Below are 113595 nucleotides of genomic sequence, written 5' to 3' on the forward strand. Positions count from 1 at the left end.
CGGGCAAGTCGACCCTGTTCAACCGCCTGACGGGGGCTGAAGTGATGGCCAAGGACATGCTCTTTGCCACGCTGGACCCGACCATGCGGCGGGTGGAGATCCCGGACGGGCCGGAGGTGATCCTGTCCGACACGGTGGGCTTCATCTCAAACCTGCCGACGGAACTGGTCGCCGCCTTCCGCGCCACCCTGGAAGAGGTGCTGGCGGCGGATGTGATCCTGCATGTGCGCGATATCAGTCACGAGGACAGCAAGCAGCAGGCAGAGGACGTGGAGGCGATCCTGGCCTCTCTGGGGGTGGATGAAAACCGCGCCCGGATCGAGGTCTGGAACAAGCTCGACCAGTTGCCGGAGGAAGAGGCCGAAGCCCGCCGCCAGCGGGCCGAACGCGAGGATGGCATCCATGCGATATCGGCTCTGACGGGCGAGGGGCTGGACGGACTTTTGGCCGACATCGCCGAAAAGCTGCAAGGCGTCCGCCACGAGGAAACCCTGACCCTGACCTTTGCCCAGGGCAAGCAGCGTGCCTGGCTGTTCAAGGAGGACCTGGTGCAGCAGGAGGAGCAGACCGAGACCGGATTTGACATCACCGTGCTGTGGACCGACCGGCAGAAGGCCAAGTTCGACAGGCTTTGAAACGGACCTTGATGCACATTAAAAAACGGGCGCCGCAGCGCCCGTTTTTTATTGCCCCGGTCCGGTTACCGCGGGGTGATCCGGGTGATGCCGACCGCAGCGGCGCGGGCCAGATCCTCGTCCAGCGACATCGGGATATACTCGCCGCGGCGCCATAGCTGGGCCATGTCGTCGTAATAGCGCGACAGCGGGTGGCCGGACTGGCCGGTGGACACGATGAAGACTGAGCTGTCCGGGTCAGCGAAATCATAAACCCCGCGGTAGCCGGCGGCGTGGATGTTCTGGAACGGATGCGGATCCTTGCCGGAGCTTTTGCCGCGCTGAAGGGTGTTGTCGCTGCCGCTGGTGGACTGGCGGATGTTCACGAAATAGCGCAAAAGCGGCACCTTGCCCAGAACGGCGTGGTCCTGCGCCGCCTGGTGGGCATCGCCCCAGCGCAGCGATTCCAGCGCACTGCCATAGCGCTCCTCAATCCAGATCAGGGCATCGTCCAGCGCCAGCCGGGCCATGTCGGTGCAGCTTTCCTGCGGCGCGCTTTGGATTACGTCGCACCACGCCGACGCGCCATCGACATTGCGGTAGACCCGCTCGATGAACAGCGGTTCCACATGGCGGAAGGATTTGGCCACTGGTCCCAGCTCATCCGTGATCAGCCGGGCCTGCAGCGCCCGCACCCAAGCGGCATAGATCAGCGGCTCCGGCAGGTGCTCGTTCATCTCGCCGTTCCACTCCGACAGCAGGGTCAGGGCAATCTGGCGCTGGCGCTCGCGGGTGCCGGCAGGTGCGGCTTCACCGGTGAACCACAGGTCGGCGCCGATCAGCGGCAGCAGGGTGCGCGCGGTATAAGACACCGTGTCCAGCTGCGCCTCGATAAAGCTGTCGCGGGTATGCACCTCGCGGTTCTGCATCAGCTTCTGCCAGCGGTGGATGCGCTGCGTGTCGCCCCAGTCAAAGGAGACGTGGGCCGGGAAGGTGCGGTCCAGGATCTTGTTGTTGGTGTTGCCCAGAATGCCGCCGGCGGGGCGCAGGAACTCAGGGTTATCCGCATAGGGCGCACGGCCCAGCCAGCGGTTCTCCGGGTGCCACCCCTGGCTGGGCATCCGGCCTTTGCTCTGGTGCTTGCTGTCGCGTGCCGGGAAGGCGCCGACGGTCTTGAGCGCGATGGTTTCGCCGTCCGCAAGCGTCAGGTTCTGAGACGGCGCGATGAAATCCTCGCCCGCGGCGATGGCTTCCTGCACCGAAGTGCTGCGCATCAGATTGATCGCCGCGCTCATCGAGGTGTCCTTGGGGCTGAGCACAGTCCAGCTGAGCGACACCACGTGGCCGGGCGGGGTGATATCCGCCAGGTTGAACATGGAGCCGGGCAGGACCGGGCCATTGTCGGTCCAGCGCAGGGTCAGGGTGACCGGGGCCTCGTCCTTGATCTTGATGATCGAGGGGCGGGAGATGAAATCCTTGTAGCCGTCAACGCTCAGGTATTCCTGGGGGTTTTCCGGGTTCAGCTTTTCGATGAACAGGTCCTGATCATCCAGGTAGGACGAGGTGACCCCCCAACCCAAGGCGTCGGAGCGCCCGGTGATGACGGCCGGGATGCCGGGGATGGTGCCGCCGATCACGCCGCCTGTGCCCAGCTCCAGCCGCGCCAGGTACCAGACGCCGGGGGCGCTCAGGCCCAGATGCGGGTCATTGGCCAGCAGCGTGCCGCCCGCGGCCGACCGGCTGGGCGCGGCGGCCCAGGCGTTCGAGGCGCCGGCCAGGCCGCGCGGCGCCACCGGGAACAGCAGGCTGTCCTCCTCAGCACTGTCGGCGGAGGCAAAGCGGCGGGTGCCGGGCACAAGCTCGGCGTATTCGGGCAGCGCTGTGATGCCGGTTCCCGGCGCATCCGGCAGGATATCCTTGATCCGGGTTTCGTCATTCAGCGCCAGCGAGGTGCGGGCGCGCAGGATTTCTTCGCGCATGTGGCCCGACAGCTGCAGCGCCATCAGCTTCATGATGGCGATGCTGTCGGCGGGCTGCCAGGGGGCCACAGGCATGTTGAAAAGAAACATCTCCGGCGCGCCGCGGCCAAGCGCGTCTTCGTTGATCTCCAGCAGCCGGGCGTTGACGCCGGCGGCATAAGACTCGAGTGCGGCCAATGTCTCAGGCGATTGCACCTCCACCGACTGCCGCGCCAGATTGTAGATGTCCAGGCGCCGCAGGTAGGTGTCGGTCTCCACTGTGCGGGTGCCGAAGATCTCCGACAGGCGGCCCTGGGCGGTGCGGCGCATCACTGCCATCTGCCATAGCCGGTCCTGGGCGTGGGCATAGCCGAGGCCGAAATAGACATCCTCGTCACTGGCGCCATAGCTGCCGAAGATATGCGGCACGTTGGCGTTGTCGCGGACAATTTCGACCGGTGAGGACAGGCCGGGCAGGGCGAGGTCCTTGTCATATTCGGGCAGCGATTGCGAGGCGAGGTAATAGACCAGAAGGGCGGCCAGAACGCTCAGCAGAATCAGCCCCGCAGCAATGCGCAGAAGCCAGCGGAAGAGATGTCCCATCAGCGGTTGTTTCCCATTGGGTTTTTGTCATTTCCACCGGCCGGAAGATTGCGCCTTGCGGCGGCGGTGTTAGGGTTGGCGCCAACATAAGCGAAGACAGATCAAGGGAAAAGCAAATGGCAAAAATCGCGTTTCTGGGGCTCGGCGTCATGGGGTATCCGATGGCCGGCCACCTGCAGGCCGCGGGCCATGAGGTCACCGTCTATAACCGCACCGAGGCCAAGGCCAAAGCCTGGGCCAAAGAGCATGGCGGCCATTTCGCCGCCACCCCGCGCGCCGCGGCTGCGGGCGCGGAGTTCGTCATGGCCTGTGTCGGCAACGACGATGACCTGCGGTCGGTGTGCCTGGGGGCGGATGGCGCTTTTGCGGGCATGGCCAAGGGCACGGTGTTTGTCGACCACACCACAGTATCGGCCAAGGTAACGCGAGAGCTGTATGCGGCGGCGCAGGACCACGGCGCCGCCCTTGTGGATGCGCCGATTTCCGGCGGTCAGGCCGGGGCGGAGAACGGCGCGCTGTCAGTCATGTGCGGCGGTGATGAGGATGCCTATGCGCGGGCGGAGCCGGTGATCGGCGCCTATGCCCGCATCTGCCGCCGCATCGGCGAGAGCGGCGCCGGGCAAATGACCAAGATGTGCAACCAGATCGCCATCGCCGGGCTGGTTCAGGGCTTGAGCGAGGCGCTGCATTTCGCTGAGAAAGCTGGGCTGGACGGGCGCGCGGTGGTCGAGGTGATCAGCCAGGGCGCGGCGGGAAGCTGGCAGATGGCCAACCGTTACGAGACCATGCTGGACGATCACTTCGAGCACGGCTTTGCGGTGGATTGGATGCGCAAGGATCTGGGCATCTGCCTGGATGCCGCCGATGAAACCGGCGCCAGCCTGCCGGTGACGGCTCTGGTCGATCAGTTCTACAAGGACGTGCAGAAGATGGGCGGCGGGCGCTGGGATACCTCGTCGCTGTTCAAACGCCTGCGCCAGTTGGGCTGAGCGGAAATGAAAGTGGCCTTTCCGGTTGGAAAGGCCATGCCTCCGGCGGAGATATTTCGGGCTAGATGAAGGAGCGGATCCTTGCCGGCCGGTTCCCGTTCAGGGGATGATGCGGGTGTATTTGGTGCCTTCCAGGGTGGCGCCCACACGCAGGCCGGCCTGCCCGAAGACGGCGGCAAGCACCGGCGAGGTCAGGGTATTGGTGTCAGCGGTCAGCGAGTTGCCCTCGTCCTTGATCACATATTCCACGTCGGCGCCTGCGGCCCAGCCGGAGGAGCGGCGGAAGCCGGCCAGCGCGTCCTGGGTCATGAAGAACAGCACATGGGCATATTGCTGGGCGCCGATCTGCAGCCCTGCGTTGCCTTTGACGGTGGAATAGTAGTCGACAGTCACGCCGTTGATCCGCAGCGCACCGCGCCCGTAGGCGCCGCCGAACACAAAGCCGGCCTCTGTCACCAGCGGCATCACCAGCATGCCGGTTGCCTTTTCGGCCAGGGTGCGGGTGTTGGGGTACTGGCTGTACATCTGGTTCAGCGTCGCATCAACACGGGCGTCGATGGTGGCGGCGTTGCTGTTGCCGACGCCGTTGCCGCAGGCGGCGGTAACCCCGGCACCGGCCAGGGCGGCCAGGGCAAAGCCGCGGCGGGTCATGCGGGAAGAGGAAAAACTGCTCATTTCTCAGGTGCCTGTAATGATTTGCTGCAAGGCCGGTTTGGCCCGGCTCTGGGGTTGTGTATACGCGGAAAACCGCTGCCTGTCATCAATTGCAAAGCGGTTGTTGGCGGCTTCCCGCTGAAGTGATCCGGCGCAGCCGTCAGCCGTTCAGCAGCTTGGCCGCCGCCGGGGCGAAATAGGTCAGGATGCCGTTGCAGCCAGCCCGCTTGAAGGCCATCAGGCTTTCCATCATCACCTTTTCGCCGTCGATCCAGCCGTTTTGCGCCGCCGCCTGGATCATCGCGTATTCGCCGGAGACCTGATAGGCATAGGTCGGGACGCCAAAGGCGGATTTCACGCGGTGGCAGATGTCCAGATAGGCGATGCCGGGCTTGACCATCACCATGTCGGCGCCTTCCATCAGGTCGCGCTCAATCAGCCGCAGCGCCTCGTCGCTGTTGGCCGGGTCCATCTGATATGTCTTCTTGTCGCCCTTCAGCGCGCCGGAGGCCCCAACCGCATCGCGGAACGGCCCGTAGTAGGCAGAGGCGTATTTGGCCGCATAGGACAGGATTGCCACGTTGTGGTGGCCCGCGTTTTCCAGCGCGTTGCGCATGGCGCCGATGCGGCCGTCCATCATGTCGGAGGGGCCGATGATGTCCGCGCCGGCATCCGCCTGCGCGAGTGTCATCTTGACCAGCGCCTCCACCGTGGCGTCATTGACGATCTCGCCGTCCACCACATAGCCGTCGTGGCCGTTGATATTGTAGGGGTCCAGCGCCACGTCGGTCATCACCGCAATTTCCGGCGCCGCGTCCTTAATGGCGCGGATGGCGCGGTTGGTCAGATTGTCCGGATTCCAGGCCTCGGCGCAGTCCTCGGTCTTGAGCGAGGCGTCGGTATAGGGAAACAGGCAGATGGCCGGGATCCCCAGCGCCTGCGCCTCAACCGCGGCTTCGGCGATCTTGTCCACCGAGCGCCGCATCACGCCGGGCATGGAGGCGACCGGTTCCTCAACGCCATCACCGTCGCGGACAAACACCGGCCAGATGAAATCGGACGGGGTCAGGGTGTTTTCCTGCACCAGGTTGCGGATCGCCTGGCTGGCACGGGTGCGGCGCAGGCGGGCGGCGGGAAAGGGCGCGACGGTGGGCTTCATGGCGGTCTCTCGTTTTGGCTGGCCCATGGGTGGCATGGAAGCGGCCCCGGGAACAAGAGGCACATTCGCCGCGCCGGAAAACTTGTGCAACCTGCGGGGCTTGCCTGCGCGCGCTTCCCGGTTGATATAGGTCCGGTTGACGATATTCCGGCCCGGAAACCTGCGGGCGCAAGATGGGGGCTGGCGTGGATCTGCTTCATATTATCTATGAGATGATTGAGCTGCGGTCATTCTCCAACCTGTGGTACTGGATTTCGCTGGCGGTGCTGTGGTCCTCAGCCAGCCATTGGATCCTGGGGGTGCCCTATGACATGGTCTACCGGGCGCAGCGCAAGGGCGGCCAGGCGGAACAGGACCTGGAGGATATCGCCCGGGTCAACGTGAACCGGCTGATGTATATTTCCGAGGTGTCGGGGCCCTGGCTGGTGGCGCTGTCGTGTTTCCTGCTGTCTGGCCTGGCGATGCTGGGCTTTGTCTATCTGCTGGAAATCGCCCAGGCGGTGTTTCTGCTGGCCTTCCCGATGGCGGTGGTCGGGGTGATCAGCTATTTCACCGCCCGCCGCATCGCGCAGGAGGGGGCGACGGGCGAGGCGCTGCGCAAGCGCTTGGCCTTTTGCCGCCTCTATATCCAGTTCGTCGGCGTGATATCCATTGTGGTCACCGCGTTCTGGGGCATGTATCAGAACCTGACGATCGGAGCATTGTGACAGGCGGCGCAACAGGCGGCCGGGCAGGTGCCGGGCCGGCGCGCTTGGCGGATTTCTGGAGAGGATAACGCATGGCACAGCGTGCAATCACCATGGGCGGCGCGCCCGAAGGGTTCGACGCCCGGCTGATCCTGAAAGAGGTCCAATCCTCCGGCGCGCCGGTGCTGCATGTGGCCCGCGACGACAAGCGGATGGAGGCGATGCGGGCCGCGCTGGCCTTCTTTGCGCCGGACATGCCGGTGTTTGTGTTCCCGGGCTGGGACTGCCTGCCGTATGACCGGGTGTCACCCAACGCCGACATTTCGGCGGCGCGGATGGCCACCCTGGCGGCGCTGGTGCACCAAATGCCCAAGCAGTTCGTGCTGCTGACCACGCTCAACGCCGCCAGCCAGCGGGTGCCTGCCCGCGAGGTGCTGCGCGAGGCGGCCTTTACCGCCCGCGTTGACCAGCGGATTGATGAGGGCGCGCTGCGCAGCTTCCTGGTCCGCATGGGGTTCACCCAAAGCCCGACGGTGATGGAGCCGGGCGATTATGCGGTCCGCGGCGGCATCATCGACATCTTCCCGCCGGGCGAAAGCGGCCCGGTGCGGCTGGACCTGTTCGGCGACGTGCTGGACGGCGCGCGGCGGTTTGATCCGGTGTCGCAGCGCACCACGGAAAAGCTGGACGTGGTGGAACTGGCGCCGGTCTCCGAGGTGATCCTGGACGAGGCGGCGATCACGCGGTTCCGGCAGAATTACCGGATCGAATTCGGCGCCGCTGGAACCGACGATCCCCTGTATGAAGCTGTCAGTGCAGGGCGCAAGCACCAGGGGATCGAGCACTGGCTGCCGTTTTTCCATGAGAAGCTGGAAACCCTGTTCGACTACCTGCCGCAGGCGGCGGTGACGCTGGATGACCAGGTGACGCCGGCGCGGCTGGCGCGCTGGGACAGCATCGAGGACCAGTACCAGACCCGCAAGCACGCGATGGAGCAGAAGGGCCGCCTCGACACGGTCTACAAGCCCGCGCCCCCGGGCCTGCTGTATCTGGACGATGCCGCCTGGGAGACGGCGGTGGCGGACATGCGCGTGGTGCAATTCCACCCGCTGCCTCAGGCGTCCGGGCCTGGCACGGTGGACGCGGGCGGGCGGATCGGCCGCAATTTCGCGCCCGAGCGCCAGCAGGAGAACGTCAGCTTGTTCGGGGCGTTGGCCGCACATATTAAAACGCGGATGCAGGAGGGGCCGGTTCTGGTCGCCTCCTACTCCGAGGGCGCGCGGGAGCGTCTGTCCGGGCTGATCGAGGACGAGGGACTGGCGGAAGCGATTCCGGTGATGGACGGCACCCGCATCGGCAAGTCCGGCCTGCATCTGGCGGTCTGGGCGCTGGAGCACGGGTTCGAGGCGCCCGGCCTGACGGTGATCTCGGAACAGGACGTGCTGGGCGACCGGCTGATCCGGGCGCCGAAGAAGCGCCGCAAGGCAGAGAATTTCCTGACCGAAACCCAGTCGCTCAGTCCCGGCGATCTGGTGGTGCATGTGGACCACGGCATCGGCCGCTACAAGGGGCTGGAGGTGGTCACCGCCGCGGGGGCCGCGCATGAATGCATCCTGCTGGAATACGCTGAACAGTCCAAGCTGTACCTGCCAGTCGAGAACATCGAGCTCTTGTCCAAATACGGCCACGAGGAAGGGCTGCTGGACCGTCTGGGCGGCGGCGCCTGGCAGGCCAAGAAAGCCAAGCTCAAGGAACGCATCCGCGAGATGGCGGACAAGCTGATCCGCATCGCGGCAGAGCGCGCCCTGCGCAAGGCCCCGGTGATGGACCCGCCGCCGCACGCCTGGGAGGAATTTTCGGCCCGCTTCCCCTATCAGGAGACCGACGACCAGCTGCGCGCCATCGAGGACGTGATGGAGGATCTTCATTCCGGCCAGCCGATGGACCGGCTGATCTGCGGCGACGTCGGCTTTGGCAAGACCGAGGTGGCGATGCGCGCGGCCTTTGTGGCGGCGATGTCCGGTCTGCAGGTGGCGGTGGTGGCGCCCACCACGCTGCTGGCCCGCCAGCACGCGGCCTCCTTCAAGGAGCGGTTCCGCGGTTTCCCCTTGGAAGTCAGGCAGCTATCGCGCTTTGTTTCCACGAAAGAGGCCAGCAAGACCCGCGAGGGTCTGGGCAAGGGGACCGTCGATATCGTGGTCGGCACCCATGCGGTGCTGGCCAAGAACATCAAGTTCCAGAACCTCGGCCTGCTGATCATCGACGAAGAACAGCACTTTGGCGTCGCCCACAAGGAGCGCCTGAAACAGCTGCGCAGCGATATCCACGTGCTGACCCTGACGGCCACGCCGATCCCGCGCACGCTGCAGCTCAGCCTCACCGGCGTGCGGGATCTGTCGATCATCGGCACGCCCCCGGTGGACCGTCTGGCGATCCGCACCTATGTGAGCGAATTCGACAGCGTCACCATCCGCGAGGCGCTGCTGCGCGAGCATTACCGTGGCGGCCAGAGCTTCTATGTGGTGCCGCGGATCACCGACCTTCCGGAGGTCGAGGAGTTCCTGAAGGCGCAGCTGCCGGAGCTGACTTACGTGGTGGCGCACGGCCAGATGGCGGCTGGGGAGCTCGATGACCGGATGAACGCCTTCTATGACGGCAAATACGATGTGCTGCTGGCCACCACGATTGTGGAAAGCGGCCTGGATATTCCGACCGCCAACACCATGGTGGTGCACCGCGCCGACATGTTCGGCCTGTCGCAGCTCTATCAGATCCGCGGCCGGGTCGGGCGCTCCAAAACCCGCGCCTATGCCTACCTCACCACCAAACCGCGCCAGCGGCTGACGCCCGCGGCAGAGAAACGTCTGCGGGTGCTGGGCTCGCTGGATACGCTGGGCGCGGGCTTTACCCTTGCCTCGCAAGACCTTGATATCCGGGGCGCCGGCAACCTGTTGGGCGAGGAGCAGTCCGGCCAGATGCGCGATGTGGGCTACGAACTCTACCAGTCGATGCTGGAAGAGGCGATTGCCAAGATCAAGGCGGGCGAGATGGAGGGCCTGTCGGAGGCCGATGATCAATGGGCGCCGCAAATCAATCTGGGCGTTCCGGTGCTGATCCCCGAGGATTACGTGCCGGATCTCGATGTGCGCCTCGGCCTCTACCGCCGCCTGTCGTCGCTGTCGACCAAGGTGGAGTTGGAAGGCTTTGCCGCGGAGCTGATCGACCGGTTCGGCAAGCTGCCCAAGGAAGTGAACACGCTGATGCTGGTGGTGCGGATCAAGGCGATGTGCAAGCGCGCAGGCATCGCCAAGATGGACGGCGGCCCCAAGGGGGCGACGATCCAGTTCCACAACGACAAATTCGCCTCGCCGCAGGGGCTGGTGGAGTTCATCCAAGGCCAGAACGGCCTGGCCAAGGTGAAAGACAACAAGATCGTGGTGCGCCGGGACTGGAAGAAGGACGCCGACAAGATCAAAGGCGCCTTTGCCATCGCCCGCGATCTGGCAGAGAAAGTCGTGGCCGAGAAGAAGAAGGCGAAGGCGGGGTAAAATACGCCAAGGAAATTCAAACTTCCTTGGCAAACTTCTTCGCAAGAAATTTTCTCAGCCGCAGCAGGAGCTGGGCGTCATCGCCGCCTGAGCGCAGAAACAGGACGCGGCAACGGCGCGGTCAGCGCGTGCCAGCGCCAGATCCAGTTTCTGTTTTATGTGTTCGATTTCAATATCTTCGCCGCGGGCCTTCAGGCAGTCATGCAGGCCTTTGAGGCTCCAGATATTGTCCGGATGGACCGACGCGCGCGGCAGGCTGCCATCCAGCCCGAGGTCGGCGCGGTAGACCGCTTCGGCCTCTGCCGCGCGGCCCTGCTCAAACAGCAGCGCCCCCAGTGCGTGGCGGGTTGGCTGCATCCAGCCCCAGGGCTCATCATACGGCAGGGTGTCGTCCAGATCCGCCGAGCGGCGCAGATGGGCAAAGGCCGCGTCGTAATTGCCCTTGCGGTATTCGATCTCACCGCGCAGCATTTCTGTCGCGATTTCAAGCAGATCCACCACCCGGTTGTTGTGCAGGAGACGGGTGTCGGGCACCCGGGCCTTGGCCGCCAGGAACTTCTGCTCCTCGGCCTCGGCTTCCGCCACCCGGCCGGTTGCGGCATAGGCGACGGCCCGGGCGTAATGGGTGTTGGCCGTGAGGGTCCGGTACAGCTCCGGGTCCGTGGGCAGCTTCAGCGCCATCGCCTCCTCCCAGCGCCCGAAGCGCACCAGTATATGCGGGTGCATCGCCATGTAGCTTTCGAAATAATCCGCCATCGGCGGGCTTTCGATGCGCAGCATGTCCTCCGGCGTCGTGTCCAATATGCCCTGATTGGCCTCCAGCGCGGGCGCAAGCTGGCCCAGGAACATCGCCCCGAAAATGACGAAGTGGTAATTGTGCTGGCGGTAGCCGGTGTAGATGTTGAAGGCGCCCTCGCGCTGGTAATACTTGAGGTCCGCCTCAATCGCTTTCTGGTTCCAATGCACCACGCTGTGGTAATCGCCGCACAGCACGTCGATATGGGTTGGCATATGCACCAGGTGGCCGGCATCCGGAACCAGCGTGCGCAGCACGTCGGCGGCCTTCAGCGCCTTTTCCGGCACAGGCGACATCTCCATCAGATGCACATAAAGATGCAGCAGGCCCGGGTGCCGCATGGCGCCGGGGGCGTTGTCCATCGCCCATTCCAAGACCTCCTGTGCCTCCAGCGTGGCGGCACCTTCGGCGGGCTGGCCGGACTTCAGATCCCACATCTGCCAAGGTGTCAGATTCAAGAGGCTCTCGGCATAGACCGTGCGCAGGTCCAGGTGATCGGGGCAGGCGGCAAAGGCCGCGCGCATGGCATCGGCAAAGGCATAGTCCCAGGCGTGCATGTCCTCCACTGCCGTGCGCTGGGGGTAGCGGGCCTGCAGGGCACGGATCAGCTGCTGTTCAGGCTCGCTGCAGCCCTCGCTGCAGGCCAGCGCGGATTTGGCGGCGTCAAAGGCTTCGGCCAGCGCCTTGGCGCGGCCCTGATCGTCACGCAAGGCCCAGGGCAGGTTGTAGTTCGGCCCAGCCGCATAGGCCACGCCCCAATGGGCCATGGCGCACCGCGGATCATGCTTCAGCGCGCGCTGGAAGCAGGCGATGGCTTCCTCGTGATTGTAGCCATAGGTCCAGACCAGGCCGCGGTCGAACCAGCGCTGCGCCTCGGGCGAGGTGGTGGTCACCGGGCAGGAATAGCTGCCGAGATCATAATCGTAGCCCATGAAAAAAACCTCCCCAACTGATTGGAGAGGTTAGGGTTTGGCTCCCAAACGGGCAAGACGCTTATTCGGCGGGCAGCCGCGCTTCAGCTCTGGCCATCTGCAGCATCAGCAGGAAACCGAGAGCCGCCATGGTCAGCAGCCCGGCGCCCAGCGGCATCAGGGAGCCGTCGAACAACAGTCCGACCGGGGCGGCAATGGCGGCGGCCAGAACGGTGGAGATCGCCCCGATCACCGAGGCCGCCATGCCGGCGATATGGCCCATCGGCTCCATCGCGATGGCGTTCAGGTTGCCCAGGGTGGTGCCGGCCAGAAAGAAAACACTGGTCTGCCAGGCGATGAACAGGCCGAACAGCAGCCCGTCCGGCAGCGGGCTGCAGCTGAGGAACAGCATAGCGGCAGAGGCGACGATCTGCACGGCAAGCGACCATGTCACGATGCGGCGCATCCCGACCCGGACCACGATAGCGGCGTTCAGCAGGCTGGCCGTTCCCGCCATCAGCGCCACAAAGCCGAACCAGAACGGGAAGCTGTCTGCCCGGCCGAAGATCACATCATAGACCGGCTGCACCATGGTCAGCATGGTGAACAGCATACCCAGGCACAGGGTCTGCACCATGATCGACAGGCGCACGGTGGGATGGCCCAGCATCTCCTTTACTGCGCCCAGCATCAGCGGCAGGCGGAACGGGCGGCGGTTTTCCCGGGCCAGGGTTTCCGGCAGCCGCAGTCCCATCCACATCACGATGATGACGGCGAAGATGGCGAAGGCCAGGAAGATGCCGCGCCACCCGGAAAACGCGATGATGCCCGCGCCCAGCATCGGCGCGAAGGCCGGCACCAGGGTAAAGATCATCATCGCAATCGACATCAGGCGTGCCATTTCCCGGCCCGCATACAGGTCGCGCACGATGGCGATGCCGACAATGCGCGGCCCCGCGGCCCCCAGGCCCATAACCACGCGGGAGGCCAGCAGCAGCTCCAGCGATTGCGCCTGCCAGGCAACCGCAGCGGCAACGATATACAGCACCGCACCGCCGGCAATGACGCGCTTGCGGCCGAAGGCATCGGACAGCGGGCCGGTGAAAAAGGTGCCTACACCCATGCCCAGCACAAAGGACGTCAGCACCAGCTGCGCTTGGTTCACGTCGTCCGGGCTCAGCGCTGCGCCGATCTCGGGCAGGGCGGGCAGCATCGCGTCGATGGAAAAGGCAATGGTGGCAAACATCATCGCGATCAGCGCAATGAACTCAGCCTTGGCCATGCCGTGAGCGGGGGACTGTGACATCTGAAACCTCTAACAGCTCTTCAGAGGATTCCGGGGAAATGACGCCGGTCTGGGAGCCGTTCGGTTCCGCTACCATAAACCGGCCAGCCGTGCCAGCGCCCGGCTGCACAGGGCACTGTGCATAGTTGCGATGCTAAGTAAATTCCCGGCGCGCTATGCGCCGTCTGCTGCTTTCAGCTGCTGCAGAATGTCCTCGATGACCTGCTTCCACAGCTCCGGCGGCTGCGCACCCGGCACCGCGTGCTGGCTGGCAACGATGAAGGTCGGCACCGAGGTCACCCCCATCTTGCGGGAATGGGCGTCGCGGTCGCGGATCTCCTGCACGTCGCTGTCGCCTTCCAGCAGACGGGCGGCGACGTCCGCCTCCATGCCGGCTTCCTGTGCGATTTCCGCGAGGACTGCATGGTCGCCAATGTCCTTGGCATCCACGAAATAGGCTTTGAACAGGGCATCGACGACCTGCGTCTGCTTGCCCTCGATCCCGGCCCAATGGATCAGTCGGTGCGCATCCAGCGTGTTTGGGGTGCGCTTCATCGCTTCGAAATTGATCGTCAGCCCGGCCTTCTCCGCGTGTTCCACCACCGGGGCATAGGCCTTCACCGCGCCCTCCTTGCCGCCGAACTTGCGCTCCAGGTAGTCGCGCCGGTCCATGCCCTCGCGCGGCATGTCCGGGTTCAGCTGGAACGGGTGCCACTCGATGACAAAGGGATGATCCGGCACCTCGGCCAGCGCCTTGTCCAGATGGGTCTTGCCGATATAGCACCAGGGGCAGATCGGGTCCGACAGGATGTCGAGCTTGACGGTGGCCATGTGGGTCATCCTTTGAACAGGGCAGGCAGGGCGCGGCGCAGCAGTTTCCCGTTGGCGCCGGTGGGCAGCGCGTCCAGGCGGACATAGGCGCGGGGCTGCTTGTAGCGGGCCAGGCGCCGGGATGCAAAGGCCTGCAGCTCTTCCGTCTTCAACTCTTCGGGACCGGTATAGAAGGCGGCGATGACATAAGTGTCTTCCTTCACCTCCACCGCGGCGGCCCCGGCCTGGGTGATGCCGGGGTGGGCGGCGAGTGCAGTTTCGACCTCGATTGGCGAAACGCGGTAACCGCCGGCGTTCATCATGTCGTCGCCACGCCCCAGATAGCTTATCTGGCCGTCCGCCGCCATCACGCCCTGGTCGCCGGTCAGGAACCACTCGCCCTGGTAACGGGCGGCGGTTTCTTCCGGCGCGTTCAGATAGCCAAGCATCAGCCCGGGGTCGGTGCGGTGGATGGCGATAGTGCCTTCTTGACCCATCGGGACCGGCCCGTCCGCGCCCAGAATGGCCACCTTCCGGCCCTTTTGCGGCTGGCCCAATGCGTCCTCCTGTGCCGGGTGCGACGGTGACGCGGAAATGAAGGTTGAGCATTCCGACATGCCGAAAGCCTCATAAAGCCCGCGGCCGGCGGCGGCCTCCCAGGCTTCGTGAAGGTGGCGTGAGAGCTTTTCACCAGCGCAAAGCCCGTGCCGCAGGTCCGGCAGATCCAGGGGGGCGCCGCGCAGCATCTTGCGGTAAACGCCCGGGGCCGCGGCGAACAGGGTTGCGCGGTGGTGCCGCAGCAGCTGTGGCAGGTCTTCGGGCGGTGTGCCCGGCGCCGGGATCAGCGCCGTGGCGCCCGCGGCCCAAGGGTCCATCAGGCCGGTGCCCAGCGTGAAGGTCCAGTTGAACGCACCCGCGTGCAGCAGCCGGTCCTGTTCCGTCAGCCCGTACCAGCCGTCAATCATCATCTGCCGCGCCCAGACCGCCCGGTGGGCATGCGCCACGGCGCGCGGATTTCCGCTTGTGCCCGAGGTATAGACCACATAGGCCAGCCGGTCCGGGTCCCCGGAAGCGTAGCCGCAGGAGGGAAGGCTGTGCATCGTCAGCAGGTCTGCGGTGGTGATCTGGTGCGGGTGACTCGCGCAGGCCACTGCCGGATCCCGCAGAACCGCCGCGGGCTTCAGATCCGCGATGATGCGGGCGGTTTCGGCCTCCGTCAGCTGGGCAGAGGTGGGCACCGGCACCAGCCCGGCAGCAATGGCGCCGAGATAGGCGATCGGAAACTCGACCGTGTTGCCAAGCCGCATCAGCACGATGTCACCGGGCTTGAGCCCGGCCGCCAGCAGCCCGGTTCCGGTGCCGCGGACGGCGGCCTCCAGCCGGGCAAAGCTCCAATCTTCGCATGCATCGCCCGTCAGGACCGACAGCGCGGTCTTTTCCGCCAGGCGCCCGGCATGGCGCAGCACGTGGGCGGCCAGGTTGAAGGGAGACGGGCAGGGCGCGAAGGGCCCCTGATCAAAAACAGACAGCATGGCAAATGGCTAGCCCGCGCTGTCCTGCGTTGCAAGGCGCGCAGGTGCGGCTTATAGAGTGCCTATGACTGGCCGTGACCCGAAATCCCTGATCACCATCGCCCGTGCCAATGGCGGCGAAGACGACGCAGAACCGCTGGATCTGGGCGCCCGGGTGCGGGAGCTGCGCAAGGCGCGTGACTGGACGCTGGAGCACGCGGCCAATCAGGCCGGGCTGGCCCGCTCAACGCTTTCCAAAATCGAAAACGGCCAGATGTCACCGACTTACGAGGCGTTGAAAAAGCTGGCCGAAGGCTTGCAGATCACTATTCCGCAGCTGTTCACGCCGCCGCAGCGGGATCAGGTGAACGGGCGCATGACGGTGACCAAATCGGGCGACGGATCCGCCCATGCCACCGCGACCTATGAGCACGAACTGCTGGCAGACGGCCTCACGCGCAAGCAGATGCTGCCGTACCGTGCGCGGGTGCGAGCGCGGTCGATGGAAGAATTCGACGGTTGGGTGCGCCATGACGGCGAGGAGTTCCTGTATGTGCTGACTGGCGTGGTCAAGCTCTACACGGAGTTCTATGAGCCGGTCGAGATGCGCCGCGGCGACAGCGCCTATTACGATGCCGCCATGGGGCACAACGTCATCTCCGTCAGCCCCGAAGATGCAATGATCCTCTGGGTGACGTCGCTGGCCTGACGGCAGGGCACTAGTGCTTGCGCCCGTCCAGCTCTCTCAGCAGGCTTTCGATATACAGGAAATCGTCCACCTCCTCCCTGGCTTCATTCAAGGTGAGGTGATGGGTACGGGCCAGATAGGCAACGAATTTGTCCCGGTCATCCAATATGGACGGCGCATTGCTGGCTTTCAGATGCGGAAAGCGCTGTTTGATGCGGGGCATCCTGTCAATCCAGCTGGCAGCTGCTGCTTGTACAGGCATGGGGGGGCACTCCCTGACAAACGGTTTATGTTTTTTTGGACCCCCATGTTATCACTTTTCCGGCAATTTTGTAACGGCCCGCCGCGGGCGTCGGATCAGCCCTGCCGGGCTCGGCGGCTTTCCGCCGTGGCGGGAGGTTCGGCAAACAGGCGGGTCAGCACAACGTGGCCAATGCCGACCGCAATCAGCTGCATCGCGATGAACATCGGAATGTGGCCCGGATAGATCCCTGCGAAGGTATCGGTGAAGCCGCGCGCAATGGTCACCGCCGGATTGGCAAAGCTGGTGGAGGAGGTGAACCAATAGGCGCCGGTGATGTAGAGGCCAACCAGCGGGGGCACTGCGTCGGGACGCGACCGCAGCCCCCCGAAGATCACGAACAGCAGCCCGAAGGTGGCCAGGATCTCGGAAAACCACTGACCGCTGCCGGTGCGGTGCATGGTGGCTGAGCTTTGCAGAATTGCAAGGTCGAACATCGCATGGCAGGCCCAGACGCCAAGGATGCCGCCGGCTGTCTGCGCCAGCATATAGGGGGCCGCGGCGCTCCAGGGATGCTCGCGGCGCAGAGCAAAGGCGAGGGTCACCGCCGGATTGAAATGGGCGCCGGAGACCGGGCCCAGGGTGGTGATGATCACATAGAGCATACAGCCCGTGGCCACGGCATTGGCCAGCAGCGCCAAGGCGACGTTGCCGTCCGCAAGGGTCTCCGCCATGATGCCGGAGCCAACCACCCCAACCAGCAGCATCGCGGTGCCCAGGCCCTCGGCCAGAAGTTTCTGCGCGGTCATGCGATCTCTCCAATCCGCTTGAGCTGCTGCGACAGGTCTGCCGGGCTCATGGTTTCGAACGGCATCTCCAGCAGCGCCTTGGCGCGCTGTTCCAGCGTGGCATAGGCGGCGCGGAAGGCAGCGTCCCAGTCCGGCTGCGCAGCCGCTGCCGGATCTTCGACACCCCAATGGGCGCGCACCGGCGCGCCGGGCCAGACCGGGCAGGTTTCGCCCGCGGCAGAGGCGCAGACTGTGATCACCATATCCATCTCCGGCGCGCCTTCGGCGGCAAATTCATCCCAGCTTTTGGAGCGGGCACCGGAGGTGTCGTGGCCCAGTTCCTCAAGCAGCACCAGCGACTGCGGATGCACTTTGCCGGTTGGGTTGGAGCCTGCCGAATACGCCCGCACGCGGCCTGCGCCCAGAGTGTTGAAGATCGACTCCAGCAGGATCGAGCGTGCGGAGTTGCCGGTGCAGAGGACAAGAATGTTCATGGATGAGGACCGTTCTAAAAGGTTAGTCGGAAGAGTTCACGCGGCCGATATCGTCAACCCGGTGCTGAAGCGACATGCGGTCGAGGGTCTCAAAAGGCAGCGCCACAAAGGCTTTGATGCGGTTGCGCAGCAGACCATAGGCCTGCTGAAAGGCAAGGCGGCGTTCGGCGTCGGTGCCTGTGGCCTTGACCGGGTCGGCCAGGCCCCAGTGGGCGCTCATCGGCTGGCCGGGCCAGGCCGGGCATTCCTCGTTGGCGGCGTGGTCGCAGACAGTGAAGACGAAATCCATTTGCGGCGCCTCCGGGCTGGAAAACGCGCCTAGATCCTTGGCGCGCAGGCTGGCCGTGTCATACCCCTTGGCTTGCAGCAGCGCGGTCACTTCCGGCCGCGGCCCGGGCGACGGGCTGGTGCCCGCGGAATAGGCGCGGAACCTGCCGCCTCCCTCGCGGTTGAGAATGGCTTCGGCCGGCAGCGATCTGGCAGAATTGCCGGTGCAGATGAACAGCACGTTCAAAGGGCGGTCAGCGGTTGGCACCGGCATCGCCCCGGTGCCGGCAGTGGCGCAGATGTCGGGCCGGTTCTGGCAGCAGCCGGACAGCAGGTCATCGAACAGGCCGCGCAGCCCCGGCAGATCGGCAGTATACATCAGCGAGGTGCCGGTGCGGTGCTGGCTGATCAGCCCCGCTTGCTTAAGTACCGACAGGTAGGCAGAGGCTGTATTGGCCTTGAACGCCAGTGCCGCGGCAATCTCTCCGGCGGGCACGGCATCCGGATAGCGGCGCATCAGCAGGCGGAACAGGGCCAGCCGGTTGGGATGCGCAAGGGCGCTGAGCTTGTCTGCGATCTCTATTTCCATAATTCGCGAAATATGGAAATAGAGATCATCTGTCAACACACTCTGCACCGTTGTACCCGGGATTCAGACGGTCAGTCGGCCTCGTACCACCAGACTTCCGGCATGAAACCGGTGCGGTCGCCATAGACCGGTAGCTTGTCCGGATAGCGCATCTCTTTGATATGGGCGATCCGCCCCACATCGAAGCTCCAGAACGGGATCACGTAACGCCCCGCGGTCAGGACCCGGTCCAGCGCCCGCACGGCGGCGGTGAATTCCTCGGGCGCCTTGGCGGTCAGCATCGCGTCGATCATCGCTTCGGCAGCGGGGCTGTCCATCCCCATCAGGTTGCGGCTGCCGGGCTGGGTCACGCCGTCGCTGCCCCAGTAGTAACGCTGCTCGTTGCCGGGGCTCAGCGACAGCTCCCGGCGGTAGCGGGTGAGGTCGAAGTCATAGGCGTTTTCGCGTTCGACATATTGCGCGTTGTCGACGGTTTCGGCGGTCAGGGCAATGCCAAGGCGTTCCAGCGCGCGGGCATAGATTTCCGTCACCGTCTTCATCTCGCCGTCACCCTGGCGGATCAGGACGGTCAGGTCCAGCGCCCGTCCATCCCTGTTGCGCAGCACGCCATCGGTCACAGTCCAGCCCGCATCTTCCAGCAATTTCATGGCTTTGCGCAGGTTACTGCGGTTTCGTTTGCTGCTGTCGCCCTGGGGCAGCGCATAGCCTTCCAGTGTGCCGGGCAGCAGGCTGCCCGCGAACGGCTCCAGCAGCGCCCGGACCTTGCCGCTGGCCGCCCCCGGCTGCATTCCCAGCGCAGAGCCAGAGAAATAGGAGGTGATCCGCGGCTGCACGCCGCCGGTCACGGTGCCGTTGATGTATTCGAAATTAAAAGCCAGCAGCAGCGCCTCGCGCACGCGCCAGTCGTCCAGCGGCGCGCGGCGGGTATTCATCACCAGCCCGGTCATGCCGGAGGGGCGCTGATGCGGGATCTCGCTTTTGACCACATCGCCGCGGGTGACCGCCGGGAAGCTGTAGGCGCTGTCCCATTTGTCGGCATTGAACTCGCGCAGCGCGCTCAACTCGCCGGCCTTGAAGGCTTCGAACAGAACGGTCTGGTCGCCGAAAAAGTCGATGCGCAATTCGTCGAAATTCCGGGTGCCGCGCTGCAGGGGCAAGTCCTTGCCCCAATAGTCCGGGTTGCGGCGCAGGGTGACAAAGCGGCCCGGCTCATAGGCGCTGACCACATAGGCGCCGGTGCCGATGGGCGCGCCGTTGACTTCGTCCGTGCCGAACTCCTTGCCCTCCCACTGCGCCTTTTTCAGGATCGGCCGCATGCCGGCGATCAGGGCTAGCTCGCGGTCCTCAACATTGAAGGTCAGGCGCAGGCTGCGCGGGCCGGTCTGTTCAATGCGGTCCACCTTGGTCCAGAACCCGCGGTAGCGGGGGTGCCCGCGGGTGCCCAGAGTTTCGTAGGACCAGATCACATCCTCGATGGTGACCGGGCTGCCATCGGAGAATCGCGCCTCCTCCCGCAGGGTGAATTCCACCCAGGAGCGGTCTTCAGGTGTCTCCACCGATTCGGCCAGAAGGCCGTAAAGGGTGAACGGCTCGTCCCACGAACGGCCCATCAGGCTTTCGTAACTCCAGAACCTCAGCTGCCACGGAGAGGTGCCTTTCAGGGTGAACGGGTTCAGCGAGTCAAAGCCGCCGGTGTTGCCGAAGACAACCTTGCCGCCCTTGGGGGCGTCGGGGTTGGCATAGGGCAAAGACACAAAATCCGGTGGCAGGGCGGGGTCCCCGTACATAGCTATGCCATGTGCCGATTCTGCGTGGGCGGAATTCGCGGCAAATGCCAAGGTGATTCCAGCCAGCGCCATGCGAAGATTCAGGAAATTTTCTTTTCGCAGTTTCACAACAATCCCGCTCTGCCCTTATTTTCTTGCCTCTGCACGCTACGTGCGCTTTTTCGTCTTTTCAAACTTTTAGCTTGGACGAAAGCCGGAAATTGCTTATAAAGAGATCACTGCTCGATAGGTTTCTTGCCTGTATGAAACCTGCCTCAATAACTAACGCCCGCCTTGTGCGGGCGTTTTTTTCTTGCGGTGTTTTGCTTCTGCGCTGACCTCAATTGCCCCTGCGTTCCGCCGGGCGGCTCCGTAGTCTTACGCGTTCCCTTTGCATCTGCAGCATGGCACAGTGGCGGCAGTTTGATTGAGTCAAAGCGGAGAAACTGATGTCCTTGCAAGGGAAGACTGCCGTCGTCACCGGATCGAATTCAGGCATTGGCCTGGGGGTTGCACGCGAAATGGCGCGGGCAGGGGCCAACGTGGTGCTGAATTCCTTCACCGACCGGGAGGAGGACCACGCGCTGGCAGCAGAGCTGGCCCGTGAATTCAGCGTCAAGGCTCAGTACATTCAGGCCGACATGTCCAAGGGCGCCGACTGCCGGGCGCTGGTTGAAAAGGCCGGCGCCTGCGATATCCTGATCAACAACGCAGGCATCCAGCATGTCTCGCCGATTGATGAGTTCCCGCAGGACAAGTGGGACGCGATCATCGCCATCAACATGACCTCGAACTTCCACACCATGGCCGCAGCCCTGCCCGGGATGCGGGCGGCAGGCTGGGGGCGGATCGTCAATATCGCCTCGGCGCACGGGCTGACCGCCTCTCCCTATAAATCGGCCTATGTGGCGGCCAAGCATGGCGTGGTGGGCATGACCAAGACCGTGGCGCTGGAAACCGCGGAGGAGCCGATCACCTGCAACGCGATCTGTCCGGGTTATGTGCTGACGCCGCTGGTGGAGGCGCAGATCCCCGACACCATGGAGAAATACAACATGGGCCGGGAAGAGGTGATCAAGAAGGTGATGCTGGAGCGCCAGCCGAGCCGCGAGTTTGCCACCGTGGAGCAGTTGGGCGGCACCGCTGTGTTCCTGTGCTCGGACGCGGCGGCGCAGATCACCGGCACCGCGATCAGCGTCGACGGCGGCTGGACCGCGCTGTAACGGCCAAAGCCAGGGCGGGAGGGGGCCAGCCCCCTCTTGCCCCTTGGGGGGCAACGCACCCCCGGGATATTTCCGGCCAGATGAAGAGGCGGATCAGGACATGACTGTTAGAATTAATCTGGCCTTGCAGGGCGGCGGCGCGCATGGGGCGTTTACCTGGGGGGTGCTGGACCGCCTGCTGGAGGATGAGGGGATCGAGGTCGCCGGGATCACCGGCACCTCTGCCGGTGCGCTCAACGGGGCTGCCTTTAAGGCTGGCATGGTGCATGGCGGCCGCCTGGGCGCCAAGGAGGCGCTGGACGGCTTGTGGCGGCGCATGGGGGCCGTGGGGGATATGCGGTTTGCCCATTGGCTGACCCGGTTTGACGCGGTTGCCTGGGCTGGCGCCTGGGAGGCCGCCATGCCGTTTTCCCCGATGGAGACCCTGAGCCAGGCGATTTCCCCCTATCACTATGGGCCGTTCTACCAGAACCCGCTGCGCGAGGTGGTGGAAGCCTTCAACTATTCTGAAGTCTGCGCAAACGACGGTCCGGAGCTGTTTGTTTGCGCGACCTGCGTTCGCACCGGCAAGATCCGCATCTTTGAAGGGCAGGAGATCAGCACGGACGCAATCCTGGCCTCCGCCTGCCTGCCGGATATGTTCCAGGCCGTGGAGATCGAAGATCCGGAAACCGGCCGCATGGAAGCCTATTGGGACGGCGGCTATACCGGCAACCCGGCCCTGTTTCCGTTGTTCCGGGAGCCGCTGCCGGGGGATGTGGTCGTCGTGAACATCAACCCGCTGGAGCGTGAGGACATCCCGAGGACGCCGCAGCAGATCCGCAACCGGGTGAATGAGATCAGCTTCAACTCCTCGCTGCTGCGGGAGCTGCGGGCCATCAGCTTTGTCCAGCGGCTGCTGGCGGACGGCACGCTGCAGCCGGGGCGGATGAAACAGGTGCGGGTTCACATGATCGCGGACGACGCCTTGATGACCCAGCTGTCGGTCACAACCAAGCTGATCCCGGTGCCGCAGATCCTGGCGCGGCTGAAACAGGCGGGGCGGGACGCGGCAGAGGAGTTTTTGGCCCGCGACCGGGAAAACCTCGGGGTGCAGTCTTCTGCCAATTTGCCTGCGATGTTCGGCTAGGCGTTTTCTTTTTCGAGCGCCTTGGTCTTCTTACCGTTGTCCAGCGGTTTCGCGGGATCCTTGGGGTTCGGATAAACCAGGCCCGCCGAGATCACCAGCTTGGCGGAATCTTCCACCGACATGTCGAGCTCGATCACGTCTTCCTCGGGCACGAACAGCAGGAAGCCCGAGGTCGGGTTCGGGGTGGTCGGGAGGAAGACGCTCACCAGCCCGCCGCTGGTTTCGGCCCGTTTGGCAATCTCACCCTTGGCGGTGGTGGAAATAAAACCGATCGCCCAGATGCCCTTGCGCGGGTATTGCACCAGGCAGGCCTTTTCGAAACTGCGTTCCGATTGGGCAAAGACGGTTTCGGAGATTTGCTTGATGCCCGAATAGACGGTGCGCACCACCGGCATCCGGTCCACCAGGCTTTCAGCAAAGCTGATCAGCGAGCGCCCGAGGATGCCCTTGGCGATCCAGCCGACCACGATCGTGAACAGCAGAAAGATAATCAGCCCGACACCGCGCAGGTTGATGCCGATGTACTGCTCGGGCCGGAAAGTGGTTGGCACCAGCGGCAGCACCACGCTGTCGATCCAGCCCATCACCGACCACAAGAGCCAGATGGTCAGCCCCACCGGGGCGATGACGACAATCCCGGTAAAAAAGGAGGCGCGCAGACTGGCAAACAGTCCGCGGCGGCGGTGAGGTTCATCGTCGAAAGGCGTTGTCATAGGTCTGCTTTTTCTGAAATTCCGAATGGAACCTATGCACTGTTCGGGGGCGGAGCAATGGTTTCCGCCCCCGAATTCATCTCATTGCGGCAGTTTGTTGAGTTCCTGTGCGATCTTTGCCGCCAAGCGGGCATTGTTGCGCACCAGGGCGATGTTCGCGGTGAGCGAGCGGCCCTCTGTCAGCTCGAAAATGCGGGCCAGCAGGAAGGGGGTCACATCCTTGCCGGCAATGCCTTCGGCGTCGGCTTCGGATTGGGCCTGAGCGATCACCGGCGCCAGATCTTCGGCAGCGATCTGGTCGTCTGCCGGGATCGGGTTGGCCACCAGCTGGCCGCCCGGCAGGCCCATCGCCTGACGGGTGGCGTGGGCGCGGGCGATCTCCTCCGGCGCATCCATGCGCAGCGGCGCCTTCAGGTCCGATTGGGCAGACCAGAAGGCCGGGAAGCTGTCCTGACCGTAAGCAATCACCGGCACGCCCTGGGTTTCCAGCACTTCCAGCGTCTTGGGCAGGTCCAGGATCGCCTTGGCGCCTGCGGCCACCACTGTCACAGGGGTCTGCGCCAGCTCCATCAGGTCGGCGGAGATGTCAAAAGAGGTTTCGGCGCCTTTATGAACGCCGCCGATGCCGCCGGTGGCAAAAACGGAAATGCCTGCCAGCCGCGCCGCAATCATGGTCGCCGCAACCGTGGTCGCGCCGGTGCCGCCGGTGGCGATACAGGCGGGCATATCCGCGCGGGAGATCTTGGCAACGCCTGTGGCCTGGCCCAGCGATTGCAGCTGATCGGGCTCCAGTCCCACATGCAGCACGCCCCCGATCACCGCCATGGTGGCGGGCACGGCGCCGGCATCGCGGATGTCCTGCTCCACCTGCGCCGCAACCTCGACGTTTTGCGGATAGGGCATGCCGTGAGTGATAATGGTGCTTTCCAGCGCTACAATGGCATGGCCTTCAGCCTTGGCAGCCTGGACCTCGGACGAATACTGAATGTCGATCACAGCGGGGGTTCTCCTGAAACATAGGTTGCCGCAGCCTTGAGGGCTGAGGCCAATGCGGTTTTGCGGTCTTCGCCCCGTGCCTCGGCAACGATATGGGCGGCCATGAAGGTATCGCCTGCGCCGGTCACCCGGGCGACCGTTACGCGGGGCGGGTGCAGGGTGATGGTGCCCTTGGCGTCCGCCACGGTGGCAGAGGAGCCGCCATCGGTGACCAGCACCCGTGCTGCGCCGCGGTCGAGCATTGCCTGTGCCGCGGTTTCGCTGTCCGTGAACTCCGCCTGGCACAGGATGCCGGCCTCTTCCAGGTTCACGTAAAGCGTGCCGCGGGTGCGGGTCAGGAACGGGCGCAGCCGTTCCGCCTTGCCCGGCGAGGCAGGCGCGACGCGCAGGTCGGCCTTGGCAAAGGCCGGGCTGGCAACGATGTCATCCAAGAGCGACAGGGTCAGGTTGCCGTCCAGCGCCACCTGGCCCTGGTAGGGCGCATCGTCGGTGCCGAGCGAGCCGTCCGACAGCGGCCGCAGGATCTTGTCGCCCGCGGCCTCCAGCGAATGCGCGTCGGCAATGGCGGCGATCAGCCCGTTGGCGCCCTCCACCGCCATGTAACGGTCGGTGGGCAGGTCCTCGGAGCGGTAGATATGGTCGGTGATCAGCCCGAAATGGCCGCAGGCGTGGATCAGCTCGTCGCCTTCCGGGTCGCGGCCGACGGCGGTCAGCAGTGCGGGCTGGACGCCGAACCGGGCCAGCGTCATGGCGATGTTCATGGCAACCCCGCCGGGCAGGCGGGTGATGCGGCCGGGCATATCCGAGCCGCGCTGCATTTCCGTGGTGCAGCGGCCGATGATGTCCCAAAGGACCGACCCGATGCACAGAATGGCGGGGGGCTGTGAGGCGGAGGCTTGTGTCATATCGACCTATTGCCGCCTTTGCCGCACCTCTGCAAGCGGCTTCACCGCGCAGGCACCGCAAAGGTCAGGGCGGCCCACAGGCTTTCCCATACGTAATCTTCGCCGTCCGGGGCAGGGCGCAAGACAACGGCGTCCAGCAGATAGCTGTGCCCGGGCGCCACGCTAACAACGGTCTCACCCTTCGCATCCGTCAGCCGGGTTGTGACAGCAACGCTGCCATCCGGGGCCTTGGCAAACACCTCGACCTGGGCCTGGGGCCGCGGCTTTCCCTGATAAAGCACCCGGACCGGCAGCCCCTCGTCCAGGCTGTCGGTATAGGGGTTGGCCAAGGCGATGATCTCAGTCTCAAGCCCGGTGGCGGCATCCGACCCGCGGCCGTCTCCAATCGCCACCAGAGATTTGGCGTAGCGGGTGTATTGCTCGCTGAAGCCCGCATCCGGAAGCCCGCGGTCCTGGTGCCGGGTACGGATATCCCCAAACGCCTTATGGTCGATGAAAGCCTGAAAGTCCTCCCAGGTGTCATAGGTCAGCGTTTGCGGCTGCGTTTGGTGGATCAGCACCGCCAGCCCGTCTTGCGCCATTTCTGCGCTAAAGGCGGGCATGTCTCCCATGCGCCCCTGGTACGGCGCGGCGGCTCCGCCCTGCATCACCTCAAACCGGGCGATCCGGTGATCCAGATAAGGTTGCTCGGCGCCGTTGAAGGCCTGGCCGTTGTGCAGCCTTGCCACCACAGGGGCCCCGGAAACCTCTTGATATTTCTCCGGCTCGATCCAAAACTCGTGGGATAATACCGGCATGGCCCCAAAGACCAGCCCGGAACAGAGAATTGAGCAGAACAGGCGGTATTGCATGAACGGATCCTTGGCTGTCGGTCGCGGCTTTCATTGGCTGCGGATCCTATTTGCGCTGCTGCTCTGCTGGGTTGCAATAGCTGCGGCAAGCGCCCGCGCACATGAGGTCACCCCGGCAATTGCCGATTTCACCATCGAGGACGGGCGGATCACCCTGCAGGTGCGGCTGAACGCCGAGGCCTTCGTCGCGGGCATCAATCTGGACGGGCTGGCGGATACGAACCAGACCGCGCAAGCCGCCGATTACGACGAACTGCGCGCGCTGGGCGCAGAAGAGCTGGAACCGATGGTGCAGCTCTTTGCCGAAGAATGGCTGGAGACCTTTTCCCTGCTTGCCGGCGGCCCGGTGGAACTGAGCGTTACCCGGATCACAATCCCGGAGGTGGGCGACGCCAGCCTGCCGCGCGCCTCAGTTCTGGTGTTCGGCGGTGAAACCCCTCCGCAGGCCCAAAGCCTGCGCATAGCCTGGCCTGCGGGGTCCGGCGGGGTGGTGCTGCGGCAGAACGGGGTGGCGGAACCCTACACCGGCTACCTGCAGGGAGGAGAGACGTCGCCGCCGATCCCGCTGGGGGGCGGTGCAGCCAAGACGCCGGTCGAGGCCTTCATGGAATACATCCCCGTCGGCTTTACCCACATCCTGCCCAAGGGGCTGGACCACATCCTGTTTGTGCTGGGGCTGTTTTTCCTCAGCCCGCGGTTAAAGCCGCTGCTGCTGCAGGTCAGCGTGTTTACCGTTGCCCATACCATCACCCTGGCGCTGGGCGCGCTGGGCATGGTGTCTGTCAGCGCCGCCATCGTCGAACCGCTGATTGCGCTGTCGATTGTCTTTGTCGCGGTTGAGAACATCTTTGCCCGCAAGCTGCACAGCTGGCGCACATTCGTGATCTTCGGCTTCGGCCTGCTGCACGGTCTGGGCTTTGCCTCTGTGCTGGGGGCGTTCGGCCTGCCGGCAAACCAGTTTCTGCCCGCGCTGATCGGGTTCAATGTTGGGGTAGAGCTGGGCCAGCTTGCCGTAATCGCGGCCGCCTATCTGGGCGTGCGCCTGTGGTTCGGGCGGCATCCCAAGTACCGCGGCCGGGTGGCAATCCCGGCCTCTGTCACCATAGCAATGATCGGCGGCTACTGGTTTGTGGAGCGGGTGTTCCTATAACTTAACTGCCCGCCAAGGCGTCAGCCCATCGCCCGCATCAGCGTCTTGAGCGCCGCCAGAGGATCTTCCGCGTGCCAGATCTCATCCCCGATGCCAAAGAAGTCGGTATAGGGGGCGATGCCGCGCACCAGATCCTCGGTCAGCCCGCCCTCGGCCACCACCGGAACCTCGATCATTTTCGACCACCATTCGAACAGATCGGCCTCTGCCCGCGCGCCGTCGCCCAGGCCGGATGTGCCCACGGGGCCAAAGCTCACGTAATCCGCGCCCGCCTCGCCGGCCACCATGCCGTCGTGCTGGGAGGCGCCGCAGAAACAGCCGACAATCGCATCCGGCCCCAGCGCCTTGCGCGCGGCCCGCACAGACTTCGATGCATCGGTCAAATGCACGCCGTCCAGCCCCAGCCGTTCCGCCAAAATCTGATGGTCCGAGATCACCAGCGCCACGTCACGCTCCATGGTGACCTCCCGCAGGGCATCGCCCGCGCGGCTGAGGGTGTCCTGATCACGGCTGGCCAGATCCAGGCGCACGCAGGCGACGTCGACCTCATCCAGAACCCGCGCCAGCAGAACAGGGAATTTGCCCAGCTCGAAACTCGGCGGGGAGATCAGGTAGATCTGCGGCTGCTCCGGTGCGTCAGCAGGGCTTCCCATGGCGGTGCTCCATTGTTCAGGCGATTGGACGGTGTTTAGCCGATTTGCCGCCGGACGCAAGGATTTGCGGCGGTGAAGACCCGGTTATTGCGCCCCAAACCCGCGCTGGACCTTGCCCCGCCGCCGCGCGGGCAGTACAGCAGTGCCGATTTTGCCGGAGAACACGATGCCCACCGATACGCCCCAGCCCGCCTTTGTCCTTGTCCGCCCGCAGATGGGCGAGAATATCGGTGCTGCGGCGCGGGCGATGTGGAACTTCGGGCTGGACCGGATGCGCATCGTGGCGCCGCGCGACGGCTGGCCGAACCCCAAGGCGGTGGCGATGTCCTCCGGCGCGGGCCGTCTGCTGGACGAGGCGCAGCTGTGCGCGGATGTGCCCGAGGCGCTGGGCGACTGCACCTATGTGTTCGCCACCACCGCCCGCCAGCGCGGCCTGACCAAGCCGGTCTACAGCCCCGAGCGCGCCATGCAGATCGCGGCGGAGAAGATCGCGGCGGGCGAGAAGGTCGCGGTGATGTTCGGGCCTGAGCGCGCGGGCCTGGAAAACGAGGATATCGCCAAGGCCAACGCCATCATCTCGGTGCCGGTGAACCCGCTCTATGCCTCCCTGAACCTGGGCCAATGCGTTCTGCTGACCGGCTATGAGTGGATGCGCCAGTCCGGCGATGTGGTGCATGAAACCACCGACCTGGGCCGCAAGGGCGACTGGGCCACCGGCGTCGAGGTCGAGAAACTGGTGGAGCACTACGAGGAGCGTTTGGACGAAGCGGGCTTCTTCTATCCGCCGGAGAAGGCCGAAGGCATGAAGACCAACCTGCGCAACCTGTGGTCCCGGATGCGGATGACCCGCTCCGACGTGCAGATGCTGCACGGGATCATGCGGCAGATGGTCCGCTGGAAAGATCGGGGCGGCGAATAAGCCGCTCTGGACCTTTAGATTTCCCGCCCCTAGCTTGGCACCACAGACAAAGAGGCAAGCATGAGCAAGCGCAGCATTTTCGAAGAGGTCGAGGGCGAAAAGACAGACGCGCCCGCGGCGCAGCCCGGACTGATCGACCGCGGCCGCGGCGGCGCCCGCAAGGCGATCCGCGCCTGGCTGATGGTGCTGTTTGCGCTTGTGGTTGCAATGATCGTGGTGGGCGGGCTGACGCGGCTCACAGACTCTGGCCTGTCGATTACCGAATGGCGCCCCGTGACGGGAGCCATCCCGCCGATGTCCGAAACGGAATGGCAGGCTGAATTCGACAAGTACAAGGAAATCGACCAGTGGCGCATCCAGAATCAGTGGATGGAACTGTCTGATTTCAAAGAGATCTACTGGTGGGAATGGGGCCACCGCCAGCTGGGCCGTTTCATTGGCCTGGTCTGGGCGGTTGGCTTCCTTGGCTTCCTTGCGGCCCGCAAGATCCCGGCGGGCTGGATCGGCCGGCTGCTGCTGCCTGGCCTTCTGGGCGGCTTTCAGGGCGCCATCGGCTGGTGGATGGTGGCCTCTGGCGTCACCCAGGGCGAGGGGATGACTGCGGTGGCCTCCTACCGGCTGGCGGTGCACCTGGGGCTGGCCTTTGTGATCCTCGGTTTCATCGCCTGGTACGTGCTGATGCTGGGCCGCGAGGAGCGCGAGCTGATGCAGGCGCGCCGCGCCAAGGAGGCGAAGCTGTTCGGCCTGTCCACCGGCCTGATGCATTTTGCCTTCCTGCAGATCCTGCTGGGGGCGCTGGTGGCGGGCATTGACGCGGGCCGTTCCTATACCGACTGGCCGCTGATGGGCGGGCAGGTGATCCCGCCGAACCCCTTTATGATCGAGCCCCTGTGGAAGAACTTCTTTGAAAACCCGGGGCTGGTGCAGTTCATCCACCGGGTGGCGGGCTATCTGCTGTTTGCCTTTGCCGTGGTGGCCTGGCTGCGCGGGCGCAGCTCTGCCCATGCGCGCACCCGCTTTGCCTTTAACGCCGTTTTTGCGGCGTTGTCCGTGCAGGTGCTGCTGGGGATCATCACCGTGGTCTATGCCGCGCCGCTGCACGCCGCGATCACGCATCAGCTGGTGGCGATCGGCGTCTGGGTGCTGATCCTGCGCGCCCGCTTCCTGTCGTCCTATCCCATTGCAACCTCGATCAAGGATCACTGACCCATGAGCGCATTTAACGAACTGATGGCCTTCCAGCGCGAAACCCAGGCGCTGGGGCAGATTGCGGGCCGTCTGGGCTGGGATCAGGAAACCGTGATGCCGCGCGGGGCCGCGCCGCAGCGGGGCGAGGAAATGGCCGCGATCGAGGCGGTGCTGCATGCCCGCCGCTCCGACCCGCGGGTGGCGGAGTGGCTGGAGCAGGCGGTTGCCCCGGATGAGGCTGGTGAAGCCCAGCTGCGCGAGATCCGCCGCAGCTATGAACGCACCGTCAAGGTGCCCGCCGATCTGGCCAAGAAGATCGCCCAGGTCACCTCCGAGGCGCAGGGCAAATGGGCTGCTGCGCGCGTGGATGAGGATGTTGCCGCCTTTCTGCCGGTGCTGGAGGAAGTTGTTGCCCTGAAGCGCGAGGAAGGCCAGGCGCTGGCAGCTGGCGGCGACGTCTATGACGCCATGGTCGAGGATTACGAGCCCGGCATGACCGGCGCCGGGATCGCGGAGATATTTGACGCCATGCGCCCCGGCCTGGTGGAGCTGCGTGCCAAGGTGCTGGACAAGCCCGCGCCAAAGGGGCTGGCGGGAACCTTCGACGAAGCCGCGCAGATGAAGCTCACCCGCAAGATTGCCAGGGTCTTCGGCTATGACATGGCGCATGGCCGGGTCGATAAGGCGGTGCACCCGTTCAGCTCCGGCTCCGGGCTGGATGTGCGGATCACCACCCGGACCAGCGGGACCGACCCGTTCAACTGCTTTTATTCGACCATCCATGAGGTCGGCCACGGCGCCTATGAGCAGAATATCAGCCGTGATTATCTGCTGACCCCGCTGGGCAGCGGCGTTTCGATGGGCGTGCATGAAAGCCAAAGCCGGATTTATGAGAACCAGATCGGCCGCAGCCGGGCGTTCACCGGCTGGCTGTTCCAGGAGATGAAAGCGGCCTTTGGCGATTTCGGGATTGCCGATGCGGACGCCTTCTATGCGGCCGTCAACGCGGTGCATAAGGGCTATATCCGGACGGAAGCGGATGAGCTGCAATACAACCTCCATATCATGATGCGGTTCGGCCTGGAGCGCGCGCTGATGAGCGGCGACCTGGCGGTGAAGGATCTGGAAGCCGCCTGGAACGACCGGTTCGAGGCGGATTTCGGCTATGCCGTCGACAAACCTTCGCACGGCTGTTTGCAGGATGTGCACTGGTCGGTGGGTCTGTTCGGCTATTTCCCGACGTACAGCCTGGGCAATGTCTATGCCGGCTGCCTGTACCAGGCGCTGCGCCGGGATGTGCCGGGCCTGGATGCACAGCTGGCCGAGGGCAATACCGAAGGCGCGACCGGATGGCTGAAGGAGAACCTGCAGCAGCACGGCGGCTTGCGCAGTCCGCGCGAGACCATCGTCCATGCTTCCGGCATGGAGCCGGGCCATGCCCCGCTGCTGGCCTACCTCGAAGAAAAGTTCAGCCTGCTCTACGACCTCTGAAGCACGCCGGGTTTCGGCCTAACCCCTATCCGGGGCAGCGGAAATTCAGCTGCCCCGGAAATGCCGCATTCCACGTTTATTCTCAGCGCCACATGGGGATGTGAGTAAGAGAGTAAAGTTATGCATACAGCCGTAGCCTACCTGATCTTTGCCAGCTTCGTGCTGGCACCAAACCTGATCTGAGGCCGCCCTCAGATCAGCGCCATGCGTTCGGCCCGCTCAGGGTCCGGGAAGGGGCGGTAGAGGCCGATCTCCGCACCGGAGATCAGCGCCGTGACATGCGAATAGAGCTTTTCCACTTCCTCGTCGTGTTCGCCGAGAACGCGGAAGGCCTGATCCAGCTGCGTCATGTCCCGGAATTCGATTTCCAGCAGAAAATCCCGGCAATTGTCGCTGGCCAGATTCAGCTTGCGCCGCAGAAGCCGCCAGCCCAGCACGACGCCGCGTTCCTGCAGATAACTCATCCACTGGTCCACCGCACTGGCAAAGCTCAGCGCCTTGGCTTCGTGATGCAGGTCAATAGAGCAGTGATACAAGTTCATGGGGCATCCCCTTGCTGAGAAAACGGAACTTGCCCGCAAGGATGCCAGAAACCCGTTAGGGGGCCGTTAACAAAGCGAACGCCGCCCTGGCAACAGGACGGCGCTCATTGTTTCAAGGCGGACGGGGCTTATTCCTCGCCGCCGTCCTCTTCCTCGCCGTTCTCGGCAATCCAGGCGACAGAGACCACTTCTTCGCCCTTGCCGGTGTTGAACACCCGCACGCCGCCGGCCGAACGCGACCGGAAGGAGATGCCATCGACCGGCACCCGGATCGACTGTCCCTTGGAGGTGGCCAGCATGATCTGGTCGTCCATCTCAACCGGGAAGGAGGCGACGATTTCACCGCCGCGCATGGCCTTGTCCATCGCGGTGACACCCATGCCGCCGCGGCCGCGGACCGGGTAGTCATGCGACGAGGACAGCTTGCCCGAGCCGCCGGTGGTGATGGTCAGGATCAGGTTCTCAGCCGCCGACATCTCTGCATAAAGCTCAGTCGAGAAGTTCGGATCCTCGGGCGCGTCCTCATCGGTGGTTTCCGCATCGTCGGTCAGACCGGCCATCGCCCGGCGCATCTTGAGGTAGGCGGTGCGCTGTTCCGGCGTGTACTTGGAGTGGCGGATCACCGACATGGAGACCACGCTGTCCTCGCCGGTCAGCCTGATGCCGCGGACACCGGTGGATTCACGCGAGTTGAACACCCGCACGTCGGTGGAGCGGAAGCGGATGGCGCGGCCCGAGTTGGTGAACAGCATCACATCGTCATCTTCCGAGCAGATGCGCACGTTCACCAGTTTGACGGAGCCGTCTTCCGGCAGTTTCATTGCGATCTTGCCGTTGCGGCGGACGTTGGTGAAGTCGGACAGCCGGTTGCGGCGCACGTCGCCGCCGGAGGTCGCAAAGACCACCTGCAGGTTTTCCCACTCCTCATCCGGCACATCGACCGGCATGATGGCGGCGATGGACACCCCGGTCGGGATCGGCAGGATGTTGACGATCGCCTTGCCCTTGGAGGTGCGGCCGCCCTGCGGCAGGCGCCAGGTCTTGAGCTTGTAGACCATGCCGTCAGTGGTGAAGAACAGGAGCTGGGTGTGGGTGTTGGCCACAAACAGCGTGGTCACCACGTCCTCTTCCTTGGTCTGCATGCCGCTGAGGCCCTTTCCGCCGCGCTTCTGGGCGCGGAAGTCGGCCAGCGGGGTCCGCTTGATGTAGCCGCCGGAGGTCACGGTCACCACCATGTCCTCGCGCTCGATCAGGTCCTCGTCCTCCATGTCGCCGGACCAGTCGACGATCTGGGTGCGGCGCGGCACGGCGAAGTTGTCGCGCACCTCGCGCAGCTCGTCCGAAATGATGCCCATAATGCGTTCGCGCGACGACAGAATCTCAAGGTATTCCTTGATCTTTGATGCCAGTTCTTCCAGTTCGTCGGTGACTTCCTTGACGCCGATCTGGGTCAGACGCTGCAGGCGCAGTTCCAGGATGGCACGGGCCTGGGTCTCGGACAGGTTATAGGTACCGTCGTCGTTCATCTTGTGGGTCGGGTCGTCGATCAGGCGGATGTAGTCCGCAATCTCGGCGGCCGGCCAGCGCCGGGTCATCAGTTTTTCGCGCGCTTCTGCCGCGTCCGCCGAAGAGCGGATGGTTGCCACGATTTCATCGACATTGGAGACCGCAACAGCCAGGCCGCACAGGATGTGGCTGCGCTCACGCGCTTTGCGCAGCAGGTGCGCGGTGCGGCGGGCGACAACATCCTCCCGGAAATCAATGAAGGAGGTCAGAAACCTGCGCAGCGTCAGCTGCTCCGGCCGGCCGCCGTTCAGCGCCAGCATGTTGCAGCCGAACGAGGTCTGCATCGGGGAGAAACGGTAAAGCTGGTTCAGCACCACTTCGGGCGTCGCGTCGCGCTTCAGCTCGACCACCACCCGCACGCCGTTGCGGTCGGATTCATCCTGAACGTGGGAGACGCCCTCGATCTTTTTCTCGCGGACCTGCTCGGCGATCTTTTCGATCATCGCGGCCTTGTTCACCTGATAGGGAATCTCGTCCACGACAATGGCATAGCGGTCCTTGCGGATCTCCTCCACGCGGGTCTTGGCGCGGATGATCACGCTGCCGCGGCCCTCCAGGTACGCCTTGCGCGCGCCGGAGCGGCCCAGCATCAGCGCGCCGGTCGGGAAGTCGGGGCCGGGGATGTAGTCGATCAGCTGCTCGCTGGTCAGGTCCGGGTCCTCGATCAGCGCCAGGGTTGCATCGACCACTTCGCCCAGGTTGTGCGGCGGGATGTTGGTGGCCATGCCAACCGCGATACCGCCGGCGCCGTTGACCAGCATGTTCGGGAAACGGGCCGGGAGCACGGTCGGCTCGCGGTCCTTGCCGTCGTAGTTGTCCTGGAAATCGACGGTCTCTTTCTCGATGTCCGCCAGGATCGCCGCGGCGGGCTTGTCCATGCGGACCTCGGTGTAGCGCATGGCCGCCGGGTTGTCGCCGTCCATCGAGCCGAAGTTGCCCTGGCCGTCCAGAAGCGGCAGCGACATCGAGAAGTCCTGCGCCATCCGCACCAGCGCGTCATAGATCGCAGAGTCGCCGTGCGGGTGGTATTTACCCATCACGTCGCCCACGGGACGGGCCGACTTGCGGTAGGCCTTGTCATGGGTGTTGCCGGATTCGTGCATCGCATAGAGAATGCGGCGGTGAACCGGTTTCAGGCCGTCCCGCAGGTCCGGGATGGCACGGCTGACAATGACCGACATCGCATAGTCGAGATAGGAGTTGCGCATCTCGGCTTCGATGGAAACGGTCGGCCCATCATATGCCGGGCGTTCCGGCATGTTTTCTTCCATATTTTCAGGAGTTTCCGGCGTATCGCTCACGTTGGCTGCCCGCTCTTTCTTATGGCTCTATATATTGTGTTCGCACCCTATCAGATACCGTATATGCGGCGCAAGCAAACAGCCCGGAAAGCCGCAATCAGTCCGTTCACGCGATGGTAACGCACTGTTTTTGGGGAAATTAACCATTTCCAGCCTAGCATCAACAAGAGGGGGCAAAGATTGGAGGCTGAAAATGGAGACCAGCGAAACCGAGCTGATGCTGAAAGGATACGGGCTGACCACAGCGGAATTCACCTATCATATGCCGGACCATATCCATGTCCTGAACACGTTTGTCTGGCAGCAGTACGACCTTGCGCCGGACCACCCGCGGCTGTTTGAGTTCATCGAATTCTGGCAGCGCGAGATTGAGGGGCCGCTGCATTCGGTGCGGTTCAATCACCGCAAAATGATCAGCCCCGGCGAATGGCGCAACGTGGTCGGGGAATTCCAGATCCACTAGGCCATCCTGTCCGGAAGGCAACAGGCAAGCCCCCGAACCGCCGGGCTGTTCCTTGGCTATTGCGGGAACCAAAGCGCGGCCTTACTCCTATGCGTGTTAAAAAGTCTGGTGCCGCATGGCAGCGCCGGACAGCGCCAGACGGTGGCGGGCAGTCAATAAGCAGGCAATACGGCAGGAATTCATGCGCACATATATTTTGGGAAACCAGTTCGAGAACGCACTGGTGGCCACGTCAACCATCCGCGAGAGCCTGTATGGCCGGGATGGTGACGACACGTTTTCGATCTATCATTATGACAATGGCACCTATGTGTATCCCGATCTGTCGGACCGGTTTTTCGGCGGCGCCGGCGATGATAAGATCAGTTCGCTCAATTTCGACCTGACGGCGGACAGCACGCTGCGCGATTACAGCCAGCTCAGCTTTCATGGCGGGGCCGGGTATGACACCGTTTCTTCGCAGATCGACGTGCAGATTACCGGCGGCTTCACCCTGGATCTGTCGCAGATTGCGACAAGCGTGCGGTCGGTCGAACATTGGGATTACGGCATTGATTTGGGCACCAGCACCGGCGACGGGGATTTCGTTATCCGCTCCGGCCGGCAGGATGACACGCTGGACATCCGCCAGCGGGAAGCGGCGGAGGACGCGCGCGTCACGGTCAAGACCCTGGCCGGGAACGACCATGTTGAATACTCCACCGTCAAGAACGTCAGCGATCTGCGTGTGAACACTGGTGCAGGCAACGACTATTTTGAGTTCAACGGTTTCTGGAACGTCACCGCTAGCGTTCGCGTCTCCACCGGCAAAGGTAATGACACGGTGGTCATCAACGGAACCACCATCTCCTATCCCGACGGCTTGACTGCGAACATCCGTACCGGTGGCGGCGCCGATACGATCGTTCTGGAAGGGATGCACTCAGAGCGTCTGAAATCGGGCGGGGGGGACGATGACATCTACGTTCTGACCGGGAGCTTCAGCAATGCGGCCGACACGATTTCGACCGGGGCGGGCAAGGACGAGCTGTTCATCGAGCTGGACGCCTATTCCACGGTTGCGGTTCTGGATGATTTCTCGGCCCAGGACGATGTGTTCGTGTTTGACGCTGACGAAGCCGGCGGAACCATCTCCCGCAACACTGACGTGACCTTTGACAGGTCGGAGTGGGAGAACGCCAGCGAAGACCGGCTGTACATGAGCAACGCCGAGAACAAGCTGTATTACGGAGATAACGTGCTGGTGGACTTCACCACCGACGTGACGTTGAGCGCCGCCAATTTCACCACCGGCGACTGGGAGTACTGAAGACCCCTCAGGAGGAGCAGCTGGCCCCCCCAAGGACACAGAACTTGGCGCAATGGGGGTGGTTCAGCTGCACCGGATGCTCGGCCTCGGCCAGGGTCGTGCCCAATTCGAACTCAGGCGCGTAGGGCAGCAGCGTGCAGGCCAGAACGGCGGGTGTCTCTGCGCCTTTGCGCTTGACCACCATCCGCGACGAGGCGCACATGACGCTGTCCGGCGACTTGTTAAGGATACCCCAGCAAGCACTTGTGATTTCGGGAACTTCCACGGTTTCGTCCATCTCCGGGAACAGCACTGTCTGGCCCGGATCCTGCGCGTCGATGGCAAAGCCATGCGCGGCAAACAGTGCGGCATACCCGGCGCGGGCCTGCGCTTCGCTTTCCGACCAGACGGTGCGGCCGGCCACGGCCATCCGGAAGCCATTGTCGCGCAGCCATTCCATGCCTTCGATGGTCTTGGCAAAGCTGCCGCTGCCGCGTTCCTTGTCGTGCAGTTCGGCGCTGTGGTGGTCGACGGAGATCCGCAGGGTCAGCTTGCCGGCAAATTGCTCATGCAGGTCCAACAGTCCGGCTTTCACTGTCTTGCGCATCATCGGGCGCATGGCGTTGGTCAGGATGAGCACCTCAAAACCGCGCTCCAGCGCGGCGCGGGCCATGCCGGTCATCTCGGGGTTCATGAAGGGTTCGCCGCCGGTGAACCCGATTTCCCGGACCGGCCAGCTGCGCTCCGCAATCTGATCCAGATAGCCTTGCACCTCGGCCTCGGTCAGATAGACCAGCGCATCGTTGGTGGGGGAGCTCAGGATATAGCAGTTGCTGCATTCGATATTGCACAGCGTGCCGGTGTTGAACCACAGGGTTTCCGGGCGGCTGAGCGGCACAGAGGCGCGTTGCTGACCATCTGCCGTCACGTAAGCGTCTTGAAACTTGCCTAGGTTCGCGACGGGTTTTTGCAGGTCTTTCATGCAGATGTCCTCTGGGGCAGTTCCTTTCGCCGGAAGCTACCTTATACTGGGCCCGAAATGAAAGCAGCCGGGCGGGCACATGACAGGGATGTGAGCGGCAGTGTGCCGCGCCTGCACCGGCTTAGACAGGAAGAACAATAATGGTTTCGCGTGTCATACCGGTCGACCCGTTTGACCTGGTGGTTTTTGGCGGCACTGGCGATCTGGCGCAGCGCAAGATCCTGCCGGCGCTGTTCCGCCGCCACTGCGCCGGGCAGCTGCCCGGCGGCGAGCGGATAATCGGCGCCGCGCGGACCGCCATGAGCAGCGCGGATTACCGCACCGTCGTGGCAGAATCGATCCGCGAGCACGCGGGCCCCAAGGCCTGCGGCGGCGGTGCGCTGGAGTCGTTCCTGGAACGGGTCAGTTACGTCGCGCTGGATGCCTTGGGCGAGGCGGGCTGGCAGCAGCTTTGCCGCGCGCTGGAGGGGGCGGGGGATGAGCGGGTCCGCATGTTCTATTTCTCCGTCGGGCCGGGCCTGTTCGGGCCGCTGGCGGAACGGCTGCACCGGTATGGCCTGGCTACGGCGCACACCCGGATCGTGGTGGAGAAACCCTTTGGCCGCGATCTGGCCTCCGCGCGGGAGCTGAACCGGACGCTCGCCAGCCATTTCGACGAAGGCCAGATCTACCGGATCGACCATTACCTGGGCAAAGAGACCGTGCAGAACCTGATGGCGGTCCGGTTCGGCAACATGCTGTTCGAACCGCTGTGGAACAGCCAGTATGTCGACCACATTCAGATCACTGTGGCCGAAACCGTCGGTGTTGAAGGGCGCGAGGAGTATTATGAGCGCGCCGGCGCCATGCGGGACATGATGCAGAACCATCTGATGCAGCTGTTGTGCCTGATCGCGATGGAGCCGCCGGCCAAATTCGACCCGGACGCGGTGCGCGACGAAAAGCTCAAGGTGATCCGGGCGCTGGACCCGGTTGAACCGCACCATATTGTGCGCGGCCAGTACCAGGCCAGCCTGGACCCGGAGGCGCCGCATCCGTCCTACCGCGGGCTGGTCAACAACCCGCGCAGCACGACCGAAAGCTATGTGGCGCTGAAGGCGCATATCAGCAACTGGCGGTGGGCGGGCACGCCGTTCTACCTGCGCACCGGCAAGCGGCTGGTGAACCGGTCCTCGGTGATCAACGTGATGTTCAAGGACGCGCCGCATTCGATTTTCGGCGCCGAGGCAGGCCGCCATGCCAACCATCTGAAGATCCGCCTGCAGCCGAATGAAGGCATTACCCTGAGCGTGACCATCAAGGAGCCGGGGCAGGGCGGGATGCGGCTGATTGATGTGCCTCTGGACATGAGCTTTGCCGAGGCGCTGGGGCCGGAAGGCGGCGATCCGCCAGATGCCTACGAACGGCTGATCATGGATGTTGTGCGCGGCAACCAGACGTTGTTCATGAGAGGCGACGAGGTGGAGGCCGCCTGGGCCTGGACCGATCCGCTGATTGCGGGCTGGAAGTCCCGGGGAGATGTGCCTAAACCTTATGAAAGCGGCAGTACCGGACCGGGGGATGCCGATTTGCTTATGCGCCGCGACGGGCGTGAATGGAGGGGGATAAACCCATGAAATTCAACGAATACCCTGACCAGGACATGCTGGCGATTGAAGTCGCGAATGAAATTGCCGGAGACCTGAAAACACATCTTCTGCACCATGACACAGCCTCCTTTGCGGTCGCCGGCGGCACCACGCCCGGGCTCATCTTTGACGATCTTTGTGCGGCGGATATCGAATGGGACCGGGTGCATGTGATGGCGACCGATGAACGCTGGGTGCCGCAGGAGCATGCGCGCTCAAACGCGGCGATGATCCGCAGCCGGCTGCTGCAGGACCGGGCATCTGTGGCCCAATTCATGCCGTTCCACATCCCGGAACGCGAACCGGAGGATGTGCTGGCGGAACTCGAAAGCCGGGTGGTTCCGGAGCTGCCGCTGTCGGTGCTGCTGCTGGGTATGGGCGAGGATATGCACACCGCGTCCCTGTTTCCCGGCGCCGCAGGAATTGTGGCAGCGCTGGAGCCGGATGCGCCTGCACTCACCGTCATGCGTCCGGACAGCCAGCCGGAAGCCCGGGTCAGTCTGACCGCCCGTGTGCTGGATGGCGCGATCGCGAAACACCTGGTGATTTTTGGCGATGCCAAACGGCGGGCGCTTGAACGGGCCGTGTCGCTGCCGCCGGAAACTGCGCCAGTCCAGGCTGTGTTGTCCGAGGTCTCCGTTCATTGGGCACCTTGATTTCAGGAAAGTTAACTATGTTCGATGCCTTGAAGACGCTGCATGCCGAGAAATGCGGCGGGAAAATTCCTGAGCTGTTTGAAAACGACCCGCAGCGTGCCAGCGCCTTCAGCGTGCGGTTCGAAACGCTGCTGTTCGATTATTCCAAGACCCGGATCACTGCGAAGGTGCGCGAGGGCCTGGTCGCACTGTGCGAGGCGCAGGACGTCGCCGGGCGGCGCGCGGCGATGTTCGGCGGCGGTCTGATCAACGAGACCGAACAGCGCGCTGTGCTGCATACCGCTTTGCGCGATCCGGACGGGCCGGAGATGCTGGTCGATGGAGAGGACGTGCGCGCGCCCTTGCGGAAAACGCTGGAGCGGATGGAGGACCTGGCGCGCCGGGTGCGCTCCGGCGCCTTGGCCGGACCGGGCGGCACCTTCACCGATGTGGTCAACATCGGCATTGGCGGATCCGACCTGGGGCCGGTGATGGCAACGCTGGCGCTGGCGCCCTATCATGACGGCCCGCGCTGCCATTTTGTGTCCAACGTCGACGGCGCCCACATTCATGACATCCTGCAACGGATTGATCCCAAAACAACTTTGGTGATCGTCGCCTCCAAGACATTTACTACCGTTGAAACCATGACCAATGCCGCCACGGCGCGGCGCTGGGTAGAGGACGGCGGCGGCGACCCGGCGCGCCAGTTTCTGGCGCTGTCGACCTCCGAGGAAGAGACAGCCGCCTTCGGCATTCCGCGCAAGCATGTGTTTGGCTTTGAGGATTGGGTTGGCGGCCGCTATTCGGTCTGGGGGCCGATCGGGCTGAGCCTGATGCTGGCGGTCGGGCCGGAGCATTTCCGGGATTTTCTGGCGGGCGGCAAGTCGATGGATGACCACTTCCGCGCGGCGCCCTGGGAACAGAACATGCCGGTGATGCTGGCGCTGACCGGGATCTGGCACCATCAGGTCTGCGGTTACCCGACCCGCGCCGTGCTGCCCTATGACCAGCGGCTGCGGCGGCTGCCGGCGTACCTGCAGCAGCTGGAGATGGAATCAAACGGCAAATCCGTTGCTATGGACGGCACGCCGCTGCCTTACAATTCCGGCCCGGTTGTCTGGGGGGAGCCCGGAACCAACGGCCAGCACGCCTTTTACCAGCTGCTGCATCAGGGCACCACGGTGGTGCCGGCGGAATTTCTGGTCGCGGCCAAGGGGCATGAGCCGGAACTGGACCAGCATCACCAGCTGCTTGTGGTGAACTGCCTGGCGCAATCCGAGGCGCTGATGCGCGGCCGCAGCCTGGAAGAAGCCTGCGCGCTGATGAAGGCTGAAGGCTATGAAGGCGCTGAGCTGGAGCGGCAGGCGCGGCACCGGGTGTTCCCGGGCAACCGGCCCTCCACCACGCTGGTGTACCCGCAGCTGACGCCCCATGTGCTGGGCCAGATCATCGCGCTTTATGAACACCGGGTGTTCGTCGAGGGCGTGATTTTGGGCATCAACTCCTTTGATCAATGGGGCGTGGAGCTGGGCAAGGAACTGGCCGATTCCCTGCTGCCGCTGCTGCGCGGCCAGGGGTCTGCGGACGGGAAGGACGGGTCAACCCGTGCCCTTCTCAAATTTGTTCAGGACGCGCAATAAGGCGCTGCCCGGGAAGCCGCCCCGGTCAGCGCTGGCAGGTACACCCCGCGCAGCCCCTCAGGGCATCGTCACGTTGCTGGTGATGGTGTTCACGAACTTGCCTGTTTCCGGGTCGGTCAGGGACGAAAACGAGCCGCCGCCCTTTGCATCAGCCCACGGGCCGCTGCCGCCGCTCAGGGTCCAGCTGCCTGTCAGCGCGCCTGATTGGTCCATGCCTTCGGCGTCCCAGTGCAGCACGACCTTTTCACCTGCACCGTCAGTAAAGGCGCAGATGCCGCCGCCCTCGACCTCGCCAGAGGCGACCTCAACCGCTCCGAAGCAGGGGCCCGCGGCGCCGTTCATCGGATGCTCAGCCTCTTCCATTTTCACATTCTCATAGGAACTGCTGATCTGCATCACCATATGGCCTTCGGCAATCTGGTTGACGGAACTGGTGGAGATGCCGGTGCCTTCGCCCGGCTGATCCCAGGTCGTGCCGGCCAGTGCGGCTCCTGCGCCGAATGCACATAGCAATGCCGCGGTCAAACAATAACGTGTCATACTGATACCCTCCAAACCATGCCGCCTGCACCTTGCTGGCGTGCGATATCAGTTTAGCACACTTCGGCCTGCGCCGCGCGGCGAGCATCCCGCGGCCGGGCGAGGACTGGCGCACGGTCAGGTAGGCTGTGGTTAAGCTGTTGATATGTTGGAAGATTTTGGAGCGGGTAGCGGGAATCGAACCCGCGCGTTCAGCTTGGGAAGCTGACAGGCTACCATTACATCATACCCGCCTGTGAAGAGCAGGATTATGCTGCAGCGCCAAAGAGGTCAAGGGCGCTGCAGCGGAAATTTCCGGGCCTTTTCGGATCAGCCGCGGCGGCGGCGGCGGCGGCCTCCGCCAGCGCCTTCGCTGTCTCCGCCGCCGGTGTTGAAGTTCACCTGCGGCAGGGTCACCACGGTTTCCAGGATCGGGAAGGGTTCTGCCGAGTTCGGGATCGCCGAGGCGTTCACGAAATGCTCCTGGAAGCGGGGCTCGACGGCAGTTTCGATCTTCTCAATCCGCCGAACGGTTTCCTCGATCTCGCTGCGCGCTTCGGTGTTCAAGAGCGCGATGCGGGCGCCGGTGCCTGCGGCGTTGCCAGCCGATGTGACTTTCTCCAGCACGCAGTCGGGGATCATGCCCAGCACCATCGCGTGCTTGGCAGAGATGTGCGCCCCGAAGGCCCCGGCCAGCACGACGCGGTCCACGGTGTCGACGCCGAACTTGTCCATCAGCAGGCGCGCGCCGGAGTAGAGCGCCGCCTTGGCCATCTGGATCGCCCGGATGTCGGGGTTGGTGACGGTGATGGTCGGCCCGCCCTCAGCAGAGCCATCCCACAGCAAATAGGCGTTGGTGCGCCCGTCCTGAATGCAGCGTGAAGAACCGGTCTGTTCCGCCGAGCCGATCAGGCCGGAGGCATCCAGCACACCGGCCAGGCGCATTTCGGCAATCGCCTCGATGATGCCGGAGCCGCAGATGCCGGTAATGCCGGTGGTGGCGATGGATTCGGCAAAGCCGTCCTCGTCCGACCAGACATCAGAGCCGATCACCCGGAAGCGCGGTTCCTTGGTTTCCGGGTTGATCTCGACCCGCTCAATCGCGCCGGGCGCGGCGCGCTGGCCGCTGGAGATCTGCGCGCCCTCGAACGCGGGGCCGGTGGGGGAGGAGCAGGCCAGCACCTTTTCCTTGTTGCCCAGCAGGATCTCGGCGTTGGTGCCGACGTCGACGACCAGCACCAGATCCTCGGATTTGTCGGGCGCCTCCGACAGCGCCACCGCGGCGGCATCTGCGCCGACGTGGCCCGCGATACAGGGCAGCAAGTAGACACGGGCGGCGGGGTGGATGTTCAGATCCAGCTCCGCTGCGCGCAGTGCCAGCGAATTGGACGTCGCCAGGGCAAAGGGCGCCTGGCCCAGCTCAAACGGGTCGATGCCCAGGAACAGGTGGTGCATCACCGGGTTGCAGACAAAGACCGCATCCACGATCAGCGCCTTGTCGATCTCCGCCTCAGCCGCGATCTGGGTGAACAGCGCGTTCATGCCCTCGCGCACCGCGCGGGTCATTTCCTGGTCGCCGCCCTTGTTCATCATCGAATAGGACACCCGGCTCATCAGGTCTTCGCCAAAGCGGATCTGCGGGTTCATGATGCCGGAGGAGGCCACGACCTCGCCGGTTTGCAGATCGCAGAGATGCGCGGCGATGGTGGTGGAGCCGAGGTCGACCGCCAGGCCGTAGATCGAGCCTTCGTAGAAGCCGGGCCAGATGTGCATGATCTTGGGCGGGTGGTTTGCATCGCCCAGGTGCACGGCGACGGTCACCTTCCAGCCGCCTTTGCGCAGGGCAGGCTGCAGCACGCTCAGGATGTGCAGGTCGGTCTTAACCCCCTTTAAGTTCCACTGCGCTTCCAGGGCCTCAATCAGCCGCTCCATATCGCCGGTGGGCTTGTGCATGTCGGGTTCTTCCACCTCGACATAATACAGCCGGGTGGAGGGGTTCATGGTGATGTCGCGGGCCTCGGCGCGCTTGCGCACCACCTGGCGGTGGACCTGGCTTTCCGGCGGCACGTCGATCACGACGTCGCCCTGCACGGTGGCCTGGCAGCCCAAGCGGCGTCCGTCGATAAGGCCGCGCTTGTCCTTATAGCGCTGCTCGACCTTGTTCCATTCGCTCAGCGCGCCCTCCTGCACGGTGACGCCGTGCTTGGGAAACTCGCCATAGGAGGGCGTGATCTGGCACTTGGAACAGATGCCGCGGCCGCCGCAGACCGAGTCGAGGTCGACCCCCAGCTGCCGGGCGGCGGTCAGGATCGGCGTGCCGGCGGGGAAACGCCCGCGCTTTCCGGAGGGGGTAAACACAACGAGGGGTTCGTCAGTCATGCCTGTGGCCTTCTCATTCCGCAATTTAGGCGGAGCATATGGGCTTTTGCGGCAAGCGAAAGGCAATGGGCGGCATTTTCCCGTCTGCTGGCGCCATTTTTGGATATTTGATGACTTTAGGATGCGGGTTTGGGAGCGCCCGTCAGGTGGCCTGCTGCCGCTCAACCTTCTCCAGCCACGCCAGAATCTGCGCCCGGCTGCCGTCGAGTTGAGGCGCAGGGGGGCGGGTTGCGGGGTCCGGCAGGCCGCTCATCTTAATCGGATTGCCAGCTGACAAATATTCGGGGCGGCCATCATTGCCCAGAACATCCACGACCATGTTGCGGGCCAGGATCTGGGGATCCTGAAGCACCTGATCGACGGTCTGGATCGGCCCGGTGGGAATGCCGGCCTCTGTCAGCAGCGCGATCCAATGAGCCTTTGACTGCTCAAGGGTTACCGCCTCGATCAACCGTTTCAAAAGGCGGGCGTTGTCGCAGCGGGCGGGGTTGGTGGCAAAGCGGGCGTCCCCGGCCAGCGGCAGCTGCAGCACATCGCACAGCCGGGTGAACAGCGCGTCATTACCAGCCGCAATCACAAACAGCCCGTCGGAGGCGTGAAAGGTCTCAAACGGGGTGATCGAGGGATGCCGCGCGCCGGAAGGCTGCGGCGCTTCGCCGGTCACCGAGGTGATGGCGATGGCGTGTTCCAGCAGCGCCAGCTGGCTGTCGAGCATGGCCACGTCGACGAATTTGCCTTCACCGGTTTTCTGCACGTCAAGAAGTGCCGCCAGGATGCCGTGCCCCAGGAACATGCCCGCCACGATGTCGCCGATCGAGGCGCCGACCCGCACCGGCTCCCGGTTCTTTTCGCCGGTGATCGACATCACCCCGCCGCGGGCCTGGACCACCATGTCATAGGCTGGTTTCAGGGCATCCGGCCCGCTGTGGCCGAAACCGGAGACGGCACCGTAGATCAGCCGCGGAAACTGCGCGTGCAGCGCATCCCAGCCGTAACCCAGCCGCTGCATCACCCCGGGTCGGAAGTTTTCCAGCAGCACGTCAGCCTGGGCCAGCAGCCGCTCGAATATGGCGCGGTCCTGCGGCGCCTTAAGGTCCAGCGCGATGCTTTCCTTGCCGTGGTTGATGGTGGCGAAGTACGCGCTTTCGCCGTCTTTGAACGGCGGGAAGGCGCGGGTGTCGTCACCGCCTCCGGGGCGCTCCACCTTGATGACCCGGGCGCCCAGGTCCGACAGGATCATGGAGCAGTAGGGGCCGGCCAGCACATGGGTGAGGTCCAGGATGGTAGTGTTTTCCAACGGTCGGGTCATGAGCAGTCCTGTTCGCGGTCCGGTGCGGCACAGTCCTAACGTTCCTGTGAAACAGGTCCTTGATGCAAGTCAGGAAAAGCCGGGTTTTCTGCACTGCAGGAATTCTTGCCCTCTGCCTCTTTTCCCCCGGCCGGTTCTGTGCCATAGGGTCACCGCCAAACGGGGTTATGCATGGGGATGACAAATGCAGATTCGTGAGGCTCTCACCTTTGATGATGTTCTTTTGGTGCCGGGCGCGTCCAGCGTTCTGCCCAACACCGCCGACACCCGCACGCGGGTGACGCAGTCGGTGTCTCTGAACATCCCGCTGCTCAGCTCGGCGATGGACACTGTGACCGAATCCCGCATGGCGATCGCCATGGCGCAGGCCGGCGGCATGGGGGTGATCCACAAGAACCTGAACACCGAAGAGCAGGCCCGCGAAGTGCGCCGGGTGAAACGCTTTGTCTCCGGCATTGTTTACAACCCGATTACCCTGACCGCCGATCAAACCCTGGCCGACGCCAAGGCGCTGCAAGAGCGCTACCGGGTCACCGGCTTTCCGGTGGTGGACGGCTCCGGCCGCGTTGTCGGCATCGTCACCAACCGCGACATGCGGTTTGCCTCTGATGACAGCACGCCGGTTTCGGTCATGATGACCTCTGACAATCTGGCGATGCTGCAGGAGCCTGCGGATCTGGAAGAAGCCAAATCACTGATGAAGGCGCGCCGGATCGAAAAGCTGCTGGTCTCCGACAAGGATGGCAAGCTGACCGGTCTTCTGACCCTGAAGGACACCGAACAGGCGGTGCTGAACCCCACCGCGTGCAAGGATGAACTGGGCCGCCTGCGCGTGGCTGCTGCCAGCTCGGTCGGCGACAGCGGCTTTGCCCGCTCCGAGGCGCTGATTGACGCGGGTGTTGATATCGTTGTGGTCGATACTGCCCATGGCCATTCGGCGGGTGTGATCGACGCGGTGAAGCGGATCAAGGCGCAATACAGCGGCGTGCAGGTGATCGCTGGCAATGTTGCCACCGCAGAAGCCACCCGCGCGCTGATCGACGCGGGCGCGGACGCGGTCAAGGTCGGCATCGGCCCGGGCTCGATCTGCACCACCCGCATGGTGGCAGGTGTCGGGGTGCCGCAGCTGACCGCGATCATGGATTGTGCAGGTGCTGCAGGAGACATCCCGGTTATTGCCGATGGCGGCATCAAGTTCTCCGGCGACTTTGCCAAGGCCATCGCGGCGGGTGCTTCCTGTGCCATGGTCGGCTCGATGATTGCCGGCACGGATGAGTCCCCTGGCGAGGTGATCCTGTATCAAGGCCGCTCGTTCAAATCCTACCGCGGCATGGGGTCGATGGGCGCGATGGCGCGCGGCTCTGCCGACCGCTATTTCCAGAAAGACGCCGCCAGCGACAAGCTGGTGCCGGAAGGGATCGAGGGCCAGGTGCCGTATAAGGGCGGCGCCGGTCCGGTGGTGCACCAGCTGGTTGGCGGCCTGCGTGCCGCGATGGGCTATACCGGTTGTGCCACCGTTGATGAAATGCGCAAGAACTGCAACTTTGTCCGCATCACTGGCGCCGGTCTGAAGGAAAGCCACGTCCACGACGTGCAGATCACCCGCGAAGCGCCGAACTACCGGGCGGGATAAGCTGATGATGGCCGCATGTGAAATTGGGGCAGGGGCATGACCCCCGCCGCCCGCCTGCAGGCGGCCATTGAAATCCTCGACCAGGTGCTGGCGGGGGAGCCTGCGGAAAAGGCGCTGACCTCCTGGGGGCGGCGCAGCCGTTTCGCGGGCTCCAAGGACCGTGCCGCGGTGCGGGATCATGTGTTCACCGCGGTGCGCTGCTTGCGGTCCCATGCCGCCCTGGGCGGCGCTCGCAGCGGGCGGGGGCTGATCCTTGGCGCCCTGCGCGAGGCCGGGGAGGACCCGGATGAAGTGTTCACCGGCCAGGGCCACGCGCCTGCACCGCTGAGCGCGGCGGAACGGCAGCTGCCGCCGCCAGCGGAAGGGGCGGAGGCGCTGGATATCCCCGATTGGCTTTGGCCTAAGTTTCGTGCCAGCCTCGGCCAGGACGCCGAAGCCGCCGCGAGTGCCTTGCGCAGCCGGGCGCCGGTGCATCTGCGGGTGAACACGCCCAAGGGCACCTTGCAGCAGGCGCAGGACGCTTTGGCCGCGGACGGCATTGCCACCCGGCCGCATCCCGCGGCGTCCACCGCGCTGGAAATCACCGAAGGCGCCCGGAAGCTGCGCAATGCCAAGGCCTATTCGGACGGCCTGGTGGAGCTCCAGGACGCCGCTAGCCAGGCAGTGGTTGAGCAGCTGCCGCTGGAGGATGGCATGTCCGTCCTCGATTACTGTGCCGGCGGCGGCGGCAAAAGCCTTGCCATGGCGGCCCGCGCCCGGATCCGCCTGAACGCCCATGACGCCGATCCCAGGCGGATGAAGGACCTGCCGGAGCGGGCTGCGCGGGCAGGCGCCCCGGTGACACTGCTCTCCTCTGCGGATGTTGAGCGCAAAGCCCCCTTTGATCTGGTGCTGTGCGATGTGCCCTGTTCCGGGTCGGGATCCTGGCGGCGGGCACCTGAGGGTAAATGGCGGCTGACGCCGGAGGGCTTGCGCGCGTTGCAGGAAACCCAATCGGAAATTTTGCGCAGGGCGGCCGACCTCACCGCGCCGGGCGGCACGCTGGCCTATGCGACATGCTCTATGCTGCAGGCAGAAAACACTCAGCAGGTTCAAGCCTTTACCGCGAATAACCCTGAGTGGTCGCTGGCGGCAGAACAAAGCTGGAAGGTGCAGGATGGCACCGATGGCTTTTATGTTGCCGTGTTGACGCGCGCAAAAGGCGGTTGATAGGGTCGCGGCCGGGAAACCCTTTGTTTTTCTTAACGTGGTTTTAACCAAAGCCGCCGCGTTATGGCGTCACCAAGCACTGACCATGGAGCCGTAATGTCCGGTCGCCAAGAGACTTCCGTTCCGGAACTGCGCGTTTACGCGCCCGAGCATGCCCGGCTTGCCGCGACGCTGCTGCTGGCCTTGATGCTGATGTCCGGCCCCTGGCTGCTTGCGCTGCCCGACTGGATGAGCCGCGGGTTTATCATGGTGGGGCTGACGCTGGCGGCGGTGGCGGGGCTGATGGTGGTCCAGACCCGGATGCGGCTGAACGCGCGGGCGATGGCGGCAGAGCTGCTGACCGGCTTCATCGAAAAAGATGCCACCCCCAGCTTTGTCACCGATGACGACGGGGTGATCCACGCCTGCAACGGCGCCGCGGCAAAGCGGTTTCAGGATGGCAGCCGGGACACGCTGTCGGGCACGTTGCGCTCGATCCTGGCTAACCCCTCTGCCGTGCTGTACCGGCTGCAAAGCCGCGCCCGCGTCGATGGTGCCGCGCGCGAAGATATCGTGACCCGGCGCGGCCATGTCCGGTTGGCGGTGCACCAGATGACTGGCGGCAGTTTCCTGTGGCGGGTTGAAGATATTCAGGACCGTGGCGGCAATAGCCGCGGCGCGGAGTCGATGCCGGTGCCGATGATTACCGTAGGCCGCACCGGCGCTGTCCTGTTCATGAACGAGGCGGCCCGTAAGCTGATCGGCGAACGGGTGAAATCCACCGACCGCCTGTTCCCTGCGCTGCCGGTTCTGCCGGGGCGGATCAACACGCTCAGCACCAAGAACGGTCCGGTGCAGGTTCTGGTCAGCGAAAACAACCGCACCCAGGGCCGCAGCGAGCTGTTCCTGATGGAAGTGGACGAAGGCGGGCTGGACGCGGCGCAGGCCGGGCTGGAGGCCTTGCCGGTGCCTTTCCTGAAGGTGGCGCCGACCGGCGAGATCCTGACCACCAACCGGATGGCCCTGCGCCTGCTGGGGGTGGAAAGCTGCGCCAATCTGAAACTTGGACAGCTGATGGAGGGCCTTGGCCGCCCGATGTCCGATTGGCTGCGGGATACCGCTGACGGGCTGGCGCCCAACAAATCCGAATTTCTGCGCCTGTCGCGCTCGGACAAGGAGGTTTTTGTCCAGGTCACCCTGACCCGCGTGGTCGAAGAAGGCACCCCGGTGCTGATTGCGGTGCTGAACGACGCGACCGAGCTGAAGACGCTGGAAGCGCAGTTCGTGCAAAGCCAGAAGATGCAGGCGATCGGCCAGCTGGCGGGCGGTGTGGCGCATGACTTCAACAACCTGCTGACGGCGATTTCCGGCCATTGCGACCTGCTGCTGCTGCGCCACGATCAGGGCGATCAGGATTATGGCGATCTGATTCAGATCCATGAGAATGCCAACCGTGCGGCCTCGCTGGTCAGCCAGCTGCTGGCGTTCTCGCGCAAGCAGACGCTGCAGCCGGAAATCCTGGATGTGCGCGACACGCTGTCGGATCTGACCCATCTGCTGAACCGCCTTGTGGGCGAAAAGGTCACGCTGACCCTCAGCCACGATCCGGTGATGAAATCCATCCGCGCCGACAAGCGGCAGCTGGAACAGGTGCTGATGAACCTTGTGGTGAACGCGCGCGATGCGATGCCGCAGGGCGGTGAAATCCGGGTGGAGACCGAGGTGCTGTCGCTGGACAAACCGCTGGAGCGGGACCGCGCCACCGTGCCTGCCGGCGATTGGGTCACTGTGAAGGTTTCGGACGAAGGTGTCGGGATCGCGCCCGACAAGCTGCAGAAGGTGTTTGAACCCTTCTACACCACCAAGCGCACGGGCGAGGGCACCGGCCTGGGCCTGTCCACGGCTTACGGCATCATCAAACAGACCGGCGGCTATATTTTTGTCGACTCGGTCAAGGGGCACGGCACCCAGTTCACGCTGTTCTTCCCGGTCTTCAAGCAGCAGGCGGATGCGCTGGCCGTCGAAAAGCCTGCCGAGGCGGAGGACAAGACCGCTGCCAACCAGCATGGCGAGGGCGTGGTGCTGCTGGTCGAGGACGAGGCGCCGGTGCGGGCCTTTGCCTCCCGCGCGCTGCGGATGCGCGGCTATACTGTGCTGGAGGCAGAGTCGGCCGAGGATGCGCTGCGCACGCTGGAGGATCCCGGCCTGACGGTGGATGTGTTTGTCACCGACGTGGTGATGCCTGGCATGGATGGCCCCAGCTGGGTGCGCGAAGCGCTGAAGGAGCGGCCCGATACCCGTGTGGTCTTTGTGTCCGGTTATGCCGAAGGCGCCTTTGGCGAGGCGCAGCCGGAGGTGCCGAACTCGGTCTTCCTGCCCAAGCCTTTCTCTTTGAACCAGCTGACCGAAACGGTGCACGCCCAGCTGCACTGAGCCGCGGGCAGCAGCTGGAAAAAACAAGCCGCTGGGTCCGGCGGCTTGTGTCTTTCAGCTAACCGGGATCGACTGGTACATCTCGAACTCCGCCGCCCGTTTGCGCCGCAGCCGCGCCTCTGACTCGGGACACACCGGCAGCTCAACCACCGGGCTGACGTTCTTGCGCTCCAGGTGCAGTTCTATGTCCAGCCGCTGTTCCAGGAAAGTTTTCAGCCCGTTCTGGTCCTCATACCGGAACAGATGGCTGACTTTGCAGCCGTTTGGCTGCGCTTCCAGGAACTTTGCCTGGCTGCCGACATTGGCATAGGCGGGGGGCTTGCCCTTGCAGCAGGCGTGCAGGAAGTCGTCGAAAGTTACACCCTTGCTCGAGTTCGGCTTGCCGTCCAGCGCGGGCCGCTGGCGGTAGCGGTACCAGCTGCCCAGCCAGCTGACCGGCTCCCGCATCACAGCTGCAACCTCCAGTTCCGCGCCGCAAACCTTTTCATACATCGGCCGGATCCAGCGGTTGTAACGGTAGAGCGGCGCGTGCTTCAGCTCCGGCGGGCCGGAAATCACCAGATCGGCCCGGTCGCGCAACGCTGCCTGGAAAGCGGTGGTGCCGGTCTTGGGAACGGACAGAAGCGCCAGCCGTTCCTTGAAAAATATCATCATTCCGTTAACTGCCCGGTAAAAATTCTTGCTCGGCCTTATCCATAAACCTCTCTTTAACATCCTGCCCCTGATGTGGGTACATCAGTTTTACTGTTGCAATGTTCCCGGTTTGATCTCATAAGGAACAAGAGGTGAACAAAGCAGTGATTGCCGCACGCCCCGGTGTGTGACAGATAGAAAGGGACAAGGGACTATGGCGGATCTTTTGACCATGAAAAATAAAGTAAGCGGTGACAAGCAAAAGGCGCTCGACAGCGCGCTTGCCCAGATTGAGCGGCAGTTCGGCAAGGGCTCCATCATGAAGCTCGGCGATGGCACAGCCCTGCAGGAGATCGAGGCCAGTTCGACCGGCTCCCTGGGGCTTGACATCGCGCTGGGGATCGGCGGCCTGCCGATGGGCCGGATCATCGAAATTTACGGGCCCGAAAGCTCGGGCAAGACCACGCTGACGCTGCATTGCATTGCGGAACAGCAGAAAAAGGGCGGTGTCTGCGCCTTTGTCGACGCGGAACACGCGCTGGACCCGCAGTATGCGGCCAAGCTGGGCGTCGATCTGGATGAGCTGTTGATCTCGCAGCCAGATACCGGTGAGCAGGCGCTGGAAATCACTGACACGCTGGTGCGTTCCGGCGCGGTCAACATGGTGATTGTCGACTCGGTGGCGGCATTGACCCCCAAGTCGGAGCTTGAGGGCGATATGGGCGACAGCAGCGTCGGCGTGCAGGCCCGCCTGATGAGCCAGGCGATGCGCAAGCTGACCGGCTCCATCAGCCGCTCCAAGTGCATGGTGATCTTCATCAACCAGATCCGCATGAAGATCGGCGTGATGTTCGGCTCCCCCGAAACCACCACCGGCGGCAACGCGCTGAAATTCTACTCCTCCGTCCGCCTGGATATCCGCCGCATCGGCGCGATCAAGGACCGGGACGAGGTGGTCGGCAACTCCACCCGCGTCAAGGTCGTCAAGAACAAGGTGGCGCCGCCGTTCAAGCAGGTGGAATTCGACATCATGTATGGCGAGGGCATCTCCAAGATGGGCGAACTGCTGGACCTGGGCGTGGCGGCCGGTGTCGTCAACAAGTCCGGCGCCTGGTTCTCTTACGGGGATGAGCGGATCGGGCAAGGGCGGGAGAACGCCAAGGTGTTCCTGCGCGAAAACCCTGCCATTGCCTATGATATCGAGGACAAGATCCGCGCGTCGCACGGGCTGGAATTCGAACGCCCGGATCTGGACGGCGCCGACGATATCCTTGAGGCCTAAGCGCCGGATAATCTGATCAAATCTCAAGAACATGAGGGCGTGGCGCAGGCCGCGCCCTTTTTCATGGGCGCCGCCGCTTCCCGCTGTAGACAGTGCCCCGGCAGGCGGGTAAACCTGCCCGGAACGCTTGTTTTTAAGCCCGCAAGAGATCCCGCATATGCCGACGCTCAACGATATCCGCTCTACCTTTCTGAACTACTTTGCCAAACAGGGGCATGAGGTCGTCGACTCCAGCCCGCTGGTGCCGCGCAACGATCCGACGCTGATGTTCACCAACTCCGGCATGGTGCAGTTCAAAAACTGCTTCACCGGGGTGGAAACGCGCGACTACAAACGCGCGACATCGTCGCAGAAATGCGTCCGCGCAGGCGGCAAGCACAACGACCTAGACAACGTGGGCTATACCGCGCGCCACCACACGTTCTTTGAGATGCTCGGCAACTTCTCCTTTGGCGATTACTTCAAGGAAGAGGCGATCCCCTTTGCCTGGGAGCTGATCACCAAGGAATTCGATATTCCGAAGGACCGGCTGTACACCACCGTCTATCACACTGATGACGAGGCCTTTGAAATCTGGAAGAAGATGGGCGTGCCGGAGGACCGGATCATCCGGATCGCAACCTCCGACAACTTCTGGCAGATGGGCGACACCGGCCCCTGCGGACCCTGCACCGAGATCTTCTATGACCACGGCGACCACATCTGGGGCGGCCCTCCGGGCTCGCCCGAGGAAGACGGCGACCGCTTTATCGAGATCTGGAACCTCGTCTTCATGCAGAACGAGCGCTTCGCCGACGGCACCATGGTGGACCTGGACATGCAGTCCATCGACACCGGCATGGGGCTGGAGCGGATTGCGGCACTGCTGCAGGGCACCCACGACAACTACGAAACCGACCTGTTCAAGGCGCTGATCGAAGCCTCGGCGAATGTCACGAACACCGATCCGTTCGGCGACCAGAATGTGCATCACCGGGTGATCGCCGATCACCTGCGGTCCTGCTCGTTCCTGATTGCCGAGGGCGTGCTGCCGTCGAACGAGGGCCGCGGCTACGTTCTGCGCCGGATCATGCGCCGCGCGATGCGCCACGCATCGCTGCTGGGCGCCACCGATCCGGTGATGCACAAGCTGGTGCCGTCGCTGGTTCAGAAGATGGGCGCGGCCTATCCGGAGCTTGGTCAGGGCCAGGCGCTGATCGAAGAGACCTTTGAGCAGGAGGAAACCCGTTTCCTCAAGACCCTGGACCGTGGCTTGAAACTGCTGGACGAAGCCTCTGCCGATCTGGGGCAGGGCGACGTGCTGCCGGGCGAGACCGCTTTCAAACTGTATGACACCTACGGCTTCCCGCTCGACCTGACGCAGGACGCGCTGCGGGTCAAGGAAATTGAAGTCGACACCGACGGCTTTGACGCTGCCATGAAAGCGCAGAAGGAGCAGTCCCGCGCTGGCGGCATCGGGCTGGGTGAAGCCGCGGACGTGAAGGTCTACTTCGACATTCTGGACGCCGTGGGTCCGACTGATTTCCTGGGCTATGAGACCGAGAAGGCCGAAGGCCAGATCGCGGCCATCGTCAAGGACGGTGCACAGCTGCAATCCGCGTCCAAGGGCGAGACGGTTCAGATCATCCTGAACCAGACGCCGTTCTATGGCGAAGCCGGCGGCCAGGTGGGCGACACCGGGGTGCTGACCGTGGAAGGCGGCGCAGCCCGCATCACCGACACCAAGAAGGTGGAGGGGCTGTTCCTGCACATCGCCGAGGTGACCGAGGGCGAGGTAGCCGCCGGGCAGGGCGCGACGATGGAAGTGGACCACGACCGCCGCAGCAAGATCCGTGCCAACCACTCCGCCACGCACCTGCTGCACGAAGCGCTGCGCAACGCATTGGGTGAACATGTGGCGCAGAAGGGCTCGCTGAATGCTGCTGACCGTCTGCGCTTTGACTTCAGCCACAACAAGGCGATGAGTGCTGATGAGCTGGCCAAAGTCGGTGCGGAAGTGAATGATTTCATCCGCCAGAACACGCCGGTCTCCACCCGGATCATGACCCCGGATGATGCGCGCGATCTGGGCGCCCAGGCGCTGTTCGGCGAGAAATACGGCGACGAGGTCCGCGTGGTCTCCATGGGCCGTGCGCCAACCGGCAAGGGCCATGACGGCGACACCTACTCGATTGAGCTGTGCGGCGGCACCCATGTGAAGCAGACCGGCGACATCGGCACCTTCGTGATTCTGGGCGACAGCGCGTCTTCGGCCGGCGTCCGCCGGATTGAGGCGCTGACCGGTGCGGCAGCTGTTGAGCATCTGGAGCGCGAAGCGGGCCGCATGGCTGAGGTTGCTGGCGCGCTGAAGGCGCAGCCTGCAGAAGTTCTGGACCGCCTCAAGGCGATGATGGATGAGCGAAAGGCGCTGCAGAATGAGATTTCCAATCTCAAGCAGCAGATCGCCATGGGCGGTGGTTCCGGCGGCGGTGCCGAGGCTAAGGAGGTGAATGGCAAGAAGTTCCTGGCCCAAGCGCTGCAGGGCGTTTCCGGCAAGGACCTGCGCGGTCTCATCGACAAGCACAAACAGAACATCGGGTCCGGTGTAATCCTGCTGATCGCCGAGGATGATGGAAAGGTGGCCGTGGCCGCCGGCGTGACCGACGATCTGACCGGCGAAGTCTCTGCCGTGGACGTACTGAAAGCCGCGGTTCCGGCTGTTGGCGGCAAGGGCGGCGGCGGCCGTCCGGACATGGCCCAGGGCGGCGGCAAGGACTTCTCCGGCGCTGAGGAAGCCATCAAGGCCGCGGAGGCCGTGCTGGCTGGCTGACCATTTGGTCAAAAAACACTTGGTCTTTCCGGCAAACTGCCTAAGCTGCCGGAAAGATCATAATACTGGGAGGCTCCGATGCCCGCGCTTTGGATTGCACATGTGACCGTCACCGATGCCGATGCCTATGGCAAATACGCTGAACTGGCAGGCCCGGCCATTGCCAAGCATGGCGGCGAGTTCATCGCCCGCGGCGGCCGGTTCGTGCAGCTGGAGGGCACGGAGCGCCCGCGCAACGTGGTGGCCCGGTTCCCGAGCGTCGAGGCGGCTGTCGATTGTTATCACAGCCCGGAATACCAGGAAGCGCTGGACCACGCGCGCGGCGCCTCCGAGCGGGAGCTGATGGTGGTGGAGACCAGCGAGTAAAGGCTGGTGCTCGTGGCGGCTCTGCCGCCTTTTTTGAGTATTTTCGGGAAAGATGAAGGGGCGCCTTGGGTGCCCCTTTTTGCTGTGCGGCAGTGCAGGCCCGCCGCAAGAAAAAGGCGCCCGAAGGCGCCTTTTCCGGTTTGGGTCAGCTTGCGGCCTTGGACATCCGCTTGCGCTCATGCGGGTCCAGATAGCGCTTGCGCAGGCGCACGCTGTTCGGTGTCACCTCAACCAGTTCGTCGTCGTTGATGTAGGCAATCGCTTCTTCCAGAGAGAGCGTCATCGGCGTGGTCAGGCGCACGGCCTCGTCAGTGCCGGAGGCGCGCACGTTGGTCAGCTTCTTGCCCTTCAGCGGGTTCACTTCCAGATCGTTGTCACGGGAGTGTTCCCCGATGATCATGCCGGTGTAGACGTCAGCCTGGGCACCGATCATCATCTTGCCGCGCTCTTCCAGGTTCCACAGCGCGTAAGCAACCGACTGGCCGTTTTCCATCGAGATCAGCACGCCGGCACGGCGGCCCGGGATCGAACCCTTGTGCGGTGCCCAGCCGTGGAACACGCGGTTCAGCACGCCGGTGCCGCGGGTGTCGGTCAGAAACTCGCCGTGATAGCCGATGAGGCCGCGCGACGGCACATGTGCAATGATGCGGGTCTTGCCTGCGCCTGCCGGTTTCATCTCCACCAGCTCACCCTTGCGGGCGCCGGTCAGCTTTTCGATCACCGCGCCGGAGTATTCGTCGTCCACGTCGATGGTGGCTTCTTCGATCGGCTCCATGCGGACGCCGTCGACTTCCTTCATGATCACCTGCGGGCGGGAGATCGACAGCTCGAACCCTTCGCGGCGCATGTTTTCGATCAAAACACCCATCTGCAGTTCGCCACGGCCCGAAACCTCAAACGCCTCGCCGCCGGGGGTATCGGCGATCTTGATGGCGACGTTGGATTCAGCCTCTTTCATCAGACGGTCGCGGATGACGCGGGACTGAACCTTTTTGCCGTCACGGCCGGCCAGGGGGCTGTCATTGATGCCGAAGGTCACGGTGATGGTGGGCGGGTCGATCGGCTGGGCGTCCAGCGGTTCGTCCACGGCCAGAGCACAGATGGTGTCAGCCACAGTGGCCTTGGCCATTCCGGCGATGGACACGATGTCGCCTGCCTGGGCTTCTTCGATGTCCTGCTGGGCCAGGCCGCGGAAAGCCTGAATCCGGGTGACGCGGAACTGCTCGATTTTCTGGCCCATGCGGGTCAGCGCCTGCACGGTGGCACCTACTTTGAGGGTGCCGGATTCGACGCGGCCGGTCAGAAGGCGGCCCACAAACGGGTCGCTGCCAAGCGTGGTCGCCAGCATCCGGAAGTCGTCGTTCTGACGCTTGATCTGCTTGGGTTCCGGCACGTGGTTCACAATCAGGTTGAACAGCGCGTGCAGATCCTTGCGGGGGCCGTCCAGCTCCGCGTCGGCCCAGCCGTTGCGGCCGGAGGCGTACATGTGCGGGAAGTCCAGCTGGTCCTCATTTGCATCCAGAGACGCAAAGAGGTCAAAGCATTCGTCCAGCGCGCGGTCGGGTTCGGCATCGGGCTTGTCGACCTTGTTCAGCACCACAATCGGGCGCAGGCCCAGGGCCAGCGCCTTGGAGGTCACGAATTTGGTCTGCGGCATCGGGCCTTCGGCAGCGTCCACAAGCAGCACCACGCCGTCGACCATCGACAGGATCCGCTCCACCTCGCCGCCGAAATCGGCGTGGCCGGGGGTGTCAACGATGTTGATCCGGGTGCCGTTCCACTCGACCGAGGTGGGTTTGGCAAAAATAGTGATGCCGCGCTCGCGCTCAAGATCGTTGCTGTCCATGGCGCGTTCCGCCACAGCCTGATTTTCGCGGAAGGCGCCGGATTGTTTCAGCAGCTCGTCAACCAGGGTGGTTTTGCCGTGGTCAACGTGAGCAATGATCGCAATGTTGCGCAAGTCCATGACGTTCGCCTTTGTAAGGAAGTTGGGCCGCGCATAGCCCGAACCCCGCGCAAAGGCCAGAGGAAAACCGCCCTGAGGCGTTTTCTAGCGCGGATCAGTGGCCGGAGGACTTGGAAAACAGATGGATGATGACGATCCCGGACATGATCAGCACCATTCCGATGACCGCGGGCAGGTCCAGCTTTTGCCCGAAGACAAAAAACGCAATCACCGCAATCAGCAGGATGCCGAGACCGGACCAGATGGCATAGACAACCCCCACCGGCATGAATTTGAGCGTCAGCCCCATCATGTAGAAGGAGAAGGCATAGGCCACCAGCACGATCAGCGACGGCCCAAGCCGGGAAAACTGCTGGCTGGCCTGCAGCGCTGTGGTGCCGATGGTCTCTGCTGCTACCGCAATGATCAGGTAGAAATAATGTACCGGCATCCCTGCCTCCGTTCTGCGCGCTGGCTCCCGCGGCGGCGGGCCTGTTTCCCCGGTACCGTATCCGCAGCCTTCAAGGAAGTCCCGATGCGTCACCGGCTGACGCTTTTACGCCTGCTGCGGCGGTGAACAGAGGACTGTGCGCGGATACACTGGACTATCAGCTGGGCAATACTTAGGAGATTATTCCGATTTTCCAGCGAAAGATAAAACGCTGATCCGATTCCCAAATGAGAGCGGAGGGACTGCCACATGTGCCGCTGGGCTGCCTATTCGGGTACCGATGTGTTCCTGGAAGACATCATTTCGATACCCGCGCATTCTCTGATTGCCCAAAGCCAGAAAGCGGCAGAGTGCAAGACGGCAACCAATGGCGACGGGTTCGGCATCGCCTGGTACGGCCAGCGCCCGGAGCCGGGCCTGTACCGCGACGTGTATCCGGCCTGGTCGGACTGCAATCTCCGGGCGCTGGTGCGGCAGGTGAAATCGGGTCTGTTTCTGGCGCATGTGCGGGCCTCGACGGGGTCCGCAACCAGCCGTAACAACTGCCACCCGTTCACCGCAGGCCGGTGGAGTTTCATGCATAACGGACAGGTCGGCGGCTTTGAGAAGTTCCGCCGCCACGCCGACATGTGCATACCGGATGAGCTGTATGAGCACCGCAAAGGGGCGACCGACAGCGAGGTGCTGTTTCTTCTCGCCTTGCAGCAAGGCCTGGATGGAGATCCGAAGGCGGCGCTGGAGCGGGCGGTTGCGCGGATGGAGGCCTTGTCCCGCGCGAGAGGAAGCACGCCGCACATGCGCCTGTCCGTGGCGATGTCGGACGGGCAGAGGCTCTATGCGGCGCGCTATTCCTCAGACAGCATTGCGCCCTCGGTCTATTACCGCTGGAGCAGCAGCATGAACGGCTGGGCCGTGGTGTCGGAGCCGCTGGAGCAGACCGGGGAAGCCTGGAACGAGCTGAAGCCGGGCGCCTTTCTGACGCTGACCGGCGAGGGGGCGGAAATACTGCCTTTTCAGCCGTTTCTGGAGTGATGTTCAGCGCGCGGGCGGCTGCTGTTACAGGCGCCCGGCCTGCCGGAACCAAGGTTCAATCTGTGACCGCACGTGGTTCCAGACCCCGGGCGTGCCGCGGCTGACCTTTGTGCCGACACGGGCCTCAAGCTGCGGCAGGGTCACGTCGTAATCGACCCAGCTGCCGCCGCCGTTCAGCAGGTTGAGCAGCACCGGCTGCACCCGGTCGATGGACTTGGCATAGACAGCATCGGCGCTTTCGGCGGCCTCGAACTCCTCCCAGATGGCGCGCATCGGCCCGCCCTGATCTAAGGGCAGCAGACCAAACAGACGGTCAGCTGCGGCTTGCTCCTCGGCTGCCAGCGCCGCGAGCGCGGCGGGATCCACCACACCGTGGATCGGTGCATCGCCTGCGTCGATTTCCACCAGATCGTGCAGCAGCAGCATTTGCAGTACCCGGTCCACATCGGCCGCATTGGCGCTGTGTTCTGACAGTACCCACGCGTAAAGCATGATGTGCCAGCTGTGTTCTGCCGAGTTTTCATGCCGCGAGCCGTCGCCCAGCTTGGACGCGCGGATTATCAGCTTCAGCTTGTCGGCCTCATTCAGGAACTGCAGGCGTTCCGTCAGGCGGCTGCAGTCATATCCGGTGTCTTCGCCCAGCAGGGCCAGCGCATGATGGAAGGCTTCCGGCAGGTCGTGCTCCAGCGCGGCGGCGCGGCCGCCGTAAAGGTTCTGGCGCACCACATCGACATGCCAGTCCAGAGGCTCAGCACCGTAAAGCGTCTGAAACACCGGCTGGCAGTGATCGACCCGCTTGGCAAACCGCGCATCCGCGGTTTGCGCCGCTTCGAACTCCTGCCACAGCGTCAGGAATTCTGCGCCCTGTTCCGCCGGCAGCATTCCGAACAGCCGGTCCGCCGCGGCCTGTTCCGACCGGGCGACGGCGTCCCAGTCCACCTCATCGGTGATCGGGTGGTCGCCCGCGTCGATTTCCACCAGATCATGCAGCAGAAGCATCCGGATGGCGCGGAAAATGTTCACCTCCGGCTCTGCGAAGGGGGCCAGCACCAGCGCATAAAGCGCCAGATGCCAGCTGTGCTCGGCTGAGTTTTCGCGGCGGCTGCAGTCCAGGATCAGGTTCTGGCGCTCGACCCGGCGCAGCTTGTCAGCTTCCAGCAGGAAGGCAAATTGCGCGTGCAGCCGGTCGCTCATGTCTCAGCCCTTGTTTCCAGCTGCGCTTGCAGCGCGGCGACTTTCTGATTGAGAAACTCGCGCGCCTTGCGTTCCGCCAGGCGCACCCGGATTTCCGTGAGGAAGGCTTCTTCGAGCGACTGGGAGGCGGCGCCAAGCACCTGGCCCACCTCCACATACAGCCGGTCCTCGCCGCTGGCGTCCTGAACTTTGAGTGTATCGACCGCCAGTTTTTGGGCCAGCGTCTCGATTGTGCTCATCAGCGGGAGGTCTCCGTCAGGCGGCGCTTAACGTAATCGGTCACGTTGCCGATCATCGTGTCCATATACGGATCCTGGAAGAAGTGGTCCGCGCCCTCGATCTCGGTGTGGGTGATGGTGATGCCCTTCTGCTCGTGCAGCTTGCTGACCAGGTTGGCGGTATCGGCGGGCGGGGCCACGCGGTCGGCGGTGCCGTTGATGATCAGGCCGGAGGACGGGCAGGGCGCCAGGAACGAGAAGTCGTACATGTTGGCGGGCGGCGCGACCGAGATGAATCCGGTGATCTCCGGGCGGCGCATCAGGAGCTGCATGCCGATCCAGGCGCCAAAGGAGAAGCCCGCAACCCAGCAATGCTTGGAGTTGGAGTTCATCGACTGCAGGTAATCCAGCGCCGAGGCGGCATCGGACAGCTCGCCCACGCCCTGGTCGTATTCGCCCTGGCTGCGGCCGACGCCGCGGAAGTTGAACCGCAGTACGGTGAAGCCCATGTTGTAGAACGCATAGTGGAGGTTGTAGACCACCTTATTGTTCATGGTGCCGCCGAACTGCGGATGCGGGTGCAGCACGATGGCGATCGGGGCGTCTTTTTCTTTTTGCGGGTGATAGCGGCCTTCGAGGCGGCCTTCGGGTCCGGGAAAGATGACCTCGGGCATGGGCGGTTTAAATCCTAATCTCGTTTTCGGGTCTGCCGGCAGAATACTTGACGGGTTCCGTCAGGCATCTTAGAACGGTTCTAATCAAGGGCGCAGGCCGGGGCCGAACACCGTCAGGCTGAGATACGCACAGACGCGGGCAAGGTCAATGTTTTCGCGTGGCTGTCCTGATTTCGAGGAGACATAGATGAAGCTTTCCACCAAGGGGCGCTATGCCATGGTCGCGCTGGCCGACATTGCGCTGCAGACGCAGAGCGATCTGGTGCCATTGGGCGATATCTCCAAGCGTCAGGATATCTCCTTGCCGTATCTTGAGCAGTTATTTGTCAAATTGCGCCGCGCCGGGCTGGTTGAATCCGTGCGCGGCCCCGGCGGCGGCTACCGGCTGGCCAAGCCGGCCTCGGAAATCCGGGTTGTCGATGTGCTGTCCGCCGTAGATGAAACAGTGGATGCCATGCACAAAGGGGCAGGCGCCTCCGGGGCGCTGTCCGGCAGCCGGGCGCAGTCGCTGACCAACCGCCTGTGGGAGGGCCTCAGCGCGCATGTTTATGTGTTCCTGCACCAGACCCGCCTGTCGGATGTGATCAAGAATGATCTGGCGCCGTGCCCGGCGGTGCCAAGCCTGTTCGCGGTTGTCGATGACTGAGGCGGAGCGGAAACCGCTCAGAGTTCTTTCTTCAAAAAGCGTATATTGCGCGCGGAAGCGGCGGGAAGGCTTTGCGAAACGGATCTGCGCAGCGTATGAGACGGCAGCGATCCGCAAAAAGATGCATCCATGAAACGTGTTTATCTCGATCATAACGCCACCGCCATTCTGCGTCCCGAAGCACGGGCTGCGATGATTGCGGCGATGGATGTCTGCGGCAACCCGTCTTCGGTCCATGCCGAGGGCCGGGCTGCCAAGGCGCTGGTGGAAAAGGCGCGGGCGCAGGTGGCGGCCGCTTTTGGCGCGGATGGGGCGGATATCGTGTTCACCTCCGGCTCGACCGAAGGCGCGGCGCTGGCGCTGGCCGGCCGCGGCCTGCATGGTGCGCCGGTGGAGCATGACGCGGTGCGCGCCTGGACGGTCGAGGATCTGACTGTAGGTTCAGACGGTGCGGTGGGCATCACTGATCCCGCCGCGTCAACCTTGCAGTTGGCCAACTCGGAAACGGGGATTGTGCAGCGCCTGCCGGAAGGGTTGGCCGTCACGGATGCGACCCAAGCCTTCGGTAAACTGCCGGTGGCGTTCAACTGGCTGGGTGCCCGGATGGCGCTGATTTCGGCGCATAAACTGGGCGGCCCCAAGGGCATAGGTGCCGTGGTGATGAAGCGCGGCACAGAACTGCCTGCGCAGATCAAGGGCGGCGGCCAGGAAATGGGGCGCCGCTCCGGCACCGAAAATGTCATTGGAATCGCGGGCTTCGGCGCCGCAGCTGAAGCGGCTGGCAAAGATCTGGCCAATGGCGTCTGGGACAGGGTTGCGGAACTTAGAAATATTCTAGAAAAGGCGCTTGTGTCTGGCGCAAGCCATACTATTTTTGTCGGGAAGGATCAGAAGCGGCTGCCGAACACCCTGTGTTTCGCAACGCCGGGCTGGAAGGGCGAGACCCAGGTCATGCAAATGGACCTGGCGGGATTTTCCATCAGCGCCGGCAGCGCCTGTTCCAGCGGCAAGGTGCGCGCCAGCGCGGTTCTGACCGCCATGGGATACGACGAGGCCACGGCACAAGGCGCAGTGCGCGTGTCGCTGGGGCCTCAGACAACGGAAGACGACGTGCTGCGCTTTGCCGATGCGTGGCTGCAAAAAGAAAAGAAACATCGCGCCCGTGCAGCGTGAGTGAGGAGATGACAATGGCCGCTTTGGACCAGACCCAAGTCAAGGAAGGTGTTGACCAGGAAACCGTGGACGCAGTCCGCGAGGTAGGCGGCGCTTACAAATACGGCTGGGAGACCGATATCGAGATGGAATACGCCCCCAAGGGGCTGACCCCGGATATCGTCCGGCTGATCTCGGAGAAAAACGAAGAGCCGGAGTGGATGACCGACTGGCGGCTGGCGGCCTATGAACGCTGGCTGCAAAAGGAAGAGCCCGACTGGGCGATGGTCGATTACCCTGAAATCGACTTTCAGGACCAGTATTACTATGCCCGGCCCAAGTCGATGGAAACCAAGCCCAAATCGCTGGATGAGGTCGATCCCAAGCTGCTGGCGACCTACGAAAAGCTGGGTATCCCGCTGAAAGAACAAATGATTCTGGCCGGCGTCGAGGGCGCAGGCGAGACCCCGGAGGAAGGCCGCAAGGTCGCCGTGGATGCGGTTTTCGACTCCGTCTCCGTTGGCACCACCTTCCAGAAAGAGCTTAAGGAAGCGGGTGTCATTTTCTGCTCGATCTCCGAGGCGATCCGCGAACACCCTGAGCTGGTGAAGAAATACCTGGGCTCGGTGGTTCCGGTTTCCGACAACTTCTATGCGACCCTGAACTCCGCCGTGTTCTCTGACGGTTCGTTTGTCTATGTGCCGCCGGGCGTGCGCTGCCCGATGGAACTGTCGACGTATTTCCGTATCAACGCGGAAAACACCGGCCAGTTCGAACGCACCCTGATCATCGCGGACAAGGGCTCCTACGTCTCCTACCTCGAAGGCTGCACCGCGCCGCAGCGCGACACCGCGCAGCTTCACGCCGCAGTGGTGGAAATCATCATCGAGGAAGACGCCGAGGTAAAATACTCCACCGTCCAGAACTGGTACCCGGGCGATGAGAACGGCAAGGGCGGCATCTACAACTTCGTGACCAAACGCGCCGACTGCCGCGGCGACCGTGCCAAGGTGATGTGGACCCAGGTGGAAACCGGCTCTGCCGTGACTTGGAAATACCCCTCCTGCATCCTGCGCGGCGACGACAGCCAGGGCGAGTTCTACTCGATCGCGATCACCAACAACATGCAGCAGGCCGACACCGGCACCAAGATGGTGCACCTGGGCAAGCGCACCAAGTCGCGCATCGTGTCCAAGGGGATTTCGGCGGGCAAGGCGCAGAACACCTACCGCGGTCTGGTGTCGATGCACCCGAAAGCCAAGGACAGCCGAAACTACACCCAGTGCGACTCGCTGCTGATCGGCGACAAGTGCGGGGCGCACACGGTTCCTTACATCGAGGTCAAGAACAACTCCTCCCGCGTGGAGCATGAGGCGACCACCTCCAAGGTGGACGACGACCAGCTGTTCTACTGCCGCCAGCGCGGCATGGATGAGGAAGAGGCAGTGGCCCTGGTGGTCAACGGCTTCTGCAAGGACGTGCTGCAGGCGCTGCCGATGGAGTTCGCCATGGAAGCGCAGCAACTGGTTGCGATCTCGCTGGAAGGGTCTGTCGGCTGATGGCAGGCCCTTGGGCATCACCGCAAGGAGGCAAGAGCATGATCGTCACCACTACAAACTCCGTCGAAGGCTACCAGATTTCCGAATACAAGGGCATCGTGGTGGGCGAGGCGATTATGGGCGCCAATGTGGTGCGGGATGTTTTTGCCCAGATTACCGACATTGTCGGCGGCCGTTCCGGCGCCTATGAAAGCAAGCTGCAGGACGCGCGCGAAACCGCGCTGGCAGAGCTGGAAGACCGCGCCCGGGCCAAAGGCGCCAACGCCGTGGTCGGAGTTGATCTGGATTACGAAGTGGTCGGGCAATCCATGCTGATGGTTTCGGCCAGCGGCACCGCAGTGGTGCTGGGCTAGGCGGCCGGGAGTTGGACATGGCAAAGGACGAGCAGCTGATTGAGCGCCCGGCGCTTACCCTGCCGCCGGAAGAGGCGGAGTGGGTGTGCAGCCATTACCAGGATGCAAAGGTCATCCTGGAGTATGGCAGCGGCGGATCGACCGTGCTGGCGTCTGAGCTGAGCGGGAAGAAGGTCTTTTCCGTCGAGTCCGACAAGATGTGGTACCGCATGATGAAGCGGTACCTGCGTCAGGCCGGGGCCAAGTCCGAGGTGCATCTGCACCACGCCAATGTCGGCAAAACCGGCAAGTGGGGGCGGCCGCTGAACAATGATATGTGGCGGCGGTTCCACCAGTATCCGAATTCCGTCTGGGATCTCGACACCTTCGAGGCGCCGGATCTGGTTCTGATAGACGGCCGCTTCCGGGCGGCTTGCTTTCTGACCGTCATGCTGCGGACGGAGCAGCCTGTCACTGTGCTGTTTGACGACTACGCGGGGCGGGCGCTGTACAAGCAGGTCGAAAAATGGGTGAAGCCGGTTGAAATCCGCGGCCGCATGGCCCGGTTTGAGCTGCTCCCCGATGAACTTCCGCGCCGGGATCTGACCCAGATCCTGACGCTTTACACCAAAACCTTCTAGGCGCCGACGGCTGCCGGAACAGTACTATGCGAGAGGCAAAAATGCTCGAAATCAAAAACTTGCACGTCAAGCTTGAAGATGAAGACAAGCAAATCCTGAAAGGCGTCGACCTGAAGGTCGAGGCTGGCAAAGTTCATGCCATCATGGGGCCGAACGGTTCGGGAAAATCCACCCTGTCCTATGTCCTGTCGGGCCGCGATGGCTATGAAGTGACCGAAGGCTCTGCCGAGCTGGAGGGCGAGGACATCCTGGAGCTGGAGCCGGAAGAGCGCGCCGCTGCCGGCATGTTCCTGGCGTTCCAGTACCCGGTGGAAATCCCCGGCGTCGGCAACATGACCTTCTTGCGCACCGCCGTGAACGCACAGCGCAAGGCCCGCGGCGAAGAAGAGCTGTCGGCCTCCGAGTTCCTGAAAATCATCCGTGCCAAGGCGAAGACCCTGAAGATCGACGCCGAGATGCTGAAGCGTCCGGTCAACGTCGGCTTCTCCGGCGGTGAGAAGAAGCGCAACGAGATCCTGCAGATGGCGATGCTGGAGCCGAAGCTGTGCATCCTGGACGAGACCGACTCCGGCCTCGACGTCGACGCGATGAAGCTGGTGGCGGAAGGCGTGAACGCCCTGCGTGACGAAGGCCGCGGCTTCCTGGTGATCACCCACTATCAGCGCCTGCTGGACCACATCAAACCCGACGTGGTGCACATCCTGGCAAACGGCCGTATCGTCAAAACCGGCGGCCCCGAGCTGGCGCTGGAAGTGGAAAACAACGGTTACGCCGGCATCCTGGCAGAGGAGGCGTAAATGGCCCTGCCCGAAGTCAAGCAAAGCGCAACCGAGGCGCGGCTGTCGGCGCTGAGCCTGCCGGAAAGCGGCTGCCTCAAGGCGGCCCGCGAGGCAGCTCTGTCGCGGGTCCAGACCATGGGTCTGCCCAGCCGCCGCGACGAGTACTGGAAATACACCAAGCCGGACACGCTGGTGCAGGCCGAGGCGCCCAAGGCGGCTGTGTTCCACGCGGACGAAGCCCCGATGTTCAACGCCTTTGAGCGTCTGAACATCGTGTTTGTCGATGGCGTGTTCGATGCTGAGGCGTCCGATGACCTGTCTTTGGAAGGTATTGCCATTGACCGGATCGAGGATATCTGCTGCAAAGATATCCATTGGGCCAAGGACTTGTACGGTGTTCTTGAAGCCCGCGGCCAGACTCCGGTGGAGCGCCCGCTGGCAGCGCTGAACACTGCCTTTGCCACAGATGGCGTGGCGATCCGGGTGACTGGCAAAGTCTCCAAGCCGATCAACTTCACCTATGTGCATTCGGACGAAAACTCCGACGCGATCCTGCACCATGTGATCCGCGTTGAGACCGGCGCCGAGGTGACGATCCTGGAAAACGGCCCGGCGGCATCGCGCTTCAACAAGTGCATGGAGATCGACATCGCCGACGGCGGCAAGCTGCATCTGGTGCGTGCCCAGGGCCGCGACCATGAGCGCCGCGCCGCGACCCATCTGTTCGCCCGCCTGGGAACGGAGTCGGTGTTCAAATCCTTCACCCTGACCGTGAACGGCGTGCTGACCCGCAATGAAGCGGTGATCGAGCTGACCGGTGATGACGCAGTGGCCCATATCGCCGGCGCCTGCGTGGGCGATGGCGACTTCCACCACGACGACACCGTGTTCATCACCCATGACGCGGTGAACTGCGAAAGCCGCCAGGTGTTCAAGAAGGTGCTGCGCAACGGTGCCACTGGCGTGTTCCAAGGCAAAATCCTGGTGAAGGAAGGCGCGCAAAAGACTGACGGATATCAGATTTCACAGTCTTTGCTGCTGGACGAAAACAGCCAGTTCCTGGCCAAGCCGGAACTGGAGATCTATGCCGACGACGTGGCCTGCTCGCATGGCTCGACCTCTGGTGCGATCGACGAGGAAGGCCTGTTCTACCTGCGCTCCCGCGGTGTTCCGCATGCCGAAGCCACCGACCTGATGACGCTGGCTTTCCTGGCAGAAGCGGTGGATGAGATCGAAGACGCGGAGATCGCGGCCGACATCGTCTCCCGCCTCGAAGGCTGGCTGGCCCGGCGCCGCTGATGTCCGTCACCACGGATATCCCCGCAACCTACAAGGGGCCGCGCAAGGTTTTTGCGCGGCTTCTGAGCATGGGCGCCCGCGAAGACCGGCTGCTGGTGTTTCTGCTCGCCGGCTGCGTGCTGACCTTTGTGGCGCAGATGCCGAAACTGGCCCGCGAGGCGCATCTGACCGGACAGGAGCTCAACATGCTGCTGGGCGGCGCGCTGCTGGGCATCGTGTTCATCGCGCCACTGCTTCTGTATGTTCTGGCGCTGGTGGCGCATTGGATCGCCCGGGCCGCGGGCGGGCAGGGTGATGCCTACCGCGCCCGGCTGGCGCTGTTCTGGGCGTTTCTGGCCTCCAGCCCGCTGATCCTGTTGAATGGCCTCGTGGCAGGCTTCATCGGCGCCGGTGCGGCGCTGAATCTGGTGGGCGCACTGTGGTGCGCGGTGTTCCTGTGGTTTTGGGTATCCGGAATGATCCAAGGGTACTGGACAAAGCCATGAATACGCTGGCCGCATTTGCCCTGCTGACAATCAAGTCGCCGCGCGACGCCGCGATGCAGATCCTGGCGCGCGATTGGCCGCGCGAGGCGCTGTGGACAGCGTTCCTGCTGTCCGTGGTGCTGAACACCTGCGTCTATACTCTGCAGCAGGTCCTGTTCCCGTTGCCGCCGGAAGTTCTGCTGCCGCGGTTTGCGCCGGGCGCTTATTTTGCGGTCATTCTGGTCTTGCAGCTGAGCTTCATTGCGATGCTGGCAACCACCGGCCGCTGGCTGGGCGGGCAGGGTGACCTGCCATCGCTGCTGGCGCTGATCACCTGGCTGCAATTGCTGCAGGCCGCGCTGAACGGTGCCATTGTCGTGGTGTTCCTGGTCCTGCCGGCGCTGGGGGCGCTGCTGAACATTGCCGCCAATATCGTTGTGTTCTTTATTCTCTTGCATTTCGTGAACGCGGCGCACAGGTTCGGCTCCGTCTGGCGCTCGCTTGGGGTGGTATTGATGGCCAGCCTGATCCTGGTGTTTGCCCTTCTCTTCATCGTGGGTCTGATCGGCCCAGCCAATCTGGGACTGCCCGAAAATGTATGACGTCGCAAAAATCCGTGCCGATTTCCCGATCCTCTCGCGTGAGGTGAACGGCAAACCGCTGACTTATCTCGACAACGGTGCCTCAGCCCAGAAGCCGCAGGTTGTGATTGACGCTGTGACCAAAGCGTATGCGGAGGAGTATTCCAACGTTCACCGTGGCTTGCACTTCCTTTCCAATCTCGCGACGGAGAAGTATGAGGCCGTCCGCGGCATCATTGCGCGGTTCCTGAATGCGGGCGACGAAAACACCATCGTGCTGAACTCCGGCACTACCGAGGGCATCAATCTGGTGGCCTATGGCTGGGCGATGCCGCGGCTTGAGGCGGGAGACGAGATCATCCTGTCGGTTATGGAGCACCACGCCAACATCGTGCCCTGGCACTTCCTGCGCGAGCGTCAGGGCGTGGTGCTGAAATGGGTCGACACTGAGGCCGACGGCAGCCTGGACCCGCAGAAGGTGATCGACGCCATCACCCCCAGGACCAAGCTGGTGGCGATCACCCAGTGCTCCAACGTGCTGGGCACCGTCGTGGACGTCAAGGCGATCAGCCAAGGCGCCCATGCCAAGGGCGTGCCGGTGCTGGTCGATGGCTCGCAAGGCGCGGTGCATATGCCGGTCGACGTGCAGGATATCGGCTGCGATTTCTATGCGATCACCGGCCACAAGCTCTATGGCCCGTCCGCGTCCGGCGCGATTTACATCAAGCCCGAACGCATGGCTGAAATGCGCCCGTTCATTGGCGGCGGCGACATGATCAAGGAAGTCTCCAAGGAGCAGGTCATCTACAATGATCCGCCGATGAAGTTCGAAGCCGGCACGCCGGGTATCGTGCAGACCATCGGGCTGGGTGTGGCACTGGAATACATGATGGACCTCGGCATGGAGAACATTGCCAGGCACGAAGGCGGCCTGCGCGACTATGCGATGGAGCGGCTGACAGGGTTGAATTGGATCAATGTCCAGGGGCAAACTCCTGGCAAGGCTGCTATTTTCAGCTTCACCATGGAAGGTGCCGCGCATGCCCACGACATCTCGACCATTCTCGACAAGAAAGGCGTCGCGGTGCGTGCAGGCCATCACTGCGCCGGGCCGCTGATGGATCACCTGGGTGTTTCTGCGACCTGCCGCGCGTCCTTTGGCCTCTACAACACTAAGGAAGAGGTCGACACGTTGATCAATGCGCTGGAGCTGGCGCATGAGCTGTTTGCCTGAACCCAGCCACTGACCAAAGAAAGACGGCGCCCGTTGAGGCGCCGTTTTGTGTTTCTGTCCAGTGCTTTACCCTTGGATCTTGTCCGCCTGCAGCGGGCACGAAAGGTAAACCCGGAACTCCTTGCCGACATCACAGCTGACCCGCGCGTGAACCTTGCCCTGCCGGTCCAGGAAGCGCTGGCTGTTGTCCACCGGGAAAATCCCTTCGTGCCAGATGTTAGGGTGGATATAGAGCCCCCTGGAGCCATCGCACCAGAAAGCCACAACCATTTCCGGTTTCAGGTCATCACCAGGCAGTGCGGCAGGAATGATGAAGGGCTTGTTGTCCAATGGAAAGAATAATTGCCCGCCGTCGGGGTGGTAATTCATGTGCCACAGCAGCACCTGATTTCGTGGCGCGGTCTGCTTGTCTGCCTGCGCCTGCTGCGGATCAGTGGACCAGCCGAGAACATAGCTGCCGTTAACGGCTTCGTTCTCGCCATAAAGCACATCGCCGCGCCAGTCGCCGCGGAAGGTGCCCTCGACCCAGCCGGCCTCATCGCCGGTGCCCTCGTCAACCGGACACCAGCCCTGGGCCGGCCACTTTACAATTTCGATCTCAATGGTTTCGGGATCATCCACCATGCAGCCATAACCCTTGACGCTTTCCTCTGTCGCCCGGATCAGCGGCACCTCATGCCAGGGCAGCGAGGGTTTGGTGCTGGCCTCAAAGATATACTCGGGCGCACTCATTTTGCGGAATCTCAGGCCCCCATGTGTTTGTCGACCATCCGTTGGACCATCGGTGCAAAATGCCAGTAGTCCGGCGTCTCCATATCCGCCCGCTTGCCGGCCTCATCCAGATAACGAACAGCGATGATCTGCTTGAGGTTCGGGTTCTTCTCGAACTCCGCCACTTCTTCGGCATCCATCGGCCCGCCTTGCAGCTTCAGCGAATGGATGGAAGCCTCTGACAACCGGTTGAAATACTCCGGCTTGGTGGCGCAGAGATAGCGTTTGGCCGCCACATGGTAACGCACGCAGTCGGTGATCACCGACGGGAAGAATTGTTCCAGAACCTCGGCGCCGGCCTCCTCGTGATAACGGTCCTCGGTGTCATCCATGGAGAACATTCCGAATTCACTGGTAAAATGGCCGATGTCGTGAAGGAGGGCCCCCACGATAATCTCTTCCGGCTGGCCGTTCTGCTCGGCGATTGTGGCGCCTTGCAGCATGTGTTCGGCCATGGTGACTGGCTCGCCCAGATATTCCTCATCGCCGCGGCGGTCGAAGATACCGCCAATGAATTCAACGATATTGCCGCGGTTCAGCTTGCTGACGTCTGGCTTGCTCATCACTCAGCCCCCAAGTTGCGCATTCAGAACGTTCAAGGTCGAAAACAGCCCGTCCTTGTCGGCGTAACACCCCTGCAGCCAGCGCGAGCCGGAGCCGGAATAGCCAAGCCGTGCGTGCAGCACGCGGGTGTTGTCGACTATAAAGCTTTCCCCTGGCTCCAGCTTGAAGGAAACGCCCATTTCGGGATCATCAATGAATTCACCCAGGCGGCGGTAGGCGGCGTAATAGGCCTCCATCTTCTCAAACGGAATGTCGACAAACGGCGCCGAGGAGCGGTTGTTGAACCGTATCGCAATCATCTCGCCATCGGGGGACAGTTCAATCATCGGCCGGCGTGCGCGCAGATGCACCCCGTCAGAACCCTTGTATTCAAACCGGGCCGGATTTCCAGCCAGCAGGGCAAAGCCCTCCGGGTCTTCGTCGCGGAGGCGTTCGGCGGCGCGGAAACCGTCCACCACGATGCTGTCGCCGCCCTCAGCCGAGTTTTCCAGGCAATAGAGGATCTGCAAGCTGGGCACCGGATCGCGGTAGGGGTTGTCGGTATGCGCCTGCAGGCCCAGGCCGGTATACGCCAAGTTGGTCGGGTTCACTTCGGTCCGGACCTCAAAATACTTGCCGTAATTGGTTTCGCGAACAAAACCGAACATGCTGGCGCACTCAATCAGCGCCCCCTCGCGCACCGGGCCGTTCACCAGCTTGGCAAACCCAAGCCGGGCAATGGCGTCCAGCCAGTCGCGTTTTGCCTTGGGATCCGACTGTACCTCGTTCCAGTCGAACGCGGGGGCAGGCTGGCTGCTGTCCCAGGTCTCAACATCCGGGGAGGTGCGGCCGACTTCTGATGACTGATCAGTGTCATAGGCGTTGGACTTCAACCACTTGCCGGGGAAAGTCACGGTTTTGCCTTCAGGGGCGAAAGTGACAGTCAGGGCCCCGTCGTCCACCAGCGCCGTGCTGATCCTGGTGTCAGCTGGAATGTCGCCGATGGTGATCAGGCGCTGGCCGTTGCCAGGCGAACGGGTCTCGGGATCCAGCGCATTGTCGCGCAGCCAGATCGCGTGGAACCGGCTCTCGCTGCCGTCTTCGAAAGTCAGGGTCAAAAAGCTGCCGGATGCGTCAGCGGTCACGGAACGGGGCATGGGGTTTCTCCGGTTGGCCTTGTTCTCTCTTGTGCTGCTACCGCGGCTGAGCCATCAAGAGAACGACGGAAATCGGGGTTTGAGAGTTAGGTTTTCTAATGGCGAAAAAGGTCACCAAACAGGGGCTGCCGCCGCTTGACTGGCTCAAGGTGTTTGAAGCGGCGGGCCGGCACGGCAGTTTCACCGCCGCGGCGGAGGAATTCGGCGCCACCCAGGCTGCGGTCAGCCAGCGGATCCGTAACCTGGAATCCTGGCTGGGCCGCCAGCTGTTCATCCGGTCGGCGCGCGGTGTATCGTTGACTGTGGACGGCGAAAGCTACCTGCCGCTGGTGCATGATTCCCTGCGTGCGCTGGAGCAGGGAACCGAAAATCTGTTTGGCCAAACGGTTCGCGAGCTGCGGATCGCGGGCTTGCCGTCGCACCTGGAAATGCTTTTGCTGCCGAGGCTTGCGGCCTTTTCTGAAGCCTGCCCGGACCTGCGGCTGGTGACCGAAACCGTGCCCAAGCGGCTGGATTTCGAGGCCGCGGACGGCGCCTTGCAGATCCGCTATGGCCGCGGCGGCTGGGAGGGGCGGCAGGAGGCGCTGCTGGCCAGTGAGGTGCTGCAGCCGATGACCGCGCCGGGCCGGGTCGAGCACTGGCGGCAGTTGCCGGCGATCGAGCTGCGGGGTGAGCGGCCGGGCTGGGCGGAATGGTCGCGGGTGACGGGCGAGGCTCCGCCGGAGGCCGGGCCGGTTTCCGTCGATTCCATGGCGCATGCCCTTCGGGCGGCGCGCCTTGGCCTGGGTGTCGTGCTGGGGTCCAGGGTGCTGGCTGCGAACCTGTTGCAGACCGGTCAACTGGAATGCGCCCCGGCACCGGACCTGGCGACGATTGACGGTTACTGGCTGACTTGGCCGCCCAGCCTGGGCAAGTCGAAACGGCAAAGCGAAGTGCTGGCTGCGTTGACGTCCGCCCTGCAAGCTTGACCTGCCTGCACGCCGCGGGGGCAATTTTTTTGTCTGGATTTGGTAAATGGCGCGCCTGGAGAGAGAAAGTTCAAACTCTCTCTTCGAGGTTTTAGAGGACTGGGAGCGCAATCTCGCATCTTTTGATCGTAACGATCTGAGGTGCGACGATGACGAATTCGCACCATAATTTCAACGATCTAGCGGCAAAGCCCGCCAAGGCTGCTAAAAAGCGTGAAGCGCCGTTTTCACTGCGTTTGACCTTTGAGGAACGCGCAAAGCTCGAAGAAGCGGCCAATGGCGTGCCTCTGGGTGCGTATATCAAGGCCGTGCTGTTCGCACAGGATCTCCAGAAGGTGCGGCGCAGGAATAGGAACCCTGTGGCAGACCATGAGGCTCTGGGGCGCGTTCTGGCGGCTCTGGGGCAATCACACCTCTCCAGCAACCTCAACCAGCTCGCCCGTGCCGTAAACACGGGCACGCTGCCTGTGCATCCGGAAATCGAATCCGAGCTGCGCGAGGCCTGCGCGGACATCGCCAAGATGCGCGCAGCGCTGATCGAAGCGCTTGGCCTGAATGGAGGCGTTTCATGATCCTCAAAGGCAACCAGCGGGCACATGGCAAGGAATTGGCGCGGCATTTGCTGAATGATCGCGACAATGACCATGTAGAGCTGTTCGATCTGCGCGGCTTTGCGGCTGATGACCTGACGGGTGCGATGCAGGAATGTGAAGCGGTGGCGCGCGGCACGCGCTGCAAAAAGCATCTGTTCTCCCTCAGCCTCAACCCGCCGGAGCATGAAGATGTGCCAGTGGAGGCGTTTGAAGCGGCCATTGCCCGCGCCGAATCCCGTCTCGGGCTAGAAAACCAGCCCCGCGCCATTGTCTTCCATGAAAAAGAAGGCCGCAGGCACGCTCACGCTGTTTGGTCGCGGATCGACGGCGAGCAGATGAAAGCGATTGAGCTGCCCTACTACAAGACCCGCCTGAATGAGGTCTCGCGTGAGCTGTATCTGGAACATGGCTGGCGCATGCCGGACGGGTTCAAGGACAAGAAAAACCGCGATCCGCTGAGCTTCACGCTGGCGGAATGGCAGCAGGCCAAACGTACCAAGCAAGACCCGAGAGAGGTCAAATCTCTGATCCGGGAATGCTGGAGCGGATCGGATGATCGTAAGGCCTTTGAAGCGGCGCTCAACGGGAATGGCTATTGGCTTGCCCGTGGTGACAAACGCGGCTTTGTGGCCGTGGATTGGCGCGGTGAGGTGTATTCCCTCAGCCGCATGACGGGAGTAAAGACCAAAGAGCTCAAAACCCGTCTTGGTGATCCGAAAGAATTGCTGTCAACGGATATGGCAAGGGCGCATGTGGCGGCGCAACTTACGCCCAAACTCAAGGCCTGGGCGAAGGAGGAACGCGCCAGAGCTGAGAAAGCCAATCTCGCGGCCAAGTTCCAACGCGACCAGATGGTGCAGCGCCAGCGCAAAATCCGTGATGATCTCAAACGCAAGCAGCAAGAACGCTGGCTTACTGAGGAAAAGGCACGCGCGGCCAGAACGCCCACAGGCATTCGCGGGCTCTGGGGCTGGATCACGGGCAGGAACCGTAAAATCCGCCAAGAGAACGAGGCCGAGATTGCCCGCGCGCAGAGCCGTGACCGTGCTGAAAAGCAAGACATCATCCGCAAGCAACTGGCCGAACGGCGCACATTGCAGCGGCAAGTGAAGCTGGCGCGGGAAAAACAGCAGGCCAAGCTGCAAGAGCTGAACCGCGATGTCGCGCTAGCCGTGAAGCTGCGCAAGGTGCCGGAAACCCGGCCCGAGCCAAAACGCGGGCGGGAGCGCGGTTCTGATCATATACGCAGCCGTGACCGCGCCCGTGGCCGCGATGACGATTATTCACCCAACTAAAGAAAGGAGACTGTCATGAGACATACAATAATGCTGAACCTGAAAGAAAAGCACGCCGCCATGCTCGATGAGATGAGCGGCTTTTACTGCGATACGCACGAAGACATGCTGCGTCTTGCCATCGAATGGGCGTATGTCGTCTTCCGTAAGGACGAGTTGGAAGCATTGCAGGAGTGCTTTGACTTCAACGATGCAGCCCGCAAAAAGCCGGAAGACGACGATCTGATCCCGTTTTAGATTTCCAGGTCTTCGATGGATTTCCCGGCTTCCAGAGCGGCGTGAACCCATGCGGGTTTACGCCCGCGTCCGCTCCAGGTTTGGGAGGCATCTTCGGGATTAGCGTATTTGGCGGCAGCTTTAGCGCCGGATTTACGCCCTTTGCCGCCGTGCAGGGCAATCACGTCCTCGAATGACACGCCGTGTTTTTCGGCAACGACCAGCATTTCAGCATAGGCGTTTTGCTTGGCTTCTTTTTCCACTTCCACCTTGCGGGCTGCAATGTCTTTGGCTAGTGCGTCCAGCTCCGCCGGGCTTAGTCCAGTCAGATCAATTCCCATGTGTTCCTCGCGGTTTTTTTTGTTTGCTCGGTCAAAGCAGATAACAGGTTTTGAGGCAAGCGCTTGCCGCGCCATCGCTATAAATGCGTGCGCTAAATCGCACAGGTGATCTCTCTCCCCTTCCTTCAAATCACGAACAGCCGCCACCATCAGGCCTTTATGAGCCGAGGATGATGGGAACGGGGCCGAAAGGCCCTGATGGTCGGGGCCTCCTTGATCCAAAGGAGGAGAGAATGAAACTCACCACACGATTTGAAGCCGCAAAGTTCAGCAATAACGAACTGCGCGGCCTGCTGCGCAAAACCTTCAATGCTTTGGCCGCTAGCGCCCCAAACACACCAGAACGCCGGAATGCTCTGGCAACACTGGAAGCATTGCAGGCGGAGTTGAATGCGCGAACAGTAAAACCGTGACTCCATGTCATAGAGTGTTTCTCAAGATCATCTGTCTGTGAAAGATACGCCCGCATTTCCCAAATCATTATAAAAGTCACGAACGTTCTCTATCCCTCTAGAGTCACGAGTGACTGAAAAGTGTACTCTCTCTCTTGCTCTCGATAAGGCTACAAAGAACACATTTACGTCGTCGTCGTTTCCCCAAAAAGCGTCATCATTTAGCTCAAGAAAAATTACTGTGTGATACTCGAGACCTTTACTCTTGTGGATGGTCATCAGGCGAACCGTGTTCGCACCTTCAATGTTGTCAATGCACTCCTGCCAGGTCGCAGCATTGCTACGACACTCGTCAAAGAACTGTTCGAATCCTGATACCACGTCGTTCAAGCGATCTTCGCTTGAATATTCTCTGAAAGCCTTTTTGAACTCACTGAGTTCCACATGCTGCAACAATACTTCAGAAACTTCTGCGCCGGAAAGGGTAGACGGTACTCTATCCGACGACAACGCCTTGAGGCTGTCCAGAAGTTCTCGGATGTATCTAAGGGTTTCACTGTGTCCTCGCTCAGTGCTGATGTCCAAGCCGCGCAAATCAGCTATTGTATCCCTACATTCTTGAAATGGCATTCCCTCGCGAACACCTACGGAAAGCTTGAATGCACTCTTGAAGAACTGAAAAGCCCTCTCTTTTGTTAAGTCCTGTACTGCGATTTTCCCAAGCAGTCTTGCATCATTCCTAAGTTTGACTCCCTCAGATTCAAAAAATGGACGAAGGCGCTTTTCAATATCGTCAACGCGAAGGCGAGCGAGAATAACAAAGTCGGATGCGGATAGCTGTTGGTTATCTCGTAGTTCGTTCGAGATGTAAGTAGCCAAATATTTTGCTTCGTCTTCTCGCGTGTTAAAGACCCAGCCTGATACCGCATCATCGGAAACATCTTCGTTCTGTCGAGCGCAGACAGTCTCGACATAGTCGTTCTCTATCCCGGATGCGAGACTGTTTATTACGGACACAATTCGACTGTTGGATCTGAAATTATATAGAAGCCTCTCACTATCTGCATTGAAGTCTTCCTCAAACTTTTGGAATATGTCTTTTCGTGCACCAGCCCACCTCATAATTGCCTGATTTGTGTCCCCCACTGCAGTCAAGAGCGCGTCCGATTGGAAGAAACCAGCTTTCAATAGCTCATACTGAGATGAGGTGAAGTCTTGAAACTCATCAAGAAAAACATGGGAGTAGGTATTTCTGAGCGCCTCTAAGATTGCTGGCCGCGAACTTAAGATATGTGTAGCAAGCAATTTGATCATATCAAACGTTAGGCGAGATTGTGTAGCCTTGACGTTTTCGTGCCACCAAGAAAATTGAATCCCGTGATCCGGCGTGGATATGTCGTCAATGCTGAAGCAAGGCATTGAGCTGTGCACTAATTTATCAAGTTGCCTATTATTTTTGCCGCGGATTGTTGGGTGGTCCTCACTGTTTCGCTGGCCAAAATCTTCCCAAATATCTCTGTTGGGGAAAAAAATTGTATAGTCAGCGGTTGGCCTCCATGGTTCTGGTACAGCTTCTAAGAACTGATCCAGTAATCTCTTGGCGAAAGCATCTAAAGTCAGTGACTCAAAACGTTTTGCCACATCTTGTCCGCATCTATCCGTCACGCGATCTAACAAATTGCGCGCCGCGTCTACTTTAAAGGCAATCGCTATAATCTTGCGAGGTGGAGGGCACGCGCCTGTTTGAAGGAGGTATGCGGCCCGCTGTGCCAGAATCTCGGTCTTGCCTGAACCTGGTCCCGCAAGAACTGTCAGTGAACGATCTGATTGCACTATCTCCAGTGCTTTTCCCTCTAGTCGTATACCTGGTGACGGGGTCCAGTTCTCCTCTGATACATGCGTCATTCGCTTTGCTCCATGACTTCACCATCGTCAAAGAAATTCCGGTCGGGTTCGTCCGCAATTTCCGGCTTCAAAAGTGCTTTGGCTCTTTGAACTAAGGCCTTCAATGGCTCTGGGCATCCAGCAAGAATTTCCTTGTCTTCAAGAGTTGCCAATGCCCGAAGATGTGATGCCGGCTTCGACTTGGACTTGAATAGGTTTTTGTATACGTATAGCTGTTCGTCAGTGAATTCCTTATTTACAATTTTTAGTTCCGCGTTGCCCTTTCCGTTATCCCCAAAAACAGATTTTGCAACGTCAGTCATTTTTACCTTGCTGGGATCAAATGCTTTTGAGGGTGCATATGCTGAAGGGAAATGGCTGATCATCATCATGTCTAGATCCAGTGGGCTGGAGTAGTATACCTCATTCGAGCGCAGCCAATTTACCCAACCTTGAAAGGTCTCAGGCGTAAGTTCCTCGTTCGAGATAACATCAGAGGGTTCGATTGGTACGCCTATGTCTTTAAGCCATTGCGCTCCATTCTTCACCCGCCCCATTCCAGCACTATATCTCCCCAGATCAAGGTCGAGCAACGTTAAATGCGGTATTCCTAGTCCGCTAGCCAGCGTCCACAAATGCTGTGCGTGACGTCCTCCCACTGGCACGAAGGCTACAAAGGAAGGGTCCAGCGGAATATCGAACGCCTCAGCGATACGCGGTATTACAATTCTCTCGCTATCACCTTCACCGACGATGATTAGTCGTGCAAAATATATTTCAGGATTGGCCAAAATAACCTGACTTAAAAATTTATCCTCTTCGGTACCCTCTTCTGGAAGGGGGATGTTTTTTACAGTACTCGTAAGCTTAGATCTGCAATTTCTGAAATACCGAACCCTTCTTGGCGGGATGCGGGTTAGGATGCTAGTTGAATGACTGGTGACTATCGATTGAGCTGATCCGTCTTCGTAAAGCTTTGATAATAGGGACATCAATCTTGGTAGATAGAATGGAGCCAAATGATTCTCTGGCTCCTCAAGAGCAAAAATGGTCAAGGGTGCCGGAGTGAAATCGATCGCCTTAAAGCCCTCGAGGGCCTTCGGGCTCGCGCGCTCCATTTTTCTTTCTAATCCATGTAGAGTCGCTGACAGAGCAAAGTACAGGAGAGATACTTGTCCCTCGCTAAGCTCATCTAACTGCCGTTGTCCGCCCCCTGGGGATTTCTGGAAACGGAGTGTTAGGTCTCGTATTAGTTTCTCAAATTCTGTGGCGACGACGCTAATTAACGGATCAGCATCATAGTGACCATCGTGCAAGGCTCCCCAATACCCTTTCAAGTCTTCAGTAACCTTTTGAATGGCAACAACACCGTTTAAATTATCTTCAAGCTGTTGGGCAAAGTTCTTTGACTGGCTTTTTGTGATATCATCCCACGCAGCCGAACGCTCGATCCTCTTCAGTACATTTTTTAACGCATGTTTGGTAACGCCAAGAGAGTCTCTGTGGGCCGGTATATAGAAAAGCTCTGCAAATTGGCGTGGCCGTCCTCGAAATGGAACCTTTCTTTCATCGTCGGGACCAAACGGTACTTCATCCAGTGTGCGTATAGTGTAAGTCTTGACTTCAATTTCGTCTTCAAACGCTTCATTGCTAACGTATAGTGCTTCTAGGCGCACTCGAACCTTTAGAGCTTCACCTGAGGCGTCAAAGAAAACATCATTGAAAACGGTTGGAACATCGAAGCCTTCGTCGAACCCAAAAACGACATCTATGAAGACCTCTCTCTCTGAAACCGTTTGGCTGTCCTCTTTTGGCCCGAAATGAATATCAGATTTTCGAAGTCGACATTCCTCCGGGTTTGGTGAAAACAGCCTTTTCAACGCTTCAAGCGCAGATGATTTCCCAGACCCGTTGTCTCCTACAAATCCGTTGATGCCTGGCGCTAGTGAAATTGACGTGGCATTGTCGCCAAAGCATCTGAAATTTCTTAGAGTGATCTTTTCAATATGCATTCCGGGGGTGCATCCTTATCTCTGCGCGCTTCAGGCACAGTTCATTGCTGTCAGGTGGTTCAACTTAGAATTTACATTTTTTCAGCGTTAAATCAATAGGTTGTGGACAAAACATTTAGACGGTCCCGGTCGTATCGTCTGGCGACTCGTCGCTACAAAACAAAAAACGTGGCCCTCCATCATCGGCACGCATAGACAAGGGTTTCGCCTGCGATCTCGGTTTCGGTGAAGTCCACGGCCAAATCACGGGCGATGGCCTCATAATCGATATTGAACCGGATCGGCTCGGGGATATCGCCGTACAGCCCTTCATCCACGAACAATTCTGCTAGCTCGCGCGTGGAGGTAACCGGATAGATATCCACGTCAAAACGGCGCGGGTCTGGTTCGAAATCGTATCCACACTCACCAACGGCAATGATAATCACCTGTTTGTCGTGATCGCCCAACTCCTCGACCAGCTCGAAATATTGGGGCAGGTTGGCTTGGTTGATGCCGATGGCTGAGGCCAGTGCGCAATCAATGGCTTCGCCGTCAATGAACTGAATTTCAAACTCCTCGACCTTCTGGCCGTAGTGGTTCCGCAAGGCTGCGGCCTTGGTTTCATAGTCAGCAAAGTCCTCGAAATAGAAGCCAGTGGCGGAGATGTCGTAGGGCTGGGCAAACAGGAGAGTCATAATGTCCTCGCTTTCATAAGGTTGAAGGCGAAGCCGTCCTGATGACCCCGCGCTTGAACCTCTGCCCAGCGGCGAGCGTCCCAACAAAAAAGCCGCGCATGCGCGGCTTCGGGACGTCTCGATCAAACCTTCCGGTGATGGGTCAACGTCTTCTCGGGAGACCGCGATAGCGGCGGCAAGATGATTGACCCACAGCCGCCAGGCGTCACCGGATTTGATGCAAGCTGAAAGAATAGGTTCCAAGCGTGCCAGGGCACGCGTCAGGATAAGAGTGGCGGCACGCCTGCCGCCTCTACTCTCTGCTTAAAGAGGGAAGAAACCATATCTACCGTGTGTTTCGCTCTTCGTAAACTGAGTAACTCTCCCATAGTTCATTATGTTTGGCGTTATCGACTTCTTGTTCTCAAAGATTATTGTTTGCGTGCTGTTCCATTTTTGAAGATCTGCAAAAAATTTTTCATTCAAGTCCGTTTGTGAGACTTCATCATCCTCGTCAGGTTCTTCGTAAGCAATGAGCGGGGAGTCCAAGATCACAAACCCGGGACGAGGCAAAGACTTTCTTTCGAGGAGCCGTGCTAATCCAATGCTCGTTGCCGAATGCGTGATCGACCTATGACCTTTACCATTGCTCGCCCTATGTTTTCCGTTGATGACAATATCCATCTCATCGTCGGAGAAGTGAACATTGTCGGCATTAGGCAGGTTCCATTCCTCAAGAAGTTTTTCTATCTCTTGCGCCAGATCATAAAGCGCAACAGCAGGAACTTTGGTACTGTCAGTGTTCTTATCAGGCGTTTCGCCCTCGTCAGGACTTTGAAATCGTGTTTGCAAATCTTCCAGAGTTTCGAACAAGCCAATCGCCTTGCTGACTTGTGATTTTTTGGAAATCAACTCGGAGTAATCAGTTCGTGACTGAGTGAAGTCAGGTTCAAGGAGGTTCAAAGATTTTTGGCTTTCATCCAATTGCGCGCGCTGCGCCACAATTTGACCGTCCACCTCTTGCTCTTCCATGCTAAGCTGCTCAAGTGTTCGCGAAAGATCCCTGTGCAACAGAAGTACTTTCGACTTCTCGGCCTGGGCTGCTTGCACGATGCTGTCAATATCTCCGTCGCAGGCGTGATCGGGGTCTTGATTCTCTGGTGTAGCACCACAGAGTGGACAAATCTCATCTGATAAGGCGGAAACTAAAGCGCCCGATTCAATAATTCCATCCAGCCGTTCCACGTCAGACAGGTAGTGAGACAGGAGGATATTAAACCGTTTGCGCATACTTTTAACTTCTGAAAGCCGTTCAGTTTTTTCATGAAGCTGCTTTCTGTCAGAGTTTCTCGCCGACAGTGCTTCATAGTATCCCTTCTGGTGAGCTTGAAGAGAAGTGTTTGCCTGCTCAATGGACCCATTCAGCTTGCTTTCTTGATCGCGAAGTTCGTCAATCGTTGTATCCTTGCTCGCAACCGAAAGGATTTTGGTCCTCATGTCTTGAATTAGATCATCCAGCAATCCTGCACGAGCAGACCGAGATATTTTTTCTGCTTCGGATGTTTTTTCGGAGACGAGTGAACTGTCATCAACACCGGTGAGAAGCAGCTTTAACCTTGAAGTTTCCGAAGTCCTCTTAGTGAACTGCCCAGACATGAAAGGGGAGCCTTCAGTTTGAATATTGGTTTCGTCCACCACAAAGATTGGCAGCAATGTTCGAATTGAAAGCTTTTCCTTATCGTTTCGTGCGTTTCTTTTTAGGAGCTTTCCTGCCAGGCCGATTCTTTCCAAAATGAAATCAGATAGGCTTTGCTCCTTCTTTGTTGAATTTTTTTCTCGAAGAGTTTGGAACTCTTGATCTTCCGGCGGCGCGTTGTGCAGCCCAGAGAAAAGTTTGTAGTGTCCGCCGTCGATTGAACGTACGACTGTGAACTTACTTTGATCAGAAAACTCCAAACCGAGTGAAATGTCAGAGTATCCGACATGTTCGGGGATCTCTTTAAGCTTGCGCTCTCGCCCCATCATGAAGTCAATGGCGTCAAGGATGGATGACTTCCCGGTGTTTGATGGACCGAAGACAATATTCAATCCATCCGAAAACTCAATGACAGCTGGCTTTTTTCGCGGACCAGTAAAGCAAAGGTGCCTAAAATTCATTGTAAGGGTATCAGTCATCTGGTCGAAATCGCAATCTGTTCGAAGTGAAAGTCTGCCGACCAACGGTCGAACGCTTTGTTAAACACAATGGGGAAGGCGTTTCCCCCAAACGCGTTGTAATTCTTAATAGTCCAAATGGCTCGTTCTCGGAGCGCAACAATGTATGGTGTGGTGAGGCTGTTTATAAACACCTCTCCGATTTCAGTTGATTTATAGAAAAAGCCGTTAGGTCGCATCGTCTTCAACACCAACCCCTTAGCTTCCATGAGGCTTAACCCGCGCGCAACGAGTTCACGACGTATTACCAGTTCACCATTCCTAGTAGGGTTCTCCGGGTGGAGACTGGATGGGGCAGCTTCAAAGTCTCCAGTATGAACAACTAGGTAGTCAAATGCGGAAAGTTGTTGGAGGTCTAGTTCTATATCCATATCGGAAGCTAAGACGCAGAGAGACCGCACTCCCGTTTCGAAGGGGCTGTTGAAAGGTTGAATTCTAGTCTTGCCTGTTATCGCCATTTCACTTCCTCCAAGTCAGACGATCACCATTCGCAAGCTGATGACAAATCCCACGAAGATCTTTTACCGTTACCACTCCGCTCAACCCGTTGGCCGAATAGTTTAACTTTGAAGCCTCTTTCGTAACTGCTTTGACGCGCTTGTACCCTGTCTCATAATCCTCTTCTTCCGTGTCTTTTACACCGTGAAAGACTTCATCTTGTAGCGCTTCAAATGTTCCCTTCGGAACGCTATCTCTAGCAAAATTTACAAGCGATTCAGCTTCGTAAAAAACCTGCCGAGACCGATTGAAATGGTCCTGGAACTCTTTGTGAGAGGCCAGTTCATCTACCCCTTTGATTTCTTGTCCACAGTCAGAATAGGCTTCCAGGAGCTGCTCGATATATCTATTTTCGTCACTGGAAGGAGCAATCGGCGGTGAAATACTTGCTGGTCTAGGGCACAAACCACCGCCAAATCTAGCTGCGTGGTAGGGGGTGGCCCTGTGCTCGTCAATTACATCTAAGCTAGGCTTGTATTGGAAGATGTTGAAATTGAACTTTGTCACATATGCTTCAAAGGAACCCGATAGTGGAATCGCTTCCTTGGAGGTAATGTTGGGCGCAATTGTTTTGTCCCAACGTGAAGTAACTTCCTGCTTCAATTTTGGCTTATCCAGCAAGAGTTTCTTCAGCTTGGCTCCGCAGTCTTTCGGGGCAAAGAAAAAATAGTTGTCCGGTACGGTTATCTTCTTATTGTACGAGTGCCAGAGGATCTTTCCAATTTCCGGCAAAGCATCACTGGGAGTCAACGGGTCTGCATAGTGTTTACACTGGTAGTTGTCCCAACTCCCTTGAAACCCTTCTGCTGTTCGGAAGGCAGCGACGTCGATGCCGTAATCGTTAGCGCCGCCCAGTCTTGAAACAAGGGTGTACTCTTTCTTTTTCTGGTGCGCCCATTCGAGGATAAATTCTTCCCACTGATCCGGGTCGAAGAGAAGAATTAACTGTTGAGGTTGAAACGTTGGTTTCGCATTGATCGATGCTGAACTCGGTGGCGCAACGGAGGTAACCTCGGGGAGTTCAAGTTCTTTTAGTTCTTCAGAGGTTAGTACGAATTCAGTCACTAGGTTCCTCAACCTTTTTTGCAAATCAACTTAGGATATATGTGAGCATGCTTTCAACCTGATGGCAATCTGTTCAGTATGGGTTTCCCCAAGAAGTTTAGGTGGATTGGGAACAGCCTCTTGACCGCGGTGGAGTCATCTCTTCACAACACGCGCAGGGGGCAGGGTTTCATAGGGGCAGGAACGCTCGTTGGTCTCGATGAAGTCGTCATGGGGGTATCGGGGGTAGCAGGAACGCTCCCCTGATTGGTGATCGAACGGCCAGTCGTTTGTGCATGGTTCGGTGCAGGTGGAGAGGGACATCTCCAAGCCCTGCGAGTGGTTTCAAGGGGCGCGATAGCCCTTGGATCGATGGGATGGTTCCAAGGCAAGGGCAGCAATGAAATGCTCCCTTCCTGGTCTCCATGAAATGGTGGTGTTTGAACGGCCACACGTTCTCCTGGCTCTGAATGGGTTCGTATACCCTGGATGAGCCAGCCGCCGGAGGGATGCAACGGGAGCGCGCAGCGGGCTCCCTTGCCAAGAGGTGGTGGTAGTACCACCAACATCTTGCCGTGGCACTTAGTGGCGATTTGGGGCGTTTAGGTAGATTTAATGCGGCGCAACATGATCAGGTGCTAATGTTCCGCTCTCGCGCATGCTCAAGTGGCTGCGATGGATCAAGGTTCCAATAGTTCAGGGCTTCCATAACTTCATTGCGAGGGTAGTGCCGCCCTGCCTGTGACAGATCTCTGCGGATAGCGTTCCAGCGTCGTTGGGCGGAACTGCGAATATCGGCGTTGATTTGCATGATACCTGGCGGCTGAGGGTCGTCGCTCTTCTTCGGCCAGCTCGCAGGGTAGGAACTCCAGTCCGACCAGCAATCAAGGGCGGAATTTGTGCCGCTCTGACTATCGTGATCGCACTGCCAGCCATAGAGGTTCCGGGCGCAGATCCTCAACATTGCCTTCACTTCTGGGATGGCATCGGTGAAGGCTTTGAGCGGCATTGGTAGGAGAACCATGTTCGCAACACAGGAAAAGAAGCGCCTGTCCTGAACCACAGCGTTTGTTTCTTGATACCGGGCATCATCAACACCCCACAGATGGCAGCATGTCCAATCCTTGCGACCATCTGAACGCAAACCCAAGGCATGGGTCAGGGCTTTGTTCGCGTTTGAATTGCCTTCTTGCTTATGTACCGACTGGCCAGTTTGGCGATTGGTGTTCATCTGCGGTTCAGTCCAGTTGGACTTGTAGAAGTGAACGTTACGCGCGAACTCGGGATACCAGACTGGCAATAGTTCAAACGTCGCCGGATCGACCCAACGCGCCGTGCGCTCAATCAAGCGCATCGCGTCCTGTAGCGAATGCTCCGACATAAGAGCATCAATGCCATTGGGTAGAGATATTCTGCTCATCTTACGCCTATTTGTTTTCCAGCTTTGCTCACAAGGAATTATCCACAGCCACCTGAGTACGCAACCTATAATTAGTATCAAATGCAAAAACACGCGCGTATGATGTGCTTTGTTTGGAGGTTAAATGAAGAAATACACGCTATCCCTATTCTTGCTATTGTTTTTGCTCCCGGGTGCTGCATGCAAAGATGAGTCGCGATACACAGACGAAGTTGTCAAAGGGGTGGTAGGTAAGCGTGATTACTTCATTCCGAAATCTTATTTCAACAAGTCTGTGCCGCCATTTACGGACAATAAAATCCATCTTCGTACTTACTTTCCGAGTTTCTTGCCGCGAGATGAACAAGAGCGAATAAATAAAGAAACCCCTTGGTGGACAAATCTGAGTATACTGGCTTCAGAAGTTCAAAATGGCTCAATTGAATTTAATGCTTCAGCCCTAAAAAGCGTTGAATATCTGGATGCAAGTCACTTTGTTGAAAACTTTTTTGGCCTTGAGCACTATAGACAGCCTAACGGTACAAACCAAGACCGTTACGATGTTTGGTATGAAAAGAGTGAAGATGGTCAAATTATCTCATATTTAACATGCTCCGAGAAGCTGGCTGATATTTCTGTCCCGCAATGTACACACTACTACCGACATCACGACATTCAAATCCAATTAAATTATGATCGCCGTTTATTGCCGAGTTGGCGAGAAATAAAAGCCAATGTTCTTGCTGTGTTTGATAGCTTCTCTTCTCGAGAGGCGGCGACCCAATTTATACAAGATCGAATTTCACTAACAGCCATTAAGAGGGATCAAGAGTAATGACAGCCATTGATACAACGCAACTCGAAGCGCTCGCCAATCTAACTTTCGCGGACTTCAAGGCTCTACATCTGCAAAACCAGAACCGTGCCGAAGTTTACTACACTGAACTAAGAATACAGGGGCAAAACTCTGGAATTACAAGTATCGAGAACTACGCAAATATTGCTTTTGGTGTGGTTCAAAATAGTACAACAAATGGACAGATGGCGAACTATTTTACGGCGGCCTTTGCTGAGGTTGCTACACCGGTGGTGGATTTTTCACCGGGGTCAGACGCTAGACTGTTGATGCAGTATACTCTCATGCAGGAAGATTTGGCGGCAAGGTTAAACAATATAAACAATTTAGGTGGTGATGGTGAACTTGATTTTTCTGTCACAAATACCATTCACGAAAATGCACTTGATGCAATCGGCCTCGGGCCGGAAGCTTTTGCGCTCTACACGCCACTTAGTATCTTGGCTGAACACGATCCGGCCAAGGCACAAAATTATTTCGAAGCTGCAATAGATAGTACGGGTTTTCTAGATACGGTCGGGCAAGGTCTACTTCTCGGCTTCGGTGCGGATATCAGTAGCGCGCAGAGCTTGTCAGACATTCTTAAGGACTATGGCGATCAAGCCGAATGGCTGGCTGCTTCTCTTGAGGCCATGGAAGATTGGATTGATGCGAACTCCGGGAATGCTGATGCGGCGATAGTGGCGGATAAGATTAATGCATTTCAAGCTGTCTTAAATCTTGCAGGCGGGTCCTTCTACGCCGTTGCAGATTGGGTTGACTGGGTTTCAACTACGACCCAAAGTTTAGTTAATGAGATTTCTGATTGGTACGAAACCACGCTTGTGTTCTTTGGCGTTACGCTCACTGGGTGGTGGGATCCCCTTGTCATCGATCTTGATGGAGACGGGGTGAGCGCGGACTACATTAGCGCCTCTGGTGGGAATTACACAACCTACTTCGATCTCGACGGGGATGGCTTTGCGCAGGCAACATCGTGGCATAGCGACGGATTTCTTGTCCGTGATCTCAACGATAATGGCCGGATCGACAATGGGACAGAGATGTTCGGCGATGCAACAACGGACGGTTTTTCCGCGTTGGCCGCGCATGACAGCAACAGTGACGGGGTTATTGATGCCAATGACGCGATTTGGTCAGACCTTGAAATCTGGGAGGATGCGAACCTGGATGGCCAGACGCAAAGCGAAGAGCTGCTGAGCCTGGCTTCGCTCAATATCACTGGTATCAATCTAGCCGCTACAGTGATTGGGAGTGGCACTGGTACAGGCCTGACGCATACGGGCACGGTCACCACCTCCTCCGGCACGCTTGAAGCCGGGAACTACAATTTTGAAATCGAAGCGACCAATACGCGCTACGCACAGGACTATAATTTCGATGTGCGCGCGGCCTTCCTGCCGACTATGCGCGGTTATAACCAGATGCCTGATCTGCACATTGCGCTGAGCCTTGATAACGATGAAACTGCCCCAGATAGCTTAATGTCTCTGATGACAGAGATTGTCTCTTACAGTTTCACCGAGATTTTCGAGAACTGGTCGGATGTAACGGACACTATTGAGGCGATCCTCTTCCGATGGGCGGGTGTAGATGGTGTCAGCCCAACAAGCCGGGGAGACTTTATTGAGGATGCACGCCAGCTCGAATTTGTTGAGGAATACCTCGGCCAAGGCTTCGTTGACAGGAACGAATGGGGCACTGACCCCGGCGCGGTGCAAGCGCGTGAATTTCAGGAGTTCTGGGACGCGACGCTTTTCCCGCGTTTAAGCGCAAGCGTTCTTATGCAATCGGCGGCGAGCAACCTTTTCACTGATACTATCAGCTATGACTTTGCTGGCGATATTCTGGATATTCCTGGAGCTCGTACCTTTGATCAGGACGCGCTGGACAGCTTGGAGGACATCGCCACCAACTTGAGTACAGCCAGTGAACGCCTTGACTTCTGGTTGGATGTTTCTGCGTTTCTGAGGTCTATTACGCAGCACAATGGATCGGGCAATGATTTCGGCCTGGATGCTACCGGGAACTCATTATTTGCCGCTGCGATTTCCAGTAGCGATTCAAGTCTGGTTCTGGATTCTGCTAACCATGACCCCGCCAACGGCATAACGTCCGTTGAGTACCGTATTAATAATCCGCTGGGCGAAACGTATGAAGGAAACAGCTCGAACAATAGTCAGACTGGAACTTTGAATGCTGACACTATGGTTGGGTATGCCGGAGCAGACAACTATGAAGGCGGCGCTGGAAACGACTTTATCTACGGTCATAGTTTGGACAACGCAGGCGACGATTCCGCTAATGATTTTCTGAGTGGTGGGGACGGAAATGACTTCCTCGATGGCGCTGGTGGCAATGATACCCTCATCGGAGGTGAAGGCGCTGATCACAGCGTGGGAGGAGATGGAAACGATCTGATACGCGATGGTTGGGGGAATGCTTCTATTCAAGACCTAGCCGAAGGCGGCACGGGAGATGATACTTACGAATATATTGGTTGGGGCAACGCCAGCGTCTACATTAATGATTCTTCCGGGACTGATGTGCTGAAAATGTTTTCAAACGGGCAATTATACTCCACAGATTTGGTTTATACGCGCGTCATAAACGATCACATTAGAATTACTGGCCTAAACAGTGGCGGCACTGTGGGTATCAATGTAACTATCGCAGATCAACTTCTTGATCTTGGAGACGCTGATGGGCGCGGCGTTGAGACCGTGGAGCTTTATGACACAAACCTCGATCTCAAAAACCTGCTCCTGAACTGGTCGGGATCAATGAATACTATTGGCAGCGAGCAGGATGACGTCATTGATGGCATTACATTTGGCAGCACTGTCGATAACATCAGTACGTACGGTGGCAATGACACAGTAGATGCCGGGGGTGGGGACGATCAAGTATATGGGGGGAATGGAAACGATACAATTTATGGCGGCGCAGGCTCTGACACACTTTCTGGGGAAGATGGCGACGATATCATTAATGGTGAAGACGGTAACGACAGTATATCGGGTGGGAACGGCAATAATAAACTCTATGGCGGAGGCGGAGACGATTTTCTTGCGGGCGGAAGTGGAGATGATGAACTTGACGGCGGAGCCGACGATGATGATTTAAGCGGAGGTGCAGGAGATGATATTTTCTACTTCTCATCAGGCTTGGATACTATCGTTGACTTAAGTGGCACTGATCGCTTGATAGTAGGAAATGCGCTTCGGCCAGAAGACATAGATTTTTCTTACAATGGGAATGATCTGGTGTTGGAAGCAACAGCAGTGCTGTCAGGAACTACAACGATTTCTCAACAATCTCAATCAGATGCAGTCATCGAAAGCATTGAGTTTGAAGATGGCTTCACAATCTATCCCTATCCTCTGATTTTTGAGTTGAGTTCATCAGACACATCGACCGAAACTATCTCCGGTCATGTAGGAGGTAGGGTAATTTTCGCGAATGGTGGCACTGATATTGTAAATGCTGATGGTGGAAATGATACAGTATCAACCGGACGAGGCGATGATGAGCTTTATGGCGAAGACGGTGATGATAAGCTTCACGCAGGAAGCGGCAATGACCTTATTTCCGGCGGTGCGGGGAATGACACGATTTGGGGTGGTGAAGGCAATGACACACTGAGCTTTGCAAGTGTCTCAGCAGCGATCACGGCCAGCCTGATCACTGGTACTGCCACAGGTGAAGGGACTGATACGTTCCAGGGTATCGAGAACCTAATCGGGGGTTCTGGAGACGATGCCCTGACAGGAGACGCGACTGCGAACACGCTTTCCGGCGGTGCGGGCAATGATGTGATTGATGGCGGGGCTGGTGATGATACTGCCTCTTATGCGAATGCGACGGGCAGCATGACGATCAATCTGACGAGTAATTCGGCTTCTGGGGCGGACGGATCAGACACGTTCATTTCTATCGAGAACGCGATTGGTTCAGATTATTACGATACCTTGGTTGGTGGTTCTGGGAACAACACAATGCGCGGGAATGGCGGCATTGACATCATTACAGGCTGGGCCGGGGCGGATATTCTTTACGGCGGCACAGGCAATGACATTCTGTATGGCGATGATACGGCCAGTAGCGCGGCTTACGTTGGTGCAGGTGACGACACCATTTATGGCGATGCCGGAGAAGACACGATTGCTGGCGGGGCTGGCAACGACACCATTTATGGCGGCGATGACGATGACACGATCTACGGTGCAGCCGGAGACGATACGATCCACGGTGATGCTGGCGATGATCTGATCTACGGTGATTACGCGGTCGCTGGTGCGAATGACGGGTCTGATGTCATTTATGGTGGCGCGGGCGAAGATACGATTGTCGGCTCAGGCGGAGACGACCAATTACATGGTGGCGATGATGCCGATACGATCCACGGCGGTGGTGGTCAGGATGAAATCTGGGGTGATGGCGGGAACGACATTATCTACGGCAATGACGATGATGACATTATCCACGGCGGTGATGGGGAAGATATCATGTATGGCGGCGGCGGTCTGGACACTATCTATGGAGATGGTGGAAATGACCAGGTCAACGGACAAGCTGTAACCGATTACATCTATGGCGGCGAAGGCCATGACTGGATTTGGGGTTATGAGGCCGATGATGTCTTATACGGCGGAAACGGCAACGATACTATCTTCGGTGATGACCAATACAACACCACCGGGTTTGTTGGTGCAGGTGATGATGAGATCCACGGTGAGGCCGGGAATGATGTGCTCTCTGGTGGAGATGGGAATGACACCATTCATGGCGGCGCAGATTCCGATACGATCTGGGGCGGTAACGGCGATGATGTCTTAAACGGTGATGCTGGGCTTGATCTGATGTATGGGCAAGCTGGAGCCGATACCATGCGCGGCGGCGATGGAGCGGACACGCTTCTGGGCGGCGATGGTGCTGACACGTTGTATGCGGATGAAGGCATTGATAAACTCTGGGGGCAGGACGGAATTGATACATTTGTCTTCGAAGGTGAAACCGCCTTTGATGGACGTGATCTCGTGGGTGATTTCCAAGCTGGCGAGACAATCAATATCGCAGATGTCTTGAGTGACTACGGCTATGACAGTGCCACACATACACTATCTGATTGGGTGCAAATCACCTATGCAGGTAATCATAGCTTCTTACAGGTTGACCGCGATGGGACAGGCACGAGCTATTCCATGACCGATCTGATGTATACTGAGAATTACAACAACCTGACGATCAGCGATCTGGTGACGGCATAGGCGCTCTTAGCCGCTCTAACAGAAGGCGGCTAAGGCTTGCGCTACCTCACCTTCACCGCCCCTCATTCATCCATTGATCCATGGTGAGTTTTTCCAGGGCGCTGAGGATTTCGCTGCGCGTTCCCGGTTTGCGGATAGAGGTGTAGGCCAGGACGAGGCGAAATAGTTCCTCCGGTGTGACGTCATAAGATGATTGTATCATTGGGGTTTCCTTTCGTTTGATGTGTGATCCTTCATGCCAGCCCCTCGCGCCTTATGGCGCGTTGCAGGGTGATGCGTGATACGCCCAGCAGATGGGCGACATAGCGGCAGGGATAGCCATTCTCCGCAATGTCCTCATGCGCCAGACGCACAGTTTCCTTATCCAGCTTGGGCGGCCTGCCCAGGCGTTTGCCGTTGGCTCTGGCCGCCGCCAGCCCTTCACGGGTGCGGCGTGCCAGAATACGCCGCTCAAACCGCGCAAAGGCGGCGATGAGCGTGTAGAACAGCTCGCCTTCTTCCGTGGCCGTATCAAAGCTCATCTGGGCGATGCGCAGATGAATACCGCGCTCTCGCAACTGATCTGCTGTGATCAGTGCGTCAATCGTGGAGCGGAATGCGCGGTCCAAATCCCAGACCAGAAACGTATCACCGGGTTTGAGGCGGGATATCGCGGCCTCGAACACCGGACGGTGGCGCGCACCTGCGGATAAATGCTCGACATGAAATTCATCGCAAAGATCGCGCAGGCCATAAGCCTGACGGTCAGTGGATTGCTCACGTGTGGAAACGCGCAAGTATGCGATAGTGCGGGGTTCAGGCATGGTTTGTTGCTCAAAAAGGAACCTTTTCGAGCATGGCTGCGCATTCCAGGCTTTGCGGACAACCGTTCCAACGACACGCGGACATGCATTCCGGGGTGCGCGGACAAAATCCGTGCGGGATGCTGAGCGTTTGATTTGACATCTCAGTTGTTGGCTTTTTCGTCAATGGTTTTGGCTGCGGGGGCGTCCCGGGTTTTGCGCATGGAGGGACCATCGAGGCTCAGACGATGTGCATTGTGGATCAGCCGATCGAGTATGGCATCGGCGAAGGTGGGTTCGTCGACGATGTCGTGCCAAGCGTCCACGGGCAGTTGGCTGGTGACCAGGGTCGCGCCCGCGCCGTAGCGATCTTCGACGATTTCCATCAGGTCCCGGCGCTGCGGGGCAGTCATGCGGTCCGGCCCCCAGTCATCGAGGATCAACAGATCGGCTTTGACGAGTTGCCGGAAGATACGCGGAAAGCGTCCGTCATCATGGGCGAGCTGCAATTCAGAGAACAGGCGTGGCAGGCGCTTGTAGATGACGGTGGCATTGTCACGGCAGGCTTTCTGGCCCAGGGCGCAAGCCAGCCAGCTCTTGCCGACACCACAGGGGCCAGTGATCAGCAAGTTCCGTTTCTCCTTGATCCAGCGCCCTGTGGCCAATTCCTGGAACAGGGCCTTGTCCAGGCGGCGCGGTGAGCGGAAGTCCACGTCCTCGATGCTGGCTCCGCTATGGCGCAGTTTGGCGGCGCGCAGCCGGGATTGGAACCGCTTGGTCGTGCGGTTTGCCATCTCACGGTCGATCAGAAGGCCAAGCCATTCGGCATGCCCCATGTCGGCTGCGCTGTCTTGAGATTGCAGATCGGTGAAGGCGTCCGCCATGCCGTCCAGCTTGAGCTGGCGCAGCAGGTCGTGTGTGGGATGGTCAAGCATGTGTATCCTTTCTCAGTGAAAATAATCGGCGCCGCGTATGTTAGGGTGGGTGATCGCCGGTTCCTCTGCGGGCCGATCTGGTGCCCGGCGATATCTCTTGTTCTTCAGGATGGATTGGAGGGAGCTGTAGGAGTGGGCCCCGATGGCCAGCGCGTAGTCTGCCGCCGCTTCAAACTCAGGAGCCGCATACCCCTTGGACAAACGCAGTATGCCAAGGCAGGCCCGGAATCCCTGGGCGGGATGCTTGCGTGAACGCAGGATCACTTCGACCAGTGCGGCAGTGTTGGGGCCGACCTTGGCGGCCCACCGGTGCAGGCGCTCGGGTGTCCAGTCGGCGTAAGCCCTGTGGTTGGGCGGCATGTGGTCCAGCACCGTGGAATGCTTGCGGTTACCTGATGTCCGGGCATGTGAGGCAACGCGCTGATCTGCATGGAATATCTCGATGGTGCGGCTGGTGATACGTACCCAGACCTGCGCCTTCAGCAGGGTGTGGGGCACCGAGTAATAGTGCCGGTCGATCTCGACGTGGTAGTCGAGCCCGACCTTCCGGCAGCGCCATTCGGCGAAGACATAAGGCTCCAGAGGAAGCGGTTGCAGCGCATGGCGTTCAAGCTGTTCGAACAGCTCCCGGCGGCTCGCCCCGAGATGGCGCGTGCGCCGGTTGTTGAATGTCTCCAGCAGCTCCCGGATCGCCGCGTTCAACTCGGTCAGGGAAGTAAGGCGCCGGTCCCGCAGCCGCGCATGTATCCACCGCTGAGCAAGCTGGACGGCCACCTCGACCTTCGCCTTGTCTTGCGGTTTGCGCGGGCGCGCCGGGATGATGGCGGTGTCGTAATGCGCGGCCATGTCCGCGTAGCTGCGATTGATCTGGGGGTCGTGAAAACAGGCCTTGGTGACCCCGGATTTGAGGTTGTCCGAGACCACCGTGGCAGGCACGCCGCCGAAGAAGGCAAAGGCCCGGACGTGAGAGCCGATCCAGTCGGACAGGCCTTGTGTCCAGGTCGCCTCGGCATAGGTCAGGTTCGAGGCCCCAAGGGCTGCGACAAAAAACTGGGCCTGGCGTAGCTCGCCGGTCTCGGGGTCCATGATCTCGAAGGTTGCGCCCGCATAGTCCACGTAAAGGGCTTCGCCCGCGACGTGCTGCTGGCGCATCACAGGCGCCAGCTTGCCCTCCCAGCGGCGGTACAGCTCGCAAAACCGGCTGTAGCCATAACCTTTGGGGTGGGCTTCACGGTATTCCTCCCATAGGAGCGACAAGGTCACCCCTGGTCGGCGCAACTCGCGATGGACCAGCGCCCACTCCGGTTTGGGATAGCTGGTCGCCGCATCCGGCGGCGGGGCCGGGAACAACAGCGCTTCAAGAGCGGCGTCCGTCAGGTCGTCCGGCAATGGCCAGGACAGGCCCGCCCGAGTGGCGCGGCTGACATACTCGCTGACCGACGTGCGGCCGACACCAATGCTGCGGCCAACCTCCCGGGTCGTCAGACCGCTTGCCCGCAGCCTCAAGGCTTCTCTGATCTTCCTCATCGGCAATCTCGCCATTGGGTCCCTCCCGCTCCTCAAAAGAGCGAAAGGTTACCCGCCACGTGATTGCTCAACACCCCCGGCACAGGGCCATAAAGGCTTGTCCGCGAGCCCCGGAATCTTGTCCGCGCTACATCGGAATGCATGTCCGCGTCAGATTGGAATCCTTGTCCGCGCTACCCCGGTACGCGCAAGCATGGCCTGATATTCGGCGCTGAGTGGCGTTTTCCGGCTGTTTTTGCCCGTATCACCGGGCTCTCCCTTAATACCAAATTCATTGAATCCCGTAAATCTGTGTTGGTCAAAATCCTTCGATTATGATCGCTCGCAAGAGATTGTTTGAAAAAGGAATTCTAACCGCGCTTGCGCTCTGTCCACAGCTTTCTGCCGCGAACGGGTTCACCAGCACCGATGTTCTGAAATGGGAGCAAAGCGCACAGGACAGCATGTTTCAGACCTCCGTGGGTATGATGGCCATTGTCGCTACGCAGTTGGAAAATCATGCTCAGCTCGCCGAGTGCATTGACCAATGGTATTTTGCATCAGACGCCGTGACGCAGGCTCGGAACGGAGAAATCCGTGAAGTCATGCAGCGCTACGGGGATTACCACCCGCAAGCGATGATTATGGCTGTTGTTGAGAAGGCGTGCGGAGAGTTCTAGGCATTAAAGTTTTGGCACTGTCACGTCCAATTCAGGACGCATGGCCACTTCATTCTCGGTTCCTGACAGCTCCCTGCCAGAAAGCAATTTGAGGCGTTCGTCCACAGTATCTGTCAGTTCCTCCACGCGGTTCTGGAAGCCTGTCATGCTGTCTTTGGCGGTTGGGTCGTCCTGATCGGCCATACGTTCCTGCATATCGCCAATCTCGGCCTGTCCGGCGTGAATGTCATTTTCCAGTTCTGACAGACCGTTCACGCGCTCCGCAGCGGCGCGCATATCATCGTATGTTGGTTCGTCACCGCGCCAGACGATGCTTTCCGCAAGATCCGCATCCACGGCTGTGCCGTCCTCGTAGCGGATTTTACCGTCCTGATCCTGAAACACGGCAGCGCCATCCGGCAGGCGGGCGGCGCGGGTTATGATGTCCAGCATGGCCGCGTCAGCCTCGGCCTTGAGTTGCTGTACCTTTTCCAGCGCGCCATCCAAACGGGTTTGCGCATCGCGCAGCTTTTCTTCGGTCTCGCGGTAGAGCGCAGCGTATTCCGGGTCGTTCTGCATGAGGAGCTGGAGATTGGTGAGCATGGCGGCGCGTTCTTCACGCTGCTTGGCAACTTTTTTGGGATCGCGGTCGCCTCCGGGGAGGAAGCGCCCCATGCGGCCAACATCGCGCCCGGCCATTTCATTGTTGAAATCGTCCATGTCCTGAACGCGGCGTTTGTCCCGCTCAGCTTGCCTTATATCCTCATCACCTTTGCCAAATTTCATAGCCATATCATAAAGATATAAGGTTAATTCGGCGTTAAGATAAGTTAATGGACTGCCGCTCCCAGGTGGGAGTGAAGAGTTTCAAGCAGAAAATCATTGCCGCCTTCAAGAAAGTCGGGTGTTTTTCCTGATTTTCATTTGATCGCATTGATTGCGAGCGGAATGTTCACATATTAGTTCCGAGGGGAGGCATTCAGGAAGAAATATAAATAAACTCAAGCACTTATGCTGAGACGACGTTTTCGGCAGCGAGAAATCTATGGCTATAGAAAGGAGGGAAAACGTTTCTACGCACCCCAATCACTGCGCAAGGGACGGCGATGATCCGCGTCGAAATATTGTCGACCCGGTTCCGGCAAAGAAAAAGCAAAAACTTTCCCCATGCTATCAGTGGGTTGAGGAGAAAATTCATCGCGTGCCTTGCGGCCCAGCTTGTTCTAACCAAACTCAATACATAACAGAGCCTGATATGGTTCAGGCAAAAACCGAAAGCTGCGCTCCGACCGCATCCTAATATCCTAATTTTTTGCGTTCTGTAACCCGAACCGTTCGTGTTCGGCAATGGCGGAGCTTTGTCCGAAGACATGAAAGGAGAAGATCATGATGATGCATCCCCAGAACGGCAAAGGCGGCGGTGATGATGAACGCCGTGATTTCGTTGCCGTTCTTTGCGCAACCGGCGCGTCATTCCTGTGGGCTGATCCTGCCTATGAATGGTCGATCAATTGGTTCCAGAACGTCGCCATTCAGAATTACGGCCACCAGTTCCTCGAAGCTTTTCAGTGGGCGTACTGGGGGACTCTGCACCTGGCGATTTTCGGAGTCACACGTGTCGCGGTGAATTGGGCGCTGATCATGATCATCACCAATATCGGCTACCGCTTCCTGATGTCCAGCTACGGCTAACCATCCACCAACTGAAAAGGAGAGAAATATGCCTCGTTATATCAAAGATAAAATAGGTGAAATCCACCAGATCCGAAAAGTCGAAACCTTCGGCGATAAGATCATTAAGGTCCTGAAAGTGGTTGCCAAATCCATTTTGGGATTCATCTGGATCATGTTCCTGATCGGTCTGCTGACTGGCTAATGACCATAGGCGCTCCCGGTTTTATCGGGAAGCGCCAGGCCCTCCATCCCTTCAAGGACTGACGTGTGATGAACCACTATCAGGAAAACCCTTTCGGCTCAGCCCGCTTTGCAACGCCGCTGGAGGTGCGGGGAGCGTTTCGCGGCAAGGGCGGCTTGCCGATGGGGTTCCATCATGGCCGCCAGCTCTTTCATGATCAGCAAGCAGGCGCGCTTCTGATCGGCGGCGCTGGCTCGGGCAAGTTCACTACTGTGCTCTCTCACTTGTTGGCCGCACCTGGGCGCAAGGGAGAGCCGCAGCGTGTGCTGGCGGTTGACCCCAAGGGGGAGATGGCAGCGGTGATCGGCCCCGGCCTCGTACACATGGGGGCGCATGTCTACTACGTGAATCCGTATCATCTGCACGGCCTGCCGAACCATAGTTTGAACATCTACAGCCATTTGAAACCGGACGCTCCGGCGCTGGTGGCTGATACGCGGCGCGCGGCGCGGACATTGCTGCCGGAAAGCGGCGGCGGTGATGCCAGGTTCTTTGAGCAAAAGGCGCAGAACTGGGCTGATCCCTTGATCCGGGGGCTCGTGCATCGGGATGGCAGCGTGTCACCGCGCAGCCTTCATGATCTGATCAGCATGATCCGGGCCGAACCCGAAGGCTGGGCGCAGATGGCCGAAACCATGGCCGCGCTGGGTGAGCCTGATTTGGACACGGCCTTCCGCGAAATGCTCGACATGGCGAAGCATAGCCGCAAGACTTATGACTCCGTTCTCAGCGAGATTACCAACGCCGTAGCCTTCATGAACGATCCGGCGTTGCAGCAAAGCTTTGTCGGTGAGGATGAGGCGGATTTCACGCTGGATGTACTGACCGAAGACAGCCAGCGCCCGGTGTTTGTTTTCCTGATGATGCCTGCCGAACTCATCGAACAGAACGCGCCGCTCATCCGGCAGTGTTTTTCGACCTTGCGCACCTTGAAGCAGCGCAAGCCCGGCGCGCCAACGGTCAATCTTGTGATCGATGAGGCGGCGCAGCTTGGCCGTTTCCCGGAACTGTCCGAGTTCTATGCCATTGGCCGGGGCTTTGGTTTGTGTCCGCTCTGTGTCTATCAGGATTTGGGACAAATCCGCCAAAACCTCGGCCCGACGGGTGCCATGACCCTGCAAGCCAATGCGGATGTTGAAATCTATCTTGGCGGCGGGCTGTCTGACCTTGAGACCGCGCAGCATCTCAGCCGAAAGCTGGGGCAGCAGACGCTAGCCGTTGATGATCCTCTCACGCAGGCCCGCGCAGCCAAGGCCAGGCGCGAGGCGTTGCACGGCATTTTGTTCGAGGGGCGGGACGCGCTCAAGACGGGCATCGCCTTGCGGCATCTGGATATGGAGATGGCGCATAAGCGCAAGCAAGCCCGCGCCCTGATGAGCCCCGATGAAATCCTGACCATGCCCGCAAACAAGGCGCTCATCTGGGCGTCCGGCTACGGCATCCGCCCGTTTCTGGCAGACAAGGTGCCGTATTACACGATCCGCCGTTATGCGGGGCGATATTTCCCGAACCCGTATTTTGATCGGGACATGGAGCGCGTGAAGGTGCGCGGTTTCTGGGGTGCGCGCTATCGTCGCGTGATCTGCGAGGCTGTGCCAACGCGCTACCGGGACTTCCCGCAATACCGCTCCGGTGAATGGCGCTTCATCAAGGGCTATCGCCCCAAAACGTAACGCTGGCGCAGGCTCCACGCCTTACGAGACAGCAACAAGTGAACGCGAGGTTTATTTGCATAATGCAACCCATGGATGTTATTATGAAAATATACAAAAGGCGTAACTCCCGCGCTGAGCGCTGGATAGACGCCAAGAGGCTCACATCGGGGTCTGATCCGCCGATGTGAGAAGCCAGAGCGCAATCCTCACTGGGGTGAGGTGCGCCAACAGACAAGCACCAGATCAAGACACGTCCTGGCCGCGCGGGGTTCCTGCGTGAACCGTTTGCTGCGGCCTGATGAAACGCTGAAAGGGAATTTCGATGGACGGAAATGCAGGCGAGAACATTACCCGGAAGTTCAACGAGTTGATGGCTTCTGGAACTCACGAGAAGACCGTAACGGTTGATTTGGAGAAGTACCGCCACCACGTCGAAGGGATGGGTTTGACGGAAGATCAGGAGCGCGAAGCTCTGGAAGCCGTCTGGATGTTGTTGGTTGGGTTGATGGATTGCGGCTACCAAATTGTTTTTCCTGAAGAAAGCTGTGGAAAAGCCGCTGATACTGACTCGGCACCTCCACAGGCCGATTCGGCTGCGCTAAACTCCTTTCATCAGGAAAGAGAGTGAGCATGAAGTTAGGTGAATTCGCATCAGAAACACACACCAAGGCTTTGATTTACTGCCGGGTTTCTTCATCCAAGCAAAAGAAGCAGGGTGATGGACTTGCGAGCCAGGAAACAAGGTGCCGCGAGTTTGCGCGGTACAAGGGGCTGGAAGTTGTTGATGTGTTTCAGGACGATGCATCAGGCGGCTTGATTGATCGCCCCGGTATTCAGGCCATGCTGCGTTTCATCCGCAAGCGCCGCAAAGACGGATATGTCGTGATTATCGATGACGTGTCCCGTCTCGCGCGGGGGCTTGATGCGCACCTTGCACTGCGTACCGCGATTGCTGAGGCGGGCGGGGTGCTCCAGAGCCCATCTATCGAGTTTGGGGAAGACTCGGACTCGATCCTTGTAGAAAACATGCTCGCCTCGGTCTCCCAGCACCAGCGCCAGAAGAATGCTGAACAGACGCGTAACCGCATGCGGGCGCGGGTTCTCAATGGGTATTGCGTTACATCCGTGCCGCCGAAAGGGTTCGTCTATAAGAGTGTGCCAGGGCACAACAAGCTGCTTGTACGTGATGAACCTCTTGCCTCAATTTTGCAGGAGGCTTTGGAAGGGTATGCTTGCGGTCGCTTCCAAACTCAGGTTGAGGTGAAGCGCTTCCTGGAAAGCCAGCCCGATTATCCCAAAGACCTGCCTGATGGCACAATCCGCAATCAGCGCATTCATGATATTCTAACCCAGCCGCTCTACGCCGGGTACATCGAAATGCCCAGTTGGGGCATATCTTTGCGGAAAGCCCAGCACGAAGGCTTGATCAGCTTTGAGACTTTTGAGCGTATTCAGGCTCGCTTGAAAGGCACAGCCAAGGCTCCGGCTCGAAAAGACATCAGTGAAGATTTCCCGGTGCGCGGAGCTGTGGTTTGTTCTGACTGCGACAAGCCGCTGACGTCCTGCTGGTCGAAAAGCAAGACCGGAAAGAAGCACCCTTATTATATGTGTAAGACGAAAGGGTGCGTTAGTTACCGAAAGTCCATTCGCCGTGACCAGCTCGAAGGCGATGTCGAAGACTTTCTCAAAAAAATGCAGCCTGGCAAGGCCTTGTTCGCCGTTGCTAAGGCGATGTTCCACGATCTGTGGGATGCGCGGCTTGCGAAGGCTGAGGAGAACGCCAAGGCCTATGACAGTAAGGTCAAGGACGCTGAGAAGAAGATCGCCGCACTTCTGGACCGCATCGTGGAGACAGACAATCTGAGCGTTGTGAGTGCCTACGAATCCAAGATTGCGACGTTGGAGCGGGAGAAAATGTTGCTGGCTGAGAAGGCCTCTACGGTGACGAAGCCAAGATACACCCGAGAGGAGTTGTTCGAACTCGCCTTTGAGTTCCTGTCAAGCCCTTGGAATATTTATAAAAATGGCAGTTTGGCGCTCAAGAGAACGGTGCTCAGATTGGCTTTTGTGGAGCCGATTTCGTACTGTCGGAATGAAGGTGTTCGAACCCCAAAAATCACCTTTCCGTTCAAGGTGTTAGGGGATGTAAACATGGGAAGATGTGAGATGGCGCACCTGAGAGGATTCGAACCTCTGGCCTCTGCCTTCGGAGGGCAGCGCTCTATCCAGCTGAGCTACAGGTGCGTCGTTACGGCGGGGTATACCCGTGCTTTGCCACCTCTGCAACGGGAAAAACTGCCTGTTTCCAATTTCATGAGGATAAGCCGCAGCGGCGGGCGCTGAAAACAAAAAAGCCTGCCCCGGGACGGGCAGGCTTGCATTCTTGCAATGCGAGCTACGGTCAGCCGCGCCAGGTGCGGACAACACCGCAATCCATATGCACAAAATTCGAACGCTGATACTTGCCGACACCACCGGCACGGCAGGCTTCGGCGGCTTTGGCCATCTGCGACACCGAGCGCGACGCCAGCCGCAGGTCAGCAGCCTGGCCGCGCATGTGCAGCGAGTTCTTGGCCACCCCGCGGGAGCGGCTGCGCAGCATCGCATTGGTCTTGGGGCTGCGGTAACCGGACAGCAGCATGTAGGGCTCGTTCACATCCAGAAGATTGTGCGAGGCTGCCATGATGTCGATGGTGCGCAGGTCGATTTCCTTCACATCATCGGTGCGCCAGTCGCGCATGAAGTGGTTGATCTCCTTGACGGCGTCTTTGATGTACTGGCCGTCGATCCAATACACCATGTCCACACGCTCGCCGGTGCGGCCAGAATACATGCGGATGCGCCGGATATCGCCGCCGCCGCGCAAAAAGCCTGCTGCATTTGAGAAAGTTGGGGCTGCTGCCACTGCGGTTGCAGCAAATACACCCAAAAGAGAACGCCGGGAGATCCCCGTGCCCGTGGTTTCTGCCATTGATACTGCGCCGTCCCGTACGCTGTTAGTCCTGCCTAATTGCCCGATGTTACGGGCTCGTCAACGCTCGTAGTTAACGTGCGGCATGTATGGCACAGTGAGAATCCTGTTCCAACATTTCTTTGCCGCACTGTAACGTATGACCGGGTTTTCGGCGATTTCTTGCGCAAAAGGGGAGGGGCATGGAACTTTTCCCCGCGACTGTTGCAGGCGGGTTTCATAGACGCGGCAACGGTGCATCAGGGTTAACTTTTCGCGATTGTGAGTGGACAACGCAGGCTGGCATTTACCAGAATTTCAGATAGGCACTGCCAAAATTGGAAAAACGGCACAAGGACCGGAAATTTATGACGCGCGCATCCGCTGGATATTTTTTGCCGGGGCTCAAGGCAGGGCTTTTCGCCCTGGCGCTGGGAGGCCTGGCCGCCGGAACCATTGCCGGCGCCGCGCAGGCAGACATACCGGCGGCATTCCGTCAGGCTGTGGCAGAGGCGGCCTCCACCGATGACGCGGTTGCCAGATTCTACCGGGAGAGCGGCTACCAGGCGATCTGGACCGGCCCGGATGAGGCATCGCGCCAGCGCCGCAGCGCGCTGCTGGCCGCATTGAACGAAACCCGCGCCCACGGGCTGCCGGACCGCTCCGCAGAAGTCAGCAGGCTGGTGCAGCTGATGCGGCAGGCCCGCACCACCCGCGATTTCGGCATGGCCGAGGCGGCGCTGAGCAAGGCGCTGGTGGACTATGCCACCGATCTGCAAACCGGGCTGCTGGTGCCCTCGCGGATTGATGACGGCTTGGTGCGCAAGAAACATACCGTGGATGGCGCCAGTTTCCTGGCCGGGATCCGTGACACCCAGCCCTATGCCTTTATGCGCAGCCTGGTTCCGGCGTCTCCGCAATACCGTGGTTTGATGCGCGAAAAACTGCGTCTAGAACAGGTTCTGGCTGCCGGCGGCTGGGGACCTGCGGTGCAGGCCAAGAAGCTGGAACCGGGCGATCAGGGCCCGGCAGTCATCGCCCTGCGCAACAGGCTGATGGCGATGGGCTATCTGCAGCGCAGCGCCGCGCGCAGCTATGACGCCGCGCTGGAGCAGGCGGTGCAGCGCTTCCAGGCCGATCACGGGCTGGAAACCGACGGTGTGGCTGGCGCCGGCACCCTGGCAGAAGTCAACAAGCCGGTCAGCAGCCGCCTTAAATCGGTGATCGTCGCGATGGAGCGGGAGCGCTGGCTGACCCCGGACCGGGGCGAGCGCCATATCCTGGTCAATCAGACCGATTTCACCGCCAAGATCGTCGACAATGGCGACGTGACCTTTGAAACCCGCTCGGTGATCGGCAAGAACACCCACGACCGCCGCAGCCCAGAATTCTCCGACGAGATGGAGCATATGGTGATCAATCCGAGCTGGTACGTGCCGCGCTCGATCATCACCAAGGAATACCTGCCCAAGCTGCGGAACAACCCCAACGCTGTCGGCCATATCCAGATCACCGACCGCCGCGGCCGGGTGGTGAACCGCGGCTCGGCCGACTTCTCGCAGTATACCGCGCGGAACTTCCCCTATTCCATGCGCCAGCCTCCCAGCCGCAGCAATGCGCTGGGTCTGGTCAAGTTCATGTTCCCGAACAAATACAACATCTATCTGCACGACACCCCGCAAAAGAGCCTGTTTGCACGCGAAGTGCGCGCCTTCTCGCATGGCTGTATCCGTCTGGCGCAGCCGTTTGAGTTTGCCTATGCGCTGCTGGCGCGCCAGACTGAGGATCCAAAGGCCTTCTTCCACCGCATCCTGAACAGCGGCCGGGAAACCAAGGTCGATCTGGAGCAGAAGGTGCCGGTGCACATCATCTACCGGACAGCGGTCGTGTCGAGCAAAGGCCGTGCGGAATTCCGCCGCGATGTCTATGGCCGCGACGCCAAGATCTGGGCGGCACTGGAACGGGCAGGGGTGGTGCTGCCCAGCGTTCAAGGGTAAATACCGGGCCCATACAGGATTATTCTGAAAGGGCCTGCCATGTTCACAATCCGCCAGATCGCCGAGTCCCTGGGCGCTGAAGCCCAGGGCGACCTGGACCTGCAGATCGCAGGCGCGGCTGAACCGCAGGATGCCGAAGCCGGCCAGATTGCCATGGCGATGGCGCCGAAATACGCGGACGGCCTGCAGGCAGGCAATGCGCAGGCCGCCGTGCTGTGGGAAGGCGCGGACTGGCAGTCCTACGGTCTCAAGGCTGCGATCTTTGCCCCGCGCCCGCGGATGACCATGGCCGGTGTGACCGCCATGCTGGATCGCGGGCAGGGGTTCCCTTCCGGCATCCACCCCTCCGCCGTCGTCGATCCCAGCGCCGAGCTGGGCGAGGGCGTCTCTGTGGGGCCGCTGACGGTTGTTGCAGCCGGAGCGAAGATCGGCGCGCGTTCGGTCATCGGCCCGCACTGCTATATCGGTGCGGATGCGGTGATTGGCGCGGATGCCCAGCTGCGCGAGATGGTCTCCATCGGCGCCCGCGCCACCATCGGCGAACGCTTCCGCGCCCAGCCAGGCGCGCGGGTCGGCGGTGACGGGTTCTCCTATGTGACACCGGAAGTGTCGGGCGCCGAAAACGTCCGCAAGACACTGGGGGATCAGGGCGAGGCCAAAGCGCAATCCTGGGCACGCATTCATTCGCTGGGCGCTGTCACCATCGGCGATGATGTGGAGCTCGGCTCCAACTGCACCATCGACAACGGCACCATTCGCGACACCGTGATCGGCAACGGCACCAAGCTCGACAACCTGGTTCACGTCGGCCACAACACCCGCGTCGGCAACGACTGCCTGTTGTGCGGCCAGACCGGGATCTCCGGTTCGGTGGACATTGGCAACAATGTTGTGCTGGGCGGCCAGGCCGGTGTGGTCGACAATATCTTTATCGGCGACGGCGTGATCGCCGGCGGCGGCACCAAGATTCTGTCGAATGTGCCCGCAGGCCGGGTGATCATGGGCTACCCCGGCGTCAAGATGGAGACCCACACCGAGATGTATAAGGCACAGCGCCGCCTGCCGCGGCTGATGCGTGACATCGAATTGTTAAAAAAGGCTGTTTTCAAGTAACGGCCGAATACCTACATCAGCCTCAGGCAGAATATCAGGGATCCCTACATGAGCACGCAGGACAAGGTCATTGCAATCATTGCCGAACAGGCGGTTCTGGAGCCTTCGGATGTGACCCTCGACAGCACCCTGGAGGATCTTGGCATCGACAGCCTGGGGCTGGTTGAAAGCATCTTCGCGATCGAGGAGGAGTTCGACATTTCGATTCCCTTCAACGCCAACGAGCCTGGGAAAAGCGATTTCGACATCTCCAATGTGGCGGCCATCGTCGCGGGCATCGACAAGCTGATACTGGAAAAGGCGTAAGCCCTCTTATGAAGCGCGTAGTCATTACCGGGGCCGGGACCATCAATGCATTGGGCCACTCGGTGCCCGCCACGCTGGAGGCCATGCGCGAAGGCCGCTGCGGCATCGGGGAGCTGGAATTCCGCGATGTGGAGCGGCTGGCGATCCGGATAGGCGGCCAGGTTCGCGGGTTCGAGGCCGAAGGCCGGTTCAACCGCCAGCAGATGAGCCTTTATGACCGCTTTACCCAATTTACTCTGACCGCGGCCAAGGAAGCGATTGAGCAGTCCGGGCTGGAGTTTCATGGCGAGCTGTCTGCCAAGGCCGGCGTTGTTCTGGGCAACTCCGGCGGCGGCATGCAGACGCTGGATGAGAACTACCGCAGCGTTTACGAGGACGGCAAGAACCGGGTGCATCCCTTTGTGGTGCCCAAGCTGATGAACAATGCTGCGGCCGGCCATGTGTCGATGCAGTTCAACCTCAAGGGGCCCAGCTTTACCGTCTCCACCGCCTGCGCGTCCTCTAACCACGCGATGGCGCAGGCGTTTCAGATGGTGCGTTCGGGTATGAGCCCGGTGATGATCACCGGCGGCTCGGAATCGATGCTGTGTTTTGGCGGTGTTAAGGCCTGGGAGGGGTTGCGGGTGATGTCCAAGGACGCCTGCCGCCCGTTCAGCGCCAACCGCAACGGCATGGTGCAGGGCGAAGGCGCCGGTGTTTTCGTGTTCGAGGAATATGACCACGCCAAAGCGCGCGGAGCGGAGATCCTGTGCGAGGTTATCGGTTTCGCAATGTCCTCTGACGCTGCCGACATTGTCATGCCCAGCAAGCAGGGCGCCGCGCGGGCCATTTCGGGGGCGCTGCAGGATGCCCGCGTCAGCGCGTCCGAGGTTGGCTATATCAACGCGCATGGCACCGGAACGGCGGCCAATGACAAAACCGAATGCGCCGCGGTGGCGGATGTGTTCGGCCCCCAGGCGGACAATCTGATGATCTCCTCCACCAAATCCATGCACGGCCACCTGATCGGCGGCACCGGCGCGGTGGAACTGCTGGCCTGCATCATGGCACTGCGCGACGGGGTGATTGCCCCGACCATCGGCTATGAGGAACCGGATCCTGAATGCAATCTGGATGTGGTCCCGAACGAGGCGCGCGAGGCACGGGTTGAGGTGGCTCTGTCGAATGCCTTTGCGTTTGGCGGGCTGAACGCGGTGCTGGCCCTGCGCAGGGTCTGAGGCCCGCAAACGAAAACGCCGCGGCCCTGGGGGCACGCGGCGTTTCCGTTTTTCAGGCGGGTGTCAGGCGTTACTGCTTGACCACGTCCACCACGTCATAACCGGCGGTGAAGCCGCTCAGCGACAGCTTCATTTCCACCACCTGATCCGGGGCCGGCGCCGGGCGCAGCGACAGGGTCGCTGCCTTACCCTTTTTAAAGGCGTCGATATCGCCTTGGGTCAGGCCGATTTGCGCCACGCAGCCCAGCTGGTTGCAGAAGGAATAATTGTAGCGCTTGGCCGGTGCGCCGTCGATCGAGATGGTCAGCGCCGCCGGCAGCAGGGTTTCCAGCGGCACGATCACGGTGGCGCCGGCAACAGCCTGGCCGCCCTGCTGATCAATCCGGAACAGTGACACCTCGGCAATCGGGTTGCCCTGCGGGCCGGACAGAATTTGCAGCAGCGAGCAAGGGTCGGTCTCGCCTTCGGTCTTAATGCAGGCCAGATCCCAATCGCCGTGCTTCTCTTTGGAATAGCGCTGGCCCAGCTGCGGGTCTGTGTTGACCGGTTCGCCAAGATCAAGAATATCGTCCGCGGTCGATTCCGCCTTCTCGCCTTGCTCAGCCTGTTCTGCGGTTTCCGCCCCGGCGGTCTCCTCTTCCGCCGCCGTTTCCTGCGCTGCCAGCGGTGCGGTCATGGCCAGCAGTGCGGCCAGCGTGATCGGGGTCAGGGACTTCAACATGAATGCCTCATTTTTCTACAGACGCTGCTTTCGCGTGTAACACGCTGCCCGGGCAGTGTCAGGTCAATATCAAACGATCAGCGGGGAATTCCGCCCAGACCGTTTCAACCGTGGAAGTTGCTGAATAAGAACAAAAAAGGGAACCCGCTGGTTCCCTTTTTCGTATTTGCGTCTCCCCGTCGGACTGGCCGACTTAGTTATTGCGTAGGACGTTACGAAAGGGCTGGCCATCGGTCAACATGCAAGTTCAAAAAAATGCAGTTCGGCCCTGGTTTGACGGAAATAGCCCGGAATTGCGGGACCTTGCGGAGCCGGCTGCCTGATTTCCAGGCAGTTACGCCAAAAAGAAGGCCGTGCACAAGGCACGGCCAGTCTGACAGGGAGGAAATGTCCGCCACGGCAACCGCAAGTGCAGGGGCGGGCAAGATTGACTATCGCACCGAAAAGTTAAGTTTGTATTGTTATCCACAGGCAAAAAAGCGGACAGGGGACAGGTATGACTGAACAGGTGTTTCTGGGCGGCGGCGGCGAGGATTACGGCACGCCGCAGGGGCTGGCCTTAAAATATGCCAACCGCCACGGGCTGATCGCCGGCGCGACCGGCACCGGCAAGACGGTGACACTGCAAATCCTTGCGGAAGGGTTTTCCAATGCCGGCGTGCCGGTGATCCTCTCGGATGTGAAAGGGGACCTGTCAGGTCTGGCCAAACCAGGTTCGGACAGCCACAAACTGCACGGCGCCTTCACCGCCCGTGCGGACAAGATCGGCTTTGCTGATTACGGCTATCACGCCTGTCCGGTTGCCTTTTGGGACCTTTATGGCGAGCAGGGCCACCCGGTGCGCACGACGGTGGCCGAAATGGGCCCGTTGCTGCTGGCGCGCCTGCTGGAGCTGAGCGAGGCGCAGGAGGGCATCCTGAACATTGCGTTCCGGCTGGCCGACGAAGAAGGGCTGCCGCTGTTGGATCTAAAGGACCTGCAGGCGCTGCTGGTCTGGATCGGGGAAAACCGCAGCGAGCTGTCCCTGCGTTACGGCAACGTCTCCACGGCGTCGATCGGGGCGATTCAGCGCCGCCTGCTGGTGCTGGAGAACCAGGGCGGCGCGGGCCTGTTCGGGGAGCCAGCCCTGGCGCTGAGCGACCTGATGCGCTGCGATGCATCCGGTAAGGGCATGGTCAACATCCTGGCCGCGGATAAGCTGATGGCGGCGCCGGGGCTTTATTCGACGTTTCTGCTCTGGCTCCTCAGCGAGCTGTTCGAAGAACTGCCGGAGGTCGGCGACCCGGACAAGCCGCGGCTGGTCTTCTTCTTTGACGAGGCGCATTTGCTGTTCGATGACGCCCCCAAGGCATTGATCGACAAGGTGGAGCAGGTGGCCCGGCTGATCCGCTCCAAAGGCGTGGGGGTCTATTTCATCACCCAGAACCCGGCTGACGTGCCGGAGGATATCCTGGGCCAGCTTGGCAACCGCATACAGCACGCCTTGCGTGCCTTTACCGCCAAGGACCGCAAGAACCTTCGGCTGGCCGCCGAAACCTACCGCGAGAACCCGCGCTTCCCGACCGAGGAGGCCATCCGCGAGGTGGGCGTGGGCGAGGCAGTCACCTCGATGCTGCAAAAGAAGGGGGTGCCCGGCGTGGTGGAGCGGACGCTGATCCGGCCGCCCAGTTCCCAGCTGGGCCCGATCACGCAACAAGAGCGGGCGGCCATTCTGAAAGCGTCCGATATGGCGGGTAAATACGACACGCCCCTGGACCGCCGCTCGGCCTATGAGATCCTGGCCCAGCGGGCGCAAACAGCCGCGCAGGAGGCCGAAACCTCAGAAGCCGAGGCCGAAGAGTCGCCGCAACCGATGGCACGGGAATTCAACGCCGCCCGCCGTTATTCAGGGTCCCGGGTCAGCCGCTCCACGTCGCGCACGTCCCGCCAGAAAGACACCTTTACCTCGGCGATGTCCGAAGTGGTGATCAAGGAGCTGAAGGGCACCACCGGCCGCCGCATTGTTCGCGGCATCCTTGGCAGCTTGTTCAGGGGGCGCTAGGGCGCCGTCTCAGCATAAGCTCCAGCAGCAACAGCCAGGGCAGGTAAAAGCCTGCATTCATAAAGAGATCAAACCCGCCGGTGAACTGCGGGTTTGATGCCGCGCCGCCGGTGGCCAGCACCCACAGGCCGTATTGAACACGGTACAGCCAGGACCCCATCGCAAGGACCAGCAGCCGCAGCGCCCACCGCCGGTGGCGGACGGTTTGCCCCTGCCGCGCCAGCCGTGCGGTTTGAATGGCCGCGGCCAGCAGCAACAGGCCATAGACCGCAAACCCTGCGTCCATCGGCCAGCCGCCAATCGTGCCCTGCCAGGCTGTGAACGCAAGCCCGCCCGCCGCCGTCACGCAGGCGGCCAGGACAAGCAGGCGGCCAAGCCATCTGTGCAGCCCGGGCAGGCGCCCGCTGAGGCCCAACCCCAGCTGCAGCGGCACCAGGACAGGCAGCACGGCCCCGATCAGCATGTGCACAGAGATGGCCGCATTGGACCAAACCGCGCCCGGAATGAACAGGTAGGTATCTCTCTTCGCACTGCCGCCCAGGCCCTCGATCCCGAACACAGCGGCATAATAGCTGAAAGGCGCAGCCAGCAGCGCCAATACAACAAGGGCCGCAGCTTTCGCCGCGGCCCCTTTTGCTGTTTTCTTTTGCAGGCTGTGTTGCACGAGAGCTATCCCAAAGCCGTTGCCTATTTCTCCGGGATCAGGCCCCGCGGGCTGAACCTCAGCACCAGAAGCAGGATCAGGCCCATTGTGAACAGCCGCATGTGCGAAGCGCTTTCCATCAGGTGCGCCTTCAGCGCGCTGCCCTCGGCCATGCCAGAGGTCACCAGCTCCATCAGCAGGATACCCATCGGCTCCACCTTGATCCAGAAGAACCAGATCAGCATGCCGCCCAGAACCGCGCCAAAGTTGTTGCCGGAGCCGCCGACGATCACCATCACCCAGATTAGGAAGGTGAACCGCAGCGGGTTGTAGGTGCCCGGCGTCAGCTGGCTGTCCAGGGTGGTCATCATGGCACCGGCGATGCCGCAGATGGCGGAGCCCAGCACGAAGATCTGCAGGTGGCGGCGGGTCACATCCTTGCCCATCGCCTCGGCCGCGGTTTCATTGTCGCGGATCGCGCGCATCATCCGGCCCCAGGGGCTTTTGAGCGCCATCTGCGCCATCCACAGCAGCGCCAGCAGCACCACGGTGAACATCAGCGCATAGCCTGCCTTGACGTAAACGGTCGACGCGGTGACCGGGTCCATGCCCCAGCTGGCGGCCCGTTCAACAAAGGACGGATCGTTCTGCAGATCCACCTCATAGGGCAGCGGGCGGGGCAGGCCGACCACGTTCTTGACGCCCCGCGACAGCCAGTCTTCGTTCTTGAGCACCGCGATGATGATCTCGGCAATGCCCAGTGTGGCAATCGCCAGATAATCCGAGCGCAGGCCCAGGGCCGTCTTGCCGATCAGCCAGGCAGCCCCGGCCGCCAGCAGCCCGCCCGCGGGCCAGGCCAGCAGCACAGGCAGGCCAAGGCCGCCGATGTTGCCCTGCAGCGCCGGGTTGATCGCCTCGACCGAGCTCACCGCCGGATCGAAGATGGCCCGGTAAACGAAGAAGCCGGCGACCAGGACAGCCAGCAGCACCAGCGTTCTGAATTTGCCCGCTGGCATATTCTTGGTGATCATCACTGCGGCCACGATTGTCATCGCACCCATGACCAAGGCCATTACGATGCTGACGCCGCCCGACGACCAGGCCGCCGGGATCACCGGCGTCGAGGTCAGCACCACCGCCAGCCCGCCAAGCGCGGTAAAGCCCATGATGCCGACGTTGAACAACCCGGCAAAGCCCCACTGGATGTTCACCCCGATGGCCATGATGGCCGAGATCAGGCCCATGTTCAGGATCACCAGCGCCGAGTTCCAGGAGCCGGAGAAGAACAGGAAGTCGGTCATGCCTTCAGCCAGGATCATCACGCCGACAAAGACGAAAAGAAGGGTATGTTTCATGGTGTCGGTCATACCGCTTTCCCTTTGAAAAGGCCGGTGGGCTTGAACAGGAGGACGACAATCAGGATCGCGAAGGAAACCGCGAACTTGTAGTCTGTGCTGAGGAGCTGAACCAGCCCGTCAGGCGCCAGGCTGTCCGGCAGGCCGTAGGTCAGGACCTTTTTCCAGGCATAGGTGATCGTCACCTCGGAGAAGGCGATGATGAACCCGCCCGCAATCGCGCCGATCGGGTTGCCGAGGCCGCCCACGATGGCAGAGGCAAAGATCGGCAGCAGCAGCTGGAAATAGGTGAACGGCTTGAACGATTTGTCGAGGCCGTAGAGCACGCCCGCAATGGTCGCCAGAGCCGCCACGATCATCCAAGTGTACATCACCACGCGTTCCGGGTTGATGCCCGACAGCAGCGCCAGATCCTCGTTATCCGAATAGGCGCGCATGGATTTGCCGGTTCGGGTCTTGTTCAGGAACCAGAACAGCACCGCCACCACGATGATCGCGGTGATCACGGTGATGCCTTGGGTGGTCTTGATCGCCAGGCCTTCGTTCAGGCCGGTCATCTGCTTGAAAGTGCGCGCCTTGATGATGAAGCGTTCGCCGTCGGAAAACCGCTGGTCGCCAGGGCCGATGATGAAACGCACGATGCCGTTCATCATGAACATCACACCCAGAGAGACCATCACGAAGATCACCGGCTTCGCCTTTTGCTGGCGGTAGAACCGGTAGACGGTCTTATCGGTCAGCAGCGCCAGGCCGATAGTTCCCAGAATGCCAAAGGGCAAGGCCAGCAGCGCCGTCGGCAGCGGGCCTGCACCGATCCCCATCGACTGGAACAGCCAGGTAATCAGGATCGTGACCATCGCGCCGAACGCCATGGTGTCTCCATGGGCAAAGTTCGAGAACCGCAGGATCCCGTAAATCAGCGTCACCCCCAGCGCGCCAAGCGCCAGCTGGCTGCCATAGGCAAGCCCGGGGACAATAACAAAGTTGGTAAGCGCCACGAGGGCGTTGAGAAGATCCATTACCCAAGCTCTCCGCAAGATAGTTCGATTACTTCGGTTTCTGTATTTCCGCTTGAATGAGGAAACCGCACCAAAGTAACGTCCGCGTTTTTGCCGTTAAAGATGATGTGGCTTTGGATCCCTTCGAACTCCCAGTATGCCGTTTTTGTTTCTTGGGAAATCGTTAGTTCTATCAACTTCGATCCGTAAACAACGTACTTCGGAATATCGTCCAAAACGACTAACTGAAGCCTTGTTTGCGCTTCCAAGCAACCTGAGGTTAATCTGCAAACTTCTGAGGATCTGCAAAAGCCAATT

The 113595-nt window shown here is 60.6% G+C and carries 100 protein-coding genes, 2 tRNA genes and 1 pseudogene (1 of these 103 cut by a window edge); 51 read left to right on the forward strand and 52 right to left on the reverse strand.

What is annotated here, in order from left to right:
* Positions 1-635, forward strand: the 3' end of a protein-coding gene (gene hflX, locus CAER_RS0122660; RefSeq protein ID WP_027237511.1) for a GTPase HflX. The gene continues 637 nt to the left of window position 1, outside the view; the window shows 635 of its 1272 coding nt (coding positions 638-1272); the start codon falls outside the window, past its left edge; its stop codon occupies positions 633-635.
* Positions 636-700: 65 nt separating this feature from the next.
* Here hflX and CAER_RS0122665 read toward each other — a convergent pair whose 3' ends face one another.
* On the reverse strand, positions 701-3175 hold the full coding sequence (locus CAER_RS0122665) for a penicillin acylase family protein (protein WP_027237512.1): 2475 nt from the start codon (positions 3173-3175) through the stop codon (positions 701-703).
* A 116-nt stretch (positions 3176-3291) separates the two neighbouring features.
* Between CAER_RS0122665 and CAER_RS0122670 the strand changes: the two genes are divergently transcribed.
* Positions 3292-4164 carry an NAD(P)-dependent oxidoreductase gene (locus tag CAER_RS0122670; protein ID WP_027237513.1) on the forward strand — a complete coding sequence of 291 codons (873 nt, stop codon included), beginning with the start codon at positions 3292-3294 and terminating at the stop codon, positions 4162-4164.
* Positions 4165-4263: 99 nt separating this feature from the next.
* Here the strand turns inward: CAER_RS0122670 and CAER_RS0122675 are convergent, their stop codons facing one another.
* Both CAER_RS0122675 and hemB read right to left on the reverse strand, forming a co-directional pair.
* Positions 4264-4839, reverse strand: coding sequence for a lipid-binding SYLF domain-containing protein (locus tag CAER_RS0122675; protein ID WP_027237514.1), 576 nt, complete (start codon positions 4837-4839; stop codon positions 4264-4266).
* Between the two features lie 139 nt (positions 4840-4978).
* Positions 4979-5977: a porphobilinogen synthase gene (gene hemB, locus CAER_RS0122680; protein ID WP_027237515.1), complete on the reverse strand. Its 999-nt coding sequence runs from the start codon at positions 5975-5977 to the stop codon at positions 4979-4981.
* Positions 5978-6162: 185 nt separating this feature from the next.
* Here hemB and CAER_RS0122685 point away from each other — a divergent pair, with 185 nt between their 5' ends.
* Together CAER_RS0122685 and mfd are read left to right on the forward strand one after the other, a co-directional pair.
* On the forward strand, positions 6163-6684 hold the full coding sequence (locus CAER_RS0122685; protein ID WP_027237516.1) for a hypothetical protein: 522 nt from the start codon (positions 6163-6165) through the stop codon (positions 6682-6684).
* 71 nt (positions 6685-6755) lie between these two features.
* Positions 6756-10211 carry a transcription-repair coupling factor gene (gene mfd / locus CAER_RS0122690; protein WP_027237517.1) on the forward strand — a complete coding sequence of 1152 codons (3456 nt, stop codon included), beginning with the start codon at positions 6756-6758 and terminating at the stop codon, positions 10209-10211.
* 54 nt (positions 10212-10265) lie between these two features.
* On the opposite strand, the gene CAER_RS0122695 is transcribed toward mfd, so the two are convergent.
* The 4 genes from CAER_RS0122695 to CAER_RS0122710 all read right to left on the reverse strand — a co-directional run bounded on the left by CAER_RS0122695 (position 10266) and on the right by CAER_RS0122710 (position 15545).
* Positions 10266-11939 (reverse strand): tetratricopeptide repeat protein, encoded by a 1674-nt coding sequence (locus CAER_RS0122695; RefSeq protein WP_027237518.1) that lies wholly within the window; start codon positions 11937-11939, stop codon positions 10266-10268.
* Between the two features lie 61 nt (positions 11940-12000).
* Positions 12001-13224, reverse strand: coding sequence for an MFS transporter (locus CAER_RS0122700; protein ID WP_027237519.1), 1224 nt, complete (start codon positions 13222-13224; stop codon positions 12001-12003).
* Positions 13225-13377: 153 nt separating this feature from the next.
* Positions 13378-14034 (reverse strand): DsbA family oxidoreductase, encoded by a 657-nt coding sequence (locus CAER_RS0122705; RefSeq protein WP_154667821.1) that lies wholly within the window; start codon positions 14032-14034, stop codon positions 13378-13380.
* 5 nt (positions 14035-14039) lie between these two features.
* Positions 14040-15545 carry a class I adenylate-forming enzyme family protein gene (locus CAER_RS0122710; protein WP_027237521.1) on the reverse strand — a complete coding sequence of 502 codons (1506 nt, stop codon included), beginning with the start codon at positions 15543-15545 and terminating at the stop codon, positions 14040-14042.
* Between the two features lie 64 nt (positions 15546-15609).
* On the opposite strand from CAER_RS0122710, the gene CAER_RS0122715 reads away from it, so the two are divergent.
* On the forward strand, positions 15610-16233 hold the full coding sequence (locus CAER_RS0122715) for a helix-turn-helix domain-containing protein (RefSeq protein ID WP_027237522.1): 624 nt from the start codon (positions 15610-15612) through the stop codon (positions 16231-16233).
* A 10-nt stretch (positions 16234-16243) separates the two neighbouring features.
* On the opposite strand, the gene CAER_RS0122720 is transcribed toward CAER_RS0122715, so the two are convergent.
* The 5 genes from CAER_RS0122720 to CAER_RS0122740 all read right to left on the reverse strand — a co-directional run bounded on the left by CAER_RS0122720 (position 16244) and on the right by CAER_RS0122740 (position 20450).
* Positions 16244-16474 (reverse strand): hypothetical protein, encoded by a 231-nt coding sequence (locus tag CAER_RS0122720; protein ID WP_008556657.1) that lies wholly within the window; start codon positions 16472-16474, stop codon positions 16244-16246.
* A gap of 95 nt (positions 16475-16569) precedes the next feature.
* Entirely contained in the window at positions 16570-17262 is a 693-nt protein-coding gene (locus CAER_RS0122725; protein WP_027237523.1) for an aquaporin, read from the reverse strand.
* Positions 17259-17735 (reverse strand): arsenate reductase ArsC, encoded by a 477-nt coding sequence (locus tag CAER_RS0122730; RefSeq protein WP_027237524.1) that lies wholly within the window; start codon positions 17733-17735, stop codon positions 17259-17261. The genes CAER_RS0122725 and CAER_RS0122730 overlap by 4 nt, the downstream gene beginning before the upstream one ends.
* A gap of 22 nt (positions 17736-17757) precedes the next feature.
* The gene (locus CAER_RS0122735; protein ID WP_027237525.1) at positions 17758-18591 is read right to left on the reverse strand and encodes an arsenate reductase/protein-tyrosine-phosphatase family protein; all 834 of its coding nucleotides are present in this window, start codon (positions 18589-18591) and stop codon (positions 17758-17760) included.
* 71 nt (positions 18592-18662) lie between these two features.
* Positions 18663-20450 (reverse strand): extracellular solute-binding protein, encoded by a 1788-nt coding sequence (locus CAER_RS0122740; RefSeq protein WP_245597396.1) that lies wholly within the window; start codon positions 20448-20450, stop codon positions 18663-18665.
* 356 nt (positions 20451-20806) lie between these two features.
* Between CAER_RS0122740 and CAER_RS0122745 the strand changes: the two genes are divergently transcribed.
* Both CAER_RS0122745 and CAER_RS0122750 read left to right on the forward strand, forming a co-directional pair.
* A complete protein-coding gene (locus CAER_RS0122745) occupies positions 20807-21580 on the forward strand; it encodes a 3-hydroxybutyrate dehydrogenase (protein WP_027237527.1) in 774 nt (257 codons plus the stop codon).
* A 100-nt stretch (positions 21581-21680) separates the two neighbouring features.
* Positions 21681-22709, forward strand: coding sequence for a patatin-like phospholipase family protein (locus tag CAER_RS0122750; RefSeq protein ID WP_027237528.1), 1029 nt, complete (start codon positions 21681-21683; stop codon positions 22707-22709).
* On the opposite strand, the gene CAER_RS0122755 is transcribed toward CAER_RS0122750, so the two are convergent.
* The 4 genes from CAER_RS0122755 to CAER_RS0122770 form a co-directional block, all read right to left on the reverse strand.
* Positions 22706-23422 (reverse strand): DUF502 domain-containing protein, encoded by a 717-nt coding sequence (locus CAER_RS0122755; protein ID WP_027237529.1) that lies wholly within the window; start codon positions 23420-23422, stop codon positions 22706-22708. The genes CAER_RS0122750 and CAER_RS0122755 overlap by 4 nt on opposite strands.
* Before the next feature lie 81 nt (positions 23423-23503).
* Entirely contained in the window at positions 23504-24418 is a 915-nt protein-coding gene (locus tag CAER_RS0122760) for a pseudouridine-5'-phosphate glycosidase (protein ID WP_027237530.1), read from the reverse strand.
* Positions 24415-25323 (reverse strand): PfkB family carbohydrate kinase, encoded by a 909-nt coding sequence (locus tag CAER_RS0122765; protein WP_027237531.1) that lies wholly within the window; start codon positions 25321-25323, stop codon positions 24415-24417. Before CAER_RS0122765 ends, CAER_RS0122760 begins: the two co-directional genes overlap by 4 nt.
* Before the next feature lie 41 nt (positions 25324-25364).
* Entirely contained in the window at positions 25365-26174 is an 810-nt protein-coding gene (locus tag CAER_RS0122770; RefSeq protein ID WP_036797535.1) for a DUF4198 domain-containing protein, read from the reverse strand.
* Between CAER_RS0122770 and CAER_RS0122775 the strand changes: the two genes are divergently transcribed.
* On the forward strand, positions 26173-27324 hold the full coding sequence (locus tag CAER_RS0122775; RefSeq protein ID WP_027237533.1) for a HupE/UreJ family protein: 1152 nt from the start codon (positions 26173-26175) through the stop codon (positions 27322-27324). The two genes, CAER_RS0122770 and CAER_RS0122775, sit on opposite strands and share 2 nt — an antisense overlap.
* 20 nt (positions 27325-27344) lie before the next feature.
* On the opposite strand, the gene CAER_RS0122780 is transcribed toward CAER_RS0122775, so the two are convergent.
* Positions 27345-27977: a thiamine phosphate synthase gene (locus CAER_RS0122780; RefSeq protein ID WP_027237534.1), complete on the reverse strand. Its 633-nt coding sequence runs from the start codon at positions 27975-27977 to the stop codon at positions 27345-27347.
* Between the two features lie 166 nt (positions 27978-28143).
* Here CAER_RS0122780 and CAER_RS0122785 point away from each other — a divergent pair, with 166 nt between their 5' ends.
* Genes CAER_RS0122785 through CAER_RS0122795 form a run of 3 tightly spaced genes read left to right on the forward strand, consistent with a single transcriptional unit; the run spans position 28144 to position 31575 of the window.
* Positions 28144-28896: an RNA methyltransferase gene (locus CAER_RS0122785; protein WP_027237535.1), complete on the forward strand. Its 753-nt coding sequence runs from the start codon at positions 28144-28146 to the stop codon at positions 28894-28896.
* A gap of 60 nt (positions 28897-28956) precedes the next feature.
* Positions 28957-30102 (forward strand): heme A synthase, encoded by a 1146-nt coding sequence (ctaA, locus tag CAER_RS0122790; RefSeq protein WP_027237536.1) that lies wholly within the window; start codon positions 28957-28959, stop codon positions 30100-30102.
* A 3-nt stretch (positions 30103-30105) separates the two neighbouring features.
* Positions 30106-31575, forward strand: a complete 1470-nt coding sequence (locus CAER_RS0122795; RefSeq protein WP_027237537.1) for a carboxypeptidase M32 — start codon at positions 30106-30108, stop codon at positions 31573-31575.
* A 191-nt stretch (positions 31576-31766) separates the two neighbouring features.
* Here the strand turns inward: CAER_RS0122795 and CAER_RS0122800 are convergent, their stop codons facing one another.
* Together CAER_RS0122800 and gyrA are read right to left on the reverse strand one after the other, a co-directional pair.
* Complete coding sequence (locus CAER_RS0122800; RefSeq protein WP_027237538.1) at positions 31767-32117, reverse strand: DUF6614 family protein; 351 nt, start codon at positions 32115-32117, stop codon at positions 31767-31769.
* Positions 32118-32245: 128 nt separating this feature from the next.
* The gene (gyrA, locus tag CAER_RS0122805) at positions 32246-34954 is read right to left on the reverse strand and encodes a DNA gyrase subunit A (protein WP_036797538.1); all 2709 of its coding nucleotides are present in this window, start codon (positions 34952-34954) and stop codon (positions 32246-32248) included.
* Between the two features lie 223 nt (positions 34955-35177).
* Here gyrA and CAER_RS0122810 point away from each other — a divergent pair, with 223 nt between their 5' ends.
* Together CAER_RS0122810 and CAER_RS0122815 are read left to right on the forward strand one after the other, a co-directional pair.
* Positions 35178-35447, forward strand: coding sequence for an usg protein (locus CAER_RS0122810; protein WP_027237540.1), 270 nt, complete (start codon positions 35178-35180; stop codon positions 35445-35447).
* Between the two features lie 181 nt (positions 35448-35628).
* Positions 35629-36756 carry a hypothetical protein gene (locus CAER_RS0122815; protein WP_027237541.1) on the forward strand — a complete coding sequence of 376 codons (1128 nt, stop codon included), beginning with the start codon at positions 35629-35631 and terminating at the stop codon, positions 36754-36756.
* Positions 36757-36763: 7 nt separating this feature from the next.
* Here the strand turns inward: CAER_RS0122815 and CAER_RS0122820 are convergent, their stop codons facing one another.
* Positions 36764-37717: a radical SAM protein gene (locus tag CAER_RS0122820; RefSeq protein ID WP_027237542.1), complete on the reverse strand. Its 954-nt coding sequence runs from the start codon at positions 37715-37717 to the stop codon at positions 36764-36766.
* Between the two features lie 140 nt (positions 37718-37857).
* Here CAER_RS0122820 and zwf point away from each other — a divergent pair, with 140 nt between their 5' ends.
* Genes zwf through pgi form a run of 3 tightly spaced genes read left to right on the forward strand, consistent with a single transcriptional unit; the run spans position 37858 to position 41623 of the window.
* Positions 37858-39333, forward strand: coding sequence for a glucose-6-phosphate dehydrogenase (gene zwf, locus CAER_RS0122825; protein WP_027237543.1), 1476 nt, complete (start codon positions 37858-37860; stop codon positions 39331-39333).
* A complete protein-coding gene (gene pgl / locus CAER_RS0122830; RefSeq protein ID WP_027237544.1) occupies positions 39330-40001 on the forward strand; it encodes a 6-phosphogluconolactonase in 672 nt (223 codons plus the stop codon). The genes zwf and pgl overlap by 4 nt, the downstream gene beginning before the upstream one ends.
* A 17-nt stretch (positions 40002-40018) precedes the next feature.
* Positions 40019-41623 carry a glucose-6-phosphate isomerase gene (gene pgi / locus CAER_RS0122835; protein WP_027237545.1) on the forward strand — a complete coding sequence of 535 codons (1605 nt, stop codon included), beginning with the start codon at positions 40019-40021 and terminating at the stop codon, positions 41621-41623.
* A 57-nt stretch (positions 41624-41680) separates the two neighbouring features.
* Here the strand turns inward: pgi and CAER_RS0122840 are convergent, their stop codons facing one another.
* The 4 genes from CAER_RS0122840 to CAER_RS0122855 form a co-directional block, all read right to left on the reverse strand.
* On the reverse strand, positions 41681-42163 hold the full coding sequence (locus CAER_RS0122840; RefSeq protein ID WP_027237546.1) for a hypothetical protein: 483 nt from the start codon (positions 42161-42163) through the stop codon (positions 41681-41683).
* 159 nt (positions 42164-42322) lie between these two features.
* Positions 42323-42396: transfer RNA gene (locus tag CAER_RS0122845), tRNA-Gly, on the reverse strand.
* A gap of 76 nt (positions 42397-42472) precedes the next feature.
* Positions 42473-44521: an ASKHA domain-containing protein gene (locus CAER_RS0122850; protein ID WP_027237547.1), complete on the reverse strand. Its 2049-nt coding sequence runs from the start codon at positions 44519-44521 to the stop codon at positions 42473-42475.
* 142 nt (positions 44522-44663) lie between these two features.
* Positions 44664-45830 carry a CaiB/BaiF CoA transferase family protein gene (locus CAER_RS0122855; protein WP_027237548.1) on the reverse strand — a complete coding sequence of 389 codons (1167 nt, stop codon included), beginning with the start codon at positions 45828-45830 and terminating at the stop codon, positions 44664-44666.
* A gap of 184 nt (positions 45831-46014) precedes the next feature.
* On the opposite strand from CAER_RS0122855, the gene guaB reads away from it, so the two are divergent.
* The 3 genes from guaB to CAER_RS0122870 all read left to right on the forward strand — a co-directional run bounded on the left by guaB (position 46015) and on the right by CAER_RS0122870 (position 51084).
* Entirely contained in the window at positions 46015-47463 is a 1449-nt protein-coding gene (gene guaB, locus CAER_RS0122860) for an IMP dehydrogenase (RefSeq protein ID WP_027237549.1), read from the forward strand.
* A 36-nt stretch (positions 47464-47499) separates the two neighbouring features.
* On the forward strand, positions 47500-48672 hold the full coding sequence (locus tag CAER_RS0122865; RefSeq protein ID WP_027237550.1) for an RsmB/NOP family class I SAM-dependent RNA methyltransferase: 1173 nt from the start codon (positions 47500-47502) through the stop codon (positions 48670-48672).
* 96 nt (positions 48673-48768) lie between these two features.
* On the forward strand, positions 48769-51084 hold the full coding sequence (locus CAER_RS0122870) for an ATP-binding response regulator (protein WP_027237551.1): 2316 nt from the start codon (positions 48769-48771) through the stop codon (positions 51082-51084).
* 54 nt (positions 51085-51138) lie between these two features.
* Here the strand turns inward: CAER_RS0122870 and CAER_RS0122875 are convergent, their stop codons facing one another.
* Complete coding sequence (locus tag CAER_RS0122875) at positions 51139-51738, reverse strand: hypothetical protein (protein ID WP_027237552.1); 600 nt, start codon at positions 51736-51738, stop codon at positions 51139-51141.
* Between the two features lie 193 nt (positions 51739-51931).
* Between CAER_RS0122875 and recA the strand changes: the two genes are divergently transcribed.
* The 3 genes from recA to CAER_RS0122890 all read left to right on the forward strand — a co-directional run bounded on the left by recA (position 51932) and on the right by CAER_RS0122890 (position 56174).
* Complete coding sequence (gene recA, locus CAER_RS0122880; protein WP_027237553.1) at positions 51932-52999, forward strand: recombinase RecA; 1068 nt, start codon at positions 51932-51934, stop codon at positions 52997-52999.
* A 157-nt stretch (positions 53000-53156) separates the two neighbouring features.
* Positions 53157-55808: an alanine--tRNA ligase gene (gene alaS, locus CAER_RS0122885; protein WP_027237554.1), complete on the forward strand. Its 2652-nt coding sequence runs from the start codon at positions 53157-53159 to the stop codon at positions 55806-55808.
* A gap of 78 nt (positions 55809-55886) precedes the next feature.
* Positions 55887-56174 (forward strand): DUF1330 domain-containing protein, encoded by a 288-nt coding sequence (locus CAER_RS0122890; protein WP_027237555.1) that lies wholly within the window; start codon positions 55887-55889, stop codon positions 56172-56174.
* A gap of 145 nt (positions 56175-56319) precedes the next feature.
* On the opposite strand, the gene typA is transcribed toward CAER_RS0122890, so the two are convergent.
* Positions 56320-58140, reverse strand: a complete 1821-nt coding sequence (gene typA / locus CAER_RS0122895) for a translational GTPase TypA (RefSeq protein ID WP_027237556.1) — start codon at positions 58138-58140, stop codon at positions 56320-56322.
* 94 nt (positions 58141-58234) lie between these two features.
* Positions 58235-58570 (reverse strand): DMT family transporter, encoded by a 336-nt coding sequence (locus CAER_RS0122900; protein ID WP_027237557.1) that lies wholly within the window; start codon positions 58568-58570, stop codon positions 58235-58237.
* Between the two features lie 249 nt (positions 58571-58819).
* Between CAER_RS0122900 and CAER_RS0122905 the strand changes: the two genes are divergently transcribed.
* Positions 58820-59602 (forward strand): class II glutamine amidotransferase, encoded by a 783-nt coding sequence (locus CAER_RS0122905; protein WP_027237558.1) that lies wholly within the window; start codon positions 58820-58822, stop codon positions 59600-59602.
* Between the two features lie 24 nt (positions 59603-59626).
* Here CAER_RS0122905 and CAER_RS0122910 read toward each other — a convergent pair whose 3' ends face one another.
* The 3 genes from CAER_RS0122910 to CAER_RS0122920 are packed head-to-tail and all read right to left on the reverse strand — an operon-like array spanning position 59627 to position 61688.
* The gene (locus CAER_RS0122910) at positions 59627-60796 is read right to left on the reverse strand and encodes an HD domain-containing protein (RefSeq protein WP_027237559.1); all 1170 of its coding nucleotides are present in this window, start codon (positions 60794-60796) and stop codon (positions 59627-59629) included.
* On the reverse strand, positions 60793-61035 hold the full coding sequence (locus CAER_RS0122915; protein ID WP_027237560.1) for a hypothetical protein: 243 nt from the start codon (positions 61033-61035) through the stop codon (positions 60793-60795). Before CAER_RS0122915 ends, CAER_RS0122910 begins: the two co-directional genes overlap by 4 nt.
* Positions 61035-61688 (reverse strand): alpha/beta hydrolase, encoded by a 654-nt coding sequence (locus tag CAER_RS0122920; protein ID WP_027237561.1) that lies wholly within the window; start codon positions 61686-61688, stop codon positions 61035-61037. Before CAER_RS0122920 ends, CAER_RS0122915 begins: the two co-directional genes overlap by 1 nt.
* Positions 61689-61875: 187 nt before the next feature.
* Here CAER_RS0122920 and iscR point away from each other — a divergent pair, with 187 nt between their 5' ends.
* From iscR to CAER_RS0122970, 10 genes are all read left to right on the forward strand, one after another.
* Entirely contained in the window at positions 61876-62334 is a 459-nt protein-coding gene (gene iscR / locus CAER_RS0122925; RefSeq protein ID WP_027237562.1) for a Fe-S cluster assembly transcriptional regulator IscR, read from the forward strand.
* A 129-nt stretch (positions 62335-62463) separates the two neighbouring features.
* Positions 62464-63507, forward strand: coding sequence for a cysteine desulfurase family protein (locus CAER_RS0122930; protein WP_027237563.1), 1044 nt, complete (start codon positions 62464-62466; stop codon positions 63505-63507).
* A 14-nt stretch (positions 63508-63521) separates the two neighbouring features.
* Entirely contained in the window at positions 63522-65045 is a 1524-nt protein-coding gene (gene sufB / locus CAER_RS0122935) for a Fe-S cluster assembly protein SufB (RefSeq protein WP_027237564.1), read from the forward strand.
* A 38-nt stretch (positions 65046-65083) separates the two neighbouring features.
* Entirely contained in the window at positions 65084-65398 is a 315-nt protein-coding gene (locus CAER_RS0122940) for a YbjQ family protein (RefSeq protein WP_027237565.1), read from the forward strand.
* A gap of 17 nt (positions 65399-65415) precedes the next feature.
* Positions 65416-66018: a hypothetical protein gene (locus CAER_RS0122945; protein WP_036797543.1), complete on the forward strand. Its 603-nt coding sequence runs from the start codon at positions 65416-65418 to the stop codon at positions 66016-66018.
* Positions 66019-66059: 41 nt separating this feature from the next.
* The gene (sufC, locus tag CAER_RS0122950; RefSeq protein ID WP_027237567.1) at positions 66060-66815 is read left to right on the forward strand and encodes a Fe-S cluster assembly ATPase SufC; all 756 of its coding nucleotides are present in this window, start codon (positions 66060-66062) and stop codon (positions 66813-66815) included.
* A complete protein-coding gene (locus CAER_RS0122955) occupies positions 66816-68096 on the forward strand; it encodes a SufB/SufD family protein (protein WP_027237568.1) in 1281 nt (426 codons plus the stop codon). It abuts the gene before it with no gap.
* The gene (locus tag CAER_RS0122960; protein WP_027237569.1) at positions 68096-68581 is read left to right on the forward strand and encodes a YIP1 family protein; all 486 of its coding nucleotides are present in this window, start codon (positions 68096-68098) and stop codon (positions 68579-68581) included. The genes CAER_RS0122955 and CAER_RS0122960 overlap by 1 nt, the downstream gene beginning before the upstream one ends.
* A complete protein-coding gene (locus CAER_RS0122965) occupies positions 68578-69162 on the forward strand; it encodes a YIP1 family protein (protein ID WP_027237570.1) in 585 nt (194 codons plus the stop codon). Before CAER_RS0122960 ends, CAER_RS0122965 begins: the two co-directional genes overlap by 4 nt.
* Positions 69155-70375 (forward strand): cysteine desulfurase, encoded by a 1221-nt coding sequence (locus CAER_RS0122970; protein WP_027237571.1) that lies wholly within the window; start codon positions 69155-69157, stop codon positions 70373-70375. The genes CAER_RS0122965 and CAER_RS0122970 overlap by 8 nt, the downstream gene beginning before the upstream one ends.
* 66 nt (positions 70376-70441) lie before the next feature.
* Here CAER_RS0122970 and CAER_RS0122975 read toward each other — a convergent pair whose 3' ends face one another.
* Genes CAER_RS0122975 through tmpA form a run of 3 tightly spaced genes read right to left on the reverse strand, consistent with a single transcriptional unit; the run spans position 70442 to position 72846 of the window.
* The gene (locus CAER_RS0122975) at positions 70442-71107 is read right to left on the reverse strand and encodes an ureidoglycolate lyase (RefSeq protein ID WP_027237572.1); all 666 of its coding nucleotides are present in this window, start codon (positions 71105-71107) and stop codon (positions 70442-70444) included.
* Between the two features lie 11 nt (positions 71108-71118).
* Entirely contained in the window at positions 71119-71709 is a 591-nt protein-coding gene (gene tmpB / locus CAER_RS0122980; RefSeq protein WP_027237573.1) for a (R)-1-hydroxy-2-trimethylaminoethylphosphonate oxygenase, read from the reverse strand.
* A 3-nt stretch (positions 71710-71712) separates the two neighbouring features.
* Positions 71713-72846: a 2-trimethylaminoethylphosphonate dioxygenase gene (gene tmpA / locus CAER_RS0122985; RefSeq protein ID WP_027237574.1), complete on the reverse strand. Its 1134-nt coding sequence runs from the start codon at positions 72844-72846 to the stop codon at positions 71713-71715.
* Between the two features lie 98 nt (positions 72847-72944).
* Between tmpA and CAER_RS0122990 the strand changes: the two genes are divergently transcribed.
* The 4 genes from CAER_RS0122990 to CAER_RS0123005 all read left to right on the forward strand — a co-directional run bounded on the left by CAER_RS0122990 (position 72945) and on the right by CAER_RS0123005 (position 75939).
* Complete coding sequence (locus CAER_RS0122990) at positions 72945-73814, forward strand: LysR family transcriptional regulator (protein WP_027237575.1); 870 nt, start codon at positions 72945-72947, stop codon at positions 73812-73814.
* 149 nt (positions 73815-73963) lie between these two features.
* The gene (locus CAER_RS0122995) at positions 73964-74386 is read left to right on the forward strand and encodes a hypothetical protein (RefSeq protein WP_027237576.1); all 423 of its coding nucleotides are present in this window, start codon (positions 73964-73966) and stop codon (positions 74384-74386) included.
* A complete protein-coding gene (locus CAER_RS28375) occupies positions 74383-75702 on the forward strand; it encodes a relaxase/mobilization nuclease domain-containing protein (RefSeq protein ID WP_051357841.1) in 1320 nt (439 codons plus the stop codon). Before CAER_RS0122995 ends, CAER_RS28375 begins: the two co-directional genes overlap by 4 nt.
* A 15-nt stretch (positions 75703-75717) precedes the next feature.
* Positions 75718-75939, forward strand: coding sequence for a hypothetical protein (locus CAER_RS0123005; protein ID WP_154667822.1), 222 nt, complete (start codon positions 75718-75720; stop codon positions 75937-75939).
* Here the strand turns inward: CAER_RS0123005 and CAER_RS0123010 are convergent.
* On the reverse strand, positions 75936-76409 hold the full coding sequence (locus CAER_RS0123010; RefSeq protein WP_245597397.1) for an H-NS histone family protein: 474 nt from the start codon (positions 76407-76409) through the stop codon (positions 75936-75938). The genes CAER_RS0123005 and CAER_RS0123010 overlap by 4 nt on opposite strands.
* An 83-nt stretch (positions 76410-76492) precedes the next feature.
* Here CAER_RS0123010 and CAER_RS29380 point away from each other — a divergent pair, with 83 nt between their 5' ends.
* On the forward strand, positions 76493-76672 hold the full coding sequence (locus tag CAER_RS29380; RefSeq protein WP_084299623.1) for a hypothetical protein: 180 nt from the start codon (positions 76493-76495) through the stop codon (positions 76670-76672).
* Positions 76673-76699: 27 nt separating this feature from the next.
* On the opposite strand, the gene CAER_RS0123020 is transcribed toward CAER_RS29380, so the two are convergent.
* The 7 genes from CAER_RS0123020 to CAER_RS28385 all read right to left on the reverse strand — a co-directional run bounded on the left by CAER_RS0123020 (position 76700) and on the right by CAER_RS28385 (position 86379).
* Positions 76700-78556, reverse strand: coding sequence for a UvrD-helicase domain-containing protein (locus tag CAER_RS0123020; protein ID WP_084299624.1), 1857 nt, complete (start codon positions 78554-78556; stop codon positions 76700-76702).
* On the reverse strand, positions 78553-80547 hold the full coding sequence (locus CAER_RS29385; protein ID WP_084299625.1) for an ATP-dependent nuclease: 1995 nt from the start codon (positions 80545-80547) through the stop codon (positions 78553-78555). Before CAER_RS29385 ends, CAER_RS0123020 begins: the two co-directional genes overlap by 4 nt.
* Before the next feature lie 179 nt (positions 80548-80726).
* Positions 80727-81467: an antirestriction protein ArdA gene (locus CAER_RS0123035; RefSeq protein WP_245597398.1), complete on the reverse strand. Its 741-nt coding sequence runs from the start codon at positions 81465-81467 to the stop codon at positions 80727-80729.
* Positions 81468-81527: 60 nt separating this feature from the next.
* Complete coding sequence (locus tag CAER_RS28380) at positions 81528-83378, reverse strand: AAA family ATPase (RefSeq protein ID WP_051357842.1); 1851 nt, start codon at positions 83376-83378, stop codon at positions 81528-81530.
* A complete protein-coding gene (locus CAER_RS0123045) occupies positions 83375-83875 on the reverse strand; it encodes an ABC-three component system middle component 2 (RefSeq protein WP_036797546.1) in 501 nt (166 codons plus the stop codon). The genes CAER_RS28380 and CAER_RS0123045 overlap by 4 nt, the downstream gene beginning before the upstream one ends.
* Position 83876: 1 nt before the next feature.
* A complete protein-coding gene (locus tag CAER_RS0123050; protein WP_027237584.1) occupies positions 83877-84980 on the reverse strand; it encodes an ABC-three component system protein in 1104 nt (367 codons plus the stop codon).
* A gap of 610 nt (positions 84981-85590) precedes the next feature.
* Positions 85591-86379: a hypothetical protein gene (locus CAER_RS28385; RefSeq protein ID WP_051357843.1), complete on the reverse strand. Its 789-nt coding sequence runs from the start codon at positions 86377-86379 to the stop codon at positions 85591-85593.
* A 124-nt stretch (positions 86380-86503) separates the two neighbouring features.
* On the opposite strand from CAER_RS28385, the gene CAER_RS29880 reads away from it, so the two are divergent.
* The gene (locus tag CAER_RS29880; RefSeq protein ID WP_154667824.1) at positions 86504-87193 is read left to right on the forward strand and encodes a hypothetical protein; all 690 of its coding nucleotides are present in this window, start codon (positions 86504-86506) and stop codon (positions 87191-87193) included.
* Positions 87193-92484, forward strand: a complete 5292-nt coding sequence (locus tag CAER_RS30670) for a calcium-binding protein (RefSeq protein ID WP_027237585.1) — start codon at positions 87193-87195, stop codon at positions 92482-92484. The genes CAER_RS29880 and CAER_RS30670 overlap by 1 nt, the downstream gene beginning before the upstream one ends.
* 52 nt (positions 92485-92536) lie before the next feature.
* Here the strand turns inward: CAER_RS30670 and CAER_RS29885 are convergent, their stop codons facing one another.
* From CAER_RS29885 to istA, 4 genes are all read right to left on the reverse strand, one after another.
* Positions 92537-92686 (reverse strand): hypothetical protein, encoded by a 150-nt coding sequence (locus CAER_RS29885; protein ID WP_154667825.1) that lies wholly within the window; start codon positions 92684-92686, stop codon positions 92537-92539.
* 31 nt (positions 92687-92717) lie between these two features.
* Positions 92718-93287 carry a recombinase family protein gene (locus tag CAER_RS28390; RefSeq protein WP_036797548.1) on the reverse strand — a complete coding sequence of 190 codons (570 nt, stop codon included), beginning with the start codon at positions 93285-93287 and terminating at the stop codon, positions 92718-92720.
* Positions 93288-93430: 143 nt separating this feature from the next.
* Entirely contained in the window at positions 93431-94201 is a 771-nt protein-coding gene (istB, locus tag CAER_RS0123075; RefSeq protein WP_027237586.1) for an IS21-like element helper ATPase IstB, read from the reverse strand.
* A 12-nt stretch (positions 94202-94213) separates the two neighbouring features.
* Positions 94214-95743, reverse strand: a complete 1530-nt coding sequence (gene istA, locus CAER_RS0123080; protein WP_027237587.1) for an IS21 family transposase — start codon at positions 95741-95743, stop codon at positions 94214-94216.
* Positions 95744-96042: 299 nt separating this feature from the next.
* On the opposite strand from istA, the gene CAER_RS0123085 reads away from it, so the two are divergent.
* Positions 96043-96387, forward strand: coding sequence for a hypothetical protein (locus tag CAER_RS0123085; protein ID WP_027237588.1), 345 nt, complete (start codon positions 96043-96045; stop codon positions 96385-96387).
* 3 nt (positions 96388-96390) lie between these two features.
* On the opposite strand, the gene CAER_RS0123090 is transcribed toward CAER_RS0123085, so the two are convergent.
* The gene (locus CAER_RS0123090; RefSeq protein ID WP_027237589.1) at positions 96391-97152 is read right to left on the reverse strand and encodes a hypothetical protein; all 762 of its coding nucleotides are present in this window, start codon (positions 97150-97152) and stop codon (positions 96391-96393) included.
* 600 nt (positions 97153-97752) lie between these two features.
* Between CAER_RS0123090 and CAER_RS0123095 the strand changes: the two genes are divergently transcribed.
* From CAER_RS0123095 to CAER_RS29390, 5 genes and pseudogenes are all read left to right on the forward strand, one after another.
* Positions 97753-98058 carry a hypothetical protein gene (locus CAER_RS0123095; RefSeq protein ID WP_027237590.1) on the forward strand — a complete coding sequence of 102 codons (306 nt, stop codon included), beginning with the start codon at positions 97753-97755 and terminating at the stop codon, positions 98056-98058.
* Between the two features lie 28 nt (positions 98059-98086).
* A complete protein-coding gene (locus tag CAER_RS29890; protein ID WP_154667826.1) occupies positions 98087-98242 on the forward strand; it encodes a hypothetical protein in 156 nt (51 codons plus the stop codon).
* 68 nt (positions 98243-98310) lie between these two features.
* Positions 98311-99954 (forward strand): type IV secretory system conjugative DNA transfer family protein, encoded by a 1644-nt coding sequence (locus tag CAER_RS0123105; protein WP_027237591.1) that lies wholly within the window; start codon positions 98311-98313, stop codon positions 99952-99954.
* A gap of 304 nt (positions 99955-100258) precedes the next feature.
* Complete coding sequence (locus CAER_RS0123110) at positions 100259-100564, forward strand: hypothetical protein (protein WP_027237592.1); 306 nt, start codon at positions 100259-100261, stop codon at positions 100562-100564.
* Between the two features lie 2 nt (positions 100565-100566).
* Positions 100567-101562, forward strand: a pseudogene (locus CAER_RS29390) (recombinase family protein); the annotation flags it as partial.
* A gap of 541 nt (positions 101563-102103) precedes the next feature.
* Here CAER_RS29390 and CAER_RS0123125 read toward each other — a convergent pair.
* Together CAER_RS0123125 and CAER_RS0123130 are read right to left on the reverse strand one after the other, a co-directional pair.
* Positions 102104-102180 (reverse strand) — tRNA-Arg (locus CAER_RS0123125).
* A 157-nt stretch (positions 102181-102337) separates the two neighbouring features.
* Positions 102338-102907, reverse strand: coding sequence for a YcbK family protein (locus CAER_RS0123130; protein WP_027237594.1), 570 nt, complete (start codon positions 102905-102907; stop codon positions 102338-102340).
* A 347-nt stretch (positions 102908-103254) separates the two neighbouring features.
* Here CAER_RS0123130 and CAER_RS0123135 point away from each other — a divergent pair, with 347 nt between their 5' ends.
* Genes CAER_RS0123135 through CAER_RS0123150 form a run of 4 tightly spaced genes read left to right on the forward strand, consistent with a single transcriptional unit; the run spans position 103255 to position 107519 of the window.
* Positions 103255-104883 (forward strand): L,D-transpeptidase family protein, encoded by a 1629-nt coding sequence (locus CAER_RS0123135; RefSeq protein ID WP_027237595.1) that lies wholly within the window; start codon positions 103255-103257, stop codon positions 104881-104883.
* 39 nt (positions 104884-104922) lie between these two features.
* Complete coding sequence (gene lpxD / locus CAER_RS0123140) at positions 104923-105996, forward strand: UDP-3-O-(3-hydroxymyristoyl)glucosamine N-acyltransferase (RefSeq protein WP_027237596.1); 1074 nt, start codon at positions 104923-104925, stop codon at positions 105994-105996.
* Between the two features lie 48 nt (positions 105997-106044).
* Positions 106045-106302: an acyl carrier protein gene (locus CAER_RS0123145; RefSeq protein ID WP_027237597.1), complete on the forward strand. Its 258-nt coding sequence runs from the start codon at positions 106045-106047 to the stop codon at positions 106300-106302.
* Between the two features lie 8 nt (positions 106303-106310).
* Positions 106311-107519, forward strand: coding sequence for a beta-ketoacyl-[acyl-carrier-protein] synthase family protein (locus CAER_RS0123150; RefSeq protein WP_027237598.1), 1209 nt, complete (start codon positions 106311-106313; stop codon positions 107517-107519).
* 70 nt (positions 107520-107589) lie between these two features.
* Here the strand turns inward: CAER_RS0123150 and CAER_RS0123155 are convergent, their stop codons facing one another.
* The gene (locus tag CAER_RS0123155) at positions 107590-108240 is read right to left on the reverse strand and encodes an invasion associated locus B family protein (RefSeq protein ID WP_027237599.1); all 651 of its coding nucleotides are present in this window, start codon (positions 108238-108240) and stop codon (positions 107590-107592) included.
* Positions 108241-108736: 496 nt separating this feature from the next.
* On the opposite strand from CAER_RS0123155, the gene CAER_RS0123160 reads away from it, so the two are divergent.
* Positions 108737-110281 carry a helicase HerA-like domain-containing protein gene (locus CAER_RS0123160; RefSeq protein WP_027237600.1) on the forward strand — a complete coding sequence of 515 codons (1545 nt, stop codon included), beginning with the start codon at positions 108737-108739 and terminating at the stop codon, positions 110279-110281.
* On the opposite strand, the gene CAER_RS0123165 is transcribed toward CAER_RS0123160, so the two are convergent.
* The 3 genes from CAER_RS0123165 to CAER_RS0123175 are packed head-to-tail and all read right to left on the reverse strand — an operon-like array spanning position 110268 to position 113298.
* Positions 110268-110945, reverse strand: a complete 678-nt coding sequence (locus CAER_RS0123165) for a DUF2306 domain-containing protein (RefSeq protein ID WP_027237601.1) — start codon at positions 110943-110945, stop codon at positions 110268-110270. The genes CAER_RS0123160 and CAER_RS0123165 overlap by 14 nt on opposite strands.
* 23 nt (positions 110946-110968) lie before the next feature.
* Positions 110969-112291: a branched-chain amino acid ABC transporter permease gene (locus tag CAER_RS0123170; protein WP_027237602.1), complete on the reverse strand. Its 1323-nt coding sequence runs from the start codon at positions 112289-112291 to the stop codon at positions 110969-110971.
* Positions 112288-113298, reverse strand: a complete 1011-nt coding sequence (locus CAER_RS0123175; protein ID WP_027237603.1) for a branched-chain amino acid ABC transporter permease — start codon at positions 113296-113298, stop codon at positions 112288-112290. Before CAER_RS0123175 ends, CAER_RS0123170 begins: the two co-directional genes overlap by 4 nt.
* Positions 113299-113595: the final 297 nt, after the last annotated feature.

This window comes from Leisingera caerulea DSM 24564 (genome assembly GCF_000473325.1).
Classification (GTDB): Bacteria; Pseudomonadota; Alphaproteobacteria; order Rhodobacterales; family Rhodobacteraceae; genus Leisingera; species Leisingera caerulea.

Coding starts and splice junctions, on each gene's coding strand:
- CAER_RS0122665 (WP_027237512.1), bottom strand. CDS start 3,175: ATGGGACATCTCTTCCGCTGGCTTCTGCGCATTGCTGCGGGGCTGATT.
- CAER_RS0122670 (WP_027237513.1), top strand. CDS start 3,292: ATGGCAAAAATCGCGTTTCTGGGGCTCGGCGTCATGGGGTATCCGATG.
- CAER_RS0122675 (WP_027237514.1), bottom strand. CDS start 4,839: ATGAGCAGTTTTTCCTCTTCCCGCATGACCCGCCGCGGCTTTGCCCTG.
- hemB (WP_027237515.1), bottom strand. CDS start 5,977: ATGAAGCCCACCGTCGCGCCCTTTCCCGCCGCCCGCCTGCGCCGCACC.
- mfd (WP_027237517.1), top strand. CDS start 6,756: ATGGCACAGCGTGCAATCACCATGGGCGGCGCGCCCGAAGGGTTCGAC.
- CAER_RS0122695 (WP_027237518.1), bottom strand. CDS start 11,939: ATGGGCTACGATTATGATCTCGGCAGCTATTCCTGCCCGGTGACCACC.
- CAER_RS0122700 (WP_027237519.1), bottom strand. CDS start 13,224: ATGTCACAGTCCCCCGCTCACGGCATGGCCAAGGCTGAGTTCATTGCG.
- CAER_RS0122705 (WP_154667821.1), bottom strand. CDS start 14,034: ATGGCCACCGTCAAGCTCGACATCCTGTCGGACCCGATCTGCCCCTGG.
- CAER_RS0122710 (WP_027237521.1), bottom strand. CDS start 15,545: ATGCTGTCTGTTTTTGATCAGGGGCCCTTCGCGCCCTGCCCGTCTCCC.
- CAER_RS0122715 (WP_027237522.1), top strand. CDS start 15,610: ATGACTGGCCGTGACCCGAAATCCCTGATCACCATCGCCCGTGCCAAT.
- CAER_RS0122720 (WP_008556657.1), bottom strand. CDS start 16,474: ATGCCTGTACAAGCAGCAGCTGCCAGCTGGATTGACAGGATGCCCCGC.
- CAER_RS0122725 (WP_027237523.1), bottom strand. CDS start 17,262: ATGACCGCGCAGAAACTTCTGGCCGAGGGCCTGGGCACCGCGATGCTG.
- CAER_RS0122730 (WP_027237524.1), bottom strand. CDS start 17,735: ATGAACATTCTTGTCCTCTGCACCGGCAACTCCGCACGCTCGATCCTG.
- CAER_RS0122735 (WP_027237525.1), bottom strand. CDS start 18,591: ATGGAAATAGAGATCGCAGACAAGCTCAGCGCCCTTGCGCATCCCAAC.
- CAER_RS0122740 (WP_245597396.1), bottom strand. CDS start 20,450: ATGGCGCTGGCTGGAATCACCTTGGCATTTGCCGCGAATTCCGCCCAC.
- CAER_RS0122745 (WP_027237527.1), top strand. CDS start 20,807: ATGTCCTTGCAAGGGAAGACTGCCGTCGTCACCGGATCGAATTCAGGC.
- CAER_RS0122750 (WP_027237528.1), top strand. CDS start 21,681: ATGACTGTTAGAATTAATCTGGCCTTGCAGGGCGGCGGCGCGCATGGG.
- CAER_RS0122755 (WP_027237529.1), bottom strand. CDS start 23,422: ATGACAACGCCTTTCGACGATGAACCTCACCGCCGCCGCGGACTGTTT.
- CAER_RS0122765 (WP_027237531.1), bottom strand. CDS start 25,323: ATGACACAAGCCTCCGCCTCACAGCCCCCCGCCATTCTGTGCATCGGG.
- CAER_RS0122775 (WP_027237533.1), top strand. CDS start 26,173: ATGAACGGATCCTTGGCTGTCGGTCGCGGCTTTCATTGGCTGCGGATC.
- CAER_RS0122770 (WP_036797535.1), bottom strand. CDS start 26,174: ATGCAATACCGCCTGTTCTGCTCAATTCTCTGTTCCGGGCTGGTCTTT.
- CAER_RS0122780 (WP_027237534.1), bottom strand. CDS start 27,977: ATGGGAAGCCCTGCTGACGCACCGGAGCAGCCGCAGATCTACCTGATC.
- CAER_RS0122785 (WP_027237535.1), top strand. CDS start 28,144: ATGCCCACCGATACGCCCCAGCCCGCCTTTGTCCTTGTCCGCCCGCAG.
- ctaA (WP_027237536.1), top strand. CDS start 28,957: ATGAGCAAGCGCAGCATTTTCGAAGAGGTCGAGGGCGAAAAGACAGAC.
- CAER_RS0122795 (WP_027237537.1), top strand. CDS start 30,106: ATGAGCGCATTTAACGAACTGATGGCCTTCCAGCGCGAAACCCAGGCG.
- CAER_RS0122800 (WP_027237538.1), bottom strand. CDS start 32,117: ATGAACTTGTATCACTGCTCTATTGACCTGCATCACGAAGCCAAGGCG.
- gyrA (WP_036797538.1), bottom strand. CDS start 34,954: ATGGAAGAAAACATGCCGGAACGCCCGGCATATGATGGGCCGACCGTT.
- CAER_RS0122810 (WP_027237540.1), top strand. CDS start 35,178: ATGGAGACCAGCGAAACCGAGCTGATGCTGAAAGGATACGGGCTGACC.
- CAER_RS0122815 (WP_027237541.1), top strand. CDS start 35,629: ATGCGCACATATATTTTGGGAAACCAGTTCGAGAACGCACTGGTGGCC.
- CAER_RS0122820 (WP_027237542.1), bottom strand. CDS start 37,717: ATGAAAGACCTGCAAAAACCCGTCGCGAACCTAGGCAAGTTTCAAGAC.
- zwf (WP_027237543.1), top strand. CDS start 37,858: ATGGTTTCGCGTGTCATACCGGTCGACCCGTTTGACCTGGTGGTTTTT.
- pgl (WP_027237544.1), top strand. CDS start 39,330: ATGAAATTCAACGAATACCCTGACCAGGACATGCTGGCGATTGAAGTC.
- pgi (WP_027237545.1), top strand. CDS start 40,019: ATGTTCGATGCCTTGAAGACGCTGCATGCCGAGAAATGCGGCGGGAAA.
- CAER_RS0122840 (WP_027237546.1), bottom strand. CDS start 42,163: ATGACACGTTATTGTTTGACCGCGGCATTGCTATGTGCATTCGGCGCA.
- CAER_RS0122850 (WP_027237547.1), bottom strand. CDS start 44,521: ATGACTGACGAACCCCTCGTTGTGTTTACCCCCTCCGGAAAGCGCGGG.
- CAER_RS0122855 (WP_027237548.1), bottom strand. CDS start 45,830: ATGACCCGACCGTTGGAAAACACTACCATCCTGGACCTCACCCATGTG.
- guaB (WP_027237549.1), top strand. CDS start 46,015: ATGCAGATTCGTGAGGCTCTCACCTTTGATGATGTTCTTTTGGTGCCG.
- CAER_RS0122865 (WP_027237550.1), top strand. CDS start 47,500: ATGACCCCCGCCGCCCGCCTGCAGGCGGCCATTGAAATCCTCGACCAG.
- CAER_RS0122870 (WP_027237551.1), top strand. CDS start 48,769: ATGTCCGGTCGCCAAGAGACTTCCGTTCCGGAACTGCGCGTTTACGCG.
- CAER_RS0122875 (WP_027237552.1), bottom strand. CDS start 51,738: ATGATGATATTTTTCAAGGAACGGCTGGCGCTTCTGTCCGTTCCCAAG.
- recA (WP_027237553.1), top strand. CDS start 51,932: ATGGCGGATCTTTTGACCATGAAAAATAAAGTAAGCGGTGACAAGCAA.
- alaS (WP_027237554.1), top strand. CDS start 53,157: ATGCCGACGCTCAACGATATCCGCTCTACCTTTCTGAACTACTTTGCC.
- CAER_RS0122890 (WP_027237555.1), top strand. CDS start 55,887: ATGCCCGCGCTTTGGATTGCACATGTGACCGTCACCGATGCCGATGCC.
- typA (WP_027237556.1), bottom strand. CDS start 58,140: ATGGACTTGCGCAACATTGCGATCATTGCTCACGTTGACCACGGCAAA.
- CAER_RS0122900 (WP_027237557.1), bottom strand. CDS start 58,570: ATGCCGGTACATTATTTCTACCTGATCATTGCGGTAGCAGCAGAGACC.
- CAER_RS0122905 (WP_027237558.1), top strand. CDS start 58,820: ATGTGCCGCTGGGCTGCCTATTCGGGTACCGATGTGTTCCTGGAAGAC.
- CAER_RS0122910 (WP_027237559.1), bottom strand. CDS start 60,796: ATGAGCGACCGGCTGCACGCGCAATTTGCCTTCCTGCTGGAAGCTGAC.
- CAER_RS0122915 (WP_027237560.1), bottom strand. CDS start 61,035: ATGAGCACAATCGAGACGCTGGCCCAAAAACTGGCGGTCGATACACTC.
- CAER_RS0122920 (WP_027237561.1), bottom strand. CDS start 61,688: ATGCCCGAGGTCATCTTTCCCGGACCCGAAGGCCGCCTCGAAGGCCGC.
- iscR (WP_027237562.1), top strand. CDS start 61,876: ATGAAGCTTTCCACCAAGGGGCGCTATGCCATGGTCGCGCTGGCCGAC.
- CAER_RS0122930 (WP_027237563.1), top strand. CDS start 62,464: ATGAAACGTGTTTATCTCGATCATAACGCCACCGCCATTCTGCGTCCC.
- sufB (WP_027237564.1), top strand. CDS start 63,522: ATGGCCGCTTTGGACCAGACCCAAGTCAAGGAAGGTGTTGACCAGGAA.
- CAER_RS0122940 (WP_027237565.1), top strand. CDS start 65,084: ATGATCGTCACCACTACAAACTCCGTCGAAGGCTACCAGATTTCCGAA.
- CAER_RS0122945 (WP_036797543.1), top strand. CDS start 65,416: ATGGCAAAGGACGAGCAGCTGATTGAGCGCCCGGCGCTTACCCTGCCG.
- sufC (WP_027237567.1), top strand. CDS start 66,060: ATGCTCGAAATCAAAAACTTGCACGTCAAGCTTGAAGATGAAGACAAG.
- CAER_RS0122955 (WP_027237568.1), top strand. CDS start 66,816: ATGGCCCTGCCCGAAGTCAAGCAAAGCGCAACCGAGGCGCGGCTGTCG.
- CAER_RS0122960 (WP_027237569.1), top strand. CDS start 68,096: ATGTCCGTCACCACGGATATCCCCGCAACCTACAAGGGGCCGCGCAAG.
- CAER_RS0122965 (WP_027237570.1), top strand. CDS start 68,578: ATGAATACGCTGGCCGCATTTGCCCTGCTGACAATCAAGTCGCCGCGC.
- CAER_RS0122970 (WP_027237571.1), top strand. CDS start 69,155: ATGTATGACGTCGCAAAAATCCGTGCCGATTTCCCGATCCTCTCGCGT.
- CAER_RS0122975 (WP_027237572.1), bottom strand. CDS start 71,107: ATGAGTGCGCCCGAGTATATCTTTGAGGCCAGCACCAAACCCTCGCTG.
- tmpB (WP_027237573.1), bottom strand. CDS start 71,709: ATGAGCAAGCCAGACGTCAGCAAGCTGAACCGCGGCAATATCGTTGAA.
- tmpA (WP_027237574.1), bottom strand. CDS start 72,846: ATGCCCCGTTCCGTGACCGCTGACGCATCCGGCAGCTTTTTGACCCTG.
- CAER_RS0122990 (WP_027237575.1), top strand. CDS start 72,945: ATGGCGAAAAAGGTCACCAAACAGGGGCTGCCGCCGCTTGACTGGCTC.
- CAER_RS0122995 (WP_027237576.1), top strand. CDS start 73,964: ATGACGAATTCGCACCATAATTTCAACGATCTAGCGGCAAAGCCCGCC.
- CAER_RS28375 (WP_051357841.1), top strand. CDS start 74,383: ATGATCCTCAAAGGCAACCAGCGGGCACATGGCAAGGAATTGGCGCGG.
- CAER_RS0123005 (WP_154667822.1), top strand. CDS start 75,718: ATGAGACATACAATAATGCTGAACCTGAAAGAAAAGCACGCCGCCATG.
- CAER_RS0123010 (WP_245597397.1), bottom strand. CDS start 76,409: ATGGTGGCGGCTGTTCGTGATTTGAAGGAAGGGGAGAGAGATCACCTG.
- CAER_RS29380 (WP_084299623.1), top strand. CDS start 76,493: ATGAAACTCACCACACGATTTGAAGCCGCAAAGTTCAGCAATAACGAA.
- CAER_RS0123020 (WP_084299624.1), bottom strand. CDS start 78,556: ATGACGCATGTATCAGAGGAGAACTGGACCCCGTCACCAGGTATACGA.
- CAER_RS29385 (WP_084299625.1), bottom strand. CDS start 80,547: ATGCATATTGAAAAGATCACTCTAAGAAATTTCAGATGCTTTGGCGAC.
- CAER_RS28380 (WP_051357842.1), bottom strand. CDS start 83,378: ATGACTGATACCCTTACAATGAATTTTAGGCACCTTTGCTTTACTGGT.
- CAER_RS0123045 (WP_036797546.1), bottom strand. CDS start 83,875: ATGGCGATAACAGGCAAGACTAGAATTCAACCTTTCAACAGCCCCTTC.
- CAER_RS28385 (WP_051357843.1), bottom strand. CDS start 86,379: ATGAGCAGAATATCTCTACCCAATGGCATTGATGCTCTTATGTCGGAG.
- CAER_RS29880 (WP_154667824.1), top strand. CDS start 86,504: ATGAAGAAATACACGCTATCCCTATTCTTGCTATTGTTTTTGCTCCCG.
- CAER_RS30670 (WP_027237585.1), top strand. CDS start 87,193: ATGACAGCCATTGATACAACGCAACTCGAAGCGCTCGCCAATCTAACT.
- CAER_RS29885 (WP_154667825.1), bottom strand. CDS start 92,686: ATGATACAATCATCTTATGACGTCACACCGGAGGAACTATTTCGCCTC.
- CAER_RS28390 (WP_036797548.1), bottom strand. CDS start 93,287: ATGCCTGAACCCCGCACTATCGCATACTTGCGCGTTTCCACACGTGAG.
- istB (WP_027237586.1), bottom strand. CDS start 94,201: ATGCTTGACCATCCCACACACGACCTGCTGCGCCAGCTCAAGCTGGAC.
- istA (WP_027237587.1), bottom strand. CDS start 95,743: ATGGCGAGATTGCCGATGAGGAAGATCAGAGAAGCCTTGAGGCTGCGG.
- CAER_RS0123085 (WP_027237588.1), top strand. CDS start 96,043: ATGATCGCTCGCAAGAGATTGTTTGAAAAAGGAATTCTAACCGCGCTT.
- CAER_RS0123090 (WP_027237589.1), bottom strand. CDS start 97,152: ATGAAATTTGGCAAAGGTGATGAGGATATAAGGCAAGCTGAGCGGGAC.
- CAER_RS0123095 (WP_027237590.1), top strand. CDS start 97,753: ATGATGATGCATCCCCAGAACGGCAAAGGCGGCGGTGATGATGAACGC.
- CAER_RS29890 (WP_154667826.1), top strand. CDS start 98,087: ATGCCTCGTTATATCAAAGATAAAATAGGTGAAATCCACCAGATCCGA.
- CAER_RS0123105 (WP_027237591.1), top strand. CDS start 98,311: ATGAACCACTATCAGGAAAACCCTTTCGGCTCAGCCCGCTTTGCAACG.
- CAER_RS0123110 (WP_027237592.1), top strand. CDS start 100,259: ATGGACGGAAATGCAGGCGAGAACATTACCCGGAAGTTCAACGAGTTG.
- CAER_RS0123130 (WP_027237594.1), bottom strand. CDS start 102,907: ATGGCAGAAACCACGGGCACGGGGATCTCCCGGCGTTCTCTTTTGGGT.
- CAER_RS0123135 (WP_027237595.1), top strand. CDS start 103,255: ATGACGCGCGCATCCGCTGGATATTTTTTGCCGGGGCTCAAGGCAGGG.
- lpxD (WP_027237596.1), top strand. CDS start 104,923: ATGTTCACAATCCGCCAGATCGCCGAGTCCCTGGGCGCTGAAGCCCAG.
- CAER_RS0123145 (WP_027237597.1), top strand. CDS start 106,045: ATGAGCACGCAGGACAAGGTCATTGCAATCATTGCCGAACAGGCGGTT.
- CAER_RS0123150 (WP_027237598.1), top strand. CDS start 106,311: ATGAAGCGCGTAGTCATTACCGGGGCCGGGACCATCAATGCATTGGGC.
- CAER_RS0123155 (WP_027237599.1), bottom strand. CDS start 108,240: ATGTTGAAGTCCCTGACCCCGATCACGCTGGCCGCACTGCTGGCCATG.
- CAER_RS0123160 (WP_027237600.1), top strand. CDS start 108,737: ATGACTGAACAGGTGTTTCTGGGCGGCGGCGGCGAGGATTACGGCACG.
- CAER_RS0123170 (WP_027237602.1), bottom strand. CDS start 112,291: ATGACCGACACCATGAAACATACCCTTCTTTTCGTCTTTGTCGGCGTG.
- CAER_RS0123175 (WP_027237603.1), bottom strand. CDS start 113,298: ATGGATCTTCTCAACGCCCTCGTGGCGCTTACCAACTTTGTTATTGTC.